This window comes from Microcoleus sp. A006_D1, assembly GCF_036702805.1.
Lineage (GTDB): Bacteria > Cyanobacteriota > Cyanobacteriia > Cyanobacteriales > Microcoleaceae > Microcoleus.
Genome location: NZ_JAUBVZ010000003.1, coordinates 324311 through 405243 on the forward strand (window position 1 = coordinate 324311; position 80933 = coordinate 405243).

Here is an 80933-nt window from a genome sequence, read left to right on the forward strand (position 1 = left end):
TATCAGAGATTTTTAGGGAGGATGAGGGCGGGTTTTGCCTTGACAAACTGGTTTGTATCAGAGATTTTTAGGGAGGATGAGGGCGGGTTTTGCCTTGACAAACTGGTTTGTATCAGAGATTTTTAGGGAGGAGGAGGGCGGGTTTTGCCTTGACAAACTGGTTTGTATCAGAGATTTTTAGCTAAACCCGCCCCTACAAGGTACTATTTTTTTTTCGCAATGACCTACTTAATTAAACAATAAAAATTAAGATTTAGGAATTAGTAGTCTGCACAGATTAACGATCGAGTTTGAAAAATCCGTCAAGATTTAAGGCTGCGAACAACTCAAGTCTGATACTGGCGCGCACATTTTGTCCGTCACCTTGAAGAGTTCCCAGGTTTTGAGTTAGCCCAGATTGCGCTGAACAACCTGTAGCTTTCGCCGCGAAATCTGCTTTCCTCTTAAAGCCGGAGTTCGCGCGGGCGAAATTTCAGAGTCGGCAATTTCACAGACAGCAGATTTGCGCGCTCCGTCTCCGACTTTGAGAGGAGACAATCTCAACCTCAGTCGTTCCACTCGCCACGGGGCGGGACTGGAGGGTTGCGACGCAAGCTCATAGCCTGATCGTCTTCGCGGCGCTCGCCTCTGAGCCACTGCTTGATTGCTGTTTCAATGACTTTGCTGGGGTCATTCGTCAGGTGCTTAATTTGGTCTAGCAGTTCAGAATCTATATGGATAGATAGTTCCACTTTTTCTGACGAACTGTGGGATGGTATGCTTGACTCGCTCATAGTTAAAAAATCCTAGTTTTAATTCTTAAGTTTCAATTCCTTCTAGGAATTTACGCTTTTTTGTTTTGAAGGAAGTGTTTTGAAGGAAGTGATGCCCGATCCCTGGTAGAGATGCACAGCGGATCAAAACCTATACTTTTTAGATCCTTACCGTCCCGCTTCCGTTATTTGACCAAATTATTTGCTTATTGTCAAGCGCCAGCAACTTCTCAGTAATATTTTTAAGTTGGCGATCGCCTTTTCTAGAATAACCTGACTGGACTGGAGGTTTGAGGGCGAATGTTGGCGATCGGCGATATTCCCAACCGTTCAACAGCTTTTTGTACAATCACAGAGATCAATTTTTTTCCCAGCAGGGCGTTTTGACTGAAGTGGGGTTGATGAACATAGCATAAGTATAATGGATCTGTCAACCCACCGCCGATAAAAAATTAAATTGGATCTAAGTCTCTAAATGACTATAAATGACTGTAGATTGAATGAAGTTTTATAATACAACAAAAGTCAATCTTTTGCCGATAGGTTTTATGACTAACGTTCCTGTATCTCGCATTCGTAATTTTTCGATTATTGCTCACATCGACCACGGAAAATCGACCTTGGCCGATCGGCTGTTGCAGCAAACTGGAACTGTGCAGGCACGGGAGATGAAGGAGCAGTTTTTAGACAACATGGATCTCGAACGCGAACGCGGCATTACGATCAAGCTGCAAGCGGCTCGGATGAATTACACTGCCAAGGACGGTCAGGAGTACGTGCTGAATCTGATCGACACTCCCGGACACGTAGACTTCTCCTACGAGGTTTCGCGATCGCTCGCTGCTTGCGAAGGGGCGCTGCTGGTGGTAGACGCTTCTCAAGGCGTGGAAGCACAAACCTTGGCAAATGTCTACCTTGCCTTGGGAAATAATTTGGAAATTATTCCAGTTTTAAATAAAATTGACCTGCCGGGGGCGGAACCGGAACGGGTAAAAGGGGAAATTGAAGAAATTATCGGTCTGGACTGTAGCGGGGCGATTGAGGCTTCTGCTAAGGAAGGAATTGGTATTGATGAGATTTTGGAGGCGATCGTGGAATTGGTACCGCCGCCACAGGATACTGTTGATAAACCGCTGCGGGCGCTAATTTTTGATAGTTATTATGACCCTTACCGCGGGGTAATTGTGTATTTCCGGGTGATGGACGGAAGTGTTAAAAAGGGCGATCGGGTGTTGTTGATGGTTTCGGGGAAGGAATATGTCATCGATGAATTGGGCATCCTGTCACCGACACAAGTGCAAGTAGACGAACTCCACGCGGGAGAAGTTGGTTATCTGGGGGCGGCAATTAAGGCAGTAGCTGATGCTCGCGTCGGGGATACGATTACTTTGGTCAAAAAGCCTGCATCGGAGCCTTGGCCGGGTTATACAGAGGCAAATCCGATGGTTTTTTGTGGCTTATTCCCGATCGATGCCGATCAATTTCCAGACTTGCGGGAAGCTCTCGAAAAACTGGAACTAAACGATGCGGCGCTTTCCTACGAACCGGAAACTTCGAGCGCGATGGGATTTGGTTTTCGCTGCGGTTTCTTGGGTTTGCTGCACATGGAAATTGTGCAAGAAAGACTGGAGAGAGAATACAATTTGGATTTGATTGTTACGGCTCCTTCTGTGGTTTATCAAGTCACCACAATTAAGGGAGAAGTGTTAACAATTGACAATCCGAGTCACTTGCCAGATCCTCAGTATCGCGAGAAAATTGAGGAACCTTATGTGCGGGTAGAAATGCTGTCGCCGGAAACTTATGTGGGCGCGCTGATGGAATTGTCTCAAAATCGGCGGGGCATTTTTATGGATATGAAGTATCTGAGTCAGGGGCGGACTACGCTGGTTTATGAGTTGCCGTTGGCGGAGGTGGTGACGGACTTTTTCGATCAGATGAAATCGCGATCGCGCGGTTATGCGAGCATGGAGTATCACATCATCGGTTATCGCGAAAATCCGTTGGTGAAATTGGACATTTTAATTAATGGCGAGGCGGTTGATGCTTTGGCAATGATCGTACACCGGGATAAGGCTTATAATGTGGGCCGCGGCTTGACGGAAAAACTCAAGGAGTTGATTCCTCGCCACCAGTTTAAGGTGCCGATTCAAGCGACTATTGGCGCTAAGGTGATTGCTTCGGAACATATTCCGGCTTTGCGGAAGGATGTGTTGGCGAAGTGTTACGGTGGTGATATTTCGCGGAAGAAGAAGTTGCTGCAAAAGCAGGCTAAGGGTAAGAAGCGGATGAAGTCTGTGGGTACTGTGGATGTGCCGCAGGAGGCTTTTATGGCTGTGCTGAAGCTCGATCGCGATTCGTAATTTGTGTGTTGGGGCGATCGCGCGTGCGATCGTCCCTCTTGTCTGTTTCCCATTTAAATTCTATATTCGGGACGGGCTAGAAGCCCATCCCACAATTGTTTTTTCTTGTGGGATGGGCTTCTAGCCCGTCCTAGCTCTAGGAGGCACGGGTGGCCAGAAACCGGGTTTTTTACGAAAATCCTTCGTTACAGCCACGATAATCGGCAAAAAACCCGGTTTCTAGGGGTTGAAGTGCGATCGCCCTAAAGAGCTAGCAAGCCCGTTATAATTAAGGGCATACTTGTTAGTTGAATTTACTTTTATGAATACTCAAATATTACTGAAACCGTCGGCAAAGTTAGCTAATTTTTCCTTGACAGTCCTCATAGAAGAAACTGAGGGAAAATATCAGGCGATTGTGTTGGGTTTGCCCGACTGTAAAGCTGAGGGGAATACTCGCGAAGAGGCTATTACCAACATTAGCAGCATTTTGGGCGATCGCTTAGAAAAAGCTGAACTTATTTCTCTGGAGATTCAACAGCCGAAACCAGATGTTCCCGGCTTGACAGTCTTCATGGAACAGGAAACAGAGGGAAATTATCATGCAATGGTTCTAGGTTTGCCCGACTGTAAGGCTCAGGGGAATACTCGCGAAGAGGCTCTTGCAAATATTAGCAGAGTTTTGGGCGATCGGCTAGAAAAATCTGAACTTATTTATCTGGAAATAAAACCACCAAAACCCGACAATCCTTGGATGAAGTTAGCAGGTAAGTACAAAGACGATCCGCAATTCGATGATATGCTGGAGGATATACAGGCTCTTCGTCGCGAACGAGATGCCGAAGCAGAGCATCCGTGGATGAAATTTTCTGGAATGTATAAAGACAATCCGCTCTTTGATGAGGTAGTTGCTTGCATAGAAGCCGATCGCCGTCAAGTTGATGAGGACATGGAAGCATATTACCAGGAACTTGATGCGGAGTTGGAAGTGAAATGAGTTTGTGGGTACTGGATACGGATTGTCTGACGCTTTTTCAAAATGAGCATCCACTGGTAAAGTTGCGGGTTAGTCAAGTTAAGCCCAAAGAGATTGCTATCACAGTTATTACTGTAGAAGAACAACTGCGGGGGTGGTTGAATGTTATTAACCAATCTTCGCAATCCGATCGCGCGCTTTGGGCTTACAAGGGATTTCAGGATGGAGTAAAATATTTCAACAGTGTCAATGTGTTGAATTTTGACCGAGATGCTTACAACTGTTATACAGATTTGGTGCGTCAAAAAATTCGCATCGGTACAAAGGATTTGCGAATTGCAGCTATTGTGATTTCCCAAAATGCCATTTTGGTGACGCGGAATCGGCGGGATTTTGAGCGTGTACCGGGTTTGAGGTTTGAAGATTGGACGCTGGATGAGTCGGGTAGAGGGTGACTCGGGCGATCGCACTTCCAGATTAAAAATTTAAGTACGATCGATAAAGTTGTAGTTTCACTCATCTGCTGATTTGAGTTTCCCGGATGTCTTTGCTTGGTCGATCGCATCCTGAATCAGAAGGTAGACTCTCGTTGGATATCGATCGCTTTTCGAGATCGCACAACTTTTCTAATTCCTTTTTAGCCTGTGTTGGCAAAACCACTGAAATCCGTTCGCTGTCACTCATGCCCTGCAATTTGTTGGAAGTTTCCCCTATTGTGTCACCTCGTCCGTCCAGCTTGTGCCTCGAAAGTCAGTTTTATGCTTACTACTGCACATTAATGCTTACTTAGTGTTACTTTTATAGTTACACAGTTGGCGATCACACGGGTGGCCAGAAACCGGGTTTTTTCACGAAAAGACGCGCTGTAGTCCACAGAAAGAGTAAAAAACCCGGTTTCTTCGATCGTGGTGCGATCGCCAACTGTTACAGTCAACTCGTTGAGGGCGATCGGGCTTTTTGCGGAAGGGCGATCGCACTTTGGGGCGAAAGGGCGATCGCACTTTGGGGGCGACTCGGGCGATCGCTAAATCTATAAGCAACTCTGCTTCAACGTTCTACTGCTGGGATGAGTTTTGAAGATTTCACAAAAGTAGAGAATTAAATGCAGTATAATCAAAAATAAGCGAGTTGAGAGGGATAAAATTATGCCAGCTATATCAGCAGCGATTGATATTGGAACTCTGATTACTACCAATCCCAAAATTCATGGTGGCTGTCCGATTATTGCGGGTACAGCAGTAACAGTGCGACGCATTGCTTTTGATTATAAGATGGGTTTGAGTCCAGAGGAAATTACCCAAGAAATTCCTCATTTAAATTTGTCTCAAGTTTATGCTGCGTTGGCTTTCTATCATACGAATAAAGACATGATTGAAGCAGATATAGCGGCGCAGGAAGCGGAGGCTGAACGATTAGAAGCTGAATATATGGCAGGTTAACAACAGTGACTAAAATTCGTTTGTATTTGGATGAGGACTCTATTAAAAATTCACTGGTTGTTGCTTTGCGGAATGCTGGGTTGATGTGATAACTGCTGCTGATGCTAATAAGCTTAGTTGTACTGATGAGGAACAGTTAATCTGGGCAACGGAAGATAATCGGGTTATCTATAGCTTCAATGTGGGTGATTTCTGTCGCCTTCATATCCTGTATATGGTTGAGGGAAGAAATCATGGGGGAATTATCTTGTCGAAACAGCGTTACTCTGTGGGCGATCAGTTAAGGGGAATTTTGGGGTTGATAGATGCTGTTTCAGCAGAGGATATGAGGAATCAGCAGGTATTCTTGGGAACTTATATTAGAGGTGAGTAGGGCGATCGCACTTTTGGGGATTAAGGGCGATCGCACATCTCTACTTAATAGGTTTAATTTCGGCTATTGGTCGATCGTCTTGCAAGAGTACCACAATATTGCCCTGTTGAATGTGTTTAAGAAAGCTTAAAATATCCCTCTGAATTTCATCCATATTAATGTTGATAGCAGTTGCACCGGAAATAATAGATTCAGCACGCGAAGATAAAGGAGGGGATTCATTAGCAGCTATTTCTTGCAGCAAAGTGTTACATAAATCCCGATTTTGAAAATGGGTAGAATGTAACATCTCGCTATATAAATTTCTGGACAAATCCTGATTGAGAATTCCATAAAGTAGAATCAGTGTCCATTCTTTAGCATTAACAATCATCCTGTCGATCGCATCAATAAATGCCTGTAACTGGTCTTGGATTTCAAAAGACTCCAGAAAATGAATGAGTCCATACATGACTTCATGTTGTTCGCATCGGTCATCTAAAACTAGATAGAGTGCTGGCAAATATTCGCGGTTGGAATGTAGAGCTAATTCGGCGAGAGCAAAGTCAAAATTCATTGCTTCTTCATCCGATCGCATGAATTTATTAGCATTTAATATTTCTATCAATTGAGTAGCATTCATCTTGTGTTTCCCACTTTATCAAAATTACCTGACCATAACAGCTTGTTTTGTTGGATGACTTGTTGTAAATTCCGCCTAATCTGTGGTGTATACAACCCATCTTGGCGATAAATCGATCGCACATCCCACACGGCACGAGCTAGAGCTTGCCGGGGTGATAGATTAAAGTATGGTTGTCTTTGTCCGTAGGATTGTGTGCGCCGATGACGGCCACCCCTTCCTGGATGTGGCTGTTCCATCAATATAGCAATACCCTTATTTCTAGTGTAACCAGAGATTCCTATTTGTTTCATATAGGCATCAGATGGAATATGATGAGGTGTCAGGTTATCCCCTGTCCGGCGGATTTTGTTCAAGTCGCCAAATTGTCCGACTGAGCTTTCACCTGGAAGTAATCTAGGTATGTTATTTGCCACTCTTGTTTTTGAGGATGCTTTTTTTATTTATAGTGAAAAAGGCTTCGCTATTTTAATTAAATCATGGAAGATTACTTTTGGGGCGAAAGGGCGATCGCACTTGACCAAAGAAATTGCTTGAGCTAAACTAAAATCTAGTTTAATAGCACTCATGAATGGAAGCCCAGAAACCGGGTTTTTTAGGAAATACTTCCTTACACACCGTAAATTTGGTAAAAAACCCGGTTTCTTTGTCGGAGTGCGTCCATGATTATGCGACTCATTAAGATTGATAATTGTCCCAAGATTGTTTGAAGTTGGCATTAAATAGATCGATCGACAATATAAGAGCGCAACCACTCAGTAAACTCATCGCGGGCGATCGCACTTGATGCGACTTGTAAAATGATTTGTTCTTGCTCGTCTACAGGTGCAGAAATTTCAAATCCGTTCAAAACTAAAAAGACTTCCATTGCTGCGTGGCCGATGCGTTTGTTACCATCCAAGAAGGGATGATTTTTAATTAAAGCAAAGCCAATAGCTGAAGCTTTTTCTACGATAGTTGGGTAAAGTTCCTCTCCGCTAAAGGTCATGCGTGGCTGAGCTAAAGCTGACTCTAATGCTCCTAAATTGGCGATACCAGATGATCCGCCAGACTGCTCGATAATGCGACGATAAAGTTCTAAGACTTCAGTTAAAGTTAGATAGCGCATTACGCCAGTTTTTTGTAGAGTTCAGCATTTTTGTTGAGGACGTATTGCATAGCATTTTCAAAGGATGTTTCTGGCGGTGCGATCAAGTTTTCAGCGCTCATGAGTAGTAATGCTTCTAGTGATATACCCAGGCTAGAGGCTGTTTCCTGTAGCTTGAGAAGACGTTCGTCGGGAATTGTGATGGTAATGGTTTGCATTCTGTTTGTAGCTTTGACGATACGCTGAGTCTAGCACATCAGCTATTTTAGGCTGATGAAGTCCGCTCGCTGTCACTCATGCACTGCAATCTGTTGGAGGTTTCCCTTATTGTGTCACCTTGGAAGTCTAGTTTGCAATGGGCGATCGGGCTTTTGGGGCGAAAGGGCGATCGCTTCCATGAATACATAAAATATGAATATTATTTAATTGCAGAGTATTGGAGTCTCTTCACCATCGTTATCTATTAAATAACTATTATTATTGAGTACAAAAGTCAAATATCTGTATCCACACACTTCTGGGCTGCCATCTTTATAAGAATAACGCAACCAAGCTTTAATTTTCGGTCTAGTCAGCGATTTGTCGATAGGCTCCGTGCGAGTAACTTCGATATAATTAAATTTGCTGACCCATGTTTTTTGATTGTCTGCATCTGTTGAACTGTATTTTTTCCTGAAATTATCAGTTGTAAATTTTTTCCCGGCGGCCTTATTATCTTTGACTGTCAGTTCATAAAAACTCTTGAGAGTTTGCTCAGGTGTCGAACTCACAGGAATCTTTGAAGGTAAGACTTCAATATTAATTGTGTAGTCTGACTGATTGGGTGCAGAAACTTCAATAATATAATCTCCATCACTAGGCAATTGATCCTGCCATTGGGTTGCGCCATTCACAGCATTACCAATTGTTTGACCGTCAGGAGAAATAATTGCTATATTAATATCTCCCTGCTTAATTTGCACAGTCATGCGTTGTCCGCTACCGCAGTTTAGTACGTAGCGCTTTCTTTGATTTGTTGTTACGCTGTTACTAATTGTTGCTGCTGTACTACCTTTGTTAAAGCTTACTTGTTCTGTTGAATCCGAGGGTGTAGATGAAGCAGTTTGCGATCGTACTTCTTCTTGAGGGCTTGAATTCGGTGACGAACCTAGATTTATAGACTGAGGAGAACCCTCTTTAGCCTCATAACCCGCTGGACATTGAACAACATTATTGCCGGGAGATTTTTGATTAACAATTGTTGATAAATCTGGGAAAGAAGTAGAAGCTTGAGATTCTTCGCAAAAAAGTGTTGAAGTGCTATCTTTTTCACTTGCAACAATACCAACATAACCTTTGAGACCAGATTTTTTGGGTTCAGCAACAGCTACAACTACTGAATTATTAGACTTTTGAGGAATTTGATATTTATAATTGTCTGTTTCTGATTTAATTCCTAGACCTAAATCAGGAATCTTACTCGCAAAGGCAGTTTTTTCTGCAAATACAGCTTGTTGACCTTTGTTCATTGAACTTACATATTGTTTAGCTTCAGATTGTTTTGCTTTGTTGGCCTGATTCGTAAATGAAGGTAAAGCAATAGCACTTAAGGTTAATACAATCACTCCAGAGCCAATCAAGGCTTTAAATTTATCTGTTTTTTTTACAGTTTTCCCTTGTGGATGCTGTACTTGTTGTGGAGGCTGTACTTGTTGTGGAGGCTTTACTTGTTGTGAGATTGGAACGGTAACTTGTTGTGGAGGCGTTACTTTTTGCGGTATTGAAACTGGAGCTTTGGATTTAGTAGAGACATTGGGTTGTCGTATACCAGGAGGAGTTGCAAACATATCTTTACCATTAAGCTGGCGTTTTCGTTCGCACCAATAACATTTATGATAACTTTTAGCATAGTAATGCCCGCCCTCAACTGAACATTGATTTAATTCTTTAATTGCTAAATCTAATGCTATTCGCCAATCAGCAGCACTAGGTCGCGCATAAGGCTGATTATGCCCTTCATTAAAGCATTTACGAAATAACTTCTGAAGTTCAGGATGTATTATATTGATCGGCATCGACAACTTACCGGGACGCAGTTTGGAGTTTGAACCATACATCCAGTATCCATGCTCAATTAGCTGGTCGATATTGGGTGGTTTCCCACTTCCTGACCATGTTCCAGAAAAAGGATGATAGCCAAACAGTAAATGCCAAATGATTACAGCTAATGCGAAACGATCTTGAAATTCTGACCTATCTACATTTTGTACGTTTTGACCCAACATCTCTCTAGGTGTAAATTCTTGAGATGCCACAGGACTACGATAAATTTTGCCTGTTTGTCTATCTAATATTTGGAATGAATCTGTGTCTACAATAGAAACAAGCGCTTTACAATTAACTAACATATTCTCAGGCTTCAGGTCGCCAACTACATACTTATTTGTGTGAATTGCTTCAACAATTGAGGCTATATTTTTTGCTGTTGTATGCAGGTAAAGCCAGTTAAATGCAGGTGCTATTGTTTCGCGAAGATTGTGATTATATACAGATATTAGCATTTCTCCATTATCAATGACTGGCATTAAAAAACCTAATATTTTGCCATAACTATCTTCTAACAAACACTTTGGCCACGCGATTGAAACATGACCTTGCGAGCGGGTAGGATCGGCAGGTTTATTTTTCACCATCACTTGTAACTTGTCGATTTTATCTTGAGTGATGGTATGGTAAATCTTTGCTACAAACCCTGGCTTGTTTGTTTGATAAATGCTCCCTTCTCCTCCACTCTTAATATTCCCTTGATTATCGAGTTCAATCCACTCACCAGTATTTACACATTTTAAGCGTATCATAATAGTTTAAATTTTCTATCTCTCAAGAACCAAATACAGGAAATGACGGCTAAATTAAAGATGAAGTAAATCATTCTACCTAGAAAAATAGGCAAGTGTGTTTGAATTAAGCTAGAAACTAAAGTCATTACTAATGCAATGACTATAACTTTAGCTATATCTAACGACCAATGGGGTAATCCATCTATAAGTCGGGAGCTTGCTTGTGGGCGTGGTCTCGATGATGCTTCACATCTCTGTGTTGTAGCGACTTCTCTGTTGGCTTTGTCAAATGCTGAAGTCTCCGTCTGCGTTTCCCTTTGAATGCCAAAGTTACTGTAGACACACAACAACAAGGTTTTGTCATCATCAGTCTCTTGATTAACTTGTTCAGAATTCAAAAAATCCTGAATTTCCATCTCCTTTTGATTTACGGTATTTTGTGACAACATTATTTGTTCTTCCAAAGGTTTGAAAAAATTCTCAAAAGGTCTCCAACCTTCCCGCTTTACCAAAGATATATTTTCAATGCCATCGGTTGCTGCACAGATAAACTGGTAACAACCTGACTTGACATCGACTTGCATCTCCCGATCGGCATAGGAAGAAGTAACAGGGGTTGTCTCATTGGGATACCTTTTACCTTTATCTGGTCTAAAAAGTAGTTCATAATTTTCACCTGTGGAGCGTCGTACCACAATCAGTCCATCACCAACTTGCATGGCTGCCAGCCATTTTGGGGTAGCTACAAAAAGCAGTAAAGTGCAAGCTAAATCTTTTAGTGAATAACCTTCCTTTTCTGCCTCCTTTTTGAGACTCGCTTGAACTTTTTCTAAGACGGTATAAAAAATACTCCGAACTTGTTCATTACTTGGTTGTTCCTGCCAGGGCATTTTGCTCTTGATTTCAGATAGAGCTGTGTTTACTGCCAGAGCAGAACCAATTTCTGAGTGCCTAGCGCTGCCCATACCATCGGAGACAGCACCAATGATAATCTGATAGTCAGAAGAAGTTTCATACTTTGCTGCATCTTGACAGGGAAGTTTTTGATCTATGTGATAGCTTCCTTGGACACTAACACCAACAGCTTGCCATTCCATAATTTAGCTCCTATTTAAGCAGTTGTCTGGGCCCATTTGTCCGTAGGAGGAAGCGAAATTTGTTGACCTATTTGGCTTTCTGATACAATCACCATACTGTCAGATAGCCACTTAAAAAATTCCTTAAAATTCAATCCTTGGAGCATGACTGGCGGTAATTCAAGCGGAGCGATTTGTCTGAGTGTATTCATGTCAGCTCCTTGAACTCCAACTGCATAGAAAAGAAAATTACCCAAGTCATACTCCTGCCTCACACGCTGTGCGGCAGTTTTCCAAGATTCGCCATCAGTTGGTCCACCATCTGTGATTAAAATTATCCGTGGCTTATAACAAGGAATACCATAACTGTTATAAGTTTCTCTTCTACTTTCTAGCTGATTAAGTGCGGATTCAATTCCGTTACCCATTGAAGTAGAACCAGAAGCTTTCAGTTTTGGGGGATAAAACTGATCGACTGTGATAAAGTCTTGCACAGTGTTCACAGAACTATCAAAGGTTATGATGGTTACTTCCACGCGCAACGATGCTTTTCTATCTTGCTGCACTGCTTGTTTGAAAGTAACTAATCCTGCATTTAACTGATCTATTGGCATACCTGACATAGAACCAGATGTATCTAGTAGCAGCACAACCGGACAGCGCGGCTCACCGTTTTGGGCGAATTCAATATCTAATGGCATTTGTGTCTCCTAATACTATTGAATTGAAACTATAATCAAGTCTTGCTCGTTGTACTTATGGCTTAGTTATTTCTTTGATTCGCATCCAACTAGCAAGATGCTCTAGTTGAGAACGTAAAAATAGTTTGATCATTTGCTTTTTGCTAATGTAATTAGCTATGCTAGGACTAATTTTGTAGTAGAGTTTAACTAGCTGCCTACCAAAAGCATTACTCAAAAGTTGTCGATCTCTAAATTGCCTGAATGTAGTTAGATCGGGATGTCTGGAGGTTGAGTAAGCAGCCGTAGCAATAAAGCAAGAATCGCTGCTACTTTCAACTGGTTCGGATAATTCATTAATAATTTCATCGGAACTGAGTGCTATTCGGGAAGCTAAATACGTTGCAAAACTTTTAATATTTCGTCGTTCGCCGCGATTAGCTTCAATAGCATCATAGAGTTCTTTTATTGAATCATAAGATTCGGTGTATCCGTCACGGTTCCACCCCCAACCATTATCATACCAGTATTCCCTACGCCACTTTCCTTCTTGATCCTCAGTGACGTAAGCTACCCCACAAGCTGTCCTTTTATCATCCAAAAATAGATCGTGATGCAATTGGTTTTTCTGAGGCTCTGAATCCTTTGGATAGGGAAACAAGAGATCTCTTCCATCTCGGCGAGTGATTACCTCCAAGTCCCTGATACGACCGTATGGCCCATCAAAGTAGCTTAAATAAGTTCTTTGTCCTTTTGCCATAATTTTTACTCAGATTTGCCAATTATTCGGATATGCTTCGATATTTAGCTTGACTTACTCAATCCGTTAGGTAATAGTCTTGGCCTTAAATATATGCCTATCTCTAATTACCAAAATCAAAACGATCAAATGTTGCCAACTCCCAGCAAAGCCAGGTTTTTCAGCACTTCGTTACCCAGTGCGCCGCAGCCAAACACAGCCACTTTCGCTTGGGCCAATTTTTCTTGGCTCCAGTTGGGAATTCGTTTTAGCCGATCGTACTTATCGTCAGACATCAACATTTCACACTCGCTTGTTTCAGAGAGGTAGTTAAACCAAAATCTTGCATAGCAAAGCTTTGCCCGATCGCACTCACAAACATGAGCTCAATCCCCAGAAGGCGCATTGCACCCTCCTATTTATCTATCAGGGCCACATCTACAAAATTATGCAAAACCCAGAAAATAAATTAAAAAATTTCCTTACCGCCCCAGAGACTTCAACCAAAGCCCGAAGTACATCAAGTTTCAGCTTATCTCTCCTGCCAAGTCGCTAACTCTAGTCAGTGACAGTCTAAATGCAGTCTCACAAACCTTTTGACTTGTAAGTAGCACCCTTTGCCTTTCAGCTTTCACTTATAATAAACTACCTCTACATTAGATTTTCATACTTACATCAGGAATTATGTTAGGATTGCATCAGGAATTTTCGACACCTCAATCTATGGCACCCACAAACGAGCAGTTCACTCCAGCCGCCCACCAGTGGGACTTGGAAACCCTCTACACAGACTTGGCCTCGGCTAAGGGAAAACGACTCACCCCCGTTGAAAAGCTACACTTGCGGGGGTTACTTTGTGGCTACAGTCCCGGTGAAATGGCCCAAAAGCTAGGAAAAGATGCTAAAGGCGTTGAAAGTGACCTCTGCGCTAGTATCTATAAGTATGTTAAAAGTCTGATCGGCCAATGTCATGAAAAGATAGGTAACTGGAGAAATATTGCTGAATGGCTTGAGGAAGCTGGATATAAAACTAAGTCACCTGCTAAATTCCCTATTCAAGACAGTTTATCTGAAAATAGTAAAGTCAATATCACTAATATAATTTGTGATAATAATCAAATAACAATTGATGTTTTTCTGCAAATAACTGTGCCGCTACCTTCACAAGTTTTAATACAAAAGCTAGACATTGAGGACAACACAACTAATTAGATTTTTGCCGCAATCCAACGGCGCGGTAGAGTTGATGTTAACAAAATATGGAAGTGGGCGCGGCGCAGCTATCCCGTAGGGAATCGCCCGCCGCTCATTTTTTCACAAAAGTGCGATGCCTACGGTTGGCTACACGCACTTCCATAGTGCTAAGATTAAATCTGAGCATCAATCACCAACAAAAATGGCAACAATTACCATTCAAATTCCCGACGAATTGGCTCAACGTCTAGAACCTCTGCAAAATCGCTTGCCAGAACTGCTTTGGCAACTTCTAGAAGTCACTAAAAAGCCAACAACTATCGAGCCCGAAGTCAAAACTAATACCGCCGATATTCCCGCAGTTTATCGAGAAGTTTTGGACTTTTTGATCGAGACTCCAACTCCACAAGACATTGTTAGTTTTAAGGTTTCACAAAATGCTCAGACACGCCTGCAAAATTTGCTCGATAAAAACCGCGAAGCGACACTCACTCCAATGGAAATAGCAGAATTAGATGTTTACGAGCAGCTAGAACATCTGATGATTTTACTTAAAGCAAGAGCCTATTCAGCTATTCAATAAATGACTTCTACTTCAATTTCTACTAACTATAATTTTACTATAATTCCACTCCATTAAGATTCCGATCATCTCATCAATAAGCAAAAACATCCACTTCGATCGACTTGACAGGTTTGCTATCTCCGTTTACCATTTTGCGGACTCTTTCAGCCCTTTCAATACTAAAAGTTACTTCACCGCAGCGCGAACAAACCGTAGCTGGAATTTTCTCAACAACAAACAGTTTACCATTAACCCGAAACACTTCATCAACCAGATTTTCTTGTGCCTCTGTGGAACCGCAAACATGACACTGAAACATTTTTACCTCCGCTGCGAGTAGTTGATCCACTGATTTTCATCAGGCTCATAAAGGGTAATTATTTTTAGACTATCTGACTCCTTTCGGGAAACCTGTATGTGTAAAACTTTTCCCTCTCCGGTAAATCCTAAAACTAAACAGCTTGGCGAATATTTATCATCTGGGTAGTCTTCTATGATTATAGCATTTTCTCCCGCCTGTCTGATTTCTATTTCACTGATGTTACGTTCTACCATTCGCCTCAAAGCATGGACACTTACCTCTAACTCCCCGGATTGAAGTTGTTGGCGAATTTCCTCGATTGTTTTCACTCCTCCTCCTCTCGATCGAGCAATAGCCCTGTATCAATCACTATTCTCTATTTAATGTCTTGCTTGGCTGGAATTGTAAAAAAGTACCGAGCCATTATTTTACTCCCTCGGCTTGTTGCATTTGAGCTTCTATCCGACAAATATCTTCCTCGATTTCATCAAATACCTCTTCTCCATCAATCCCTTCACCGCGATCGGCTGCTTCTATCCCTACTCGGATTTTTTCCTTCAACTGGGCAAGACGCTTCTCCTTAATGCGATCGCGCTCCCACAACAACCGCAAAGCTTCCCCTACCATCTCACTTGCTGAGGAATATTTACCTTTTTTAACCTGTTCTTGGATTAACTTTTCGAGTTCTGAAGTCAAAGATATATTCATCACAATTTGCTCAGCTATCGACAATTTTATGATACCGCTTTTAATATCAGTTGCACAGTTTAATCCTTACTTTTTAGCAGCCTTAGCTGAAATGAAGTGATCGCACTCGCCACCAACAATACGTGCGATCGCCCAACCCAGACTATTCCACCAAATCTTCGATCGAGAACTTCAGTAAATCAAATAGCCCCTTCATCTTTTACCTGTTTGTCAAGTCCCTCGAACAACTGTGTTTCTTTCAGTGACTCTTTCAGCATTTGTAATTGTACTAATGAGTAAGGAGTAACGACTAAGGACTAATGACTGTTGACTACTGACTCAGGACTATTATGCTTCAAATGCGGCAACGGAAACCCGATCGCGCCCAGCCTTTTTTGCCTTATAAAGCGACTCGTCGGCGATCGCAATTAGCGTTCCCGGCTGCGACATCGGCGCCGGAATGCAGCAAGCCACACCCAAACTCAGCGTCACATATTCGCTGACACCAGACTTAGCGTGAACTATACGCAAACCCCGCACCTGCTGGTTGATAATTTCAGCAACGCAAGTCGCACCTTCGATATCCGTATTCGGCAAAACTATAACAAATTCTTCTCCACCATAACGCGCAACTAAATCAGCCGATCGCTTTACCGAACGCTGCAAAACCTGCGCCACTTGCCGCAAACACTCATCCCCCGCTTGGTGGCCGTAAGTATCGTTGTAAAGTTTGAAATAATCGATGTCGCACATAATCAAAGACAGCGGTGCTTCTTCCCTCGCCAAACGCCGCCATTCCGTATCCATATATTCAGTAAAAAAGCGGCGGTTTCTTACCTCAGTCAAACTATCATAAGTTGCCAAATACTGCAACGCTAGATTCACCTTTTCTAACTGGCCTTTCTGCTGCTGCAACTGGCGGTTGAGCACTGTCAACTGCTGTTCGGCTGCGTGGGTTCTGAGTAAATTTTTTACCCTCGCCAGCAGTTCCCTCTCGTCAAAAGGCTTGGAAATATAATCGTCAGCACCAGCATCCAAACTTTCGATCCGAGCTTCCATGCCGGATCGCGCTGTCAAAAAGATGACCGGAGTCGAACTCAATTCCGGTGTGTTCCGAATCTCCTTAAGCAAATCCAGTCCATTTTGTCTGGGCATAATTTGGTCGCTCAAAATCAAATTTGGCTGCAATTTTTTGGCTTTTTCTAAACCTTCAATCCCGTCCATCGCCACGGCGACTCGATAGTACGGAGTCAATAAAGTTTGGAGGTAAGCCAGCAGAAAATTGTTGTCTTCTACTACCAGCAACAGCGGTAATTCTCGGCTGTCTGTTGTTGATGCTTCGCCATTATTTTTGTCGTCAAAACTGTGAGATTCCGACAGCGGGGTTGGGGGTGCGATCGCCCCGACATTTCCGGCGCCGAGCTCTGGGGAGCCGAATTCAGTCAGTCCGGCCAATTGGGCGATCGCGCTCACCAACTGATTGGCTTCCACCGGCTTCGACAAATGCCTCTGAAACCCCGCAGAGAGGGCCGATGCTGAATCCTCCTCGCGAACGCCTCCGGTCAGGGCTACCGCCGGCAGCAGCTCCCTCTGCTCGGACATTTCCATGGCTCGGACGCGGCGGATCAAATCGCAGCCATCTGTTTCCGGCATCGCCATATCGCTCACCAACACGTCGGGACGCCAGTGTTCCAATTCGGCCATCGCTTCGCAGGCGCTACCCACGGCTATTACCTTGGCTCCAAATGCTTCGAGACCAGTTTTGAGAAATTCCCGGATATCGGCGCTGCTTTCCACCACCAGCACTTGCTTGGACGCTAGGGGTTTGGTAACTGAGCCCGGTCTGCTTTCGATTTGGGCGATCGCAGGAGCGCGATCGCTCGAACTGTTGCTGTGCCCCACCGGCAGCAGCACCCCAAACGTCGTCCCCTGTCCGGGCCCGGGACTTGCAGCCCAAACAGTTCCCCCGTGCAGTTCCACCAAATGCCGCACGATTGAGAGTCCGAGGCCGAGCCGGTTTTGTTCCTTGGACTGGAAGCTATCTTGGGGGCGGAAGTAGTCAAAGATGTAGGGCAGAAATTTGTGGTCGATCCCGCAACCGCTGTCGCTGAACCGTATCAAGGTACCCGACGGGGTAGGCTCGATCCGCACTGTAACTGGGTCTGGTGTCGATTCTGGGGTGAATTTGATGGCGTTGGCCAGGAGGTTCCAGACTACTTGCTGCAAGCGTTCTGCATCTGCCAAAATGTAGCTGACGCCGGGGTAGAAATGTGTTTGAATGCGGATGTTTTTGGCATCGGCGGCGGGGCGGAGGGTCTGGAGCGCCGATTCGATCACAGACGGGAGGTGAACCCGGCCGACGTTGAGCTGGACTTTCCCCCGCAGCAGCCGCGAGAGATCGAGGAGATTGTCTATTTGCCTGTTTTGTAGTTTGGCGTTGCGCTCGATGATTTCCAAAGCGCGGTTGGTGGTGGCTTCGTTTAACTTGCGCGATCGAGCTAGCTGCACCCATCCCAAAATCGCGCTCAGGGGCGATCGCAGTTCGTGGGACGCGATCGCCAAAAATTCGTCTTTTGCCTGGTTGGCGGAGGCTTGGGCTGCTTCAACGGCTTTGCGATCGGTGATGTCGAATCCGATCGCCAAATACTGACAGGGTTTTCCCTGCAAGTCCAACAGCGGAACTACTGCTGCGTACACCCAATAATCGCGGCCATTCTTGGCTTGGTGCTTAATTTCTCCTTGCCAAACTTCATTTTTGGCAACAGTTGACCGCAGATTTTTGATGAATTCCCAAGACTTGTATTCCGAGTGGAGGATGCGGAAGTGGCAGCCGATCAGTTCGGCACGCGAATAGTTAGAGATGCTGCAAACTCGATCGCTGACGTAGTTAATAATTCCTCGGGCGTCTGTCCTCACCGCCAGCGCCGAGCGGTCGATCGCTACTTTAAAATCTAAACATTCTTGCAGTGACGAATCTACTTCTTTTACCGTAGAATTTTTTTCTGGGCGATCGGGCGCGTTTGGTGGCTGGCGATCGACCAGCTCCTGGCTCCGCTGTTGGATTTCCATTGCTTCTATTTTCCCCTGACGGCTGACACCTACTCTACTCGCATCCTGATTCATTATCACTGTTTTTTTTGCCCGCACCGGCGGGTGCAATATTTTGTATCTCTTCATTTTCATGAAAAATTGGCAGGTAGCACATCCGTTGGGGAGTTACCTCAATTGTTATCTAAAGTTATGATAATTTTTGTCAATCTCAAGACATATCTTCTGCGAGCGGGGCGATCGTCCGCTGGGTGCAAACACCCAACTTTTTTCTCACAATTACCCTATTACTTGCACGCAGATCTGCCTGAAAATCTCCTCGCTGCCCTGGCTTTCAGCCCGGTGGCATTCTACCTCATCTCCACACGGCAGATATGTGTGCAGAGCTTGACAGTTCTCAATAATTGGCGGGGAAAGGGCGAACAAAGTCCGTGTTTTGCGATCGGCCGCCACTGCTGTTAAATTATTTTATTCTACATCTTGACATGGTTGTAAATATTTTGTATTATGAAATGTAATATGCTTTCAAAGGAGAGAGCAACCAAAGTGCATTTACGCACTCAGCTATTAACAGTTTGAGGAAAATCGTCTGTGAATTTGTCTATGAATTTAGATGCTGTACGCGAAAAATTTGAACAAAGCGCCTTTGATTATGACGGTTTAATTCCCCGGCTCATTCCGCACTATCGCGAGCAACACGATTTAATATTGCAGTTAATCCCTTTTGAAACCAATGCTAACATAAAAGTTCTCGATTTAGGCGCGGGGACGGGCATACTTTCTGCAATGATTTTGCAAGCATTTCCTCAAGCAAATGTCACAGCCTTTGACATGGCGGGAAATATGCTGAAAATTTGTCAAACTAACTTGTCCGATTTCCGAGAACGGCTGACATTGCAGCAGGGAAATTTCGCAGAAGATGATTTTGGCAGCGGTTACGATTTGGTAGTTTCAGGGTTGGCAATCCACCACCTCGACGACGCCGGAAAACACAAGCTATTTCACAAACTTTTTCACTCAATGAATGCCGGGGGAATCTTGCTAATCCGAGATATTGTGACAGGTGCTACTCCAAAGCTGACCGAGCAATACGAAAAATTGTGGCGGCAGTACATGAAAGCTAATGGAGAAGACGATGCAGCCTGGTTTCAAAACTATCTAAAAGAAGATATTCCCTCATCTGTGGAGGAGCAGACAAAGTGGCTTGCAGAAGCAGGTTTTGCAGACGCAGCTTGTCACTGGCGCTATCTCAATTTTGCTATCTTTGGCGGAGTTATCCCAAGGTAAAAGGCAGAGTTTTTGATGATTATCAAAACTTGTTGTACGGTGCGTCAAAAATAAATATTTTGACTGCTTGCTCAAAAAAACTTTCCCGCTCCGCACCCTACGATTAGTTAGCTTGCTACTTCTAACTGAGTTTCGATTCCGACACCCCTTAAGAATGGGGGAACCGGAAGCGCAATCAAAGTCCCCCTTAAGAAGGGGGATTTAGGGGGATCGAGATTCGCGTCTAAACGAAAGATACAAAGGATTTTAGATTTAAGCAGACCAGCTTTGACTTCACTGGCCCTTTCGCAGTGCAAACAGATTAAATAAACCAGATTTATCCACGAAATAACTCAATCAATAAAGTAAGATAGTGAACGATACCCGATTAATCAAAATCAGCAGATATCTCAGCAGACACCTGCGCCACGCGCCCTCGCGCATCGGCATTCAACTCGCGCCGGGGGGCTGGGTTCCGGTTAGCGAACTTCTCGATGCCTGCCAAAAAAATAACTTTCCTGTTCAGCTTTCCGAACTCAAGGAAGTAGTTGCAGAGAACGACAAACAGCGCTTTTCCTTCGACTCCACAGGAAATCTCATTCGTGCCAACCAAGGACACAGTGTAGAAGTTGACTTGCAATTAGAACCCGCTGTTCCCCCAGATATTTTATATCACGGAACAGGTAGGACTGCGGTCGAGTCTATTCTCAGTCAAGGAATTAGGAAAATGTCGCGGCATCACGTTCATTTGTCGGCGGATGTTCAGACGGCGCGCCAAGTAGGTGCCAGACACGGCATCCCGGCAGTTTTTGCTCTAGATGCCGCAGCAATGCAGCGCGACGGCCATACATTTTACTGCTCGGCAAACCAAGTTTGGCTGGTCGATTTTGTGCCGCCAAATTATCTCAAACTAAATGGATAAAATTTTGATTTTTTGTGTAAATTTGCGAAAAATATTTTAAAATAAAAACAAGTAGGAATTTTACAACATGAGTTCGCAAAATATGGGCGATAGCGACAACAATTTTAATCAAAACAATCCTCAAAATCGAGGGCTGCTCGGCTCTGGCTGGCGACCTCTCTACCGTCAATTCGATCTGCAACACCTGCTGCACTTAGCATCTAACGATCCCGTAGAACTCGCTCAAAAAAGTTTAGATGCAGCTAGCGATATTGCTGATGCCATGGGACGACATCAATATACCTGGTGGGCAAATATTTTAAATGTATTTTCGGAAAATACTCGTTACGAAATTGACGAGTTCTGGGATTACATTACTCCGCAGCCTGTTTACCCGGATTACCGCTACAAAGATGTTTTGGTTACGGAAACGCCTGTTGTTCAATTGGTCAGCCGCGCTAGCATTCCTATCGACTACGTTCTCAACAAACTGCAAGAGATTACTGTTTTCAAAGTTCTGGATTTGCTGGGTAAACCAGATGGGATTACGCAGTTTTTTATGGAACGGCATTTTTCTTATCCGCCGGAGCGATTTGTTAGCTGGGAACGCTTGGAAGTTTTGGGTACTGTTTATGCTTATTGGGCCCGATGCGGCTGCTGGCTGCAAATTGACAACTACGACAGGGGCAGACGCTGCTACACTCTGATTTGTAAGGATATTGCGCCGCTGGTTAGCAAGGCGACTTACAATTTAGCGGTGATTCTCAGCGGGTACAAAAGCCGCGTCGGACAGGTTCACAGTCAGTTCCCAATTCGGACTTTTTCGGCGGAAGTTCAAAGTTTTACGGATACTGTTCAGCAGGCAATTTTGGAGCGAAATCAGTTGGCTGTTTTGGTTAGCGGCACGCCGGGAACGGGCAAAACTGTGTGGGCGCAAGCGGTAGCAAAGGAGATTTTAGTGCCGCTTGGTTATGTCATTTTTATCTTAGACCATGATGCTGTGGAAAACTTTGTGCCGCCGAGTTATTTGGAGCGAATTTGCATTATTATCAATGAGGCTGATAATTTGGCTCAAGATCGATCGACCGCAGCGGCCCAACGCACTAACAAAACTGAACATATTTTGAGTTTGCTGGATGGAACTTTGTATCAAAGCGTGATGGACGAACACGGCATTCAATTTCAGCAGAAACTCGTAGTTTTGATGACGTGCAACACCACTGAAAGATTAGATCCTGCAATGTTGCGGAAAGGCAGAGTGGATTTTACCAGTGAATTTACGCACAAATTTGTTTGAGCGAGTACCTAAAGTTTTAAGCTATTTGGGTAATTGGACTGGCTGCACATCCTCAAATACCGAGCAATTATGAAGATTTCTTCAGAATTGACAAGTTTGGGGAAGAATTTCTTCAGTACCTATAGACACATCCCCATCAAAAATGGTATTAATGATGGGTGACACCCTCTATGGGTGTCGCCCGAGAGAGCAAATCAGGGGAACAGCATTTTTGGTCTGAAACAGAATTTTTCAAACTTGACAGCTATGGAGGAAATCCCAAACCGTGCAAACACTCGCCAGTTCAGCAACAAAGTCGGAGACTGGGAAGGTATGCCGACGGGACAATCCCGATCGCCCACCAACACCCGCAGAGGCAGCCGTGTCCGAGAGTAAAGATGGATTTCGGCGGTTTGTGGAGCGCTCCGCCGACGCCGTGGCAATGGTAGACTGTGAAATGCGCTATCTGTCGGTTTCCTGTCGCTGGGAAACAGATTGCGGGCTCGGCGGCGGCGAGGCGATCGGCCGCTCTCATTGGGAAGTCTTCCCAAATCTCCCGGAATGTTGGCAGCAAAACGCCCGCGCCATTTTGGCTGGAGTGTTGGAATACAGCGAGTTTGTGGCAGGGCGATCGCCCGCATCTGTAGCAGGACAAATCGAAGGCGGGGTCGGCGCGTCGGTAAAATGGGTATTTCAACCGTGGAAAAATAGCGAAGGTGCGATCGGCGGTTTGATCCTGTTTGCCGAAAAGATGGCCCAAACAAATTGCGACAATAAATGCACGTCCGAGGTCAAAAGCCCGCTGTTAGAAACCAAACAGCAACTAACTGAAATTGCCCTCGATAATGCTGCTGATACAGTTTTTTTCACTACCTCCGACGGTCAAATTTGCTACGCTAACCAAGCCGCTTGCCATCTTTTCGGCTACTCGGAATTAGACCTGCTAAACCTGACAGTTAGCGACATCGATTCGCAGTTGTCAGCATCTGATTGGCCCGCACACTGGGAGCAACTGAAGCAGCAAAGCAACCTCACTTTTAAAACCACTTATAAAACCCAAGACGGCGCTAGTTTTCCTGTCGAAGTTAAAGTCAATTATTTAGAATACGGGGGCTGCGAATACCGCTGCGCGATCGCCCGCGACATTTCCGCTCGCCTCGCAGCAGAATCATCGCTTTTAGAGGCGAAAGAGCAGCTTCAAGCTGTCTTGGACGCTGTGCCCGGATTAGTTTCTTGGGTAAGTTCCGATTTGCGCTACTTGGGAGTAAACCGACATCTAGCTAGCGCTTACCAAATGCCTGCGGAACTATTTACGGGTCAAAAAGTAGGTTTTTTAGATACAAGTCCCAAATTTAACGATTTAGTATACGAGTTTTTTGCCAGCACCGAAAAGAAGATATCTCAAGAAGTAATCGCGAATATTAGAGGAGAAAATAAAACTTATTTAATTGTAGCTCAAAAATACCAAAAAAGTACGGCGGCGGTATTTGTGGGATTGGACATTACCGAAAGCAAACAGTCTCTTTTGGCTTTGCAAGAATCGGAAGAACGTCTGCGGCAGCAAGCGGCAAAATTAGAGCAAACGCTGTTAGTTTTGCAGCGCACTCAAACGCAGCTTATTCAAACAGAAAAAATGTCATCTCTGGGGCAGTTAGTGGCAGGAATAGCGCACGAAATTAACAATCCAGTTAGTTTTATTTCAGGCAATGTCAGCCACGCTAATGGTTACATTCAAGAACTGCTGCGTTCGATCGACCTTTACCAAAAGTATTATCCCCATCCCGTGCCGGAAATTGAAGATTTGATGGAAGAATTAGACTTAGAATTTATCAAAAAAGACTTGCCAAAACTGCTAAATTCAATGAAAGTCGGTTCTGAAAGGATTCGGGATGTGGTGCGATCGCTCCGGTTGTTTTCGCGTACAGACGAAGCCCAAATGAAGCCCGTGGATATCCATGAAGGCTTGGACAGCACTGTGCTGATTTTGCAAAATCGCCTGCAAGCTAAAGGCGGGCGCCCGGGAATTTCTCTATTTAAGGAATACGGGAATTTGCCGCGAGTGTGCTGCTATGCGGGACAGTTAAATCAAGTGTTCATGCACTTGTTGACAAATGCGATCGACGCTTTGGAAGAAGGGGGGAGAAATTCTGAAAAGTATGGTATAATGCGAAGTCAGTCTTTGTTGTCTGCGAGCGGCTCGGGAGCTGAAATATTCAATCCCGAAATTCGGATTCGGACGGAAGTGATAGGGGAAAACGAAGTGGCGATCGCCATTAGCGACAACGGCCATGGCATGACTGAAGAAGTCCTCGGCTGCATCTTTGAACCTTTATTTACCACTAAATGTCAGGCGACGAGCACTGGTTTGGGATTGGCCATCTCCCAGCATTTGGTAGTAGAAAAGCATGGCGGTGAGTTGCAGTGTGTTTCTCGTCCGGGACAGGGAACTGAGTTGATTGTTAAAATTGCGATCGGTAAGGATTAATTGACCTCATTCAAAGCTGTAGTTATTGTTTTAGGGTGCGTCAGGACTGAATGTGGCGATCGTCTGATCAAGAATTTTATACTAAGCAGCACCCTACAATATCTAACTGAAATCTCAAATCTACTGATTGATTTATAACGGGGAAAACTAAGATGGTAATCGAGTGGCTGAGATTTAAAGTACCTCCGGAAAAGTGGGAGCAGTTTATTGTGCGAGATGAAGAAGTTTGGACTACTGGACTAAGAAGTTTCCCCGGTTTTTTGGGCAAAGAAGTTTGGGTGAATTCGGTGGAAAATGAGGTGGTGATGGTGATTCGCTGGGAAACTAAAGAGCAGTGGAAGTCGGTGCCGCAAAGCACAATAGAGGAGTTGGATGCCAAAATGGGCGATTTGCAAATGCCGATCGCCGAAGGTGGCGAATATCAAGTTCGCAAGTTTTTATCTTAGTTGTTTACGAAGGAAGTTCGGCAACGGATTGTGTAACGGATGTAACGGATGAACGAATGACAGTTGACAGTTGACAGTTGACAGTTGACAGCTTGCGAAAGAGAAGGGTTGACTAATAACTAATGACTACTGACTAATAACTAATGACTACTGACTAATGACCAATGACTAATGACTGATGACTGATTCAGTTACTTTAAGCAAATTTTGCATAGAGAGCTGAAATAAAATTCGCGCTTAAAAAGCCTACTGCTAGTACGAGGATGATAAAGATTGCGATACTGAAAATAGACTTGAGCCGATCGGCATTTTCGGGCTTTTCTGATTTCATTTGTCAATTTTTGCTGTAAATTTGATCCCGGAAATTGAGAAAAATCAAATTATACCAATGCACGAACAAAAATGCAACTCCCGATCGGCTCAAAACTTCGATGATCGCCGTCAATAGGTCGCATTTTTAAATTTAAAATCTAAAAAAATCTAAAATCGGTTGGCCTCCACAGCGATTGTCGATCGCCCGCACCGTCCCCCGAACGCGCCCGCGTCCTGTAAAATAAAGGGCGCGTGGGATCTCAGCTTTGAACAGCGGGAATTGGCGGGCGATCGACTTCACGTTCCCAAATAGATAATATTATGACCCTTAACTTACTTACTCAGGTAAAAATAGAAGAGTGGCAGGAAATAATCTAAAACATATAACTGAAAAAAGGATATAAATCGATGCTCCACCAAGTCTTGCAACCTTACCAACCACAAGAAAATACTATGACCCAAAAAGCCGTGCGGAAGCCAAACCCCCCTGCTAGAAACCACTTGAGGCAAAGTTTTCCTCAAAGACACTGGCTGGAGCTAGCAGAATACGCCTCTCTGGCGGCCTCTGGTTTGGGTTCCGTGGCGGTGGCCGTGTCGGGTCAAGCTTTTTACGGGGTAGCTCCCCTGACTTTGGCTTTGTCGCTGAATGTGGCTAACCGATATCGGTTCGAGCAGCAAGCGCGGCTTCATCAAAATTCGGAAATGGCCCAAGTGCAAAAGTCTGTAAATAAGGTCGAAAAAACGGCGGTGACGGTAATTGTTAAATTACGCAAGCAGTTGTCAGCAGATATTGCAGCGCTGCGCCAGCAAATAGATACACTGCCTAGGGCTGAAGGTTTTGAGGAGTCGATCGACATCGAGCGGCAGTTGCTGAGTTTGGGAGAGTCGGTCGCTTCTTTACAAGACATCGTAGCATCTGCTGCGATCGATGTCCGGCAGCAGGTGAGCGCACAACTGCAAGATTTTCGAGAGGCTAAACCGGCAAATCTCGAAGCTGTGGAACAGGCTATAGAACAACTGCAAAGCGCCACGAAAGGTTTGACAGAAACTGCGATTAGCCGAGACGACTGGGAAGTAGTAAATACTCGATTTTTGGAAATCCAGAAAGTCATGGCCAATTTGCAAAGCCAACTGCAAGCTCCCGCACACCAATCGACTCCAGATTTGTCTGTAGTCCAAGCTCAAATCCACCGTTTGGAACACGAGCAGCAAGAAGTTGTTAAACCTCACCTCAAGCGTTTAATCACGGTTGTTAAGCAGTTGCAGCACACACAAGACAGTTGACAGTTGGCAGTTGGCAGTTGGCAGTTGGCAGTTGGCAGTTGGCAGTTGGCAGTTGGCAGTTGACATTAGTGATTAGTGATTAGTGATGGGTGATTGGTCATTAGTCATTGGTCATTAGTCATCAATCAGAAGGAAGATTTTCCCCTTCTCCCCTTCTCCCCTTCTCCCGGTCTCCGGGCTGGAGTCCAATTTTTTTGACAACTGTGTTACAAATTTAAAAGCTAATCTGTCTAGTTCACCTGTTTTCAACCTGTTACAAGAAAATTAAATGACTGCAACCGTAACTATTACTGATAACCCGTTACTAATTGGCAAAGGATTGCCACCGTTTGACGCGATCGCATCCTCACACGTAGTCCCCGCTGTAACTCAACTCCTGACCGAACTAGAAGCCTCGCTAGCTGCCTTAGAAGCGTCTGTTGAGCCGACTTGGAGCGGCTTAGTAGAACCGCTGCAACGGCTCGGAGAGCGTTTAAATTGGACTTGGAGCATTGTCGGACATTTGATGGGTGTGAAAAATAGCCCGGAATTGCGATCGGCACACGAAACAGTGCAGCCGGAAGTAGTAAAATTTTGGAGCAAGCTCAGTCAAAGCAAACCGCTTTACGAAGCTTTTAAAGCGCTGCGGGCGATCGAAAATTGGGACAGCTTAGAGTCAGCTCAACAGCGAATTGTCGAAGCCGCCATCCGAGATGCTCAACTCTCCGGCGTTGGCTTAGAAGGTGAGCAAAAAGACCGTTTCAATGCCATTCAATTAGAAATGGCCGAAATTACTACGCAATTTTCCAATCACGTCCTCGACGCTACCAAAGCTTTCAGTATCACCCTCACAAACAAAGACGAAATTGACGGTTTACCGCCGAGTTTGTTGAGTTTAGCAGCTCAAGCCGCTCGCGCTGCGGGTGCAGAAAATGCGGATGCCCAAAACGGCCCTTGGCGGATTACTTTAGATTTTCCGAGTTACGGCCCTTTCATGCAGCACAGCACTCGCCGTGATTTGCGCGAACAGTTGTACAAAGCTTTGATCGGCAGAGCAAGCAGTGGAGAATTGAATAACTGGCCTTTGACCGATCGCATTTTAGCACTGCGCCACGAAAAAGCTGCTTTACTTGGGTTTAGCAGTTATGCCGAATTGAGTCTGGCTAGCAAAATGGCTCCAGACGTTGCAGCAGTGGAAGCTTTGTTAGAAGAATTGCGCTTGGCTAGCTACGATGCTGCTGTCAAAGATTTAGCAGATTTGAAAGCGTTTGCTACCAGCAAAGGCGCTGCGGAATCCGGGGATTTGAAGCACTGGGATATCGGTTTTTGGTCGGAACGCCAGCGGGAAGAAAAGTTTGCTTTTAGTGCCGAAGAATTGCGCCCTTATTTTGCTTTGCCGCAGGTATTGGACGGATTATTTGGATTGGTAAAGCGGTTGTTCGGTGTGACAGTAACTGCGGCGGATGGTCAATCTCCTGTGTGGCACGAAAGTGTGCGTTATTTCAGAATAGATGATGAAGCCGGAAATGCGATCGCCAATTTCTATTTAGACCCCTACAGCCGCCCGGAAGAAAAGCGCGGTGGTGCTTGGATGGACGAGTGCGTGGTGCGCGCTAAATTCGTGGAATCTGGAAAAACAACCACGCGGTTGCCGGTGGCTTATTTGGTGTGCAACCAAAGTCCTCCAGTTGACGACAAACCGAGTTTAATGACTTTCTTGGAAGTAGAAACTTTGTTTCACGAATTCGGTCACGGTTTGCAGCATATGCTAACAACCGTAGACTATCCGGGAGCTTCTGGTATCAATAATGTTGAGTGGGATGCGGTGGAATTGCCCAGTCAATTTATGGAGAATTGGTGTTACGATCGCGCGACGTTATTCGGGATGGCAAAGCATTACCAAACTGGGGAAACTTTGCCGGAACACTATTACCAAAAACTGCTAGCAGCGCGCCACTATATGAGCGGTAGCGCCATGCTCAGGCAAGTACATCTTAGCAGTGTTGACATCGAATTGCACCACCGTTATCGATCGGGCGGCAGCGAAACTGTGGCGGATGTTCGCAAGCGCATCGCTAAAACTACTACTGTTTTACCTCCTCTGGAAGAAGACGCATTTTTGTGCGCTTTTGGACATATTTTTGCGGGAGGCTATGCGGCGGGCTATTACAGTTATAAGTGGGCGGAAGTTCTCAGCGCTGATGCTTTTGGGGCGTTTGAGGAGGCGGGTTTGGAAGATGAAAGTGCGATCGCCTCTACAGGTAAACTCTTCCGAGATACAGTGTTAGGATTGGGCGGCAGTTTGCACCCTATGGAAGTGTTTAAAACTTTCCGGGGACGCGAACCCAGCACTAAAGCTTTGTTGAGACACAGCGGTTTAGTTGCGGCTTAATCAACTGTGGAAAAACCGGGATTAATGCGGGTAAATTTATCTGCATTAATCCCTGTTTTTAGCTTAATTTACTTCGCCTCGCTGCACAAAATGGCTGATTCAGGTTAAGATAAGGGACAGGAGGTTGTACTATGCCAACGACTGCTCAAGAAATTTATACTGAAGTTGTCCGCAATCTGTCGCTGACGGAACGTTTGCGCTTAGCGAATCTTATACTCAACGATTTAGTTGAGAAAAATGTGTCGGTTATCGATCGAAGCGATACTTGGACTGAGGACGATCGAACCGATATAACAACCTTCTCTTTACAGTACGCAGCTATGCTTTTCCCTGAAAGCGAGGAGTAACAAGCGTGACATTCAATCCCGGTGAAGTAGTCACAGTAGATTTTCCCGGTGTGACGGGTATTAAACGCCGTCCTGCTGTGGTTCTCTCGTCAGCAACTTATCAAGCAACTCGTCCCGATGTCATAGTCGGACTTATCACCACTCAAACGACGGATCTAGGGGCTACAGACTGTACTCTTCAGGATTGGGCCGCAGCAGGTTTACGGGTTGCATCCGTTTTCCGCAGCTTCATCGTCACTCTACCGCCGTCTGCTAACTTGGTTCGGATTGGGCATCTATCAGAGCGTGATTGGAAAGATGTTTGTGCGTGCGTAAAACTAGCTTTTGCAGAGTTGAATTAGCCTGATTCACCGTCTTTTCGGTAGTGTGAATTGCTTCAACGATAATTTAAGCATACCGCCCTCCGCGAAAAATATTCTCTACCTGCAAATCTGGAGAATAGTCTCGAATACTCTCTTCAAATGAAAGTCCCTCAGCCAGCAATTCGAGAACACTTTGCACAGTAATGCGAGTTGCTATGGAATATTTGCGAAAATGAATTTTAGGGTTGACTGAAATTATATTCATATCCGCCATCAAATGACTGGCTGGACTAATTGTAGAACATCATGCAAGAAACATCTGTAGTTTTACACTTTCTCCCCAATCTTTTTGTGGAAAATTGAGGATGATGTACGCGCGGCGTAGCTATCCTGTAGGCGATCGCCAGCCGGTTTTAGCTTAGGTTGAAGGCTCATCAAAGCAGCATCAGTATTATTACTGTCAGTATAAACTGCCATTTGCAAATATTTGCTGTAATTTCTCAGTGATAATACTTAACTTTCCCTCACGCTGAAATTAACTTTATATTTCGCAACATTTACAGGCTTTTGTCTCCATACAGCTAATGCTTTTATTAGCAACTAAAAATCCCGGATTTTACCGAATCTTTAATATAAAGCGGTCAACAGCCCTAGGTTTTTAAAGTTTTGATAAAGACGGCCGACTCTGCCTCAAAAACTAGAAAAAAATGCAGGCAAAAACTCAAAAAATAAGTTATGAATAATTTTAAACTTGTCACATAAAATTGTTGTATATATGATAATAAATAAGGATTGATAGTTACTCGTTCACCTATAGATTGAGATATTCATGGATATTCAATTAATTAATATCGGTTTTGGTAATATTGTGTCTGCTAACCGAGTGATTGCGATTGTCAGTCCCGAGTCAGCGCCTATTAAGCGTATAATTACTGATGCGCGGGAGCGGGGACAACTGGTTGATGCTACTTACGGCCGCCGCACGAGAGCGGTAATTATTACAGATTCGAGTCACGTCATCCTGTCGGCGATTCAGCCGGAAACGGTGGCTAATCGTTTTGCGATCGGCAAAGAGGGTCAAACTCGGGATGATTGAGGTTTGTCGGTTGCAATTTGAGCACTTACAGTATAGAGTAAGCGAAAACTTAAATTGTTACACGTCTCTATTCTAAAAATGAAATCCGGTAAATTAATTGTTCTGACGGGGCCTAGCGGTGTGGGGAAAGGCACCCTAGTGCGATCGCTCCTCAATCGCCATCCCGAATTGCATCTTTCAGTATCGGTGACAACTCGTGAGCCCCGTGAGGGAGAAATTGAAGGCCAACACTACTATTTTGTCAGTCGCAGTCGTTTTGAACAAATGGTTGAGGCTGACGAATTGGCGGAATGGGCGGAGTTTGCGGGCAATCTTTACGGTACTCCATATTTTGCTCTCCAGCAGCGTACTGGTGAGGGAAAATCGGTATTGTTGGAAATTGAACTCGAAGGAGCGAGGCAAATTAGAAATAAGTTTCCTGAAGCTTTGCGAATTTTTATTTTACCTCCTTCTTGGGAAGAATTGGAACGGCGGCTGCGGACTCGGGGCCAAGATTCCGAAAGTGCGATCGCCCGTCGGTTGCTGCGGGCTAAGGAGGAGATTGAAGCTGCGGGGGAATTTGATTTCCAAGTTATTAACGATGATTTAGAAGTTGCTTTGAAAAAACTAGAATCCGTATTGTTTGTTAGCGAAATAAAATGAGAGTATGATAATTTGATATTGCCAACTACCCACTAACAATGACCGATTACCCATTTCTCAGTCCGCGCTAAAACTTCGGTACTTTCTTTGATAGCCACACAAACTTTTAAATTCAGTTCGAGAGTCTCCGAGTCAGGCAAAAACTTCCTGAGCGGTTCAATTTCGCGAGCAGAACAGCCCAACATTTCCATATAAGCCAGCGTCCATCCAATAGCTGCAATGTCGCTTACATAGCCTTCTCCAGCGCACAGGTGACAATCCGATTCACCCTCGGGGCCGCACTCGGGACAAACCCAATTGCTGAGATGTAAACAGGGTTGATTAGTGCGAGAAGCTGATGCAATTGCTAAAGCTTTAATGTGATTTTGAACTACTTGTTTAAAACCACGTTTTTGGTTGTTGTCGTGAGTGGAACTATTGTGCGATCGCCCGATCGCACTTCCTGGCTGTGGCGACGAAGCCAGAGATGCTGTTTTGTTCTCAATTTTGACTCCAGATTCGCCCAGGTTCGCCGTTAGCTGAATACCATAATCTTGTAACTCTTTAGTCTGAGAGTGGTTGAGTGCGCTGTCAGAATCAGACTCGGAAGTTGTGAAGGATGATTCTATGTTATCAGCAAAACCTTGCATCGAGAGGTGATGTTCGATCGCCAAAGACCAAGTTCTTTTATGCCGAAGATCGCCATATTTTCTGGCTTCGGCATCAGTAATGCCGATCGCCGCAGCCTCTTGGCGCAGCATATTCATCGAAGTCATGACATCTGATATCATTAGTTTGTTTGGCGTTGATTTACGATCGCTCGATCGACCTACAAATAAATTACCTTAAACATAGTAACCTAGGTTTCTGGAATTAGGACTATCAATGAATGCAATTTTTCCTGACACAACGTTATCGGTGGGCGGACTGACATCATACCTGCAAGAGTTGCTGGAGGGCGATCGCAACCTGCAATCAGTTTGGCTGATCGGCGAGGTGTCGAACGTTTCGCAACACGCCAGCGGCTGCTTTTTCACTCTGTGCGATCCCGACAAAAGCGCTGCGATTCGCTGCGTGGTGTGGAATTCGCTGCGGCAAAAATTGGTGCAAATGCCCGTAAAAGGGGAACAATTGCTGGTTTTGGGAAGCATCCGAGTGTACAAAAATCGCGGCGAGTACCAGTTGACTGTGGTGCAATCGCTACCGGGTGGGGAAGGATTGGAGGCTTTGCGGTTGCAGCAATTGCGATCGCGCTTGGAAGCCGAGGGTTTCTTCGATCCCGCCAGAAAGCGCCCGATTCCCGCACACCCGCAAATTGTGGCGGTAGTCACATCTGATACTGGCGCTGCGTGGGGGGATATTCAGCGCACGTTAGCGCAGAGATATCCGGGTTTGCAGGTGTTGCTGTCTCCGACTTTGGTGCAGGGAGATTTGGCTGCTGCTGCGATTGCTAGGGCGATCGCCCTGGTAGAATTGGACGGTAGGGCTGATGTGATCATTTTAGGGCGCGGCGGCGGTTCTGCGGAGGATTTGGCTTGTTTTAATGATGAAAGAGTCGTCAGGGCGATCGCGAATTGCACAATTCCAATTATTACAGGAATCGGCCACGAAAGAGACGAATCTCTCGCCGATTTAGTAGCAGATAAACGAGCGCATACTCCGACGGCGGCGGCTACCCAAGCTGTACCAATTTTAGCAGATATTTACTCGGAACACCAGCAAAGAATGCTAAATTTAGCAAGTGTTGTAAAAGCCAGATTTCAGACAGAATCAGAGCATTTGCAACAGTTACAAAACCGACTAAAACGGTTGCCTGCGACATCGCGAACTTTGCGGCAAGCAACTGGTAAACTGGAAATATTGCAAGAAAAGTTAGCAGCCCTAAATCCGGCGGCGGTTTTGGAAAGGGGTTATGCGGCGGTAATGCAGGCTGACGGTAGGATTGTCCGCCAAACTGACGGTTTGGTGTTGGGTGAGGAGTTGACTGTGAGGTTGAGTCGGGGCGTGCTGAAGGTTAAGATTGTAGAAGTGTTGGATGCAGAATAAATGCTATGGTTAAGTCGAAGTTGCGCCAGTCTGACTGGAATTATGAGGAAACGGTCGATCGCATTGAGGCGATTATCGATCGGGTAGAATCGGGAGAATTGCCACTAGAGGAGGTTTTTGAGCAGTTTGCGGTGGCTGTCGAGTGTTTGCAGGAGTGCGAAGGTTTTCTGGCGCGGGGGAAGGATCAGATGGATTTGGCGATCGGGCTTTTAGCCGCGGAACCCGATTTTTAAGCGCAGATGAACGCGGATAAATGTGGATGAAATATGTTGATTCGTTATTGGATAAGTGATTACCAACTACAGATAGACTTTCGGCTGAGAGGGCAAGTTTTGATAGCTATCTGATTGTCCTGGAGACCGAGATCCTTCAGTTTAGTCAAGGATTTTAGCGGTTTGATGTCGCTGATTTGATTTTTGGAGAGAGAGAGCGAAGTCAGTTTAGTTAAAGATTCTAACGGTTTGATGTCGCTGATTTGATTTTTGGAGAGAGAGAGCGAAGTCAGGTTAGTCAAAGATGCTAGCGGTTTGATGTCGCTGATTTGATTGTCAAAGAGGTCGAGCTGTGTCAGTTTAGTCAAAGAGGCTAGCGGTCTAATGTCGCTGATTTGATTGAAGTTGAGGTCTAGCTTAGTCAGCTTAGTCAAGGATTCTAGCGGTTTAATGTCGCTGATTTGATTGTCAAAGAGGATGAGTTTAGTCAGGTTAGCCAAGGATGCTAGCGGTTTAATGTCGCTGATTTGATTTTTGTCGAGGGAGAGTTCCGTCAGTTGAGTCAAGGATGCTAGCGGTTTAATGTCGCTGATTTGATTAAATTTGAGGTCTAGCTTAGTCAGCTTAGTCAAGGATTCTAGCGATTTAATGTCGCTGATTTGATTTTGGGCGAGGACGAGCCAAGTTAGGTTAGTCAACGATTGCAGGGGTTTGATGTCCTTGATTCCATTGTTGTCCAGGAAGAACTCAGTCAGGTTAGTCAACGATTGTAGCGGTTTGATGTCGTTGACTTTATTTCCGCTGAGTTCGAGATAAGTCAGGTTCGTCAAAAATTCTAGCGGTTTAACGTCGCTGATTTGATTGAAGTGGAGAGATAGTTCAGTCAGGTTCGTCAAAGATGCTAGCGGTTTAATGTCGCTGATTTTATTGCCGCCGAGGTCGAGTACCGTGAGACTTAAAAGTTTTTGATTAGCCGCATCGCACTCGGTAGTCCCTGCTCGCTGCAACAGTATCTCAACAGTATGTTTAGCTTCACGAGTCAAATCAGCTTTTTGGCGACACCAATCACCAAATGTTCTTCGACTATTTCCCGACTGCGGATCTGCAGCTAAGTCGGAAGGTCTATTTCCACATGATGCTAGAACGATCGCACTACAAGTAATTACTATAAACTTTTGTAGTTTTACAACACCCTGTTGGCGATACTGATACAGTAACTTCATGTGTTTTTGTGCAACTCGAACTCTCATCTTTTACCTCTAATTTTCTGAACGGTAAAGTTTTATGGTTAATATTCCTCTTTTGGTGCTTCCCACTGACAGAGAGACTTTGGCTTGAGAGGGCAATTTTTGAGAACGATCGGATTTCTCACGAGGCTGAGTTCAGTCAGTTTAGTCATGGATTGTAGCGGTTTGATATCGCGGATTTGGTTGTCGGAGATCGAGAGCCTAATCAGCTTAGTCATGGATTGTAGTGGTTTTATATCGCTGATTTTATTGTAACTGAGTTCGAGTTCAGTCAGGTTAGTCATTGATTTTAGTGATTTGATATCGCTGATTTTATTGTAGCTGAGTTTGAGTTCAGTCAGGTTAGTCATTGATTGTAGCGGTTTGATGTCGCTGATTTGATTCTCAAAGAGGTCGAGCTTCGTCAGTTTATTCAAAGATTTTAGCGGTTTAATATCGCTAATTTGATTGCTGTTGAGGTTGATCTCCTTCAGTTGAGTCAAGGATTCTAGCGGCTTAATGTCGCTGATTTGATTTTCCCTGAGTTCGAGATAAGTCAGGTCTGTCAAGGATTCTAACGGTTTAATGTCGCTAATTTGATTGTCGCTGAGGTTGAGGTTCTTCAATTTAGTCAAGGATTGTAGCGGTTTGATGTCGTTGATTCCATTGTGTGTGAGGTCGAGTTCAGTCAATTTAGTCAAGGATTGTAGCGGTTTGATGTCGTCGATTCCATTGTAGCTGAAGAGGAGGGAAGTCAGGTTAGTCAAGGATTTTAACGGTTTAATGTCGTCTATCGGATTTAAGCTGAGGTCGAGTTCAGTCAGGTTAATCAAAGAGGCTAGCGGTTTAATGTCGCTGATTGCATTGCGGCCGAGGTCGAGTTTAGTCAGGTTAATCAAAGAGGCTAGCGGTTTAACGTCGCTGAGCCGTTTAATGTCGCTGATTTCATTCTGACTGAGGTCGAGTACCGTGAGACTTAAAAGTTTTTGATTGGCCGCATCGCACTCAGTAGTCCCTGCTTTCTGCAACAGCATCTCAACAGTATGTTTAGCTTCAGGAATCAAATTTGCTCGCGTGAGACACCAATCAGCAAATGTTCGTCCACTTTTTCCCGGTTGCGGTTCCGAGACTAACACGGAAGGTGGGTTTCTACATGATGCTAGAACGATCGCACTACAAGTAATTAGTATAAACTTTTGTAGTTTTACAACACCCTGTTGGCGATACTGATACAGTAACTTCATGTGTTTCTGTGCAACTATAAGTGTCATCATCTTGTATCTCTAATTTTCTGATACCTAAGTTAGGAAATTTTCTCAACACATTATCTTACGGTTCCTGAGCGGAGTCGAAGGATATTCAAGTTTGATAAAAATCTTGTGGGGTGGGCCAGAAAGCCCGCCCCACAATTACAATTTAGATGCAGGAAAGCTTACAATTTGTCGATCGCCCTTTTAGCCTTATCGCTCAGATTTTTCACAGCATCTTTCACATCTTCTGCTGCGTGGCGGGCGGCCGATTCCGCTTGTTTCGCCTTACCTTCAGCCTGGTCTTTTTTGTTGCCCGTGATGTTACCGAAAATTTCCTGAGCTTTGCCTTCTACGTTTTTGCCGATCGCCTTTGCTCTGTCTTCTGTACTCATAATCAGCTCCATTGAGTAGTTGAACGTTACTACTATCCTAACATTAACTCAACTAAAATTCCTCGCTAAATTCACATTAATTTATGTTGTTTTTGATTTTTATCATTTTTTAGTAGACCTCTTGCGTAAATCATTGATTGATACAGAAACCGCAGATGATGGCAGATAAACACAGATGTACGCAGATAGTTTTAGCATTTTTCAAGATGTCTAAGACGGTGCGTCAGAATGGCTTGATTGTTCCTATTTACTCGGATAAAAGCAGATGCACCCTACAGTTATTATTTCAAACTCGCCGCAGCAACCTTAATCGGTTCCAGCAATTCTAACGGTATATGCAGCATATTCAATTGGGTACTTTCAACACCTTTCCTTTCATTCCTTTCAGGATCGGGGCCGTGATAATCGCTGCCACCTGTCATCAGCAAACCATAATCAAGACACATTTTTTTGAGCTTTTCTATTTGGCTGGAACTGTGGCTGGGATGGTATACTTCGACTCCCATTAATCCTGCATCTACTAATTCTTTTAAAACTTCCTCAACAGCGCCGCCGCGAAATAAATAAGGGTGCGCCCAGACTGGTACTGCGCCGCAACTCCGCAATAAATTGATGCCTTCGGCGATCGAGAATTTCTCGTAATGTACGTAAGCCGGGCCGTCATCTCCCAGCCAGCGATCGAAGGCTTCGCGCGATGATTTGGCGTGACCCGCTTTTACAAGTGCAGAGGCAATATGAGGCCTTCCCGGTGCCATTCCTGGGGATGTTGTTGGCAGTTCGATCGCATATCCCAACGCTGCTAATTTTTCTACCATTTCCTGCGATCGGCGAAACCTGCCTTCTATGCGATCGTTCAAAGGAATTTGCAATTTATTCGCATCAGGATAAAAACCTAAAATATGCAGCGATCGACCATTGTGGACTGTACTGAGTTCTAGTCCTGGGACTATTTCTACATTGTACAAGTCAGCGGCAGCGAAGGCTTCATCCCAACCAGACATCGTATCGTGATCCGTGATAGCTAAAGCGCGAACACCTGACGCAGCGGCGGCTGCGACGAGTTCGGTAGGGGTGAGAGTACCGTCGGAATAAGTTGTGTGACAGTGAAGTTCTAGCATTTGCAGAGGGAAGAGGGAAAATTTTGTTTAATTCAAAACTGCAAACTGTTGCTTGTGCCAGTTGCAGAATTGGCTCTGATTCAGCCTTGGCTTGGAGTTGACGCCAAAGCACTCTCAAGTTATACACCATATACACTATTCGTGCGATCGGCTGTCAGGGTCGATCGAGATCAAGACTGTGAAGGTTGGGATAGTGGCATTTTGCTGTCACTGTAACTCAGGTATTTTTTCTAAAGTAATAACATGACGTTCAGGAAACACTTATGAAATCTACTCTTTGCTTCCCCGAAATTTCCCTACACAACAAAGTTAACGATCGTAGTAATGCACCTAATTCTCATAGTAACATAGATTATTGTATCGCCGCTGCTTGGATTGACTTAGTAGGAGGAGACTACAGTAAGTTTGGAGGAGATGATTGGCTTCCTCTGTGTGGCGATATTGATGACGGGGAAATTTACCGGGAATGGTTTTTGTGGCAAGACACCGAAGAGACTCAAGAGTGGGAAGCCTACGATCCAATTACTAATTATCGAGTTGTGGCATCTAGCAGAGAAATAATGATTGCTAAAATTGATAACATAGAAGATAACAGACAAGTTTAAAATCAAGGGAGAATGTTAAACTTTGACTTTTTTAGAACTCACCCACAGACTCTACTTGTAGGGTGCGAACTCCGCACCCTAATACTAAATAGTCCGAGTGTTTCAACCTGCTGGTATTGCTTTGTTATTTTCTCGTTCTAATTTGCGCTGCTTCAAGGCTGCAAGGTTTTGTTTGATCGTGTCGATCGCACTTTCATTCCCCTGCTGTTGATATAATTCGCTAGCACGGATCAAATCTGCCACAGCCTCGCCGTCCGATCGCAAATTAGCAAAAACCAAACCACGATTGTGGTACACTTCTGCCAAAGTTGAAATTTCTTCTAAAGCGCTAGTAAACTTATCTTGAGCTTTGCGGTAATCTCCAGATTGATAAGCCTCAATCCCTTGTTGGAAATAAACCGCAGCTTTGCTTCCTGCATCAGTAGCTGGAAAATCTGGCGAGTTTAAAATTGGTTCTTTAAACAGCACAGAAATGCTGCCCTTGCCGAAATAAGCCCAAGTCATTGTCCCCACGCCAATCCCCAGCGCAGCGACCACAATGACAGACAGAGCAATAAAATTGGTGATTTCCATAGAGAAATATTTGTTGTATGAGAATATGATAATATAGTTTTGAGTTTTCACCACGGTTATTAGTCATATACCAATGATTGAACGCAATTCCCCCAATTGTCCATTACTAATTTCCCATTACCAATTTATATGAGTTTCCAGTACAGCGCCGCCCTTGTGACTTTAGCAGACATTGACAAAGAAGTTCTAGTTAAATTTTACACAAAATTTCTCGACATAGAACCAAACCCCTATATTCCCAATACCTATGCTGAATTTCAACTACCCGGCTTAAGACTCGGCATATTCAAACCCAAAGAGTCCCACAAATCGGAATTTGCAAGTCGAGAAAAAACAGGCATGAGTTTGTGTTTAGAAGTCAGCAATATCGAAACTGCGATCGCCCGAATCTGGGCATTAGGATATCCGCCCGCCGGAGAAATCATCAAAGCTTCTCACGGTTTAGAAATTTATGCCTTCGATCCCGCCGGAAATCGCATAATTTTGCATCAATCCTATTATAATGTAGAATAATCGCTAAAAATTTGTTAACTTGCGATATTCTCTCGTCTTCTATTGTGGAACAGGCGTCCCGCCTGTATTTCTTTGCGTCTTCGCGGTTCGTCAAAAAACATCAACTATCTAATCAATTCAGCAAAACTATAGAAACTGATAATTAATAATAACAACGCAGTCAAATGAGTCAACTCAAATTGAGGCCGCGGGCCGATAGATTCCCGCACCAAAATTGAAAAAGACGAACCAATAATATAACTCAAAGACAGCGCCAAATACGCCCACTGCGCCGTTACACTCCACAGCCCCAGCAAAATCATCGCCAAATTCAACATCACCAACTCAATAAAGCGAGGCGGATTGTGCTGAGCCGACAGAATCACAGTGTTCAACCAATATTCCCAATGTCTCATGTATTAACGATCGAGCTTTTGGATTTAGCATTCCAGCTTAACTCACGATCGCCATTCAATCTGTCGCTGCAAACACAACAAAGCCTCCGCCGTCTCCACCTGCGGAAACTGCGCGTAAAAGCGACTGACACTGTAAAAAGGGTGAGGAGTCTCCAGAATAATCGACTTATCGGCTATTTCCGCCAAAAAATCCATCAAATCTAGCGGGGCGACAGGCGCGCAAATCCATACAGCCGCCGGTTGCTGCGACAGCAAAGCCTTCGCCGCCACAGCCACCGTCATCCCCGTCGCAATCCCATCATCCACCAAAATCGCCAAAGCCCCAGCCGCGCTGACATTGGGCTGTCCCGAAGCCAAATCCGCCAACAGAGATTGAGCGCTATTTTGAGCCTGCTGGAGTGCTGATTTTTGCAAGCGTAAATTTGGCTGATTTTGCTTTTGCCAGATCACATGGCCATCAGCAGTTGCAGCCCCGATCGCCAATTCCAAATTATCTGGGCGAGTAATTTTCTTTGCCACAACCACATCCAAAGCACAGCCCAAGCGGCGCGCCACGGGCACAGCAACGGGCAAACCCCCGCGCGGCAAGGCATAAACAATCGGTTTAATAGCTTCCTGTGCAGTTAAATTCAACTTGCCGAACTCGTCTGCAACTGCCTCGGCCAGTTTTTCGCCTGCATCGGCGCGATCGTCAAAAAACGGGTTAGAGAACATATTTTTGCCTGTACGAGCTCAACGAAACAATTGGAGATTTGCTGCTCTAATCTAAACTATATAGCAGTTTTCAATCCCATGAAATACAGTAGGGACACGGCACTGCCGTATCCCTACCCGATACCTGTACTTCACTCAAATGAAAACTGGTATAAACTATAATCTCAAAAAAAATCTCTCTAATTGTAAAATTCATGTCCAGCGACTTGCAACTCAGCCTTTTTGACAGCAATCAAAGTGCCGCTTTCCAAAACGACTCAATCCCAGCAAATGCCAAAATTCCCATTCCTCCCGGCACTTATCAAAATATGGAACAAATCGGCGAGCACTGCAACCGCTGTCACCGCTGCGAATTGGGCAACACCCGCACTCACGCCGTCATCGGGCGCGGCAATCCTCAAGCCTCCATTTTGATTGTGGGAGAAGCGCCCGGACAAAACGAAGACGAAACCGGATTGCCCTTCGTCGGGCGATCGGGCAAACTGTTAGATAAGATTTTAGAATCCGTGGAATTGAGTGCAGAAACCGACGTATTCATTGCCAACGTCATCAAATGTCGCCCTCCCAACAACCGCCCTCCCACAGCCAAAGAAATCGAAGCTTGCAAACCATACTTGCTAGAACAAATTCGTATCTTAGACCCCAAAATCATTTTATTAACAGGTGCCACAGCCCTGAAAGGTTTGTTAAGTGACAAGCGACCAATTAGTAAAATCAGAGGTCAATGGATTGAATGGGAAGGACGTTTGTGTATGCCAATTTTTCACCCATCATACTTATTGCGAAATCCCTCCCGCGAACCGGAGACTCCGAAATGGTTTATGTGGCAAGATATGCAGACTGTAAAAGCAAAATTGGATGAATTTAAAACAGTAACATAATCAAGATTTACACCTTATATCATCTCCGGTAAACCACAATACTTGTAGGGGCGGGTTCACCAAAAATCTCTGACTCAAACCAACAATCTCATAAACCCGCCCCCACTTCCATAAGTGTCCGAAGAGAGGAACGAAGCAATCTTAGTCTTTGCGATTGCTTCGTTCCTCTCTTCGGACAGACAATAATGGAACCATCGGTTTTCGGGTTGCCTGTGGGCCTGCGTGGACTTCTTCGCCATTTACAATTCTCCTTTTGCACGACAATCTCGCAACCACAAACGAATCGCCTCAGCAATTGCGCTTTTCTCGCCCTCTGGCGCTAACAACGGACGAACATCCGCCACCGTACCAAACCTAGAAACAATTTTTACTAATTCCCAGCCCTTATCAGTTTTAGTTAAAAACAGCCAGTGATATTGCTGAATCTCGACTCGCTTTCCCCCGCGATACTGGCGTTCCAAAGTAGTAATAAAAACTTGACTGGTATTTTCAGGAAGTGCATCTTCAAAATTTAAAGGTAGCGGTTCAAACTCCGGGCGACCTGCTAAAATTATTTGACGGGGCACGTAACCGATCGCTCTAGAATTGTTAAAATCAAAGTCCGATCGCACAATTACACGATTAGCATAACTCGGCAAATCTTGCAACAGGCGATCGACTAAAGCTTCCAAATCAGCCGGACAGGGCGATCGCACTAACCAACCAGACCGATTTGCGTTTATACTGCGATTCCCTACGGGACAGCTTCGCTTCACGTGATTTGTCACAACATTAGCAGCCAAAGTCGGACTTGCAACCGCAGATGTTAGCAGATAAACACAGATTAACGCGGATGGAAGTTGATCTGTGTTCATCGATTCTGTTTATCCAATCTCTTCGCAAATGCGTGCAAAAGCCGCCACCGGATCGTCGGAAGCAGTAATCGGCCGCCCAATCACCAGATAATCCGCACCAGCCTTTAAAGCCGCCTTTGGAGTCATCGAGCGTTTTTGATCGCCCCCATCTGCCCATTTCGGGCGCACACCCGGACAAACCAACAAAAAATCATCCCCGCAACTCATCCGCAACTGTTCGACTTCCTGCGGAGAACAAACAGCACCAGCTAAACCAGTTTCCTTAGCCAAAAGAGCCATGTGCAAAGCATATTCCGGCAACTCCAAAGGTATTTTCAATTCAAAAGCTAACTGTCGCGAATTCAAACTCGTTAACAGCGTAATTGCAATCAATTTAGGAGTCGGTTTATCAACCGCCGCCGCCCCTTCTACCAAAGCCAACTGTGCCGCTTTCAGAGCATCTTTACCACAAGTAGAATGGATAGTCAATAAATCCACATTGTACTTAGCAGCAGCACGACAAGCACCAGCCACAGTATTCGGGATATCGTGAAATTTCAAATCGAGAAAAATCCGTTTTTGCCGCTCTTTCAGAATAGAAATAATTTCCGGGCCCGAACTCACAAATAGCTCCAAACCGACTTTCCAGAAAGATACATCGGGGAGTTTGTCGATAAGTGCGATCGCACTTTCTTGACTCGGGACATCTAAAGGAACAATAATTTTATCTGTGACCATAGTACCTTTCGTAGTAAGAACTTCATACGGATTGGTGTCAGATTAACGTCAAGCGTAGTATCGATCTACTGTTTGATGATTAGGCCTTCGATCCCCCCTAACCCCCCTTAATAAGGGGGGAACCGGAAACACTCAAAGTCCCCCTTCTGGGGAACCGGAAACACTCAAAGTCCCCCTTCTTAAGGGGGATTTAGGGGGATCTGGCCTCGGACAAAAGCGATATTTATCAGGGGTTCTAGGCTGGTTGTTGACACCAATGGCGGTTAACAAATCCCTACTCAAATCCTAACTCAATCCACTAAGCGGACAAACTTATTTTTGCCCACTTGCAAAACTTTACCGCATAAATCAGCAGGAGATTCAAAAGTAAGATTAACATCAGAAACTTTATCGCCCTCCAACTTCACCCCACCGCCCTGCATCAACTTCCGCGCATCACCGCTACTCTTACAAAGCCCGCTAGCACTCAGAATATAAAACAACTTAGCTGGAAACTGCACGCTTGCCAAAGAAAACTCCGCCACAGCATCAGCTTGTCCCGCCGCACCTTTCACCAACGCCATTGCATCTTGTTGTGCCCGATCGCCCGCTGCTTTCCCAAAATACTGACTTACCACATCCACAGCCAAAAGTTTCTGTTTTTCTCGCGGATTTTCTGGCAATTCATCAAGGGGCAAATCTGTCAATAGCTCAAAATACTGGGCGATCGAGCGATCGGCAATTTTCTCCAACTTAGAATACATCGTCAGCGGATCTTCCGACAAAGCTACATAATTGCCCAAGGACTTCGACATCTTCTGCACGCCATCAGTCCCGATCAAAATCGGCATCAGCAAGCCAAACTGCGGTTTCATCCCGAAATGCCTCTGTAAATCTCTCCCCACCGCAATATTAAACTTTTGGTCAGTTCCGCCCAACTCCACATCCGCCTCCAAGACTACTGAATCGTAACCCTGCATTACTGGATACAGAAACTCGTGCAGGAAAATCGCATTTTCCTGCTGCATCCTGTTATCAAATCCCTCTTTAGCGAGCATCTGCTGCACCGTCATCGTGCCTAGCAGCTCCAAAATCTTCGCCATGTCCAATTTTGACAACCACTCGGAGTTATAGCGAATTTCCAAACGTCCGGGCGTGTCAAAATCTAGAATCGGACGTAGTTGGTCTAAATAAGTTTTGGCATTTTCCGCCACTTGTTCGGCTGTCAACTGGCTGCGCGTCTCCGATTTTCCAGTCGGATCGCCAATTCTTGCGGTAAAATCTCCGATGACGAGTACCGCCGTGTGGCCGGCATCCTGAAAAGCCCTGAGCTTGCGGAAGCAAATGCTGTGTCCTAAGTGAATGTCCGCCCCTGTGGCGTCAATTCCCAGTTTGACTCGCAACGGGCGATCGACTTTTGCCAGCAATTGGGCCAGATTTTCGTCAGGGTTGCTAGAATCAGGTCGATCGGGGAAAATCTCGCTGATGCCGCGGTAAAGCGCTGAAAAGTTAGGAGAAATCATAGGGGAGCGATCGTCCATCATCATATTTTGCCAAAGTGCAGCAGAATTAGTTACACTCACTGATTGACACATAAAAACACAACTATCAAGCTACTATAATCCCAAAGCTGACCAGCTTTTACGAGCTGACCGGCTTAATCGTTCTCATCTAAAATTAAAAGTCTCAAACCCCAAATCGAGTGAGGAAGTGAAATCCACGTGTCAACCAACGCAGTCCGCAACAACACGGAAAACTCAGCCCCCGTATTCGAGTTTGTTCAGTCAGTCAGCAAAGTGACCGCCGGAACCATACTCAGCATGACAATGCTAGCCAGTTCCGTAGTCGCTGGCGGACTGGTTGGCTTAGCGATCAGTTTCCGCAATTTGCCAGATGTTCGCATCTTGCAAACCTACTCTCCCACCGAAACCACCCACATTTACGACATCAACGGCAGGCCCCTAGCCAGCATCCACGACGAAGCTAACCGGGATGTCGTACCCCTTGACAAAATCTCCCCGAACCTGAAACGGGCCGTAATGGCGATCGAAGATAGCAACTTCTTCACCCACAAAGGCATCAACCCCGGCGGCATCGCCAGAGCTCTCATAGCCAACATACAGAAAGGTAGAACTGTTGAAGGCGGCTCGACGATGACTATGCAGTTAGTCAAGAACTTGTTTCTCTCTCCCCAGTCAAAATTCAGCCGCAAGATAGCTGAAGCGGTAATGTCTATCCGCTTGGAGCAAATTCTCAACAAAGACCAAATTCTGCAACTGTACCTGAATCAAATCTACTTAGGTCACAACTTGTACGGCGTAGAGACAGCTTCCCGAAGCTATTTCAACAAGTCAGCAGATAATTTGAGCCTTGCAGAAGCAGCGATGCTCGCCGGCTTAATTTCCGCCCCCGAAGAATACAGTCCTTTCGTCAATTACAAATTGGCAAAAGAGCGGCAGGAAATCGTTTTAGGCCGCATGAAGGATCTCAAATGGGTGACGCCTGCTGAAGAGTCTGCTGCCCGATCGCAAAAAATTAAGCTCGGCAAAATTACCTCTTTTGGCGGCTCCCAAGTTCCTTACGTCACACAAGCCGTAGTCCAAGAGCTGACACGGCGTTTCGGGCGAGATGCCGTGCTCAAGGGCGGAATGCGCGTTCAAACCACGATCGACCTTAAAATGCAGCGCATAGCTGAAGAAACCGTCAAAGCGTGGCACGATCGGCTTTACTACCAAGGACTTTTTTACGATCGCGACCAAGGTCAAATTGCCCTAGCAGCCGTCGATCCCCGCACCCACTTCGTCAAAGCAATGGTTGGCGGCGTCGATTACCAAAAGAGTGAGTTCAACCGCGCCATTCAAGCACGCCGCCAGCCCGGATCTGCTTTTAAGCCATTCATCTACTACGCTGCCTTTGCTAGCGGCAAATACGGCCCCGATTCAGTTGTCTACGACTCCCCTGTCGGCTACCGCGACGGCGACGGCTACTACTACCCTCAAAACTACGGCGGCGGCTTCTCCGGCGCAGTCAGCATCCGCAGAGCTTTGGAAGTATCCCTGAACATTCCCGCCGTCAAGCTCGGCCAAGAAGTCGGATTGAATAAAGTGATTGAGATTTGCCGGGTGCTCGGCATCAGAAGTCCAATGGAACCCGTGGTTTCTTTGCCCTTGGGCGCAGTTGACTTGACTCCTTTAGAAATGGCCGGAGCTTTTGCTACCTTCGCCAACAACGGCTGGCATTCTGACACCACGTTTATCGTGCAAGTCACTGACAGCAGCGGCAACGTCTTGCTCGACAATACGCCCAAACCCAAATTAGTTCTCAACGCCTGGGCTGCGGCATCTGTCAACAGCGCCCTGCAAGGGGTAATTAACAGCGGAACGGCAAGGGCGGCCCAACTCGGGCGGCCGGCTGCTGGGAAAACTGGTACAACTTCCTCAGAACGGGATATCTGGTTTGTGGGTTACGTGCCGCAGTTGTCAGTGGCTGTTTGGATAGGCAACGACGATTACACACCGATGAGCTACGGTGCTACTGGCGGTACTATTGTTGCCCCTGTTTGGCGCGATTTTATGAGCCAAGCTTTGCAGGGCGTTCCCGTAGAAGATTTCAAACCTGCTTCATCTTTTGAGCGACCTTAATTATTGGGCATGGGGCATGGGGCATGGGGCATTGGGCATTGGGAATACTTTCTTTTTCTTCCTTATTCCCTCTTCCTTCTTCCTTCTTCCTTACATCCGTTAAATCCGTTACACAATCCGTTGCCAAACTTCCTTCTTCCTTCTTCCTTCTTCCTTCTACTTAAGATTGTTTTTCTAGCTCGGATTTCATCCGCTCCAGCGTTGAGTTCATTTGCTCAAACATCTGCTGGGGCGTGATCCCAAATTGATTGAGCTGTGTTTTTAACTGCTCTACAGTCATCTGAGCCATGAAGTCCTCAGACAGCTCGAAGCGCTTCATGAAAATACGGTAGCGATCCATCATTGATTCCATCTGAGCGATGAACATCTTCTTGCCTTCGCGATCGAATTTGCCGTAATTGCCGCCTAGTTGGACGAGAGATTGATAGTCTTCAAACAACAGCTTGGCTTCTTGCTGAACAATTTCTGAATCAAAAAATCCCATAATTTTCCTACCTAATTTTTTAATATTGAATCGATTTTGATCTAAGTGGGAAATCCCGCTGCTTTTCGTACTATTTTATCATTTGCCGGAGGAAGTCCCTACCCCTCAAGGCGCAAGAATTGGTAGAAATTTCCGTACAGCAGAGGGGGAGAGTGCGAGAGGGAGCATCTCATTTTTGCAAAAAGCATTTTTTGACAGTGGGAGCGTCCCTGCTCGCGAGCTTCGCAAGTGCTCGCACTACAAATGCAAAACTGAGATGCACTCCTGGGAGACTGGGGAATTGTCCAATTCCCAATTCCCAATTCCCTCAACATTCATTCATTAAATCCGTTAAATCCGTCAAATCCCTTACACTCATCCGTTACCGAACTTCTCTGTTCCTCCTGACAACTGACAACTAACAACTGACAACTGACAACTGACAACTGACAACTGACAACTGACAACTGACAACTGACTTCAAAGTTGCCCGATGCGTTCTAACGGCCAAAACCGCACTACAGCGCGGCCGATGATATTCTTCTTAGGTAAAAATCCCCACCTGCTGGAGTCGTTGCTGTTATTGCGGTTGTCTCCCATCACGAAGTATTGATTTGCCGGTACAACATAAGGCCCCCACTTATATTTAGGAGGTTCAGCAATATATTTTTCGACGATTGGTTTATCGTTGAGATAAACTAAACCTTTTTTAACCGCGACGGTTTGACCCGGTAAGCCAATTACCCGCTTGATGAATGCTTGGTCTTGAGTAAATCCCTGTTCTTGCAACTGTTCCGGCGGGGTAAATACTACGATATCGCCAGTTTTTGGAGGTTCGAGGTAGTAGGATATTTTTTCGACTACGACGCGATCGCCCACGTGCAAAGTGGGTATCATAGAATCTGAGGGTATGAAGCGCGGTTCGGCTACCAACGCTCGAATCACTATTGCTAAACCCAAAGCAATAATCACTATCTGAAGATTTTCTCGCTGCGAATTCCAGGCTTTCATCCACCAGGTTTCAGCGGGAATTTCTACTACTTCTGTACCCAAATTCTTTTTTTCAGATGTCATTTATTTCTCCCGTATATAGTCGCTGCTAATTATCTAATTGGCATGGAAGTAGGTCGCTCTAATTCAACGTAAAACTTTGTTTGGGTATTTGGAAACCCCAAGCGAGCAGGCACTGGGGCGCCACCACTACTGAAACCGAGTCGATATGTTTGAGTTTTTTTGAGATGAAGATACTTAGAAAAGTGTAGTGGATGCTGTTAATTTTAACTCATAAAAAAGGCAGAGAATTTTAATTCTCTACCTTTTTTATGTGAGGATTTTGAGTTGTCCGCGATCGCAAGATTAGCTATTTCACAACTTTACTCGCGATCGCACGCCACTCAACCTTACTCAGCACCTTGGGGCAGCAATTCCCGCTTTTGACCTTGCAGCACCTTCACAACTCCGGCTTCGTCCACATCCACAACAGCGGTGTCGCCATCTTTGATGCGGCCAGAAAGAATTTCCTCAGCCAAACTGTCTTCCAACAACCGCATGATAGCGCGGCGCAGGGGTCGAGCTCCGTAGCTGGGGTTGTAGCCTTCTTCTACTAGCCGTTCCTTGAATTTCTCGGTCACTTCCATCGTGATTCCCTGTTCTGTCAAGCGGCCGAACACTTCTTTGAGCATAATGACGGCGATTTCCTTGACTTCTTCCTTGTTCAACTGACGGAAGACGATAATTTCGTCAAGTCGGTTGAGGAATTCTGGGCGGAAGTAGTTTTTGAGTTCTTCGTTAACCAAGGAACGAATGCGGTTGTAAGTAGCATCGGCTTGGTTGTCGCTGAACTCGAAACCGAGACCACCGCCACCTTTTTCGATGACCTTAGAACCGATGTTAGAGGTCATAATCAACAGCGTGTTTTTGAAGTCCACGGTGCGACCTTTAGCATCTGTTAAGCGGCCGTCTTCCAATATTTGCAAGAGCATATTGAAGACATCGGGGTGGGCTTTTTCGATTTCGTCGAACAACACGACTGTGTAAGGACGGCGACGGACTGCTTCTGTGAGTTGTCCGCCTTCGTTGTAGCCGACATAGCCGGGAGGAGAACCGATGAGTTTGGAGACGGTGTGACGTTCCATGTACTCGGACATATCCAGTCGAATCATCGCGTCTTCGGAACCGAAGAAGTAGCCGGCTAAGGCTTTGGTAAGTTCAGTTTTACCGACACCGGTGGGCCCGGAGAAGATGAAACTGGCGATCGGGCGATTGGGATTTTTCAACCCAACGCGGGCGCGACGAATGGCGCGGGAAACGGCTTTCACTGCTTCTTCCTGGCCGATCAAACGCTGGTGCAAGGTATCTTCCATGTGCAGCAGCTTTTCGGACTCAGATTCAGTTAATTTGTTAACTGGGACGCCCGTCCAGCTTGCCACGATTTGAGCGATGTCTTCTTCGGTAACTACTGGCGAGGGGTCGGTTTCGCCGGTGCGGGCCGAGTCGGTTTTTTTGGCTTGGGAAATCGCGCGAATTTCGGCTTTGATCGTCATTTCTCGATCGCGCAATTCACCCGCTTTGTCAAAGTCTTGAGAACGCACCGCTTCGTCTTTATCCTTCAGGACTTTGCGGAGTTCCTTATCAAGTTCCTTAGCTGCGGGGGGCAGTTGGGAGTTAATCAGGCGAACTCTCGAACCAGCTTCATCTACCAAGTCAATTGCTTTGTCTGGGAGGAAGCGGTCAGAGATGTATCGGTGAGAGAGTTTGGCTGCGGCTTCGAGGGCCGTGTCCAAGATTTTCAGCTTGTGGTGCTGTTCGTAGCGTTCCCGCAGACCGAAGAGAATCTCGATCGTCTCATCAACGGTGGGTTCGCCGACCATCACGGGCTGGAAGCGGCGTTCTAGGGCGGCATCGCGCTCGATGTGCTTGCGGTACTCATCAAGGGTTGTAGCACCGATACACTGGAGTTCGCCTCTAGCCAGAGCAGGCTTGAGGATGTTGGCTGCGTCGATCGCACCTTCAGCCGCACCTGCACCGATCAAAGTGTGCACTTCGTCAATCACCAAAATCACGTTACCCGCCGTGCGGATTTCGTCCATGATTTTTTTGAGGCGCTCTTCAAATTCGCCCCGGTATTTCGTACCGGCGACGAGGAGGCCGATATCGAGGGTGACGACGCGCTTGTCTTCGAGGATATCTGGGATATCGTTATTAGCGATGCGCTGGGCCAGGCCTTCGGCGATCGCAGTTTTGCCGACTCCGGGTTCGCCGATGAGTACCGGGTTATTTTTGGTACGGCGACCGAGGATTTGGATTACCCGTTCGATTTCTTTTTGCCGACCGACTACGGGGTCAAGCTTACCATCGACGGCCATTTGAGTCAGGTTGGCTCCAAATTCATCGAGGGTTGGAGTTTTGGTGCGAGCACCGCCGCCAGTGGCTGCGACTTCTGCGGTTTCTCCCAGCATCCGAATCACTTGGGTGCGGACTTTCGACAAGTCTACTCCCAGATTTTCTAGGACTCTGGCCGCTACTCCTTCACCTTCGCGAATCAAACCCAGCAGCAGGTGTTCGGTGCCTATATAATTGTGTCCGAGTTGGCGAGCTTCTTCGAGGGACAGTTCTAGAACCCGCTTGGCGCGGGGGGTGAACGGAATTTCGACTGCTACGAAGCCCGAACCGCGCCCGATGATTTTTTCGACCTCAATCCGAGCATCTTTGAGGTTTACCCCCATTGATTTGAGGACTTTAGCCGCAACTCCGGTTCCTTCTCCGATCAGACCCAGGAGGATCTGTTCTGTCCCTACGAAGTTGTGACCCAGGCGGCGAGCTTCTTCCTGGGCCAACATGATTACTTTTATTGCTTTTTCTGTGAAGCGTTCAAACATGGTTTATTCCCACCTGCTATGTGCCCGTTTTGAGGTCACGCTCGCACGACGAGCGTTTTTGTTCGAGTGTTACCTCGTAATGCTAATTCTAGCGCGACACTCCCACCGCTCTGCCGCACTCGGCTGCGGTTGCAGATTCTAGGCTCACGTTGCAGGATGGCTTTCAACTGGGAAGACCCAAATGGTGGCTGACCTACAACCTCCCCTAGACTGCAAGAAGATGGCTCTTCTCGGCTTGTGCTCAACCTACGACTATGTATTGAGGATTCTAGCACAATCTTTTGGGCTGTTATGTCTCTGCAAAAGTGGTAGTTACCGAAGTGTAGGACGGTTTTCTGATAAAAGTTATTGATTTGAGGGGCGCGATCGAGCTTGAGGATACAATCTAAATGTTTAAAGCGTAGTATAGTCTTTCTCAGAAAGATGGATTACGCCGAAACCTTTGTTGCCAACCTTTTTAAGTTTGATTGTGTACCGATCTACCCAATAACTGCTATAAGCTGAATCATGAATACTAGAAAATTAGATAAGCAGGCACCAAGTACCGAAAATGAATCGCTCGAAGTTCCAGGTACATCCCAGAATGTAACCGCCACTACTTCCGTCGCTTCAAAAACAGAATTCAATGCAGAAGAGCTAGGACGTGTCTACTTTATTCGGCACGGTGAAAGTACCAGTAATGAACGCAACATTTTTGCGGGAGTTCTGGATGTTGACCTGACAGGATTTGGTAGATTGCAAGCGCGTCAAGCAGGTGTTGACCTCAAGAAAAAAGGTACAAAGTTTGACGCAGTATATGTCTCCCACATGAGACGAGCGCGCCAAACTTGTGAAATCGCCCTTGCTGAAAGTCAGGCACTAAAGTCGCCCGATACCCCCGTTCAAATCGACCACCGAATTAGCGAAAAATCCTTTGGCATTTTTGCAGGCCGCAACCTAAATCTGCTGCGTCTTGCTCTTGGCTACGAAGGTTTCGAGGAAATGTTGCACTCACACAACGAAGCACCTCCGGCGGGCGAAAAGATTTCACAAGTTTATTCTCGCGCTGCCCGTTTCTACGAAGACAAAGTTGTACCGCACTTGGAACGGGGAGAAACTGTTCTAGTAGTGTGCCACCAATATGTATTGGAGCCTCTAGCACTTTATTTAAGCGGTCTGCCACCGACAGATTATAAACACCTGAAACTTCCCAACGGTAAAGCTCTCAGCGGTGTGGAACTCGTCAAGTTTCGCGACAAGGAATCCGGTGGTACGGCGGCCCTACGGAAAGAGATCAACGATCTTTCAATTATGTGGGCGATTTTGCTCTATGCCGCCGCGTTCTTGCTGGGAAGCTTGGTAAGGGCAGTAATTGCCTCTACAGGAGGAATTCCGTCCGAGCTATTTCGATCGATAATTGTTGCGTGTCTTGCCGCTTCAACATTTTATACCTACCTGGACATTGACTTTGCCGCCAGTAAACGCAAAGTAACTTCAACTGTGAAGTATCTAGTTTACGGGTGGATGGCAGTGCGATGGGCTGTTGGGCTGTTCTTAATATTTTCGGGATTTTTGTATCAGAACGAAGCGGATTTGTACAAAGTTTTGTGGGTGCTGTTTTGGATGGTTCCGCCAGCCCTTACTTCCCCAGTTTTATCCGTGCTTTGGGGCGGTAATCTTTATCCCTCGGCTTTATTGTCAAGAACGCTATCAATCGTTGCTCCACTGGCGCTTCTTGCTACATTGAGGGTTGCCAATTTACCCATTAACGTTGACAGCCTGATCTTTTTCGGCATCATTCTAATTGTAGGTCTGGCAATACCGGGTGCGATCGCCCAATTTTGGCGCGACAAATCTCCTGTTGAATCAAACCACCACAGTAAAAACTGGAAATTCATCGGAGTCCTTGCTGTCGCATTCATGGCTTTGGCAACAGGCTTTCAGTTTACTCCATCAACCTTCATTTCGGATCTATTTTCTTCAACCGATCCGAACCGCTCCCTAGCCTGTCTGCAACAACTGGCAATTGCTACCCTAGTCTTTGTCTCCATGCGCCTAGTAGCTGTATTAACCTCAGTATTTATAAAAGGCAAGCTAAGCAAGGCAGAAGCTCAGGATGCTTATATCTTGCTGGTGAATCCCAACTTTTTCCTTTGGGCTGCTCTTTTCATCGGAGTTAGTGCAACTGCAAATCCCGAAGCCGTAAGATATGCAATTTTTTGGGCAGCGCTGGGGTTCTTCTGCATACCACTCATCGAACAGATCTTGTTCATGAATTCCTTTGGCAATGACATACTGAGAGAAACACTGCGCTCATCAAGAGTAGCAACAGAAGATATCAAAAAGCTGTTCCTGCAATTGGATACGGATGGAAGTAAGTCGCTCGATCGAACTGAGATTATGGAGTTGTTAGGGCTAATCGAAGATATGACAACAGGCGAACGTAGCTCTGAAGAAGTCAGAAGCTACGTCACTGATTATCTTTTCAACATTCTTGACAGCGATGGCAATGGCAGTGTTGATTTAGCAGAATTAGAAGAGTATGTATCAACCTATGGGTTGGTTGCCAACTTGAACGTCGTCTCTGGTATTGCATCCCCAGTTGGAGCATAAGTGGTGGCCAGGAGTTGAACTTGGATATGACAGAATTTACAAAAATTCTGTCATATCCTAGCTCCATAGAGGAGCAATTTACAGATTTATAGTCCTGGACGCACTCCGACAAACAAACCGGGTTTTTTACCGAATCTGGGGGCTGCAACACTGTTATAGCATCGATTTTAATATCCTTTATACTATGGATGACTGCGGAAAAAGTTTCTGAATAGAAGAGTTTATCGCTTGTAATTCCCGCCTCAAATGTCATTCAGATAAATTTTAGTAATAAGAGTTGAATTTATGAAGATGTATAATCATAAAAATAAAGCAAAGAATATCAGGAAAAATTCCTATGCAATTACTTAATCACTTAAGTATAAAAACAAAACTCATAGTCATGTTGCTGGTAGTCAGCCTTTGCGCTATGCTCGCGAGCACCTTTATATGCTCTAGCGCTGGTAGATCTATTTTGACGGAAAAAGTCTTCAACCAATTAACCAGCCTTCGGGCTGCCAAAACTTATCAAATTCAAGATTATTTTGAAACTATTCATAATCATAGCGAAACCCTAAGCGAAGATTTGACAGTTGTCGATGCCATGCAGGAGTTCAAGACAGCCTATGGCCAACTGGAAGCATCAACAGTACCAGCGGATTTTGACGCAAAAATTGATAATTACTACCAGACACAATTTATACCCAAACTAACGCGAACTAACGAGGGTTCGCCTGTTCTGGCATCCTATACGCCAAAAACAGCCGCGGCTCGTTACCTACAGTACCACTACATCGCTGCTAACCCCAACCCCGTTGGTAAGAAACTTCTCCTTGACAATCCTGGCGACGCCAGCGCTTACAGCCGCGTTCACGCCCGCTACCACCCTATTTTTCGCAATATAGTTGAAAAATATGGTTACTACGATATGTTTTTGATCGATCCCCAAGGAACTGTTGTCTACACGGTTTTTAAAGAGGCCGACTTTACCACAAACTTGATCGACGGCCCCTACAACGAGAGTAACCTAGCATCGGCGATCGCCGCCGCACGACAGGCTAAGGGAACTGGGTATGTGAAAATAGTAGATTTTAAGCCCTACAGCCCTTCCTACGGTGCGCCTGCGGCTTTTATCGCTGCCCCAATCTTTAACGGCTCCCAATTCATTGGTACTTTGGCATTCCAGCTTCCCGTTGACAAAATTAACAATGTGATGACTGGCAACAAAAATTGGAAACAAAGTGGTCTGGGTGATTCAGGAGAAACTTATTTGGTGGGGTCGGATTATTTAATGCGCTCTGCGTCTCGTTTCCAGATTGAAGACCCAGAAGGTCATGCAAAAACTCTAGCCTCGATCGGTACTGATGAAAAGACCATCAAGAAAATCAAAGAGTTCAAGACTACAATCCTCCTACAGGAAGTGAAAACAACAGGAGTCAAGGAAGCGTTGTTTGGGAAACAGGGCACGCAGGTGATCGACGATTATCGTAATATTCCAGTTTTGAGTTCTTATGCTCCACTAGATATTGATGGCTTAAAGTGGGTGATATTGGCGGAGATGGATGTTTCTGAAGCCTATGCCTCAATTCACTCGTTTGAAAAAACAGTTTTGATTGGGGCTACTTTAATCATCGCGCTAATCACGCTTGTTGCTATGTGGCTGACCTCAATCTTTGTCAAACCCATCAAGACGTTAACCGCTAGCGCCCGCAAGGTGGGGGCTGGGGATTTTGATGCCGCAGTCACATCTGGTTCGCAAGATGAATTTGGAGAGTTAGCTAAGTCATTTAACCAAACGATAGGCAGCCTTCGTGCCGAAACTCAACTAATCGATCGGGAAAATCGCGAAAATGAAGCATTAGTCTTAAATGTATTTAGTCCCGCAATAGCCAAACGTCTCAAAGATGGAGAGAGACAAATTGCCGATCAGATTTCTAATGTCTCGGTTTTGTTTTCCGACCTCCACCGATTTACTAAGCTTTCTCAAACCATGTCGGCTCCCGAAGTTGTTGGTCTGCTTAATGAACTGGTAACAGCCTTCGATGAAATGACAGAAAAATACGGTTTGGAGAAGATTAAAACTATTGGTGACGGTTACATGGCTGTATGCGGGCTGAGTGTGCCGCGTTTGGATCATGACAAACGCACGGTAGATTTTGCTTTGGAAATGCTGGCGTTTATCCGCCGATTTAATTATGAAAAAGGCTTGCAGCTAGAGGTGGAAATCGGTATCAATTCAGGAGATGTGGTTGCAGGTGTCATTGGCAAAAATAAATTGCTCTACGACGTTTGGGGCGATACTGTAAATATTGCCAATCGGTTGAAGTCGGCTTGTCCCCCGGGCGCAATCTTCTTGTCTCAAGATATCTGCGATCGCCTGCACGATCTCTACGATTTTGAGCTGGTTGGTGAAATTCAAGAACCTGGAAAAGAAAAGCTTGTGGCTTGGCAAATCAAAAGCTCTAAGCTTGCGGTAAATGTTGAATCGGAGCAAGTCTATGAGTAATTTAAGCTTTTCAAACGACTGGCAGACCTGGGCGGTAATTGTCGGATTAGGGTTCCCACTCCTGGTAGTTTTACTAGGAGAGGTTATTTATCATCTACAAAGGCGCGGTAGACCGCTGGCGGCTACGCTGCGGGTTGTAAAAAACCTCGTCCTGCCCGTCTTAATGCTGATGCTTTTAATCAGGAATGTCCTGAAGCTTGACGTTAACGGGAATTTTCCCAAGCTGGTTGCAACGCTGTTCTGGATATCTGTTATCTACGCCTCTCTCTCGCTGCTTAATGTGATTTTGTTTGAGGAAGCTGAGGGAAATACATGGCGGGCACGGATGCCCAAACTGCTGATCGATCTTTCTAAGTTGTTTTTGGTGCTTGTAGGAAGCGCGATCGTGCTGGCGGCAGTGTGGGGTGCAGATTTGGCGGGTCTTGCTACCGGATTAGGCGTTAGCTCGATCGTGATCGGTTTGGCGCTTCAGGACACATTGGGTAGCGTCATGTCTGGCATTGCGCTGCTTCTCGAACGCCCCTTCAGTGTGGGTGATTGGTTGCGTATTGGAGATATGGAAGGTCAGGTAATTGATATCAATTGGCGCTCTGTTCGCCTGCTAACTCTCGAACGCCAAGTGATTATTGTTCCTCATCAGTTCATTGGAAAAGAAATAATCCGTAATTACAGCCAACCAGAACGCATTTATAATCAACGCCTCAATATTGGCTTTTCCTACGATACCCCCCCTAACCTCGTGAAGCAGGTACTACTAAGTACGGCTTTGGCTACACAGGGAATATTAGCCGAACCCGAACCAGAGATCAAAACCACATCCTATGATGAGACTGCAATTATTTATGAGGTGGAGTTCTTTATCGAAAACTTTGAGGATGTGGAGCAGATACTCGATCGATTTATGACGCGAGTCTGGTACGCAGCGCAGCGAAACAACCTGACGCTATATCACTACCGATACTCGTATCCTGTGGAAGCTGCTGCAAAGGCAGATAGCGCTTCAAGTAAGTTAGCCCAAAGCCTGCACTCCATTCCCGGATTTATGCCTTTAGCTCGCGAGCCGAAAAATTTGGATGACTTAGCTAAGGGAACTATTTTACAGAAGTTTGGTGCGGGAGAGAAGGTCATTCGGCAGGGCGATCCTGGTAATGCTTTGTACATTATCATTGCGGGTCAGGTTAAGGTAACAGTCACAAACAAGTTGGGCGTGGAGTTGGAGGTAATGACTATCTTGAGTGGTGAGTTTTTTGGCGAGATGGCACTGTTTACTGGGGAACCGAGTCCGGTATCAATCGCCGCCGTTGACGATTTGCAAGTTCTTGTCGTCTATTCTGATGCTGTAAATACGATGATTGAACGTCAACCAAGCTTGGGGCGCGAGATAGGTCAAATTATAGAAGCGCGGAGCAAAGCGGTAAGTATGGCCGGGCAGGCAGAGATTTGATTTCAGTGTCAGTAAATTCAATTCTTAGCATAACTGGAATGCCCAAAGTAGGCTGCTCAAAACTCAAAATTATCGATCGCCCTTTTTCAGTTTTTTTGGATGAGCCGATCGCAAATTTGCTGTTTCTCGATCGCCAAATACTGCTGAAATTCGGGTTTTTCAATGCCGCTGCGCCACATAATAACAGCATCTTCTCCTGTATCTGCGTAGTATCGCTTCCGCCGTCCTGCCTCCTGAAAGCCAAATTTTTTGTACAGAGAAACTGCGATCGAATTAGAGGCTCGCACCTCTAAAGTTGCTCGTTCTAACTGTCGGCGGTTTGCCGATTTGAGCAAAGCCCAAAGCAGAGCTTGTCCCAAACCCCGACCTTGAAAGCGCGGATCGATCGCCAAAATTGTAATATGAGCTTCTTCTAAAATTGCCCACAGACAGCCCAAACCGATGAGCGTTTGGGTTGTCTGTAGGGGCGGTGCCCCCGTACCCGCGCCGTTTTGAGGGGTGAAAATATCAAAAGACTCAAGTTCGCTGTCTAATATTTCTGATTCGCCTGCACCGGTTTCGGATGCCCACAAACCCAGTAAATCGCTGTTAGGACTGCCTAACTCGCGTCTGTAGCCTTCGATCGTCCAAAGTCCGCCAAAACAGAGGCGATCGATCTCTACTACACTGTTGAGGTGTTCGGCGGTGATCTGTTTAATTTCTAGAAAACGCACGGCTGTAAATTGTACACTAGGAAATAAAGTAGCGATTAGTTTTTTTTTGCTATTGTCGAGTAATTACTAATCAGTCTCCAGACATTAGTCTACAGCAGCGACTCATGACTGCTGACCAATGACTGCTGACTAAGAACTGCTGATTAATAAAAATAACCAAGGATAGTTATTGCGCCGATGGTATCAACTCAATCTCTCAGGGTGGAATCTGGACTTCAGTACCTGTCTGAGTCTCAAGTAGCCCCGAAAAGTAGATCGCCCAATCAAGAACTGTTACCGCTGACAGCCAGTGTTAACAGCCGAGATCGGCTGGAAATCGGAGGCTGCGAGGTGACAGCCTTGGTGGAGCAATTTGGCTCGCCACTGTACATTTTAGATGAAGAAACGCTGCGGGCGGCTTGCACCCAGTACCGGGATGCTTTTGCGCGTTACTATCCGGGCGAAACTCAAGTGCTCTATGCTTCTAAAGCTTGGAGTTGTTTGGCGGTTTGCGCGATCGCAGCTTCGGAAGGTTTAGGCATCGATGTCGTATCTGCCGGCGAAATCCATACTGCACTGCAAGCTGGCGTTAGTCCCGACAAAATCTACTTCCACGGTAACAACAAGTCTCGCGAGGAAATCCAGCTAGCTGTCGAAAGCGGCTGCACTACCGTAGCCGACAATTGGCAGGATTTAGAGACTCTGGCAGATTTGGGAAAATTGGGTGTCAGCAGCAAAACCGGTGAGCCGATACGAATTATGGTGCGGTTTACTCCTGGAATTGAGTGTCACACCCACGAGTACATTCAGACGGGTCAAATCGATAGTAAATTTGGCTTCGATCCCAATTCGCTCGATCGAGTATTTAAGTTCATCAGCCAACAGCCATCCTTATGTTGCGTGGGAGTCCACGCTCACATCGGCTCTCAGATTTTTGAACTGCAACCCCACGACGATTTAGCCGATGTCATAGTTCAGGCCTTGACAAAAGCCATTAGTTATGGTTTGCCAGCGAAAGAAATTAATATTGGCGGCGGGTTGGGCATTCGCTATACTGAGACGGACGATCCTCCTAGCATTGAAGATTGGGCTCGGACAATTTGTACCGCAGTGGTGGCAGCTTGCGATCGGCAGCAATTGCCATTACCCAAATTACTTTGCGAACCGGGTCGATCGCTCGTCGGTACAGCCTGCGTCACCGCTTATACGGTGGGCTCTCAAAAAGTCATTCCGGGAATGCGGACGTATTTAGCTGTAGATGGCGGGATGTCGGACAATCCGCGTCCTATTACCTATCAATCAGTTTATCGAATCGTCGCAGCCGGCAAAATGTCTGCTCCCTTAACGGAAACAGTAACAGTTGCTGGAAAACACTGCGAGTCAGGCGATGTTCTGATTAAAGATGCCAAATTGCCGGAGTGTCACGCGGGAGATATCCTGGCGGTGACGGCGACAGGGGCATACAACTACAGTATGTCTTCTAACTACAACCGAGTGCCTCGACCGGCAGCGGTTTTAGTGAACAATGGGGAAGTTAACACGATTTTACAGCGGGAAACTTACCAGGACTTACTGAGGTTTGACCGCCTTCCGGAACGACTCGGAACTCAAAAGTAAAAAATAAAAAGTAAAAAGTAAAAAGTAAGATAATTCATTGGGATTTCTTAATGATTGTCTTTTAACTTTTTACTTTTGGTTTGTTCAGTCACGCGATTGGAATAACAACTGTTCATGGTTCACGGGTTCGAGTGCATCATAGTTCGCGGTTCACAGGCGATAGGATTCGATGAACCATGAACAATCAACAATCTGGCTATGACTTTGGCCTTATTCAGTCCTTATTGATTCAGGCGATCGATATTGGACTGGTATTTGCCCTTGCGTATTTGGTGCTCGTCATTGTTGGGGAGCGGCGGACGCTATGGATGGTAAGGGGATTTATTATTTTGATGCTGGCGGCGGCGGTGAGTAACTGGGCTGGATTGAGACTGTTGCACGTTGCCCTCAACAGTTTGGTGACTGGTTCGGCTGTGGCAATGGCGGTCATATTGCAGTCGGAATTTCGCCGATTTCTGGAACAATTGGGTAGGGGGGAAATTATACAATTGTTTGGACGGGATCGCCGACCAACTCCCGCACCGGACAGCGTAATAGATGAAATTGTGGACGCAGTAAAAGAACTTTCGCAAAACCGCACTGGCGCTTTATTAATTGTAGAAACAGATTCTCCGATCGACGATCGGGATTTCTCTGTGCCGGGAGTTAAGCTAAATGCTGAAGTCTCTAAGGAATTGTTGCAGACGATCTTTCAGCCGCAAACTTTGCTGCACGATGGTGCTGTGTTGATTCGAGCTTCGCGGATCGTCTCGGCGGGGGTAATTTTACCTTTGTCCGATCGCAGTGCATCGCGGCAGTTGGGAACCCGCCACCGAGCTGCGATGGGGATTACAGAACGGGTGCAAGCTTGCGTGTGCGTCGTGGTGTCGGAGGAAACGGGTTCGATTTCTCTGGCGCAGATGGGAACTTTGAATCGACCTTTGACTAGCAGCAAACTTAAGGAATTGCTGGAAGCAAAGCTGTTTCCGTCGGAGGGAGAAAGAGCTGTGGCTCCAATTCCGATCGGCAATTTCGGACGGCAGATAGGATTGAAGGGAGTGACACTGTTAAAACGGATACTGCGCCGTTAGTCGGGTAATCGGGAGAAACCATGAGTCAAGGAATTTGCTTGCAAAAGTTGCCTGCGGATCTACAACAAGAACTACTGCCTAAGCACATCGCGGTGATTATGGACGGGAACGGGCGCTGGGCTAAGAATAAGGGGTTGCCACGGATTGCGGGCCACCGCCGGGGGGCTAGCGCTCTGAAGGAATTGCTGCGCTGCTGCAAAGATTGGGGGATTCCAGCTTTAACGGCCTATGCTTTTTCGACGGAGAATTGGGGGCGGCCGGCCGGGGAGGTGGACTTTTTGATGAGTTTGTTTGAGGGCAAGCTGCGGCAAGAATTGCGGGAGATGGTGGACGAGGACGTGCAAATTCAATTTATGGGGAATTTGAAGGCTTTGCCGAAGTCTTTGCAGGCGGAAATTGAGCGTTCTGTGACGGCAACTCAGCACAATCAGGGGATTCTGTTTCGGGTGGCGACGAATTATGGCGGCCGCCAGGAGATTGTACAGGCTTGTCGGGCGATCGCCACTCAGGTGCAAGAGGGCAAGTTGCAGCCGGAGGAGATTGATGAGGTTTTATTTAAACGCTATTTGTATACTGCTGATGTTTGCGATCCGGATTTGCTGATTCGGACGAGCGGGGAAATGCGGTTGAGCAATTTTCTGCTGTGGCAAATGGCTTATGCGGAAATTTACATTACTGAGACGCTGTGGCCGGATTTTGATCGATCGGAGTTTCACCGCGCTTTGTCTACTTATCAGCAGCGCAATCGCCGATTTGGCAAAGTCTGACGATTTGAGATTTTGGATTTGAGATTTTAGATTAATTTCTCAGTTTCCCATTAGGTGTTGATTCTGACCTGTATTCCGAAATCTAAAATCTCAAATCGCCAATCTAAAATCAAATTAGGGGCCTGAGAAAACGGCATCTTCAATGTCGTGACGCGAGAGGGAGTATTTGAAGGCTCGCTGAATGTCTTGGCCGTCGGCTCCAGCATCGATGTAACGAATGGTAACTTGATCGATATCGAGGGAGAGTTCTGCTTTCCAAGTAGGTCGATCGATCTGCCAGCAGTTGAGTTCTGCCCGGTCTTGCTGGCAGCCGCGACTGATTAGCCACTGCTCGATTTCCGGGAGTGGATGGCTGTATAAAGGAGTGTCAGCGGAAGGAAGAGTCATTTGATTTTAGATTTTATAGCAGAAGGAAGAGGGAAGAGGGAAGAAGGAAGAGGGAAGAGGGAAGTATATGTAGGGCGACGCACACCGCACCAAGAGGCTGATAAGTAGTGCGTCAAACTACTTTTTGCATCCAGGACTGTTTAATTGCCACGAATTAAGCCGATCGCGATCGCCAGTACCAAACATCCGACTAAAGTAGATCCCATGATAAACAGAGCGAATATTTCTCCTGGGGACAGAGGGCGATCCGTGGGGTCTAGGTAAGCCGAGTTAGAAGTTTTTTGGCCCGATCGAGAAACCGGAGTATTGAAGCCTGGGGGCGACTGAATCACGTTCAGGCGAGAATAGCCTATTTTGAGGTCGTAGGCGAGGCGACGTTCTGGGTTGCTGAGGGTGGCGTAGGCGTTGTTTAGCTGCTGAAATTTGGCGGTAGCGACTGCGGGTGGCAAGTCGGTGGTATCGGGATGGTAGAGTTTGCTCAGTTCCCGGTACGATCGCCGAATTTCGATCGCGGAGGCTGAAGGATGCAGCCCTAACAAGCCGTAATGACTGGAACCCAAGGGGGTTTTTCCTGATATATTTTGACTTTTGTTTTTTGCAGTTGCCTCGTTTCCTGCCACCGAAGCTCCTCTGGGCCGATTGTTAATAATATTTGATTATTTTAGCCCAGAGTGGAGGGTAGCGCCACTGTCTGCCCGATCGAGGGGTTGAGTGTGGGCGATGATGGGTGGGCGATGTGCGATCGACCCCAAGGAGTTTAAACTATGAATCGGGCGATCGCAAATTCCGCACATCCTCAAGCGTCAGCCCTGTGGTTTGGCTGATAGTTTCGTCATCTAGGCGTGAAAGTAGTTGTCGGGCGATCGTCAGCTTTTCTTCTCGCTTTCCTTCTAGCTTTCCTTCCTCTCTTCCTTCCTCTCTTCCTTCCTCAGCAGCTTTAATAATCGCTCCCTGTTGGTCATAAATAGACTGTTCTCTGCTTTCCAAATCTGCTACTTCTTCCCGGCTTAACTTGGCTTGATTCGCAATCTCAAATGCTTTATGTATTTCCGGTATGCTATCCATTGTTTCGGGAACCGATGTCAAACTTCTGGCATATTTCATGAAATAAATCCATTTATCTGCTATTGTTTCTAGTTGCTGCTCTTCTTTCCTAAACTTCGGCAACTCTACAAATACTAAATCCACATCGTTTTCGGGATAAGTCAAGTTAGTCTTTACTTCTTTATATACAAACCTCGAAATTAAATTCGCACTGTTCGGAAACATTTCAAAATCAGTTATTGTCAAAGCAATCACTGGTTTGAGCATTCGATAGCCTTCTCCTGCTCGTAATTGAGATGCGTAAGTTTTTGCTGCATTGTACAAAACTCGCTTCCCAAAAGACTGCACGTTTAACACTTGCATTTCGATGATTACTAAAGTCCCATCGCTGAGTTTTGCTTTGACATCAAGATAAGTGTCTTTTAAACCTTCAACTTTTGGGGGCAGATTTGGGTTGATGATTTCTAAATCTTCAATTGTGGGATTGCCTTCGTAAATCAGGGCGTTGAGAAAGCTGATCAGAATGTCTTTGCTTTCTGAGGAACCGAAGATTTTTTTGAAGGCGTAATCTGTTTTTGGGTTGATAAATATCATGGCGATCGGGTTGATTGTTGGTATTGATAAATTGAGGATTTTGCCGCGGGCTACAGTAATTTAGGTTCGGAGGAATTGTTAGGAATTGCTCCCTCGCAAATTCCGCACATCCTCAAGGCTCAGCCCTGTAGTTTGGCTGATGGTTTCATCGTCTAGGCGTGAAAGTAATTGTCGGGCGATCGCGATCGCCTTTTCTCGCTGTCCTTCCTCTCTTCCTGCTTCTCTGCCTTCCTCTCTTCCTTCCTCTCTTCCTTCCTCAGCAGCTTTAATAATCGCTCCCTGTTGGTCATAAATAGACTGTTCTCTGCTTTCCAAATCTGCTACTTCTTCCCGGCTTAACTTGGCTTGATTCGCAATCTCAAATGCTTTATGTATTTCCGGTATGCTATCCATTGTTTCGGGAACCGATGTCAAACTTCTGGCATATTTCATGAAATAAATCCATTTATCTGCTATTGTTTCTAGTTGCTGCTCTTCTTTCCTAAACTTCGGCAACTCTACAAATACTAAATCCACATCGTTTTCGGGATAAGTCAAGTTAGTCTTTACTTCTTTATATACAAACCTCGAAATTAAATTCGCACTGTTCGGAAACATTTCAAAATCAGTTATTGTCAAAGCAATCACTGGTTTGAGCATTCGATAGCCTTCTCCTGCTCGTAATTGAGATGCGTAAGTTTTTGCTGCATTGTACAAAACTCGCTTCCCAAAAGACTGCACGTTTAACACTTGCATTTCGATGATTACTAAAGTCCCATCGCTGAGTTTTGCTTTGACATCAAGATAAGTGTCTTTTAAACCTTCAACTTTTGGGGGCAGATTTGGGTTGATGATTTCTAAATCTTCAATGGTGGGATTGCCTTCGTAAATTAGGGCGTTGAGAAAGCTGATCAGAATGTCTGTGCTTTCTGAGGAACCGAAGATTTTTTTGAAGGCGTAATCTGTTTTTGGGTTGATAAATATCATGGTTGCAATCTTTAGGTTTTCGGGTATTAGTTTGGTAAGGAAGCAACCTTCAGTCGATCGCACTTCAACAGCTTATTTTGTTTCGGGCAAAGGCTTGACATCTTCTAGCAAATGTGCATTAGCCATCGCCAACGCGGGCTCTTCGATACTATGTTGCTCATCAATGGGAAGCTGGCAAGAAATCAACTCTGTGACAATCCGATCGCCCAAAGCATCTTCCCAATCCTGCAACTGTTCTCTGGCTTGGATCGGTGTATTGACAGCTACGTCTACGCCCATTTGTTGGAGGTTGAGGCTGTGGGCGGTCGATCGACGGTTGACGCACTCCACCAGCCAAACGCTCAATCCGACTGCGGCCATCAAAGGCAAGACAATCCGGTAATCGCGGGTTAATTCAAACATCAACAGGATGGCTGTCAGCGGTGCTCTGGCGCTACCCGCGAGGACGGCGGCCATGCCCACCATGGCATAGGCGGGAGGGCCTGCGACTCGATCGCTCATAGCCGGGATCATTTCCAGAAAGATGCCGTAAGCCGAACCCAGGGAAGCGCCCAAAAACATCGCCGGAGCGAATATCCCGCCGACTAAACCGCTGCCGAGACTGATTGCTGTCATTGCCAGTTTGACGAAAAGTAGCAGCAGCAACAAAGGCAAAGAAAATTTCACATCTTGGAGCATGGCTTGGACTGTTTCGTAGCCGACGCCCAAAATTTGAGGCAATTGCAGGGCAACTAAGCCGACGCAAGCCCCGCCGATGATGGGATGAAGCGGCCGGGGCAGTCGTCCCAGCCAAGCAAATCCTTGGACTTTTCCTTGAAAACAGCGATCGGCCAATTGAATTGCTTCTGTATAAGCTACGGAAACTCCGCTCGCCAAAAGTCCCAATCCCATGTACAGCGGCAGTTCTAGGGGGCTGCGGACATCGTAGACAGGTAAAGCAAAAGCCGGCTGAGCTCCCAAACAAATTTGAGCTATCAGCGCCGAAACTACGGCGGAGAGCAACACAACGCTGACTGAGGAAGTGGCGAAGGTGCTGCCGAGCACGACTTCTAAGGCAAAAAAGACTCCGGCGATGGGAGAGTTAAATCCGGCAGATAAGCCTGCTGCGGCTCCGGCGCCGAGGAGCAAGCGCTGCCTGTCTGGGGAGAGCTGCAAGACTTGAGCTAGCAGCATTCCGAAGTTGGCGCCGATTTCGACGCTGGGGGCTTCCGGGCCGAGGGAGGCGCCGGTGCCGAGGGATACTGAGGCGGCCACCATTTTGGTGATGGGTTTGAGGGGGGAGAGTTCTTGCAGCCCGCGGGTGGCGGCAATTAAGGATGACATATTCGGGCCAAAATCCCGAAATCGCCAGCGCATTAGCCCGATGATGACTCCGCCGAGGGTGGGAATGCACGCTAGTGTCCAAGAGCCTTTCGAGGCGATCGCCCCCATGAAGTCTTCCAGCATCAGGCTGTGGATCAAGTGGATGAGGTAGTGAAATGTGACGACGCCTACACCCGTAACTCCCCCAATGACTAGGGAGAGGATGAGCAGGAGGGTTTCTGGGCTCGGATGCAGGCGGTTGAACAACGGGCTGAGGCGGGAGGAATGCGGAGTTTCTGCGGTTGGCCCGGGTGGCGGCAGATCCACAGGATGGGTGGCTCTCATTTAGGGGTTAATTCTTCTGTGAGAAGTTAGATAAATATTACATTTTATTTCTTATTCTCATTTTGAGTGATTTTAGGGGAATTGACAAGTTAATTAAGGTGTATTTTAGGGCGGATTTTTGGGGCTGGCGGCTGGGGTAGAATTACCGCTTCTGAGGGTGAGTGAATTTTAGGTGACTGTATGCTCAGTGACATTCAAACTGCAATAAACTGAGTGATAATCCTAATTAACTATATCTACAGTGTTAGAGGTTCTGGCGATCGCACGATTGGATCGGTGAGCTGGCAGTCAGGTATAAATTAGTTAAACTAAACACTTCGATTTGAGATTTTAGATTGGACGAACAATCTTAAATTGAAAGTTTGTAGGCAGGACTTTAGTCCTCCGTGCTTGATGCGGACTGAAGTCCTCACTACAAACCTTTTTGATTGCGGTTGTTCGATCGCACCCAAGATCAAATTGGTTGTTGCGCGGGCCCAATTCTGGGTCTGGGTTTGGCGATCGACATTAGCGGATCGCCGATGGTGGCGACTTTCCAGGGAGGGGATTCTAGCTGGCGGGCTGCGATTAAAAAGGGTGATCCTCGCTTCAGGCGATCGACCATTATTTTAGGTGGAATAAATGCAGATAACAAAGGTTCGTTGACGCTGCCAATATAGGCGTAAGCGCCATTTTGCAACCACCTGCCGGCAACGGTACTTGCATCATCTGGATCTGATGCTGACCAACTGTGGATCATGTGAATTGCTGCGGGAAATTGGAGTTTTGGTATATCGTCAACTGGGGCATCGCCGTCGCCGACTTGAAATGATTTTGGATAGCCTTTGGAATTCATCAATATTAAGTCAAACCTCCAGGGTTTTGATGCTAAACTCCGCCATGTTTGCAGGCTAGAATCGGGTTGCTGGACTAATTCGACATTCAAACCTATGGCTTTGAGTCCGCTAGCTGCTGACTCCATTTCGTATTTTCCCCAATTTCCTTCTTTTGGGTAGCTATCATAAAGCATGGCTGTTTCGCTGTCGAGAAATATGGCGCACATGGCTTGATAGATCGATCGCACTTGGGAACCGTAAATCCAGCCAGCCGCCGCCCAGCGTTCGCCGTTGGGGTGCCGTCCCAAACCGTCTGTAACAGCTAATTGTTCGTCTTTGTTTTGCGGGGATTGATATTTGACTGCTAGTTGGCGTACAATGGTAATTGTGTCGATCTCGTCTCCCAGTTGCGAGTAAAAATATCCGGTGGATTCGACCGCTTTGGTAACTGCTGTTTGCAGATTTTTCCACTGTGCCTCATTGAGGTTATCGTTGGGTTTTCCGAAGTTGCCTTCCAGAAATACTAAGGGTTGGCCGCGGGCGGCTGCTAAGGCAACTGCTGCTATGCGCGCGGGGTCATTTTCTGATGTAATTACTACTCCTGGCGGTTCCCAACCGAGTTCCTGCCATTTTGCTTTTAAGGTTTGAGCATCCGTGGCATTCCAGGCGGCTGCTGCACTTTTGAGCATTAATTGTTGGAGTTTTTGATTTTTTGGGAGTTGCTGTTTGATGCTGGGTAAACGGACGATTTCTTCGGGTTTGAAGCGCTGCAAAAACATCGGCACATATTTCTTGTCTTCGATGAGAATCGGCCAGTTTCCTTTGAGGTTCCACTTTTGGATTGCTGCTAAGAATGTCGCTTCGTCGGGTACGAGAACTATGCGGTTGACTGTTGGGATGTTGTCGCGGAGAATGGCTGTTCGGAGGCCGATTTTAACAGGCCAGGGTTCTTGTTTGGCTGAGGCGGGGAGTTGAAAGGGTTTTTCGAGAATGCGATCGCACCCGACGCCGATTGTTGCTAGGATCGAGATGAGGGCGATCGTTAACAATTGAAGTTTTAACTGTTTTTTCATAAGGGAAGGGAAGAGTGGGCAAAAACTCGATCGCCAACACTAGATTTTATGCGTATCTTTTTATACTAACAGCGGTTTTCGAGGCATGACACAAAGAAAAATTGTAAGTGCGATCGGGATGGGGACTGTTTGTGCGATCGGCTTAGCAACTACAGGTTTAATAATTTTCGCAGCCAACGGTTCCTCAGTCAAGCATCAAGTCCGACAGTTGCTTGTAGCCAGAGAATGCCGGGGCTGCAATCTTTCAGGGGCTAATTTGAGTGCTGTTTTTCTCGAAGGCGTCAATTTAGAAAATGCCAACCTCAAAGATGCCAATTTGTGGAGTGCCAATTTGGTAAAGGCTAACTTGAAACAGGCAAATTTGGCTGGTGTTTACCTGATTAGCAGCAATTTGGTAGGGGCAAATTTGGAGGGAAGCAATTTAGAAAAGGCGTTTTTAGAGGATGCTTATTTGGGAGGGAGTAAATTAAAAAATGCTAATTTAACAGGTGCTTTTATGAAAGGTATTTTTCTCGTTAATGCTGACTTGGAGGGGGCGAACTTAGAGGGGGCTAATCTGTGGATGGCTAATCTGGAAGGTGCTAATTTGCAGGGTGCTAATTTGAGGAATGCTTTGCTGTTGGATACTAATTTGGCAGGGGCGAATTTAAAGGGTGCGGTGATGCCTGATGGTAGGCGGCATGAATGAAAGTCAGTAGTCATTGGTCATTAGTCATTGGTCATCAGTCATTAGTCAGAGGAAAGGGCGATCGCACCTGCAACCTTCATTTCCCGTTATTGGGTGAGGGAGTGAAGGGGTGACGAGGTGCGATCGCCATTCTAATCGCTAGTAGTTTGGTATATTGTTGGCGATCAAACTAATGGAGCAAATCAGATTTTACAAACGCGCAGGCTGCTTCGATAGCTCAACTCTTGAGCGGCTGCAAACAACCTTCGCAATGTACTAAGGTCTTTTATCAGTCCGCTCCAAGCGAATGTTAGGCTACTTGTAATCTACAACTAGCCAAAAATGCCTACAACTGCACTGGTAATCTCTATAATTACTTCTCCAGGAATAGACAAGTCTGGACTACCTAGACCCACGTCATGCCAGTTGGGATCGCCTTGAGCAACCTCTACCCACATATTAGGTTTATAGAAAAGCTGTTTACCCGACAGGTTAGTTCTAGTAACAGCAATCCAGGACAAGTACCAAGCGTCATAGCTCACATCATCATTTACATGTGCTGGCTCATGCTTTACACGCATTGACAGTTTGGCAACTTCACCTGAACCTCCATCGACTCGATAGACGTTCAGATTACCTCTCTCACGATCATCTCCAGGATTATCTAATGTCTTCCAGTTAGATTGTGAGCCATCGGAGTAGATAAGTTGTACATCAACATCAAAATCTGTCCCCCCCTTTTTTACGTCTCCCGTTCGGATAGCGATTATAAGGTCTGCCATAATTTAATAGCCTCTCTTGAATTTGATCAGTGTTCAAACACAAAGCCGTATTCTTTTCGATTGATGCACATCTGATAAGCAGGCCGCCTACATATAGCCTGAACTACTTGTTCTCTGGCTTAATTCAAAGAATAAACCATCCAGATCGCCCTGTCGGTGAGAAAAAGTGACAGACTTTTGTAACGCTTTGTGAATTCGTAAATTAACGTGATATTAAATCCGGGTTTACTACACCCTTGATGATTAGTCGCTAATTTCTCCCCTTCTCTTCCTCTTAAGCAATAAAGGGGGTTTTTAACCCGGATTTGGTATCAGTCGGTAATCCAGCTACCTGAGCAACTAGCATCTACCTAAGAGCGTATATCACCACTCACATTTCCAAACTGGCTTTACTTTAATTGAGGTAAAGTGAACGAAAGTACAAAATTTGATTGATTGTTAATTCCTGCGTTAATAGAACCTATATTTTGCTCTAAAGCTTTTCTCACAATATCTTGAGTAATTCCAAGCTTAGAAGCTATCAAAGGGGTGCTTTTATCAATTGCAAACTGTCGTACATTCAATCCATTGAAATTACTCAATTCCTTAGTTAGTTTAGGCGCAAGTGAAGGGCCAACATATCTACCTGCCAAACTAATTAGTTCAGCATACCATCTTGCCTCTAATCCTTCTATTTTAGGCGCTCCTATATTGCTGACTACAGTTTGGTTATTTTTGACTTGAATACCAAACAACTGCGTTACCCGCCCACTTACGGAAATCCAAGGGCTGTAGTGTTTCTTACCTGTGATAGGGTTCTTGACAAGCAGTTCTCTGTGTTCTACTTGGAGTATCCCACTCACTTGCAATTTGTCTCCTACTACATTGCAGTCTGTACCCTTTAATGTGAATCGATTAAAGGCTGTATCTTTCAAACGCTGCTCATTAACTTTCAGGGCTTGTGTCAAGACTGCTTCCATCAAATCCTTTGGTATAAATAATTGAGCTACATTGCCCTCAATCTTTAAACCAGGCTCAAAATTTGGAAAATTAACTGCTACTGCCTTTGGCTCTTGATAGCTAACAGTTTCTACAACCATTCCAAAACTCAATACAGCCAACGTTAATCCCGTTATTAGTTGTTTCTTCATAATCTTATTTTCTCACAATCGGCAGTTGAACTATGAACTGTTTTTGCTCTGCCTTAATTCAAAGAATAAACCACCCCGATCGCCCTGGCGGTGAGAAAAAGTGACAAGCTTTTGTAAACTTACGTAAATTCACTCAATCGCTTTTAGATTTGAGATTGTGGAATTGACCTCATCCCAAATCCGGTTTAAATATCCCTCTTATTTCTCATTCTCTTAGAGAGGGGCTTCGTTCGTATAGATGCGGTTTCAACCGCAGAATATAAAATGGACTACCTTGCGGTTAATTCAATAAATTTGTTTTCTATCCTGAAAAACAACCCCCATTCAGAATAATCGGTAAATATACTGAATAGATTAATATGACAATTTATGACAGCACAAGAGGCGATCGCCCTAATCGACATTTTGTTACAATCCGCTAACAAAAAGCAAAAACTCAATGACATTCAATCCCTCGTCTTTCTGGAAACTTGGGAAGGACATTCTTATCAAGAGATAGCAACTCGCTTACTTTACGAACACGATTATATTAAACAAGTCGGTTCGCATTTGTGGCGAACTCTCTCTAAAATTATTGGTGAAAAAGTCTCAAAGCAAAATCTTCAAGCAGTCTTGCGCCGCTACCAGCACAGCAGCCCACTAGATAACTGCATCCAAGATTGGGGAGAGGCGATCGATATTTCCCATTTTTACAACCGCATACAGGAATTGGAAACATTAGAAACTTGGATTAGTGGCAATTCTACCCGTGCGATCGGTATTTTTGGACTTGGCGGTATCGGCAAAACTTCTCTGTCTGTCAAATTCGCTCAGCAAATTCAATCTCAATTTGAATTTGTGATTTGGCGCAGTTTGCAGCAAGCACCAACCTTAGATGTTATCATTAGCAATATTTTACAGATTTTAACTGGTTCAGAAGCGACAACAAATAACTATATTTCTACTCTGATGGAACAGTTGCGGCAAAAACGCTGTTTGTTAATTTTCGACAATCTGGAATCGATTTTGCAAGGGGGAAATCGCAGCGGACAATATCAACCAGGTTATGAAGATTACGGACTGTTATTTGCCCGCATTGCTGACGAATCCCACCACAGTTGTCTGATTTTAACCGGAAGAGAACAACCGGGAGGGTTCGCTGTGCGATCGGGCGAAAATTTACCCGTGCGATCGCTCAAACTCTGCGGCCTTTCACCGCCTGTATGCCAGCAAATCCTTGCGGATAAAGGATTAAAGGCAACGCTACTACAAAGTAGAGATATTGTCAACTACTTTGGCGGTAATCCCCTGGCGATCAAAATTGCAGCCACCACGATTAAAAATATTTTTGGCGGTGATATTCAGGCATTTTTATTGCAAGGAAATACTGTTTTTAGCGATTTGTGGGATTTGCTCGATCGCCAATTCGATCGCCTGTCTCCCCTCCAACAACAAATCATGTACTGGTTGGCCATTAACCAAGAAGCAGCGACTCCTGCGAAGCTAAAAGCTGAAATTTTGCCCAAAATTGCTGGACGGCCACTGATGGAAGCGTTGGAGGCGCTGGCGGAGCGATCGCTCATTGAAGATCGGCGATCGCTCAATGATAGCGCATCAACAAGTTTAATGCTACAACCTGCGATCGTCGAGTATATCACAGAACGCTTGATTCAAACCGCAATCTAAAACTGTTAATAAATTCCTGGAATGATTTTTTTGACTCGCTGGCTATATTCGGAATAGTCGGGATATTTTTCGGTTAACCAGGTTTCTTCGCGGTTGGATTTGATGTCAAAAAATATCAGTAAAATTGCGCTGGCTATGAGATGGGATAAGCTCATTTGAAAAATTGTCCAGCCGAGGGCGGCTAAAATTAAGCCGCTGTATAATGGATGCCGCACTATGCTGTAAATTCCTGGTTGGATTAATTCTCCGTTTTCTATGGGATAGGGTAAGGGTGTGAGGTTTTTTCCTAAGTCTATCAATCCTTTGATGATTAAAATTAATGCGCCTAAGCCGAGCATACTTGCCAAAAACCAGGTAAGATAAATTAATTGAGTTGATTGAATTTTGAATCCAGGTATTTGATAAACTGGTAAGATGGCAAATCCTGCGAGCAATGCTCCTTGAAGTAATACTAAATATTCGCCGCGGCTGTTTTTGCGCCAGCCTTCGCGGGTGAAGCCCCAGTCTGTTAATAGTTTCATAGGAAGAGGAAAGTTCGGCAACGGATTTTTTAGCGGATTTAACGGATGTCACGGATAGAGGGAAGTTCGGCAACGGATTTTTTAACGGATTTAACGGATATAAAAGTTTGAACAGGAATTACTTACGCATTAAGCTAAAGAAACCGGGTTTTTTACCTAATTTGCAGGGTAGAATCTGTGTATTTTGGTTAAAAAACCCGGTTTATGATTGCCAGTGAATAAGTTCTATTTATTCTAGCCAGGGACGTGTCATTAGTTCTAGTTGGTTGACTTCATCTTGGCTTAAAGTCCAGCCTAGGGCGCCTGCGTTTTCTTCGGCTTGTCTGGCGGTTTTGGCGCCGGGAATTGGGATGACTCCGTTTTGGGCTATCAACCAGTTTAGGGCAACTTGGGCTGGCGTGCGATCGCGCTTTCTGCCCATTTTCCGCAGGGTTGACATGACTAATTCGATTTTATCGATGCCAGCTTTGCTGAAGCGGGAGTCCATTTTGCGAGCTCCTGTAGGTTGTTCTTGGGCGGTGTATTTGCCTGTCAGCAATCCTTGGGCTAAGGGGCTGTATGCTAAAATTGTTACTCCCAATTCGCGGGCTGCACGCACAATTCCTTGTTTTTCTACTTGGCGCGACAGCAATGAGTACCGAACTTGATTTGTTGCGAGGGGAACGCCTCGGGCTGCTAATATTTTGTGGGCTTCGCGCATCTGTTCTTCGGAATAGTTGCTGACTCCTACTGCTTGAATTCTGCCTTGTTTTACTTCATCTGCTAAGGCGTTCATCAAGGTTTCTTGACTCAGCAAAAAAGTGAATGGCCAGTGCACTTGGTAGAGGGTTATTTGTTCTACTTGCAAGCGTTTTAAGCTGGCACTTAAGGCTTCGGAAACTGATTTTCCTGTAATCCGCCAAGGTACGGGGCCGAATTTGGTGGCTATTTGCACGGGTTGGCTGGTTTTTTTGATAAACTGCCCCAGCAATTTTTCTGATAAGCCGTTACCGTAGACTTCGGCTGTGTCGAAAAAGTTGACTCCCGCGTCTAGGGATGTTTTGAATGCTGTTTCTACTTCGGCGGCGCCGTAGTTGCTGCCGTAATTCCAAAATAGTTTGTCGCCCCACGCCCAAGTTCCGACGCACAGGGGAATGACGGCTGGGCCTTTTTGTCCTAGGGTAATGGTTGTCACGGTTGGTAAATCCACAATTCTTTATTGTCTATTATTTTTATATAAAAAGACGGAATTGAGCTTCTAGCTGGAGGAGGAAAGGCGGCTGGTGGCTGCGATCTCAGTTACTATAAATCCTGATGCTCTGTTTATTTGAATAGTTATGTCGATCGACCGTTTGCCAAATTCTAGATTAACAGATGCTACCACCGCTGCCCAAAAGCGGGTTAATTTGCTGACTATGTTCCGGCTGGGTTTGTTTCAGATGGGGCTGGGCATGATGTCGATTTTGACCCTGGGAGTGCTCAATCGCGTGATGATTAAGGAGTTGGCGATTCCGGCTACTGTGGTGGCTGGTACCCTGGCTATGCACCAGTTTGTCGCCCCGGCTAGGGTGTGGTTCGGGCAGATGTCTGATGCTAAGCCTTTGTTTGGGCATCACCGCACGGGTTACGTGTGGGTAGGAAGCGTTTTATTTGTGATTTCGGCTTTTTTGGCGGTGCAGGTAATGTGGCGCTTGGGCGCTAGTTTGGAGGCTGTGGGGTGGACGACTCCTACTTACGGTTGGGTGGGTTTGTTGGGTTTGGTTTTTGCTGTTTACGGGATTGCGATTTGTTCGAGCTCGACTCCTTTTGCGGCTTTGTTGGTGGATGTTTCGGATGAGGAGGATCGATCGAAGTTGGTGGGTGTGGTATGGTCGATGCTGATGGTTGGTATAATTATCGGGGCGATTGTCAGCAGCGGTTTGCTGAAGCAGATTGATGGGGATGTGCCCCGGGAAGTTTTGCAGGCTTCGATTAATGGTTTGTTTGTGAAAGTGCCGGCGGTGGTTTTGCTGTTGGTGGGGATTGCGACTTTTGGGGTTGAGAAAAAGTATTCGCGTTACAAAGCTCGATCGCTCGCAGTGAATCGAGAAGATAAAATTACTCTGGGAAGTGCGCTGCGAATTTTGACTGCTAGCCGCCAAACCGGTTTGTTTTTCACTTTCCTGCTGGTGATGACGATTTGTTTGTTTATGCAGGATGCGGTTTTGGAACCTTACGGCGGGGAAATTTTTAAGATGCCGATTTCCGAAAGTACGCAGTTGAATGCTATTTACGGTACTGGTGTGCTCATCGGTTTGAGTGTAACTGGTTTTTTAATTGTACCCCGCATCGGCAAGCAAAATACGATTAGATTGGGTTGTTTGTCGGTGGCTGCTTGTTTTGGTTTGATTATTTTATCGGGATTTACTGGTAATCCAATTGTGTTTAAGTCGGCTTTGATGTGTTTCGGGTTAGCTTCGGGGATTACGACGACGGGCGCGCTGAGTTTGATGTTGGATTTGACGGCTGCGGAAACTGCGGGGACTTTTATTGGCGCTTGGGGTTTGTCGCAGGCGATGGCGCGGGGTGTGGCGACGGTTAGCGGTGGTGCTATTTTGGATTTTGGCAGGAGTTTGTTTGGGGTGCCGATGTTGGCTTATGGGTTGGTTTTTGCTGTGCCGGCGGTGGGTATGATTCTGGCTGTTTGGCTGTTGGGTAGGGTGGATGTTGCGGAGTTTCAGGATAATGCTAAAAGTGCGATCGCAACTATTCTGGAAAATGACTTAGACTAAGGTTTAGTCAGTAGTCAGTAGTCAGTAGTCATTAGTCAGTAGTCAATAGTCAGTAGTCATTAGCATTTTGTAGGGGCGGGTTTAGCTAAGGATATATGATACAAATGACTAAAAAAAGGGCAAAACCCGCCCTCTCAGTCATTAGTCATTAGTCATTAGTTATTAGTCAATATTCATTGGGAATTGGGAATTGGAGAATTCTCTCCCCATCTCCCTTAGTTGTTAGTTGTTAGTCAAATGAAAGATTTTTGGAATTCAATTTTAACTTTTTCTCAGACTACTGTCAATACAGTTGGACAGCAGTTTTTGAAAGATTTCGGTTCTGCACAAGCGGATGAGAAAGATGATGGCAGTTTGGTTACGCAGTCTGACAATTGGGCGGATGCGGAGATTAAAAATGCGATCGCACTTGCTTTCCCCAGTCACGGGATTTTGAGCGAAGAAGGAGAACACGTTTTACCTGATACTGAATGGTGTTGGGTTGTCGATCCTCTCGATGCTACCACTAATTTTGCTCGGGGAATTCCGATTTGGGGGATTTCTTTGGGTTTATTGTATCGCGGAACTCCGGTTTTTGGCTGCGTGCATTTGCCGCTGCTGAATCAAACTTTTCACGGTTTTTATGCAGAGGATTTCGGGGACAATGATATATTGACAAATATGCCTCAAGGTGCGTTTTTAAACGATCGCCCGATTCGCCCGAGTGCTGATAAAATGAGCGGAAATCATATTTTTAATTTGTGTTCCCGGAGTGTGGGCATCGGGGCTCATCTTCCGAGTAAAATTCGGATGTTCGGTATGGCTAGTTACAATTTTTTAACTGTGGCTTCGGGTGTGGCTATGGGAGGAGTAGAAGCGACTCCGAAAATTTGGGATATTGCTGGGAGTTGGGTAATTGTGAAGGCTGCTGGTGCGGTTTGGCTGCCGCTGGAGGCGCAGGCGATTTTTCCGCTGGAAGTGGGGAAGAATTATGAGAGGGTTTCTTATCCGACTTTGGTGATGAATCGGCAGGAGTTGGTATCGGTGTTTTTGCCGTTTGTTGAGGCTTGGAAAAAGAAAAAGTTGGGCTGATATTAATGTCGCCTCGAACCAAATAGGTTTGTAGTGAGGACTTTAGTCCGCAAGAAAGAAGGACTGAAGTCCTCACTACGAACCTATTACAAACCTATGTTATCGTAGTGGAGCGATCGCACAAATCGCACAATTATCAAATAAAACTGCATGGCAGGTGTGACGGAGGAGTCTCCCACCCCTGCCGTGCGGTTTTTGTCAAATATAACCGACCGATGACCGATGGTTAAATTATGCTTGCTCTGGTCTGTGGCTGCCAATGTGCGATCGGGTGGTTTTCTTTTAGGTCGATCGGGTGATGCGGTGCTGGTAAAATTTGTGGTAGTTTTTCAACGAGCTATTTTTTGTATAAAATAAATTTTCAATAGTCGATCGACCTAATCAGCATAGCACAATTCTCGCATCCGACTTGCTGACAGCGGCAGTCCCAATTCTATCAGCGTTTCCAAATACTCATCCGGCGTTTTTGGCGGATTCTTGAGCCTGATTCTTTGTTTTTCCGCTGCTTTGCATACACCTTGCCAGTTGAAGTTGAGCAAGCGCAGCATAAATTCATCTGGGTGCAGCGGTTCAATATTATATTGTCTGAGTTTGTCAGCAGGAAAATCTCTGAGATTGAAAGTAACGATAAAATCTGCGTGAGAATGAATTGCTGCTGCTAAAACATGGCGATCGCCCGGATCGGGAAGTTCCAAATCTTGTATAATTGTCTCATAGCCTTGTACCAAGCAATTTTTAACATTTGCATTCATCAAATTTTTGGTTCGGACAAGCTGTTCTGGCGCGATATCCGAACGGTTGAGAAGTACATTTCTCATCCACTCGCTGTGAATTTCTTCTGTCCAACGGGCCTTAACTATTTTGTTAACTGCCAACTGTACAAAGAAGTCGCGCAACGCTGCGGAATATAAGATGTTAGCATCATAAACAACAGTAAAAATTGTCATGTTTTAATCGTACAAACCTAGTGCTTCTGATTCAGCAACAAGCTCATCCATTATTTTCATACTTTCTTCGTAACTATGCTGGCTGTACTTCATGACATCTTCGTAACCTATCCGGCGATAGCCGCGTACCATTTTGTGAGGAATTTCGCCATCATCTAGTAACTTCCACACATACTCGCGGTCAACATTCAATATTGTAGCAACCTGCCAGATATCTAGTTCCTGGGTAAGCGGAATCAGCTTAACAGTATTGCCACTACTTGTCTGTTGCAAAATCGCTAACAGCAGGGGTAATGCGGCGGCTGGGATATCAATTGTCTTGCCCTCTTTTTCATCTAATATCAATTTGAGGGATTCGCCAGACGGATGATTTTCTAAGTGCGATTCTAAAGCGCGGCTACTGGTTTTGGCAACCGCTGCTTCTGCGGCTGTCGGTAAAACAGGTGCTGAATTTGGATCTCCGGTGAATGTCATGTTAATTTGGGGGTGAGTATAACAGGCAATCAACTATGATTGTAGCAATTTTAGGACTCGATCGCCCAAATCAAGCAAGGAGGTTAACCTGTGGCATACAGTGACTTTACAACTTTAGCTAAAGTTAGAGAATCTTTTAATTTAACCGTAGAAGAACCTTTAGATTTGTTTGGCGATATCCCGGAGGTACAGCCAAGTTCCTATTTGCAAACTACTTTAACTGAAAACCTGTCTTTAGCTACTGCAATTAATACCGAAAAGGCTCGCGCTGAGTTAATTATTGCCCCAATATTATTGGAAGTCAGGCGGCAATTTAATTTTCAAGTTGGTTTTTTCTCGGGTTCAGAATTCAATGTAGATGTAGAAGCAGGTTTGAATGGCTATTGCGATTATATTCTCACCGCATCGAAGGATTCCTATGAAATTCGCGCCCCCGTCATTACTCTCACAGAGGCTAAGAATGAAAGTATTAAATCGGGTTTAGGCCAGTGTATTGCCGAAATGGTAGCCGCCCAATTATTTAATCAGCGCAGCGGAGAGCAAATTGCTAGTATTTATGGGGCTGTGACTACGGGTACTGATTGGAAGTTTCTTAAGTTGAGTAACAGTACAATTTATATTGACAAGCGAGACTTTTTTATTAATGAAATTAGTCGAATTTTGGGGATTTTAACAATGCCGTTTCAAGGGTTTTATTCTATGAATCGCACTTAATGCAGCCTGCCAAATAACAGATACCAGGATTGGGACACAACAATATTGTGTCCCTACTACCAAATGAATCTATCGCCTCACGCGATTAATTTCGACAGCACATTAGACAACTTAGCGCCGAGATTCTCAATAGACTCCTGCTGTTTGGGATCTTTCATCGTACCGTCAGCATTAAATGCTTGAAAAGCTTGAGAAATTGCTTTCTGATCTGGGAGTACGAACACGTTAATATTACCCAAGATCGATCGCAAATGTATCAATCCCCGCAAACCGCCAAGTCCGCCAGGGGAAGCGCTCATAATTACCGCTACTTTGTCAGTAAATGCCACCAATCCCGGTTCACCAGTGACTGGGCGCGATACCCAGTCGATCGCATTTTTCAACACAGCCGTAATCGAACTATTATACTCCGGGGAAGCAATCAAAAACCCGTCATGAGCTACCATCAATTCCTTTAACTTCCGGGCATTTTCTGGGATTCCCTCTTTGGCTTCCAAATCTTCGTCAAATAGCGGCAGCGGTAAATCGTGCAAATCTAGATAAGTAACTTCGGCGCCCGCCGCCATTGCGCCCGCCGCCGCAACTTTTACCAGCAGTTTGTTGTAGGATGCTTCGCGGGTACTTCCGGCAAATGCCAGTATTTTTGGTCTGTTTGTCATTGACTTTTCCCGATAATTGCTTGCGAGTAAAATTGTACTATTCCGAGTGCTGCCAAACAAAGTCAGCCATGGGTTTGTCTGCGGACAAAGGAGTATCTGCGGGCGAACTGAATAAAACGGATCGCACTTTTACATTTCCGACTCCCAAACGCCTCTCGACGCGGCTGGGAATGCCGTAACCGTAAACAATATGCCCTTTCCCCGCCAACACTACAACTTGATAGTCGGGGTGTGATTTGACAAATTCAGCTATTTTTTCGGCCATAGTTTCATCCCACAAAACTTGAGCTTGCAAAAATCTTTCAAAGGCTGTACTATTTCCCTGGGCTGATTTTTGGTGTTGTTGATAAACTTCGAGCAGCATTTGTCGGTATTCGGCGTTGTCGGTGCGAATTTCCGAAATTGGCGGAATGTGCTGTTTGTCCTCTGCTGTGAGGCTTTCTAGACCTTGAGTGGCAACTTTTCTCGTGACTTCTGACGGGGTATTTAAGGCGAGGACTGGTAGTTGTTTTAATGCGGCAAACCGCAAAATCGGGGCGTAATATTCCCAGGGAAATCGCCATCTGCGATCGTACTCTGTTTGCTCGACTAATTGCTCTTCTGTGATTTTACCAGCTAAGTAGTTGTCGATCGCACTTTGGAACGGACGCTGAAACATCTCCATCGCGATCGCAATTTTCGGATTTTGCCGCTGCATTTCTCGGATTATCGCCCGTTGAGCCTGGTGGTCTTCGATGCTATCATGGGTTTCTCCCAGATACACGATTTTCGCCTTCACCAACTGTTGCAGAATGTCTTGGTTAGTATAAGTCTGCTGCGGTTGAGGATTCGCCATTGGTTGCGCTGTCGCGACACTGCTACACAGCAGGAAAATGCTCAGCGATAAAGCGCACAGTTTGATGAGTTTGGTTGTTTTCATATAAATATTATGCCTGTTTCTCGCAGCAGCAGGCACAGCCAGACTCTACTATTTTAGCTGAGCAGCTAGAAAGCTCGATGCTTCATTTAATTTCATAATTATCCGCAGTTACTGCTACAAATGTAAAGTTTAGTTGCAGGTGCTTGCGCTTCTACAAAAAGGTGCTACATTAATAATATGAAGCAAACAAAAAGCTTCTCCGACAGATACAACATCTAAATATCACAGCGAAGTTCACAAGAGAATCAAAGGAGTAAAACGCTGTTTAATCTCACATCTGTCTCATTAAAAACCAATAGCAGCACCCACCAACAAAGCTGATACTTCCTCAACTAATTAGAGGGGAGCAATGCAAGTGAATCCGAGGATTATTGCAACTCCGCATCGAAGTTGAAAAAAGAGGGAATCACTCGGTACATATGGCTGGGTGCTGTTATTGTTAAAGTTGTTAAAACAGAATTTTCGACACTAATTTCTTCGGTTGTATCATAGATTTTTAGCTCTTTCTCTTTCTAAGAGGGCGGGTTTTGAACTAATCTCTTCGGTTGTCTCATAGATTTTTAGCTAAACCCGCCCC

86 protein-coding genes are annotated in these 80933 nt (G+C 45.6%); 38 read left to right on the forward strand and 48 right to left on the reverse strand.

All coding sequences use genetic code 11. The annotated features are described in order from the left end of the window. Nucleotides 1-545: 545 nt before the first annotated feature. The gene (locus QUB68_RS07010; RefSeq protein ID WP_332990683.1) at nt 546-773 is read right to left on the reverse strand and encodes a type II toxin-antitoxin system CcdA family antitoxin; all 228 of its coding nucleotides are present in this window, start codon (nt 771-773) and stop codon (nt 546-548) included. Nucleotides 774-1300: 527 nt separating this feature from the next. Between QUB68_RS07010 and lepA the strand changes: the two genes are divergently transcribed. From lepA to QUB68_RS07025, 3 genes are all read left to right on the forward strand, one after another. Beyond that, nucleotides 1301-3115 carry a translation elongation factor 4 gene (gene lepA, locus QUB68_RS07015; RefSeq protein WP_332990685.1) on the forward strand — a complete coding sequence of 605 codons (1815 nt, stop codon included), beginning with the start codon at nt 1301-1303 and terminating at the stop codon, nt 3113-3115. A gap of 301 nt (nt 3116-3416) precedes the next feature. Next, the gene (locus QUB68_RS07020; protein ID WP_332990688.1) at nt 3417-4091 is read left to right on the forward strand and encodes a type II toxin-antitoxin system HicB family antitoxin; all 675 of its coding nucleotides are present in this window, start codon (nt 3417-3419) and stop codon (nt 4089-4091) included. Then, nucleotides 4088-4525: a type II toxin-antitoxin system VapC family toxin gene (locus QUB68_RS07025; protein ID WP_332990689.1), complete on the forward strand. Its 438-nt coding sequence runs from the start codon at nt 4088-4090 to the stop codon at nt 4523-4525. The genes QUB68_RS07020 and QUB68_RS07025 overlap by 4 nt, the downstream gene beginning before the upstream one ends. A 61-nt stretch (nt 4526-4586) precedes the next feature. Here QUB68_RS07025 and QUB68_RS07030 read toward each other — a convergent pair whose 3' ends face one another. Next, nucleotides 4587-4754, reverse strand: coding sequence for a ribbon-helix-helix domain-containing protein (locus QUB68_RS07030; RefSeq protein ID WP_332990691.1), 168 nt, complete (start codon nt 4752-4754; stop codon nt 4587-4589). A gap of 164 nt (nt 4755-4918) precedes the next feature. Further along, nucleotides 4919-5110, reverse strand: coding sequence for a hypothetical protein (locus QUB68_RS07035; protein ID WP_332990693.1), 192 nt, complete (start codon nt 5108-5110; stop codon nt 4919-4921). Between the two features lie 105 nt (nt 5111-5215). Between QUB68_RS07035 and QUB68_RS07040 the strand changes: the two genes are divergently transcribed. Beyond that, complete coding sequence (locus tag QUB68_RS07040; RefSeq protein WP_332990695.1) at nt 5216-5509, forward strand: DUF433 domain-containing protein; 294 nt, start codon at nt 5216-5218, stop codon at nt 5507-5509. A gap of 85 nt (nt 5510-5594) precedes the next feature. Beyond that, entirely contained in the window at nt 5595-5882 is a 288-nt protein-coding gene (locus tag QUB68_RS07045) for a DUF5615 family PIN-like protein (RefSeq protein WP_332990697.1), read from the forward strand. 40 nt (nt 5883-5922) lie between these two features. Here QUB68_RS07045 and QUB68_RS07050 read toward each other — a convergent pair whose 3' ends face one another. Beyond that, a complete protein-coding gene (locus QUB68_RS07050; protein WP_332990699.1) occupies nt 5923-6504 on the reverse strand; it encodes an Imm30 family immunity protein in 582 nt (193 codons plus the stop codon). A gap of 402 nt (nt 6505-6906) precedes the next feature. On the opposite strand from QUB68_RS07050, the gene QUB68_RS07055 reads away from it, so the two are divergent. After that, nucleotides 6907-7041, forward strand: a complete 135-nt coding sequence (locus tag QUB68_RS07055; protein ID WP_332990701.1) for a hypothetical protein — start codon at nt 6907-6909, stop codon at nt 7039-7041. 181 nt (nt 7042-7222) lie between these two features. Here the strand turns inward: QUB68_RS07055 and QUB68_RS07060 are convergent, their stop codons facing one another. The 7 genes from QUB68_RS07060 to QUB68_RS07090 form a co-directional block, all read right to left on the reverse strand. Continuing rightward, the gene (locus QUB68_RS07060; protein WP_332990704.1) at nt 7223-7612 is read right to left on the reverse strand and encodes a type II toxin-antitoxin system death-on-curing family toxin; all 390 of its coding nucleotides are present in this window, start codon (nt 7610-7612) and stop codon (nt 7223-7225) included. Continuing rightward, nucleotides 7612-7809 carry a DNA-binding protein gene (locus QUB68_RS07065; protein WP_265238791.1) on the reverse strand — a complete coding sequence of 66 codons (198 nt, stop codon included), beginning with the start codon at nt 7807-7809 and terminating at the stop codon, nt 7612-7614. The genes QUB68_RS07060 and QUB68_RS07065 overlap by 1 nt, the downstream gene beginning before the upstream one ends. A 204-nt stretch (nt 7810-8013) precedes the next feature. Beyond that, nucleotides 8014-10428 (reverse strand): type IV pilin-like G/H family protein, encoded by a 2415-nt coding sequence (locus QUB68_RS07070; protein ID WP_332990705.1) that lies wholly within the window; start codon nt 10426-10428, stop codon nt 8014-8016. Next, nucleotides 10425-11507: a PP2C family serine/threonine-protein phosphatase gene (locus QUB68_RS07075; RefSeq protein ID WP_332990707.1), complete on the reverse strand. Its 1083-nt coding sequence runs from the start codon at nt 11505-11507 to the stop codon at nt 10425-10427. The genes QUB68_RS07070 and QUB68_RS07075 overlap by 4 nt, the downstream gene beginning before the upstream one ends. A gap of 14 nt (nt 11508-11521) precedes the next feature. After that, nucleotides 11522-12187 (reverse strand): vWA domain-containing protein, encoded by a 666-nt coding sequence (locus QUB68_RS07080; protein ID WP_332990709.1) that lies wholly within the window; start codon nt 12185-12187, stop codon nt 11522-11524. A gap of 55 nt (nt 12188-12242) precedes the next feature. Further along, the gene (locus QUB68_RS07085) at nt 12243-12926 is read right to left on the reverse strand and encodes a CFI-box-CTERM domain-containing protein (protein ID WP_332990712.1); all 684 of its coding nucleotides are present in this window, start codon (nt 12924-12926) and stop codon (nt 12243-12245) included. 125 nt (nt 12927-13051) lie between these two features. Beyond that, nucleotides 13052-13201, reverse strand: coding sequence for a ThiF family adenylyltransferase (locus tag QUB68_RS07090; RefSeq protein WP_332990713.1), 150 nt, complete (start codon nt 13199-13201; stop codon nt 13052-13054). Between the two features lie 388 nt (nt 13202-13589). Between QUB68_RS07090 and QUB68_RS07095 the strand changes: the two genes are divergently transcribed. Together QUB68_RS07095 and QUB68_RS07100 are read left to right on the forward strand one after the other, a co-directional pair. Continuing rightward, nucleotides 13590-14117, forward strand: a complete 528-nt coding sequence (locus QUB68_RS07095) for a helix-turn-helix domain-containing protein (protein ID WP_332990714.1) — start codon at nt 13590-13592, stop codon at nt 14115-14117. Between the two features lie 184 nt (nt 14118-14301). Further along, nucleotides 14302-14682, forward strand: coding sequence for a hypothetical protein (locus QUB68_RS07100; RefSeq protein ID WP_332990716.1), 381 nt, complete (start codon nt 14302-14304; stop codon nt 14680-14682). Between the two features lie 73 nt (nt 14683-14755). On the opposite strand, the gene QUB68_RS07105 is transcribed toward QUB68_RS07100, so the two are convergent. The 4 genes from QUB68_RS07105 to QUB68_RS07120 form a co-directional block, all read right to left on the reverse strand. After that, nucleotides 14756-14983, reverse strand: coding sequence for a YgiT-type zinc finger protein (locus tag QUB68_RS07105; protein WP_332990718.1), 228 nt, complete (start codon nt 14981-14983; stop codon nt 14756-14758). Nucleotides 14984-14985: 2 nt separating this feature from the next. Next, complete coding sequence (locus QUB68_RS07110; protein ID WP_332990720.1) at nt 14986-15294, reverse strand: DUF4258 domain-containing protein; 309 nt, start codon at nt 15292-15294, stop codon at nt 14986-14988. Between the two features lie 94 nt (nt 15295-15388). Further along, nucleotides 15389-15673, reverse strand: a complete 285-nt coding sequence (locus tag QUB68_RS07115) for a type II toxin-antitoxin system ParD family antitoxin (protein WP_332990722.1) — start codon at nt 15671-15673, stop codon at nt 15389-15391. A gap of 327 nt (nt 15674-16000) precedes the next feature. Further along, complete coding sequence (locus tag QUB68_RS07120) at nt 16001-18829, reverse strand: diguanylate cyclase (protein WP_332990724.1); 2829 nt, start codon at nt 18827-18829, stop codon at nt 16001-16003. 462 nt (nt 18830-19291) lie between these two features. Between QUB68_RS07120 and QUB68_RS07125 the strand changes: the two genes are divergently transcribed. From QUB68_RS07125 to QUB68_RS07145, 5 genes are all read left to right on the forward strand, one after another. Next, nucleotides 19292-19987 (forward strand): class I SAM-dependent methyltransferase, encoded by a 696-nt coding sequence (locus QUB68_RS07125; protein WP_332990725.1) that lies wholly within the window; start codon nt 19292-19294, stop codon nt 19985-19987. Nucleotides 19988-20339: 352 nt separating this feature from the next. Next, nucleotides 20340-20888 (forward strand): RNA 2'-phosphotransferase, encoded by a 549-nt coding sequence (locus QUB68_RS07130; protein WP_332990727.1) that lies wholly within the window; start codon nt 20340-20342, stop codon nt 20886-20888. A gap of 67 nt (nt 20889-20955) precedes the next feature. Further along, nucleotides 20956-22164 carry an AAA family ATPase gene (locus QUB68_RS07135; protein WP_332990729.1) on the forward strand — a complete coding sequence of 403 codons (1209 nt, stop codon included), beginning with the start codon at nt 20956-20958 and terminating at the stop codon, nt 22162-22164. A gap of 265 nt (nt 22165-22429) precedes the next feature. Further along, nucleotides 22430-24628: a PAS domain S-box protein gene (locus QUB68_RS07140; RefSeq protein ID WP_332990732.1), complete on the forward strand. Its 2199-nt coding sequence runs from the start codon at nt 22430-22432 to the stop codon at nt 24626-24628. A gap of 152 nt (nt 24629-24780) precedes the next feature. Continuing rightward, nucleotides 24781-25074 (forward strand): TIGR03792 family protein, encoded by a 294-nt coding sequence (locus QUB68_RS07145; protein ID WP_332990734.1) that lies wholly within the window; start codon nt 24781-24783, stop codon nt 25072-25074. Nucleotides 25075-25270: 196 nt separating this feature from the next. Here QUB68_RS07145 and QUB68_RS07150 read toward each other — a convergent pair whose 3' ends face one another. Beyond that, nucleotides 25271-25405, reverse strand: a complete 135-nt coding sequence (locus QUB68_RS07150) for a hypothetical protein (RefSeq protein WP_332990736.1) — start codon at nt 25403-25405, stop codon at nt 25271-25273. A gap of 159 nt (nt 25406-25564) precedes the next feature. Between QUB68_RS07150 and QUB68_RS07155 the strand changes: the two genes are divergently transcribed. The 5 genes from QUB68_RS07155 to QUB68_RS07175 all read left to right on the forward strand — a co-directional run bounded on the left by QUB68_RS07155 (nt 25565) and on the right by QUB68_RS07175 (nt 29729). Next, entirely contained in the window at nt 25565-25699 is a 135-nt protein-coding gene (locus tag QUB68_RS07155; RefSeq protein ID WP_332990738.1) for a hypothetical protein, read from the forward strand. Nucleotides 25700-25794: 95 nt separating this feature from the next. Next, nucleotides 25795-26670: a hypothetical protein gene (locus tag QUB68_RS07160; protein ID WP_332990740.1), complete on the forward strand. Its 876-nt coding sequence runs from the start codon at nt 25795-25797 to the stop codon at nt 26668-26670. Between the two features lie 268 nt (nt 26671-26938). After that, a complete protein-coding gene (locus tag QUB68_RS07165; RefSeq protein WP_332990742.1) occupies nt 26939-29041 on the forward strand; it encodes a M3 family metallopeptidase in 2103 nt (700 codons plus the stop codon). Nucleotides 29042-29172: 131 nt separating this feature from the next. Beyond that, nucleotides 29173-29388, forward strand: coding sequence for a hypothetical protein (locus tag QUB68_RS07170; protein ID WP_332990743.1), 216 nt, complete (start codon nt 29173-29175; stop codon nt 29386-29388). A gap of 5 nt (nt 29389-29393) precedes the next feature. Further along, nucleotides 29394-29729 carry a type II toxin-antitoxin system PemK/MazF family toxin gene (locus QUB68_RS07175; protein WP_332990746.1) on the forward strand — a complete coding sequence of 112 codons (336 nt, stop codon included), beginning with the start codon at nt 29394-29396 and terminating at the stop codon, nt 29727-29729. 46 nt (nt 29730-29775) lie between these two features. Here the strand turns inward: QUB68_RS07175 and QUB68_RS07180 are convergent, their stop codons facing one another. Together QUB68_RS07180 and QUB68_RS07185 are read right to left on the reverse strand one after the other, a co-directional pair. Continuing rightward, complete coding sequence (locus QUB68_RS07180; protein WP_332990748.1) at nt 29776-29955, reverse strand: DUF433 domain-containing protein; 180 nt, start codon at nt 29953-29955, stop codon at nt 29776-29778. 62 nt (nt 29956-30017) lie between these two features. Further along, entirely contained in the window at nt 30018-30167 is a 150-nt protein-coding gene (locus QUB68_RS07185; protein ID WP_332990750.1) for a hypothetical protein, read from the reverse strand. A gap of 352 nt (nt 30168-30519) precedes the next feature. Between QUB68_RS07185 and remA the strand changes: the two genes are divergently transcribed. Continuing rightward, on the forward strand, nt 30520-30786 hold the full coding sequence (gene remA, locus QUB68_RS07190; protein WP_332990752.1) for an extracellular matrix/biofilm regulator RemA: 267 nt from the start codon (nt 30520-30522) through the stop codon (nt 30784-30786). A 78-nt stretch (nt 30787-30864) separates the two neighbouring features. Then, nucleotides 30865-31428 (forward strand): guanylate kinase, encoded by a 564-nt coding sequence (gmk, locus tag QUB68_RS07195; protein WP_332990754.1) that lies wholly within the window; start codon nt 30865-30867, stop codon nt 31426-31428. Between the two features lie 32 nt (nt 31429-31460). Here the strand turns inward: gmk and QUB68_RS07200 are convergent, their stop codons facing one another. Then, the gene (locus QUB68_RS07200) at nt 31461-32198 is read right to left on the reverse strand and encodes a hypothetical protein (protein ID WP_332990756.1); all 738 of its coding nucleotides are present in this window, start codon (nt 32196-32198) and stop codon (nt 31461-31463) included. 94 nt (nt 32199-32292) lie between these two features. Between QUB68_RS07200 and xseA the strand changes: the two genes are divergently transcribed. Next, the gene (gene xseA, locus QUB68_RS07205; protein ID WP_332990758.1) at nt 32293-33453 is read left to right on the forward strand and encodes an exodeoxyribonuclease VII large subunit; all 1161 of its coding nucleotides are present in this window, start codon (nt 32293-32295) and stop codon (nt 33451-33453) included. 5 nt (nt 33454-33458) lie between these two features. Beyond that, a complete protein-coding gene (gene xseB / locus QUB68_RS07210) occupies nt 33459-33686 on the forward strand; it encodes an exodeoxyribonuclease VII small subunit (RefSeq protein WP_332990760.1) in 228 nt (75 codons plus the stop codon). A gap of 59 nt (nt 33687-33745) precedes the next feature. Here xseB and QUB68_RS07215 read toward each other — a convergent pair whose 3' ends face one another. The 4 genes from QUB68_RS07215 to QUB68_RS07230 form a co-directional block, all read right to left on the reverse strand. Next, the gene (locus tag QUB68_RS07215; protein WP_332990762.1) at nt 33746-34915 is read right to left on the reverse strand and encodes a leucine-rich repeat domain-containing protein; all 1170 of its coding nucleotides are present in this window, start codon (nt 34913-34915) and stop codon (nt 33746-33748) included. Between the two features lie 38 nt (nt 34916-34953). Further along, nucleotides 34954-36165 carry a leucine-rich repeat domain-containing protein gene (locus QUB68_RS07220; protein WP_332990764.1) on the reverse strand — a complete coding sequence of 404 codons (1212 nt, stop codon included), beginning with the start codon at nt 36163-36165 and terminating at the stop codon, nt 34954-34956. 158 nt (nt 36166-36323) lie between these two features. Beyond that, nucleotides 36324-36533 carry a CsbD family protein gene (locus tag QUB68_RS07225; protein WP_332990765.1) on the reverse strand — a complete coding sequence of 70 codons (210 nt, stop codon included), beginning with the start codon at nt 36531-36533 and terminating at the stop codon, nt 36324-36326. A gap of 281 nt (nt 36534-36814) precedes the next feature. Further along, complete coding sequence (locus QUB68_RS07230) at nt 36815-37651, reverse strand: PHP domain-containing protein (RefSeq protein WP_332990767.1); 837 nt, start codon at nt 37649-37651, stop codon at nt 36815-36817. Nucleotides 37652-37705: 54 nt separating this feature from the next. Between QUB68_RS07230 and QUB68_RS07235 the strand changes: the two genes are divergently transcribed. Both QUB68_RS07235 and QUB68_RS07240 read left to right on the forward strand, forming a co-directional pair. Beyond that, the gene (locus tag QUB68_RS07235; protein WP_332990769.1) at nt 37706-37867 is read left to right on the forward strand and encodes a hypothetical protein; all 162 of its coding nucleotides are present in this window, start codon (nt 37706-37708) and stop codon (nt 37865-37867) included. Nucleotides 37868-37914: 47 nt separating this feature from the next. After that, nucleotides 37915-38256: a hypothetical protein gene (locus tag QUB68_RS07240; RefSeq protein ID WP_332990772.1), complete on the forward strand. Its 342-nt coding sequence runs from the start codon at nt 37915-37917 to the stop codon at nt 38254-38256. A 102-nt stretch (nt 38257-38358) separates the two neighbouring features. Here the strand turns inward: QUB68_RS07240 and QUB68_RS07245 are convergent, their stop codons facing one another. After that, nucleotides 38359-38829 (reverse strand): hypothetical protein, encoded by a 471-nt coding sequence (locus QUB68_RS07245; protein WP_332990774.1) that lies wholly within the window; start codon nt 38827-38829, stop codon nt 38359-38361. 129 nt (nt 38830-38958) lie between these two features. Here QUB68_RS07245 and QUB68_RS07250 point away from each other — a divergent pair, with 129 nt between their 5' ends. Continuing rightward, nucleotides 38959-39342, forward strand: coding sequence for a VOC family protein (locus tag QUB68_RS07250; protein WP_332990776.1), 384 nt, complete (start codon nt 38959-38961; stop codon nt 39340-39342). A 104-nt stretch (nt 39343-39446) separates the two neighbouring features. On the opposite strand, the gene QUB68_RS07255 is transcribed toward QUB68_RS07250, so the two are convergent. Both QUB68_RS07255 and QUB68_RS07260 read right to left on the reverse strand, forming a co-directional pair. Next, on the reverse strand, nt 39447-39707 hold the full coding sequence (locus tag QUB68_RS07255) for a hypothetical protein (RefSeq protein WP_332991157.1): 261 nt from the start codon (nt 39705-39707) through the stop codon (nt 39447-39449). A gap of 72 nt (nt 39708-39779) precedes the next feature. After that, on the reverse strand, nt 39780-40451 hold the full coding sequence (locus QUB68_RS07260; protein WP_332990778.1) for a phosphoribosyltransferase: 672 nt from the start codon (nt 40449-40451) through the stop codon (nt 39780-39782). A 194-nt stretch (nt 40452-40645) separates the two neighbouring features. On the opposite strand from QUB68_RS07260, the gene QUB68_RS07265 reads away from it, so the two are divergent. Next, nucleotides 40646-41332 (forward strand): uracil-DNA glycosylase, encoded by a 687-nt coding sequence (locus QUB68_RS07265; RefSeq protein WP_332990780.1) that lies wholly within the window; start codon nt 40646-40648, stop codon nt 41330-41332. Between the two features lie 239 nt (nt 41333-41571). On the opposite strand, the gene QUB68_RS07270 is transcribed toward QUB68_RS07265, so the two are convergent. From QUB68_RS07270 to tyrS, 3 genes are all read right to left on the reverse strand, one after another. Next, nucleotides 41572-42186: a hypothetical protein gene (locus QUB68_RS07270; RefSeq protein WP_332990782.1), complete on the reverse strand. Its 615-nt coding sequence runs from the start codon at nt 42184-42186 to the stop codon at nt 41572-41574. Nucleotides 42187-42195: 9 nt separating this feature from the next. Continuing rightward, entirely contained in the window at nt 42196-42903 is a 708-nt protein-coding gene (gene pyrF / locus QUB68_RS07275; protein ID WP_332990784.1) for an orotidine-5'-phosphate decarboxylase, read from the reverse strand. A gap of 290 nt (nt 42904-43193) precedes the next feature. Further along, nucleotides 43194-44426, reverse strand: a complete 1233-nt coding sequence (gene tyrS / locus QUB68_RS07280) for a tyrosine--tRNA ligase (protein WP_332991159.1) — start codon at nt 44424-44426, stop codon at nt 43194-43196. A gap of 177 nt (nt 44427-44603) precedes the next feature. Between tyrS and QUB68_RS07285 the strand changes: the two genes are divergently transcribed. Beyond that, nucleotides 44604-46523 carry a transglycosylase domain-containing protein gene (locus QUB68_RS07285; protein WP_332990786.1) on the forward strand — a complete coding sequence of 640 codons (1920 nt, stop codon included), beginning with the start codon at nt 44604-44606 and terminating at the stop codon, nt 46521-46523. A gap of 160 nt (nt 46524-46683) precedes the next feature. On the opposite strand, the gene QUB68_RS07290 is transcribed toward QUB68_RS07285, so the two are convergent. From QUB68_RS07290 to QUB68_RS07300, 3 genes are all read right to left on the reverse strand, one after another. Continuing rightward, nucleotides 46684-47007 carry a DUF1825 family protein gene (locus tag QUB68_RS07290; protein ID WP_332990788.1) on the reverse strand — a complete coding sequence of 108 codons (324 nt, stop codon included), beginning with the start codon at nt 47005-47007 and terminating at the stop codon, nt 46684-46686. 459 nt (nt 47008-47466) lie between these two features. Then, nucleotides 47467-48060, reverse strand: a complete 594-nt coding sequence (gene lepB / locus QUB68_RS07295; protein ID WP_332990790.1) for a signal peptidase I — start codon at nt 48058-48060, stop codon at nt 47467-47469. A gap of 326 nt (nt 48061-48386) precedes the next feature. Then, a complete protein-coding gene (locus QUB68_RS07300) occupies nt 48387-50864 on the reverse strand; it encodes an ATP-dependent Clp protease ATP-binding subunit (protein ID WP_332990792.1) in 2478 nt (825 codons plus the stop codon). Between the two features lie 507 nt (nt 50865-51371). Here QUB68_RS07300 and QUB68_RS07305 point away from each other — a divergent pair. From QUB68_RS07305 to QUB68_RS07315, 3 genes are all read left to right on the forward strand, one after another. Beyond that, nucleotides 51372-53456, forward strand: a complete 2085-nt coding sequence (locus QUB68_RS07305) for a histidine phosphatase family protein (RefSeq protein WP_332990794.1) — start codon at nt 51372-51374, stop codon at nt 53454-53456. Between the two features lie 337 nt (nt 53457-53793). Further along, entirely contained in the window at nt 53794-55941 is a 2148-nt protein-coding gene (locus QUB68_RS07310) for an adenylate/guanylate cyclase domain-containing protein (protein ID WP_332990796.1), read from the forward strand. Then, nucleotides 55934-57385, forward strand: a complete 1452-nt coding sequence (locus QUB68_RS07315; protein WP_332990798.1) for a mechanosensitive ion channel family protein — start codon at nt 55934-55936, stop codon at nt 57383-57385. The genes QUB68_RS07310 and QUB68_RS07315 overlap by 8 nt, the downstream gene beginning before the upstream one ends. Before the next feature lie 86 nt (nt 57386-57471). On the opposite strand, the gene rimI is transcribed toward QUB68_RS07315, so the two are convergent. Further along, a complete protein-coding gene (gene rimI, locus QUB68_RS07320; RefSeq protein WP_332990800.1) occupies nt 57472-58098 on the reverse strand; it encodes a ribosomal protein S18-alanine N-acetyltransferase in 627 nt (208 codons plus the stop codon). Nucleotides 58099-58275: 177 nt separating this feature from the next. Here rimI and lysA point away from each other — a divergent pair, with 177 nt between their 5' ends. From lysA to QUB68_RS07335, 3 genes are all read left to right on the forward strand, one after another. Next, complete coding sequence (gene lysA, locus QUB68_RS07325; RefSeq protein ID WP_332990803.1) at nt 58276-59694, forward strand: diaminopimelate decarboxylase; 1419 nt, start codon at nt 58276-58278, stop codon at nt 59692-59694. A 176-nt stretch (nt 59695-59870) separates the two neighbouring features. After that, nucleotides 59871-60764, forward strand: coding sequence for a diadenylate cyclase CdaA (gene cdaA / locus QUB68_RS07330; protein WP_332990805.1), 894 nt, complete (start codon nt 59871-59873; stop codon nt 60762-60764). Nucleotides 60765-60784: 20 nt separating this feature from the next. Beyond that, nucleotides 60785-61531: an isoprenyl transferase gene (locus QUB68_RS07335; protein ID WP_332990806.1), complete on the forward strand. Its 747-nt coding sequence runs from the start codon at nt 60785-60787 to the stop codon at nt 61529-61531. Between the two features lie 114 nt (nt 61532-61645). Here the strand turns inward: QUB68_RS07335 and QUB68_RS07340 are convergent, their stop codons facing one another. The 6 genes from QUB68_RS07340 to QUB68_RS07365 all read right to left on the reverse strand — a co-directional run bounded on the left by QUB68_RS07340 (nt 61646) and on the right by QUB68_RS07365 (nt 68057). Next, nucleotides 61646-61918, reverse strand: coding sequence for a DUF3143 domain-containing protein (locus QUB68_RS07340; protein ID WP_332990808.1), 273 nt, complete (start codon nt 61916-61918; stop codon nt 61646-61648). A 140-nt stretch (nt 61919-62058) separates the two neighbouring features. Continuing rightward, on the reverse strand, nt 62059-62538 hold the full coding sequence (locus QUB68_RS07345) for a J domain-containing protein (RefSeq protein ID WP_332990810.1): 480 nt from the start codon (nt 62536-62538) through the stop codon (nt 62059-62061). Between the two features lie 142 nt (nt 62539-62680). Then, on the reverse strand, nt 62681-63556 hold the full coding sequence (locus QUB68_RS07350) for an Rpn family recombination-promoting nuclease/putative transposase (RefSeq protein WP_332990812.1): 876 nt from the start codon (nt 63554-63556) through the stop codon (nt 62681-62683). Between the two features lie 78 nt (nt 63557-63634). Beyond that, nucleotides 63635-64522 (reverse strand): Rpn family recombination-promoting nuclease/putative transposase, encoded by an 888-nt coding sequence (locus tag QUB68_RS07355; protein WP_332990815.1) that lies wholly within the window; start codon nt 64520-64522, stop codon nt 63635-63637. 72 nt (nt 64523-64594) lie between these two features. After that, nucleotides 64595-66169 (reverse strand): chloride channel protein, encoded by a 1575-nt coding sequence (locus QUB68_RS07360; RefSeq protein WP_332990818.1) that lies wholly within the window; start codon nt 66167-66169, stop codon nt 64595-64597. Between the two features lie 454 nt (nt 66170-66623). Beyond that, complete coding sequence (locus tag QUB68_RS07365) at nt 66624-68057, reverse strand: hypothetical protein (protein WP_332990820.1); 1434 nt, start codon at nt 68055-68057, stop codon at nt 66624-66626. 85 nt (nt 68058-68142) lie between these two features. Here QUB68_RS07365 and QUB68_RS07370 point away from each other — a divergent pair, with 85 nt between their 5' ends. Further along, nucleotides 68143-68745: a pentapeptide repeat-containing protein gene (locus QUB68_RS07370; RefSeq protein WP_332990822.1), complete on the forward strand. Its 603-nt coding sequence runs from the start codon at nt 68143-68145 to the stop codon at nt 68743-68745. A gap of 311 nt (nt 68746-69056) precedes the next feature. Here QUB68_RS07370 and QUB68_RS07375 read toward each other — a convergent pair whose 3' ends face one another. Beyond that, nucleotides 69057-69506: a PLAT/LH2 domain-containing protein gene (locus QUB68_RS07375; protein WP_332990823.1), complete on the reverse strand. Its 450-nt coding sequence runs from the start codon at nt 69504-69506 to the stop codon at nt 69057-69059. 389 nt (nt 69507-69895) lie between these two features. Further along, nucleotides 69896-70636, reverse strand: coding sequence for a hypothetical protein (locus QUB68_RS07380; protein WP_332990825.1), 741 nt, complete (start codon nt 70634-70636; stop codon nt 69896-69898). Between the two features lie 369 nt (nt 70637-71005). Between QUB68_RS07380 and QUB68_RS07385 the strand changes: the two genes are divergently transcribed. After that, complete coding sequence (locus QUB68_RS07385) at nt 71006-72301, forward strand: NB-ARC domain-containing protein (protein ID WP_332990827.1); 1296 nt, start codon at nt 71006-71008, stop codon at nt 72299-72301. A gap of 5 nt (nt 72302-72306) precedes the next feature. Here the strand turns inward: QUB68_RS07385 and QUB68_RS07390 are convergent, their stop codons facing one another. Continuing rightward, nucleotides 72307-72822: a methyltransferase family protein gene (locus QUB68_RS07390; protein WP_332990829.1), complete on the reverse strand. Its 516-nt coding sequence runs from the start codon at nt 72820-72822 to the stop codon at nt 72307-72309. 229 nt (nt 72823-73051) lie between these two features. Continuing rightward, nucleotides 73052-73996, reverse strand: a complete 945-nt coding sequence (locus tag QUB68_RS07395) for an aldo/keto reductase (RefSeq protein WP_332990831.1) — start codon at nt 73994-73996, stop codon at nt 73052-73054. Nucleotides 73997-74138: 142 nt separating this feature from the next. Here QUB68_RS07395 and QUB68_RS07400 point away from each other — a divergent pair, with 142 nt between their 5' ends. Together QUB68_RS07400 and QUB68_RS07405 are read left to right on the forward strand one after the other, a co-directional pair. Next, a complete protein-coding gene (locus QUB68_RS07400) occupies nt 74139-75572 on the forward strand; it encodes a BCD family MFS transporter (protein WP_332990832.1) in 1434 nt (477 codons plus the stop codon). A 237-nt stretch (nt 75573-75809) separates the two neighbouring features. Continuing rightward, entirely contained in the window at nt 75810-76643 is an 834-nt protein-coding gene (locus QUB68_RS07405; protein ID WP_332990834.1) for an inositol monophosphatase family protein, read from the forward strand. Nucleotides 76644-76729: 86 nt separating this feature from the next. Here QUB68_RS07405 and QUB68_RS07410 read toward each other — a convergent pair whose 3' ends face one another. From QUB68_RS07410 to QUB68_RS07420, 3 genes are all read right to left on the reverse strand, one after another. Next, the gene (locus tag QUB68_RS07410) at nt 76730-76903 is read right to left on the reverse strand and encodes a hypothetical protein (protein ID WP_332990836.1); all 174 of its coding nucleotides are present in this window, start codon (nt 76901-76903) and stop codon (nt 76730-76732) included. A gap of 117 nt (nt 76904-77020) precedes the next feature. Next, nucleotides 77021-77590, reverse strand: coding sequence for a PIN domain-containing protein (locus QUB68_RS07415; protein ID WP_332990837.1), 570 nt, complete (start codon nt 77588-77590; stop codon nt 77021-77023). A 3-nt stretch (nt 77591-77593) separates the two neighbouring features. After that, nucleotides 77594-78064 carry an excisionase family DNA-binding protein gene (locus tag QUB68_RS07420; RefSeq protein WP_332990839.1) on the reverse strand — a complete coding sequence of 157 codons (471 nt, stop codon included), beginning with the start codon at nt 78062-78064 and terminating at the stop codon, nt 77594-77596. Nucleotides 78065-78154: 90 nt separating this feature from the next. On the opposite strand from QUB68_RS07420, the gene QUB68_RS07425 reads away from it, so the two are divergent. Next, nucleotides 78155-78778: a hypothetical protein gene (locus QUB68_RS07425; protein ID WP_332990841.1), complete on the forward strand. Its 624-nt coding sequence runs from the start codon at nt 78155-78157 to the stop codon at nt 78776-78778. A 77-nt stretch (nt 78779-78855) separates the two neighbouring features. On the opposite strand, the gene QUB68_RS07430 is transcribed toward QUB68_RS07425, so the two are convergent. Both QUB68_RS07430 and QUB68_RS07435 read right to left on the reverse strand, forming a co-directional pair. Next, nucleotides 78856-79437, reverse strand: a complete 582-nt coding sequence (locus QUB68_RS07430) for an NADPH-dependent FMN reductase (RefSeq protein WP_332990843.1) — start codon at nt 79435-79437, stop codon at nt 78856-78858. 37 nt (nt 79438-79474) lie between these two features. After that, nucleotides 79475-80356 carry a ChaN family lipoprotein gene (locus QUB68_RS07435; RefSeq protein WP_332990845.1) on the reverse strand — a complete coding sequence of 294 codons (882 nt, stop codon included), beginning with the start codon at nt 80354-80356 and terminating at the stop codon, nt 79475-79477. Nucleotides 80357-80933: the final 577 nt, after the last annotated feature.

What these genes read in the sequence shown, in the direction of transcription:
- QUB68_RS07010 (WP_332990683.1), bottom strand. Translation starts at nt 773, where the DNA reads ATGAGCGAGTCAAGCATACCATCCCACAGTTCGTCAGAAAAAGTGGAA.
- lepA (WP_332990685.1), top strand. Translation starts at nt 1,301, where the DNA reads ATGACTAACGTTCCTGTATCTCGCATTCGTAATTTTTCGATTATTGCT.
- QUB68_RS07020 (WP_332990688.1), top strand. Translation starts at nt 3,417, where the DNA reads ATGAATACTCAAATATTACTGAAACCGTCGGCAAAGTTAGCTAATTTT.
- QUB68_RS07025 (WP_332990689.1), top strand. Translation starts at nt 4,088, where the DNA reads ATGAGTTTGTGGGTACTGGATACGGATTGTCTGACGCTTTTTCAAAAT.
- QUB68_RS07030 (WP_332990691.1), bottom strand. Translation starts at nt 4,754, where the DNA reads ATGAGTGACAGCGAACGGATTTCAGTGGTTTTGCCAACACAGGCTAAA.
- QUB68_RS07040 (WP_332990695.1), top strand. Translation starts at nt 5,216, where the DNA reads ATGCCAGCTATATCAGCAGCGATTGATATTGGAACTCTGATTACTACC.
- QUB68_RS07050 (WP_332990699.1), bottom strand. Translation starts at nt 6,504, where the DNA reads ATGAATGCTACTCAATTGATAGAAATATTAAATGCTAATAAATTCATG.
- QUB68_RS07055 (WP_332990701.1), top strand. Translation starts at nt 6,907, where the DNA reads ATGTTATTTGCCACTCTTGTTTTTGAGGATGCTTTTTTTATTTATAGT.
- QUB68_RS07060 (WP_332990704.1), bottom strand. Translation starts at nt 7,612, where the DNA reads ATGCGCTATCTAACTTTAACTGAAGTCTTAGAACTTTATCGTCGCATT.
- QUB68_RS07065 (WP_265238791.1), bottom strand. Translation starts at nt 7,809, where the DNA reads ATGCAAACCATTACCATCACAATTCCCGACGAACGTCTTCTCAAGCTA.
- QUB68_RS07070 (WP_332990705.1), bottom strand. Translation starts at nt 10,428, where the DNA reads ATGATACGCTTAAAATGTGTAAATACTGGTGAGTGGATTGAACTCGAT.
- QUB68_RS07075 (WP_332990707.1), bottom strand. Translation starts at nt 11,507, where the DNA reads ATGGAATGGCAAGCTGTTGGTGTTAGTGTCCAAGGAAGCTATCACATA.
- QUB68_RS07080 (WP_332990709.1), bottom strand. Translation starts at nt 12,187, where the DNA reads ATGCCATTAGATATTGAATTCGCCCAAAACGGTGAGCCGCGCTGTCCG.
- QUB68_RS07085 (WP_332990712.1), bottom strand. Translation starts at nt 12,926, where the DNA reads ATGGCAAAAGGACAAAGAACTTATTTAAGCTACTTTGATGGGCCATAC.
- QUB68_RS07090 (WP_332990713.1), bottom strand. Translation starts at nt 13,201, where the DNA reads ATGTCTGACGATAAGTACGATCGGCTAAAACGAATTCCCAACTGGAGC.
- QUB68_RS07095 (WP_332990714.1), top strand. Translation starts at nt 13,590, where the DNA reads ATGTTAGGATTGCATCAGGAATTTTCGACACCTCAATCTATGGCACCC.
- QUB68_RS07100 (WP_332990716.1), top strand. Translation starts at nt 14,302, where the DNA reads ATGGCAACAATTACCATTCAAATTCCCGACGAATTGGCTCAACGTCTA.
- QUB68_RS07105 (WP_332990718.1), bottom strand. Translation starts at nt 14,983, where the DNA reads ATGTTTCAGTGTCATGTTTGCGGTTCCACAGAGGCACAAGAAAATCTG.
- QUB68_RS07115 (WP_332990722.1), bottom strand. Translation starts at nt 15,673, where the DNA reads ATGAATATATCTTTGACTTCAGAACTCGAAAAGTTAATCCAAGAACAG.
- QUB68_RS07120 (WP_332990724.1), bottom strand. Translation starts at nt 18,829, where the DNA reads ATGAAGAGATACAAAATATTGCACCCGCCGGTGCGGGCAAAAAAAACA.
- QUB68_RS07135 (WP_332990729.1), top strand. Translation starts at nt 20,956, where the DNA reads ATGAGTTCGCAAAATATGGGCGATAGCGACAACAATTTTAATCAAAAC.
- QUB68_RS07145 (WP_332990734.1), top strand. Translation starts at nt 24,781, where the DNA reads ATGGTAATCGAGTGGCTGAGATTTAAAGTACCTCCGGAAAAGTGGGAG.
- QUB68_RS07150 (WP_332990736.1), bottom strand. Translation starts at nt 25,405, where the DNA reads ATGAAATCAGAAAAGCCCGAAAATGCCGATCGGCTCAAGTCTATTTTC.
- QUB68_RS07160 (WP_332990740.1), top strand. Translation starts at nt 25,795, where the DNA reads ATGCTCCACCAAGTCTTGCAACCTTACCAACCACAAGAAAATACTATG.
- QUB68_RS07165 (WP_332990742.1), top strand. Translation starts at nt 26,939, where the DNA reads ATGACTGCAACCGTAACTATTACTGATAACCCGTTACTAATTGGCAAA.
- QUB68_RS07170 (WP_332990743.1), top strand. Translation starts at nt 29,173, where the DNA reads ATGCCAACGACTGCTCAAGAAATTTATACTGAAGTTGTCCGCAATCTG.
- QUB68_RS07180 (WP_332990748.1), bottom strand. Translation starts at nt 29,955, where the DNA reads ATGAATATAATTTCAGTCAACCCTAAAATTCATTTTCGCAAATATTCC.
- QUB68_RS07185 (WP_332990750.1), bottom strand. Translation starts at nt 30,167, where the DNA reads ATGGCAGTTTATACTGACAGTAATAATACTGATGCTGCTTTGATGAGC.
- remA (WP_332990752.1), top strand. Translation starts at nt 30,520, where the DNA reads ATGGATATTCAATTAATTAATATCGGTTTTGGTAATATTGTGTCTGCT.
- gmk (WP_332990754.1), top strand. Translation starts at nt 30,865, where the DNA reads ATGAAATCCGGTAAATTAATTGTTCTGACGGGGCCTAGCGGTGTGGGG.
- QUB68_RS07200 (WP_332990756.1), bottom strand. Translation starts at nt 32,198, where the DNA reads ATGATATCAGATGTCATGACTTCGATGAATATGCTGCGCCAAGAGGCT.
- xseA (WP_332990758.1), top strand. Translation starts at nt 32,293, where the DNA reads ATGAATGCAATTTTTCCTGACACAACGTTATCGGTGGGCGGACTGACA.
- xseB (WP_332990760.1), top strand. Translation starts at nt 33,459, where the DNA reads ATGGTTAAGTCGAAGTTGCGCCAGTCTGACTGGAATTATGAGGAAACG.
- QUB68_RS07215 (WP_332990762.1), bottom strand. Translation starts at nt 34,915, where the DNA reads ATGAGAGTTCGAGTTGCACAAAAACACATGAAGTTACTGTATCAGTAT.
- QUB68_RS07220 (WP_332990764.1), bottom strand. Translation starts at nt 36,165, where the DNA reads ATGATGACACTTATAGTTGCACAGAAACACATGAAGTTACTGTATCAG.
- QUB68_RS07225 (WP_332990765.1), bottom strand. Translation starts at nt 36,533, where the DNA reads ATGAGTACAGAAGACAGAGCAAAGGCGATCGGCAAAAACGTAGAAGGC.
- QUB68_RS07230 (WP_332990767.1), bottom strand. Translation starts at nt 37,651, where the DNA reads ATGCTAGAACTTCACTGTCACACAACTTATTCCGACGGTACTCTCACC.
- QUB68_RS07240 (WP_332990772.1), top strand. Translation starts at nt 37,915, where the DNA reads ATGAAATCTACTCTTTGCTTCCCCGAAATTTCCCTACACAACAAAGTT.
- QUB68_RS07245 (WP_332990774.1), bottom strand. Translation starts at nt 38,829, where the DNA reads ATGGAAATCACCAATTTTATTGCTCTGTCTGTCATTGTGGTCGCTGCG.
- QUB68_RS07250 (WP_332990776.1), top strand. Translation starts at nt 38,959, where the DNA reads ATGAGTTTCCAGTACAGCGCCGCCCTTGTGACTTTAGCAGACATTGAC.
- QUB68_RS07260 (WP_332990778.1), bottom strand. Translation starts at nt 40,451, where the DNA reads ATGTTCTCTAACCCGTTTTTTGACGATCGCGCCGATGCAGGCGAAAAA.
- QUB68_RS07265 (WP_332990780.1), top strand. Translation starts at nt 40,646, where the DNA reads ATGTCCAGCGACTTGCAACTCAGCCTTTTTGACAGCAATCAAAGTGCC.
- QUB68_RS07270 (WP_332990782.1), bottom strand. Translation starts at nt 42,186, where the DNA reads ATGAACACAGATCAACTTCCATCCGCGTTAATCTGTGTTTATCTGCTA.
- pyrF (WP_332990784.1), bottom strand. Translation starts at nt 42,903, where the DNA reads ATGGTCACAGATAAAATTATTGTTCCTTTAGATGTCCCGAGTCAAGAA.
- tyrS (WP_332991159.1), bottom strand. Translation starts at nt 44,426, where the DNA reads ATGATGGACGATCGCTCCCCTATGATTTCTCCTAACTTTTCAGCGCTT.
- QUB68_RS07290 (WP_332990788.1), bottom strand. Translation starts at nt 47,007, where the DNA reads ATGGGATTTTTTGATTCAGAAATTGTTCAGCAAGAAGCCAAGCTGTTG.
- lepB (WP_332990790.1), bottom strand. Translation starts at nt 48,060, where the DNA reads ATGACATCTGAAAAAAAGAATTTGGGTACAGAAGTAGTAGAAATTCCC.
- QUB68_RS07300 (WP_332990792.1), bottom strand. Translation starts at nt 50,864, where the DNA reads ATGTTTGAACGCTTCACAGAAAAAGCAATAAAAGTAATCATGTTGGCC.
- QUB68_RS07305 (WP_332990794.1), top strand. Translation starts at nt 51,372, where the DNA reads ATGAATACTAGAAAATTAGATAAGCAGGCACCAAGTACCGAAAATGAA.
- QUB68_RS07310 (WP_332990796.1), top strand. Translation starts at nt 53,794, where the DNA reads ATGCAATTACTTAATCACTTAAGTATAAAAACAAAACTCATAGTCATG.
- QUB68_RS07315 (WP_332990798.1), top strand. Translation starts at nt 55,934, where the DNA reads ATGAGTAATTTAAGCTTTTCAAACGACTGGCAGACCTGGGCGGTAATT.
- lysA (WP_332990803.1), top strand. Translation starts at nt 58,276, where the DNA reads ATGGTATCAACTCAATCTCTCAGGGTGGAATCTGGACTTCAGTACCTG.
- cdaA (WP_332990805.1), top strand. Translation starts at nt 59,871, where the DNA reads ATGAACAATCAACAATCTGGCTATGACTTTGGCCTTATTCAGTCCTTA.
- QUB68_RS07335 (WP_332990806.1), top strand. Translation starts at nt 60,785, where the DNA reads ATGAGTCAAGGAATTTGCTTGCAAAAGTTGCCTGCGGATCTACAACAA.
- QUB68_RS07340 (WP_332990808.1), bottom strand. Translation starts at nt 61,918, where the DNA reads ATGACTCTTCCTTCCGCTGACACTCCTTTATACAGCCATCCACTCCCG.
- QUB68_RS07350 (WP_332990812.1), bottom strand. Translation starts at nt 63,556, where the DNA reads ATGATATTTATCAACCCAAAAACAGATTACGCCTTCAAAAAAATCTTC.
- QUB68_RS07355 (WP_332990815.1), bottom strand. Translation starts at nt 64,522, where the DNA reads ATGATATTTATCAACCCAAAAACAGATTACGCCTTCAAAAAAATCTTC.
- QUB68_RS07360 (WP_332990818.1), bottom strand. Translation starts at nt 66,169, where the DNA reads ATGAGAGCCACCCATCCTGTGGATCTGCCGCCACCCGGGCCAACCGCA.
- QUB68_RS07365 (WP_332990820.1), bottom strand. Translation starts at nt 68,057, where the DNA reads ATGAAAAAACAGTTAAAACTTCAATTGTTAACGATCGCCCTCATCTCG.
- QUB68_RS07370 (WP_332990822.1), top strand. Translation starts at nt 68,143, where the DNA reads ATGACACAAAGAAAAATTGTAAGTGCGATCGGGATGGGGACTGTTTGT.
- QUB68_RS07375 (WP_332990823.1), bottom strand. Translation starts at nt 69,506, where the DNA reads ATGGCAGACCTTATAATCGCTATCCGAACGGGAGACGTAAAAAAGGGG.
- QUB68_RS07380 (WP_332990825.1), bottom strand. Translation starts at nt 70,636, where the DNA reads ATGAAGAAACAACTAATAACGGGATTAACGTTGGCTGTATTGAGTTTT.
- QUB68_RS07385 (WP_332990827.1), top strand. Translation starts at nt 71,006, where the DNA reads ATGACAGCACAAGAGGCGATCGCCCTAATCGACATTTTGTTACAATCC.
- QUB68_RS07390 (WP_332990829.1), bottom strand. Translation starts at nt 72,822, where the DNA reads ATGAAACTATTAACAGACTGGGGCTTCACCCGCGAAGGCTGGCGCAAA.
- QUB68_RS07400 (WP_332990832.1), top strand. Translation starts at nt 74,139, where the DNA reads ATGTCGATCGACCGTTTGCCAAATTCTAGATTAACAGATGCTACCACC.
- QUB68_RS07405 (WP_332990834.1), top strand. Translation starts at nt 75,810, where the DNA reads ATGAAAGATTTTTGGAATTCAATTTTAACTTTTTCTCAGACTACTGTC.
- QUB68_RS07415 (WP_332990837.1), bottom strand. Translation starts at nt 77,590, where the DNA reads ATGACAATTTTTACTGTTGTTTATGATGCTAACATCTTATATTCCGCA.
- QUB68_RS07420 (WP_332990839.1), bottom strand. Translation starts at nt 78,064, where the DNA reads ATGACATTCACCGGAGATCCAAATTCAGCACCTGTTTTACCGACAGCC.
- QUB68_RS07430 (WP_332990843.1), bottom strand. Translation starts at nt 79,437, where the DNA reads ATGACAAACAGACCAAAAATACTGGCATTTGCCGGAAGTACCCGCGAA.
- QUB68_RS07435 (WP_332990845.1), bottom strand. Translation starts at nt 80,356, where the DNA reads ATGAAAACAACCAAACTCATCAAACTGTGCGCTTTATCGCTGAGCATT.